Annotated in this window: 77 protein-coding genes, 1 tRNA gene and 3 pseudogenes; 41 read left to right on the top strand and 40 right to left on the bottom strand. The window is 42.1% G+C overall.

Features of this window, described 5'->3' with window-relative positions; translation table 11 throughout:
- Positions 1–417: 417 nt before the first annotated feature.
- Together V7L05_RS23965 and V7L05_RS23960 are read left to right on the top strand one after the other, a co-directional pair.
- Positions 418–1215, top strand: coding sequence for an SDR family NAD(P)-dependent oxidoreductase (locus tag V7L05_RS23965; protein WP_335167740.1), 798 nt, complete (start codon positions 418–420; stop codon positions 1213–1215).
- A 12-nt stretch (positions 1216–1227) separates the two neighbouring features.
- Entirely contained in the window at positions 1228–1941 is a 714-nt protein-coding gene (locus V7L05_RS23960; protein WP_335167737.1) for an NADPH-dependent FMN reductase, read from the top strand.
- Between the two features lie 435 nt (positions 1942–2376).
- Here the strand turns inward: V7L05_RS23960 and dnaB are convergent, their stop codons facing one another.
- Both dnaB and rplI read right to left on the bottom strand, forming a co-directional pair.
- The gene (dnaB, locus tag V7L05_RS23955; RefSeq protein WP_335167735.1) at positions 2377–4344 is read right to left on the bottom strand and encodes a replicative DNA helicase; all 1968 of its coding nucleotides are present in this window, start codon (positions 4342–4344) and stop codon (positions 2377–2379) included.
- A 185-nt stretch (positions 4345–4529) separates the two neighbouring features.
- Complete coding sequence (rplI, locus tag V7L05_RS23950) at positions 4530–4988, bottom strand: 50S ribosomal protein L9 (RefSeq protein WP_292771432.1); 459 nt, start codon at positions 4986–4988, stop codon at positions 4530–4532.
- A 179-nt stretch (positions 4989–5167) separates the two neighbouring features.
- Between rplI and V7L05_RS23945 the strand changes: the two genes are divergently transcribed.
- A complete protein-coding gene (locus tag V7L05_RS23945) occupies positions 5168–5332 on the top strand; it encodes a histidine kinase (RefSeq protein WP_335167733.1) in 165 nt (54 codons plus the stop codon).
- Here V7L05_RS23945 and gloB read toward each other — a convergent pair.
- Positions 5271–6044 carry a hydroxyacylglutathione hydrolase gene (gene gloB / locus V7L05_RS23940; protein ID WP_335167748.1) on the bottom strand — a complete coding sequence of 258 codons (774 nt, stop codon included), beginning with the start codon at positions 6042–6044 and terminating at the stop codon, positions 5271–5273. The genes V7L05_RS23945 and gloB overlap by 62 nt on opposite strands.
- 374 nt (positions 6045–6418) lie before the next feature.
- Here gloB and V7L05_RS23935 point away from each other — a divergent pair, with 374 nt between their 5' ends.
- The 9 genes from V7L05_RS23935 (at position 6419) to V7L05_RS23895 (ending at position 17459) form a co-directional block, all read left to right on the top strand.
- Positions 6419–7426: a hypothetical protein gene (locus V7L05_RS23935; protein ID WP_335167732.1), complete on the top strand. Its 1008-nt coding sequence runs from the start codon at positions 6419–6421 to the stop codon at positions 7424–7426.
- A gap of 75 nt (positions 7427–7501) precedes the next feature.
- Positions 7502–8545 (top strand): glycosyltransferase family 2 protein, encoded by a 1044-nt coding sequence (locus V7L05_RS23930; protein ID WP_335167730.1) that lies wholly within the window; start codon positions 7502–7504, stop codon positions 8543–8545.
- A gap of 12 nt (positions 8546–8557) precedes the next feature.
- Complete coding sequence (locus V7L05_RS23925) at positions 8558–9715, top strand: glycosyltransferase family 4 protein (protein ID WP_335167728.1); 1158 nt, start codon at positions 8558–8560, stop codon at positions 9713–9715.
- Positions 9716–10011: 296 nt separating this feature from the next.
- Positions 10012–12252: an ATP-binding cassette domain-containing protein gene (locus tag V7L05_RS23920; RefSeq protein WP_335167726.1), complete on the top strand. Its 2241-nt coding sequence runs from the start codon at positions 10012–10014 to the stop codon at positions 12250–12252.
- 65 nt (positions 12253–12317) lie between these two features.
- Positions 12318–13532 (top strand): glycosyltransferase family 4 protein, encoded by a 1215-nt coding sequence (locus V7L05_RS23915; protein ID WP_335167724.1) that lies wholly within the window; start codon positions 12318–12320, stop codon positions 13530–13532.
- Positions 13533–13576: 44 nt separating this feature from the next.
- Positions 13577–14536, top strand: coding sequence for a glycosyltransferase family 10 domain-containing protein (locus V7L05_RS23910; protein ID WP_335167723.1), 960 nt, complete (start codon positions 13577–13579; stop codon positions 14534–14536).
- A gap of 3 nt (positions 14537–14539) precedes the next feature.
- Positions 14540–15520, top strand: coding sequence for an Npun_R2821/Npun_R2822 family protein (locus V7L05_RS23905; protein WP_335167721.1), 981 nt, complete (start codon positions 14540–14542; stop codon positions 15518–15520).
- Positions 15521–15523: 3 nt separating this feature from the next.
- A complete protein-coding gene (locus tag V7L05_RS23900; RefSeq protein WP_335167719.1) occupies positions 15524–16414 on the top strand; it encodes an Npun_R2821/Npun_R2822 family protein in 891 nt (296 codons plus the stop codon).
- A 16-nt stretch (positions 16415–16430) separates the two neighbouring features.
- Entirely contained in the window at positions 16431–17459 is a 1029-nt protein-coding gene (locus tag V7L05_RS23895) for an Npun_R2821/Npun_R2822 family protein (RefSeq protein ID WP_335167717.1), read from the top strand.
- 86 nt (positions 17460–17545) lie between these two features.
- Here the strand turns inward: V7L05_RS23895 and V7L05_RS23890 are convergent, their stop codons facing one another.
- The 5 genes from V7L05_RS23890 to V7L05_RS23875 all read right to left on the bottom strand — a co-directional run bounded on the left by V7L05_RS23890 (position 17546) and on the right by V7L05_RS23875 (position 23426).
- On the bottom strand, positions 17546–17920 hold the full coding sequence (locus V7L05_RS23890; protein WP_335167716.1) for a hypothetical protein: 375 nt from the start codon (positions 17918–17920) through the stop codon (positions 17546–17548).
- A gap of 71 nt (positions 17921–17991) precedes the next feature.
- Complete coding sequence (locus tag V7L05_RS23885; protein WP_335167715.1) at positions 17992–19674, bottom strand: ABC1 kinase family protein; 1683 nt, start codon at positions 19672–19674, stop codon at positions 17992–17994.
- 383 nt (positions 19675–20057) lie between these two features.
- Entirely contained in the window at positions 20058–20471 is a 414-nt protein-coding gene (locus tag V7L05_RS34835; protein WP_442937023.1) for a GNAT family N-acetyltransferase, read from the bottom strand.
- 14 nt (positions 20472–20485) lie between these two features.
- On the bottom strand, positions 20486–20725 hold the full coding sequence (locus tag V7L05_RS23880) for a hypothetical protein (protein ID WP_335167713.1): 240 nt from the start codon (positions 20723–20725) through the stop codon (positions 20486–20488).
- A gap of 43 nt (positions 20726–20768) precedes the next feature.
- A complete protein-coding gene (locus V7L05_RS23875) occupies positions 20769–23426 on the bottom strand; it encodes a M1 family metallopeptidase (protein WP_335167711.1) in 2658 nt (885 codons plus the stop codon).
- 547 nt (positions 23427–23973) lie between these two features.
- Here V7L05_RS23875 and V7L05_RS23870 point away from each other — a divergent pair.
- From V7L05_RS23870 to V7L05_RS23855, 4 genes are all read left to right on the top strand, one after another.
- The gene (locus V7L05_RS23870; protein ID WP_335167709.1) at positions 23974–25662 is read left to right on the top strand and encodes a DUF3352 domain-containing protein; all 1689 of its coding nucleotides are present in this window, start codon (positions 23974–23976) and stop codon (positions 25660–25662) included.
- Between the two features lie 257 nt (positions 25663–25919).
- On the top strand, positions 25920–26840 hold the full coding sequence (locus tag V7L05_RS23865; protein ID WP_335167707.1) for a class I SAM-dependent methyltransferase: 921 nt from the start codon (positions 25920–25922) through the stop codon (positions 26838–26840).
- Positions 26833–27801, top strand: coding sequence for a PrsW family intramembrane metalloprotease (locus V7L05_RS23860; protein ID WP_335167705.1), 969 nt, complete (start codon positions 26833–26835; stop codon positions 27799–27801). The genes V7L05_RS23865 and V7L05_RS23860 overlap by 8 nt, the downstream gene beginning before the upstream one ends.
- A 32-nt stretch (positions 27802–27833) precedes the next feature.
- The gene (locus V7L05_RS23855; RefSeq protein ID WP_335167703.1) at positions 27834–28415 is read left to right on the top strand and encodes a Uma2 family endonuclease; all 582 of its coding nucleotides are present in this window, start codon (positions 27834–27836) and stop codon (positions 28413–28415) included.
- A gap of 69 nt (positions 28416–28484) precedes the next feature.
- Here V7L05_RS23855 and V7L05_RS23850 read toward each other — a convergent pair whose 3' ends face one another.
- Entirely contained in the window at positions 28485–29357 is an 873-nt protein-coding gene (locus V7L05_RS23850) for a 6-carboxytetrahydropterin synthase (protein ID WP_335167701.1), read from the bottom strand.
- A gap of 397 nt (positions 29358–29754) precedes the next feature.
- Here V7L05_RS23850 and V7L05_RS23845 point away from each other — a divergent pair.
- Positions 29755–30783: pseudogene (locus tag V7L05_RS23845) on the top strand (GTPase family protein); the annotation flags it as partial.
- Between the two features lies 1 nt (position 30784).
- Here the strand turns inward: V7L05_RS23845 and V7L05_RS23840 are convergent.
- The 6 genes from V7L05_RS23840 to psbD form a co-directional block, all read right to left on the bottom strand.
- Positions 30785–31486 (bottom strand): J domain-containing protein, encoded by a 702-nt coding sequence (locus V7L05_RS23840; protein WP_335167699.1) that lies wholly within the window; start codon positions 31484–31486, stop codon positions 30785–30787.
- A 15-nt stretch (positions 31487–31501) separates the two neighbouring features.
- Entirely contained in the window at positions 31502–32464 is a 963-nt protein-coding gene (gene cysK / locus V7L05_RS23835; RefSeq protein ID WP_335167697.1) for a cysteine synthase A, read from the bottom strand.
- A gap of 84 nt (positions 32465–32548) precedes the next feature.
- Positions 32549–32986 carry an RrF2 family transcriptional regulator gene (locus V7L05_RS23830; protein WP_335167695.1) on the bottom strand — a complete coding sequence of 146 codons (438 nt, stop codon included), beginning with the start codon at positions 32984–32986 and terminating at the stop codon, positions 32549–32551.
- 403 nt (positions 32987–33389) lie between these two features.
- Positions 33390–35117 carry an iron uptake porin gene (locus V7L05_RS23825; protein ID WP_335167693.1) on the bottom strand — a complete coding sequence of 576 codons (1728 nt, stop codon included), beginning with the start codon at positions 35115–35117 and terminating at the stop codon, positions 33390–33392.
- A gap of 500 nt (positions 35118–35617) precedes the next feature.
- Positions 35618–35902: a 4a-hydroxytetrahydrobiopterin dehydratase gene (locus V7L05_RS23820; RefSeq protein WP_335167690.1), complete on the bottom strand. Its 285-nt coding sequence runs from the start codon at positions 35900–35902 to the stop codon at positions 35618–35620.
- Positions 35903–36678: 776 nt separating this feature from the next.
- On the bottom strand, positions 36679–37734 hold the full coding sequence (psbD, locus tag V7L05_RS23815) for a photosystem II D2 protein (photosystem q(a) protein) (RefSeq protein ID WP_335167688.1): 1056 nt from the start codon (positions 37732–37734) through the stop codon (positions 36679–36681).
- 335 nt (positions 37735–38069) lie between these two features.
- Between psbD and V7L05_RS23810 the strand changes: the two genes are divergently transcribed.
- From V7L05_RS23810 to V7L05_RS23790, 5 genes and pseudogenes are all read left to right on the top strand, one after another.
- Positions 38070–38342 (top strand): hypothetical protein, encoded by a 273-nt coding sequence (locus V7L05_RS23810; protein ID WP_012410874.1) that lies wholly within the window; start codon positions 38070–38072, stop codon positions 38340–38342.
- A 13-nt stretch (positions 38343–38355) separates the two neighbouring features.
- Complete coding sequence (locus tag V7L05_RS23805) at positions 38356–39033, top strand: ABC transporter ATP-binding protein (protein ID WP_334949734.1); 678 nt, start codon at positions 38356–38358, stop codon at positions 39031–39033.
- Between the two features lie 359 nt (positions 39034–39392).
- Positions 39393–39944, top strand: coding sequence for an NYN domain-containing protein (locus V7L05_RS23800; RefSeq protein WP_334949733.1), 552 nt, complete (start codon positions 39393–39395; stop codon positions 39942–39944).
- Positions 39945–40086: 142 nt separating this feature from the next.
- Positions 40087–40158, top strand: a tRNA-Asn gene (locus V7L05_RS23795).
- A gap of 67 nt (positions 40159–40225) precedes the next feature.
- Positions 40226–40771 (top strand): annotated as a pseudogene (locus V7L05_RS23790) (aminotransferase class V-fold PLP-dependent enzyme); the annotation flags it as partial.
- Positions 40772–40929: 158 nt separating this feature from the next.
- Here V7L05_RS23790 and V7L05_RS23785 read toward each other — a convergent pair.
- The 3 genes from V7L05_RS23785 to V7L05_RS23775 all read right to left on the bottom strand — a co-directional run bounded on the left by V7L05_RS23785 (position 40930) and on the right by V7L05_RS23775 (position 42389).
- Positions 40930–41067, bottom strand: coding sequence for a hypothetical protein (locus V7L05_RS23785; RefSeq protein ID WP_335167686.1), 138 nt, complete (start codon positions 41065–41067; stop codon positions 40930–40932).
- A 63-nt stretch (positions 41068–41130) separates the two neighbouring features.
- Entirely contained in the window at positions 41131–41970 is an 840-nt protein-coding gene (locus V7L05_RS23780; protein ID WP_335167746.1) for a M56 family metallopeptidase, read from the bottom strand.
- On the bottom strand, positions 41970–42389 hold the full coding sequence (locus V7L05_RS23775) for a BlaI/MecI/CopY family transcriptional regulator (protein ID WP_292770778.1): 420 nt from the start codon (positions 42387–42389) through the stop codon (positions 41970–41972). The genes V7L05_RS23780 and V7L05_RS23775 overlap by 1 nt, the downstream gene beginning before the upstream one ends.
- 1065 nt (positions 42390–43454) lie before the next feature.
- Between V7L05_RS23775 and V7L05_RS23770 the strand changes: the two genes are divergently transcribed.
- Positions 43455–44195: a 2-phosphosulfolactate phosphatase family protein gene (locus V7L05_RS23770; RefSeq protein ID WP_335167684.1), complete on the top strand. Its 741-nt coding sequence runs from the start codon at positions 43455–43457 to the stop codon at positions 44193–44195.
- Positions 44196–44295: 100 nt separating this feature from the next.
- On the opposite strand, the gene rfbD is transcribed toward V7L05_RS23770, so the two are convergent.
- From rfbD to V7L05_RS23730, 8 genes are all read right to left on the bottom strand, one after another.
- Entirely contained in the window at positions 44296–45186 is an 891-nt protein-coding gene (rfbD, locus tag V7L05_RS23765; protein ID WP_335167682.1) for a dTDP-4-dehydrorhamnose reductase, read from the bottom strand.
- 38 nt (positions 45187–45224) lie between these two features.
- Positions 45225–45770: a dTDP-4-dehydrorhamnose 3,5-epimerase gene (gene rfbC / locus V7L05_RS23760; RefSeq protein ID WP_335167680.1), complete on the bottom strand. Its 546-nt coding sequence runs from the start codon at positions 45768–45770 to the stop codon at positions 45225–45227.
- 118 nt (positions 45771–45888) lie between these two features.
- Positions 45889–46965 carry a glucose-1-phosphate thymidylyltransferase gene (locus V7L05_RS23755; RefSeq protein ID WP_335167678.1) on the bottom strand — a complete coding sequence of 359 codons (1077 nt, stop codon included), beginning with the start codon at positions 46963–46965 and terminating at the stop codon, positions 45889–45891.
- 98 nt (positions 46966–47063) lie between these two features.
- Positions 47064–48137 carry a glycosyltransferase family 4 protein gene (locus tag V7L05_RS23750; RefSeq protein ID WP_335167675.1) on the bottom strand — a complete coding sequence of 358 codons (1074 nt, stop codon included), beginning with the start codon at positions 48135–48137 and terminating at the stop codon, positions 47064–47066.
- A gap of 339 nt (positions 48138–48476) precedes the next feature.
- Positions 48477–49322, bottom strand: a complete 846-nt coding sequence (locus tag V7L05_RS23745; RefSeq protein ID WP_335167744.1) for an ABC transporter permease — start codon at positions 49320–49322, stop codon at positions 48477–48479.
- Between the two features lie 237 nt (positions 49323–49559).
- The gene (locus V7L05_RS23740) at positions 49560–50276 is read right to left on the bottom strand and encodes a Uma2 family endonuclease (RefSeq protein ID WP_335167673.1); all 717 of its coding nucleotides are present in this window, start codon (positions 50274–50276) and stop codon (positions 49560–49562) included.
- A gap of 9 nt (positions 50277–50285) precedes the next feature.
- Positions 50286–51044 carry a Uma2 family endonuclease gene (locus tag V7L05_RS23735; RefSeq protein ID WP_335167671.1) on the bottom strand — a complete coding sequence of 253 codons (759 nt, stop codon included), beginning with the start codon at positions 51042–51044 and terminating at the stop codon, positions 50286–50288.
- 6 nt (positions 51045–51050) lie between these two features.
- Positions 51051–51287, bottom strand: a complete 237-nt coding sequence (locus V7L05_RS23730) for a hypothetical protein (RefSeq protein ID WP_335167669.1) — start codon at positions 51285–51287, stop codon at positions 51051–51053.
- Positions 51288–51457: 170 nt separating this feature from the next.
- On the opposite strand from V7L05_RS23730, the gene petP reads away from it, so the two are divergent.
- The 4 genes from petP (at position 51458) to V7L05_RS23710 (ending at position 54462) form a co-directional block, all read left to right on the top strand.
- The gene (gene petP / locus V7L05_RS23725; RefSeq protein ID WP_335167667.1) at positions 51458–51646 is read left to right on the top strand and encodes a cytochrome b6f subunit PetP; all 189 of its coding nucleotides are present in this window, start codon (positions 51458–51460) and stop codon (positions 51644–51646) included.
- A gap of 121 nt (positions 51647–51767) precedes the next feature.
- A complete protein-coding gene (locus V7L05_RS23720) occupies positions 51768–52868 on the top strand; it encodes a Get3/ArsA fold putative tail anchor-mediating ATPase NosAFP (protein WP_335167666.1) in 1101 nt (366 codons plus the stop codon).
- A 183-nt stretch (positions 52869–53051) separates the two neighbouring features.
- Complete coding sequence (gene chlG, locus V7L05_RS23715) at positions 53052–54098, top strand: chlorophyll synthase ChlG (protein ID WP_335167665.1); 1047 nt, start codon at positions 53052–53054, stop codon at positions 54096–54098.
- Positions 54099–54174: 76 nt separating this feature from the next.
- Positions 54175–54462 (top strand): hypothetical protein, encoded by a 288-nt coding sequence (locus tag V7L05_RS23710; RefSeq protein WP_335167663.1) that lies wholly within the window; start codon positions 54175–54177, stop codon positions 54460–54462.
- A gap of 493 nt (positions 54463–54955) precedes the next feature.
- Here the strand turns inward: V7L05_RS23710 and V7L05_RS23705 are convergent, their stop codons facing one another.
- Positions 54956–55879, bottom strand: a complete 924-nt coding sequence (locus V7L05_RS23705; protein WP_335167661.1) for a nucleoside hydrolase — start codon at positions 55877–55879, stop codon at positions 54956–54958.
- Between the two features lie 15 nt (positions 55880–55894).
- Between V7L05_RS23705 and V7L05_RS23700 the strand changes: the two genes are divergently transcribed.
- Entirely contained in the window at positions 55895–56326 is a 432-nt protein-coding gene (locus tag V7L05_RS23700; RefSeq protein ID WP_335167659.1) for a nucleoside deaminase, read from the top strand.
- Positions 56327–56451: 125 nt separating this feature from the next.
- Here V7L05_RS23700 and V7L05_RS23695 read toward each other — a convergent pair whose 3' ends face one another.
- Positions 56452–57573, bottom strand: coding sequence for a metallophosphoesterase family protein (locus V7L05_RS23695; RefSeq protein ID WP_335167657.1), 1122 nt, complete (start codon positions 57571–57573; stop codon positions 56452–56454).
- Between the two features lie 365 nt (positions 57574–57938).
- Between V7L05_RS23695 and V7L05_RS23690 the strand changes: the two genes are divergently transcribed.
- The 3 genes from V7L05_RS23690 (at position 57939) to V7L05_RS23680 (ending at position 60340) form a co-directional block, all read left to right on the top strand.
- A complete protein-coding gene (locus V7L05_RS23690; protein ID WP_335167654.1) occupies positions 57939–58676 on the top strand; it encodes a Crp/Fnr family transcriptional regulator in 738 nt (245 codons plus the stop codon).
- Positions 58677–58829: 153 nt separating this feature from the next.
- On the top strand, positions 58830–59279 hold the full coding sequence (locus V7L05_RS23685; RefSeq protein ID WP_335167651.1) for a response regulator: 450 nt from the start codon (positions 58830–58832) through the stop codon (positions 59277–59279).
- A 407-nt stretch (positions 59280–59686) separates the two neighbouring features.
- Positions 59687–60340 carry a peptidoglycan-binding domain-containing protein gene (locus V7L05_RS23680; protein WP_335167649.1) on the top strand — a complete coding sequence of 218 codons (654 nt, stop codon included), beginning with the start codon at positions 59687–59689 and terminating at the stop codon, positions 60338–60340.
- 390 nt (positions 60341–60730) lie between these two features.
- On the opposite strand, the gene wecB is transcribed toward V7L05_RS23680, so the two are convergent.
- Positions 60731–61861 (bottom strand): non-hydrolyzing UDP-N-acetylglucosamine 2-epimerase, encoded by a 1131-nt coding sequence (wecB, locus tag V7L05_RS23675; RefSeq protein ID WP_335167647.1) that lies wholly within the window; start codon positions 61859–61861, stop codon positions 60731–60733.
- A 328-nt stretch (positions 61862–62189) separates the two neighbouring features.
- Positions 62190–62561 (bottom strand): hypothetical protein, encoded by a 372-nt coding sequence (locus V7L05_RS23670; protein ID WP_334949702.1) that lies wholly within the window; start codon positions 62559–62561, stop codon positions 62190–62192.
- Positions 62562–63294: 733 nt separating this feature from the next.
- Here V7L05_RS23670 and V7L05_RS23665 point away from each other — a divergent pair.
- From V7L05_RS23665 to V7L05_RS23650, 4 genes are all read left to right on the top strand, one after another.
- Positions 63295–64581 carry a type IV pilus twitching motility protein PilT gene (locus V7L05_RS23665; protein ID WP_335167645.1) on the top strand — a complete coding sequence of 429 codons (1287 nt, stop codon included), beginning with the start codon at positions 63295–63297 and terminating at the stop codon, positions 64579–64581.
- A gap of 440 nt (positions 64582–65021) precedes the next feature.
- Positions 65022–67730: an MGH1-like glycoside hydrolase domain-containing protein gene (locus tag V7L05_RS23660; RefSeq protein ID WP_335167643.1), complete on the top strand. Its 2709-nt coding sequence runs from the start codon at positions 65022–65024 to the stop codon at positions 67728–67730.
- A 546-nt stretch (positions 67731–68276) separates the two neighbouring features.
- Positions 68277–69710 carry a sensor histidine kinase gene (locus V7L05_RS23655; protein ID WP_335167641.1) on the top strand — a complete coding sequence of 478 codons (1434 nt, stop codon included), beginning with the start codon at positions 68277–68279 and terminating at the stop codon, positions 69708–69710.
- 25 nt (positions 69711–69735) lie between these two features.
- Entirely contained in the window at positions 69736–70410 is a 675-nt protein-coding gene (locus V7L05_RS23650) for a response regulator transcription factor (protein WP_335167639.1), read from the top strand.
- Positions 70411–70607: 197 nt separating this feature from the next.
- Here the strand turns inward: V7L05_RS23650 and V7L05_RS23645 are convergent, their stop codons facing one another.
- The 5 genes from V7L05_RS23645 to V7L05_RS23625 form a co-directional block, all read right to left on the bottom strand.
- Positions 70608–71600: a phosphonate dehydrogenase gene (locus V7L05_RS23645; RefSeq protein WP_335167637.1), complete on the bottom strand. Its 993-nt coding sequence runs from the start codon at positions 71598–71600 to the stop codon at positions 70608–70610.
- A 417-nt stretch (positions 71601–72017) separates the two neighbouring features.
- On the bottom strand, positions 72018–72830 hold the full coding sequence (gene phnE / locus V7L05_RS23640; RefSeq protein ID WP_335167635.1) for a phosphonate ABC transporter, permease protein PhnE: 813 nt from the start codon (positions 72828–72830) through the stop codon (positions 72018–72020).
- 223 nt (positions 72831–73053) lie between these two features.
- Positions 73054–73989: a phosphate/phosphite/phosphonate ABC transporter substrate-binding protein gene (phnD, locus tag V7L05_RS23635; RefSeq protein WP_335167633.1), complete on the bottom strand. Its 936-nt coding sequence runs from the start codon at positions 73987–73989 to the stop codon at positions 73054–73056.
- 42 nt (positions 73990–74031) lie between these two features.
- The gene (phnC, locus tag V7L05_RS23630) at positions 74032–74805 is read right to left on the bottom strand and encodes a phosphonate ABC transporter ATP-binding protein (RefSeq protein WP_335167632.1); all 774 of its coding nucleotides are present in this window, start codon (positions 74803–74805) and stop codon (positions 74032–74034) included.
- A gap of 65 nt (positions 74806–74870) precedes the next feature.
- Positions 74871–75518 (bottom strand): class I SAM-dependent methyltransferase, encoded by a 648-nt coding sequence (locus tag V7L05_RS23625; protein ID WP_335167742.1) that lies wholly within the window; start codon positions 75516–75518, stop codon positions 74871–74873.
- Between the two features lie 653 nt (positions 75519–76171).
- On the opposite strand from V7L05_RS23625, the gene V7L05_RS23620 reads away from it, so the two are divergent.
- Genes V7L05_RS23620 through V7L05_RS23610 form a run of 3 tightly spaced genes read left to right on the top strand, consistent with a single transcriptional unit; the run spans position 76172 to position 81319 of the window.
- Positions 76172–77140 (top strand): phosphate/phosphite/phosphonate ABC transporter substrate-binding protein, encoded by a 969-nt coding sequence (locus tag V7L05_RS23620; RefSeq protein WP_335167630.1) that lies wholly within the window; start codon positions 76172–76174, stop codon positions 77138–77140.
- A 13-nt stretch (positions 77141–77153) separates the two neighbouring features.
- Positions 77154–79883, top strand: a complete 2730-nt coding sequence (locus V7L05_RS23615) for a response regulator (protein ID WP_335167628.1) — start codon at positions 77154–77156, stop codon at positions 79881–79883.
- Positions 79880–81319, top strand: coding sequence for a hybrid sensor histidine kinase/response regulator (locus V7L05_RS23610; protein WP_335167626.1), 1440 nt, complete (start codon positions 79880–79882; stop codon positions 81317–81319). Before V7L05_RS23615 ends, V7L05_RS23610 begins: the two co-directional genes overlap by 4 nt.
- A gap of 360 nt (positions 81320–81679) precedes the next feature.
- Here the strand turns inward: V7L05_RS23610 and V7L05_RS23605 are convergent, their stop codons facing one another.
- The 3 genes from V7L05_RS23605 to V7L05_RS23595 all read right to left on the bottom strand — a co-directional run bounded on the left by V7L05_RS23605 (position 81680) and on the right by V7L05_RS23595 (position 84912).
- Positions 81680–82000 carry an RNA recognition motif domain-containing protein gene (locus tag V7L05_RS23605; protein WP_334949698.1) on the bottom strand — a complete coding sequence of 107 codons (321 nt, stop codon included), beginning with the start codon at positions 81998–82000 and terminating at the stop codon, positions 81680–81682.
- A 432-nt stretch (positions 82001–82432) separates the two neighbouring features.
- On the bottom strand, positions 82433–82978 hold the full coding sequence (locus V7L05_RS23600; RefSeq protein ID WP_335167624.1) for a hypothetical protein: 546 nt from the start codon (positions 82976–82978) through the stop codon (positions 82433–82435).
- Positions 82979–83082: 104 nt separating this feature from the next.
- Complete coding sequence (locus V7L05_RS23595; RefSeq protein WP_335167622.1) at positions 83083–84912, bottom strand: hypothetical protein; 1830 nt, start codon at positions 84910–84912, stop codon at positions 83083–83085.
- A gap of 649 nt (positions 84913–85561) precedes the next feature.
- On the opposite strand from V7L05_RS23595, the gene V7L05_RS23590 reads away from it, so the two are divergent.
- Together V7L05_RS23590 and V7L05_RS23585 are read left to right on the top strand one after the other, a co-directional pair.
- Positions 85562–86788: a succinate--CoA ligase subunit beta gene (locus V7L05_RS23590; protein WP_335167620.1), complete on the top strand. Its 1227-nt coding sequence runs from the start codon at positions 85562–85564 to the stop codon at positions 86786–86788.
- 37 nt (positions 86789–86825) lie between these two features.
- Entirely contained in the window at positions 86826–87710 is an 885-nt protein-coding gene (locus V7L05_RS23585) for a succinate--CoA ligase subunit alpha (RefSeq protein WP_335167618.1), read from the top strand.
- Positions 87711–87869: 159 nt separating this feature from the next.
- On the opposite strand, the gene V7L05_RS23580 is transcribed toward V7L05_RS23585, so the two are convergent.
- Complete coding sequence (locus V7L05_RS23580; protein WP_335167616.1) at positions 87870–89243, bottom strand: DUF2252 domain-containing protein; 1374 nt, start codon at positions 89241–89243, stop codon at positions 87870–87872.
- A gap of 184 nt (positions 89244–89427) precedes the next feature.
- Between V7L05_RS23580 and V7L05_RS23575 the strand changes: the two genes are divergently transcribed.
- Entirely contained in the window at positions 89428–90108 is a 681-nt protein-coding gene (locus V7L05_RS23575; protein WP_335167615.1) for a RibD family protein, read from the top strand.
- Positions 90109–90403: 295 nt separating this feature from the next.
- Here the strand turns inward: V7L05_RS23575 and V7L05_RS23570 are convergent.
- Positions 90404–90497: pseudogene (locus tag V7L05_RS23570) on the bottom strand (photosystem II protein D1); the annotation flags it as partial.

Genomic DNA, 90497 nt, shown 5'->3' with positions numbered 1-90497 from the left:
CTAATTCGAGCAAGAGCCGATGACAGAAATTCTCTCTTTGTAATACTCTTGTACTATTAGATTACGATCGCGCTGTGCCAGTTGCGTAAGTCCTACTTATATATCCATAATTCTTAGATTAATTATTTCAGCAACAATCAGTTTAACGTGAGTTCGACAAATCTTGTTTGACCTCTCCCCCAGCCCCTCTCCGAAGCGGAGAGGGGAGTAAAAAGCTTAATTTTTCGTTGCTCCTCCCTTTCCGTTTCGGAGAGGGAGGCTGGGAAGGAGAGGTTCATCGAACTCACGTCAGTTTAAAGTTCCAGCTAAGAGTTCTGTCGCTATCTGGTATCGCAAGTTTAATGCTACTTTTGGCGCTGCTAACTTGAGCAGTTAAAATTAATCAGAAACTAACTACAATTCACAAGGAGAAAATTTATGAAATTAGATGGTAAAGTTGCTCTAGTGACTGGGAGTAGTCAAGGAATTGGACAGGCAATTGTTTTGCGTCTAGCTCAAGCAGGGGCAAATGTTGTGATTAACTATCGCTCTCACCCTGAAGGAGCAGAGGATACTTTAGCAAAGGTGGAAGCAATTGGTGGTAATTGTCACATGGCTCAGTGTCCAAAATCACATGGTTACACACTTAAAGCAGATTTAGGCAGTGTTGATGAGGTGCGCCAACTGATTGCAGAAAGTATTAACCATTTTGGCAAGCTAGATATTTTGGTAAATAATGCTGGCATTGAAAAACACGCACCATTTTGGGATGTTACAGAAGCAGATTATGACGCTGTGATGAATGTCAATTTAAAAGGCGTTTTCTTTGCGACTCAAGCCTTTGTACAACACCTGATTGAAACTAAACGAACTGGAAAAATTATCAACATTAGTTCGGTGCATGAAGAACTACCATTTCCCAATTTCACATCTTACTGTGCTAGCAAAGGCGGGATAAAAATGCTCACCCGTAACTTAGCTGTTGAGTTGGGTGCTTTGGGGATCACGATTAATAATGTTGCGCCCGGAGCCATAGAAACTCCGATTAATACTAAGCTGTTAAATGACCCAGAAAAGTTGGGTGCGTTATTAAAAAATATTCCTCTCGGTCGCTTGGGTCAACCACACGATGTTGCTTCTTTAGTGGCGTTTCTAAGTTCTGATGATGCTGACTACATTACAGGTAGCACTTTCTTTGTGGATGGTGGACTGCTTTGGAATTATCAAGAACAGTAGGGAGAAAAAACGATGCCAAATTCATCTCTATTTATTCCAGTTATCCTTGGCACTCCCCGTCAAGGTCGCCAAAGTGAATATGTTGCTAAATTTATTGTTGAGCAGGTTGCAGCACGCGATCGCCTAGAAACCAAACTCATTGATATTAGAGATATGGCGATCGCTACAAATGATGCCGGAGAATCCCTGAAAGACCCTCAGTTTTCTGCAACGATTGAACGAGCAGATGGCTTAATTATTGTTACACCAGAGTATAACCACGGTTATCCGGGTTTGCTCAAGCACGTACTTGACACCTGCCTTAAAGAATACATTCATAAAGCCGTTGGTCTGTGTGGCGTTTCGGCGGGGCCTTTTGGTGGTACAAGGGTAATCCAAAACCTTTTACCTGTAATGCGGGAATTGGGGCTAGTGACTATTTTCTATGACCTCAACTTTAGCAATGTTCAGAAACTATTTGATGAGTCAGGCAATTTGATTGACAAACCAACCTACATTCGCCGCATGGAAAGGTTTATGGACGAGTTAGTTTGGATGTCAACTGTCCTGAAATATGGGCGCCAAGAAGTCAGCTTGGAGAAAAAAGATAGTATCCAAGTTAACACCCATGCCAGCAAGCCCTGCCCAGAAATAGCTGCGCGAATGGGTGCAGATGTAATGGATACCGTCCTGGAAGTAAGTTATAATGCCCAGACTGGTGAAGTGGAAGCCACCCCAGTTACTTAAGTCCCAGTTTTGCTTTCCTCTAGCCATTCATGGGACAAAGATTTTGAAGGACAATGATCTTATGATTGCTATTCAGTCCTGTCCAGAACTCAAAGCTTTTGTAAATCAGATCGTCTCTCTTTGTAATGAAAATCAAGTAATCCCTTAATTCTCAAGATGTGGAGCTAAAGAAATCCTTATCTAAATCTAACTGCTCACTGCATCGAAAAAATGGATGAAACCGTCGTGTATGGCGATCGCACTTTTCCTCTCAATACAAAAGGATTGCGATCGCGTAGAGTTTCAGGCTTTTCTTAATTATCCTTTGATCGTAAATAGACCATGCTGTAGGGGTTTAGCAATGCTAAACCCTTACGAAAGATGTGGTTTTTCACCTTCTACATATTTGGTGTTTATTGTCAATATGTAAGTAAGTCCAATAATTATTTGATCTGGCTAAATTTTTAAATTTTGAAACTTTGTAAATTGTGGATTGAACAACAGTTTCGCAGTACCTGTAGGCCCGTTGCGGTGTTTAGCTATGATCACTTCTGCAATCCCGCGATCGGGTGTATCGGGAGAATAGTATTCATCACGGTATAACATTATTACTAAATCCGCGTCTTGTTCAATGGAATTGTGAACAATAATATTATTCGCAACAAAATTATGCAAACTAGGAACCGTAAGATCAAAGACTTCTTCCTCGCCACTATATTCAATTGAAAGTATCTCGTCCCAATAAACATCACTTTTGGCAAGAGTAACCAGTTTAGATGATTGAACAAAGTTGCCGACTTTTAGAGCTTCTTCTCGACTTAAATTTACCTTGTAAAGAGTAGAGCCACAATACGAAACTCCAATAGAGGAATGTAAATGTCCTAATAATGCAACCTCAGCATAAGTCATAGTTTGTTTACCAGGGTTGGGGAGATGTCTTGGTAAACATAGATGTTGTTTAGGAGTTAATTCATCAAGTCTTTTCCAGCCATTAATTGTTAAAAACTTGTGATTACCTGTGGCACGGATTTTTCGACCCAATCGAGTTGTTAAAGTAAACAGAGGCTTCGTACCTGTGGAAAAAGCATTGCTAACAATTGCCTTTTCTAGCTGCATTGTAGCTTCGTTCAACGCCCAAACTGCAAAACCAGATTTACCTACTAATTCCCTAATTGGTACTTGCAGTCCGCTATCTGGTAATGTCACCAAACTATCGCCTGCTAAACAACCCGACTCTCTCAAATCTGACAACATCGGACGCTTGTTAGTGCGTGCTTCCACCCCTCGACTCAACTGAGATAAAGCAATAATTGGTACAGATAATTCACGCGCTAAACCTTTGAGTTGACGTGTAATTTTTGATAATTCTTGAACTCGATTATCGCCTGCTCCTTCCATCAATTGCAAGTAATCTATTACAATCAAACCAAGTATTCCTTGTTCTGCTTGCAGTCTTCTTGCCTGACTACGCATTTGTGTAACTGTAATATTCGGCGTGTCGTCAATATAAATCGGCATCTCGGAAAGGATACCAATAGCACGGCTTAAAGGTTCCCACTGTGTTTGGCTCAGGCGTCCAGTCCGCAGATAACTACTTTCAATATGCGCTTCGCTAGCTAATAGACGTTGCGTCAGTTGCTCTTTGGACATTTCCAAACTGAAAATAGCAACTGGTAATTTCTTCCGCTCGTCAATGTGATCACGCTTGATAATAATTTCGTAATTGGCAATATATTGTGCAATATTCATCGAAAAGCTTGTCTTTCCCATTGCAGGTCTAGCAGCGACAATAATCAAATCAGAACGCTGAAAGCCGCCGGTCATGGCATCTAAATCGTAAAATCCGCAGGGAATCCCAGGTAAGGCGATGCCTTGGTTTCGATCTTCAATATCCTGGAAATTATTAATTAGAGTATCAGAAATATGAACTAAACCCGATTGGGGACGCTCTTGAGTAACTGAGAATACTTTCTGTTCTGCCTGATCTAAAACAATTGGTAATTCGGTTTCTGTCTCGTAACCAAGATGTACAATTTCATTACCAGCTTTTATTAAGCGCCGCCGCAGGTATTTGTCCATGACTAACCCTGCTAAGGCGTCGATGTTCACGGCTGACACTGTGCGGTCTACCAGAGTTGCTAACTTATTTCTGCCACCAATGCGGGCAAGGATATCATGGTCAGTCAGCCAACTTGTGACTGAGAGCAAGTCTGTGGCTTTACCTTGAGCATGGAGCCTCACAGCTGCTTGATAAATATCTTTGTGAGCGCTAATGTAAAAAGCTTCGGGAAGGAGGCGATCGCTAACTCGACTAATCGCTTCTGGATCTAGTAGAATACCCCCCAAAATCGCTTCTTCCGCCTCAATATTTTGTGGTGGGAGGCGATCGCTACCATCGCCTTGAAAACTCAATTCTTCAGCCATAAACGATTTTAGTTTGAGATTAAAGCTAGTCGGGAGTTAGGAGTTAAGAGTTAGGGGTTAAGAGTTAGGAGTTAGGCTTAAGAGTTAGGAGTTAGGAGTTAAGAGTTATTTTCACCTTTACTTCCCTTGCTCCCTCATCTCCCTCATCTCCCTCATCCCCCTCATCCCCCTCATCCCCTCCTGAGTTAGCTAGCGACTACTTGAATATCCACTTGCGCCGCTACTTCCGAATGCAGCTTAATTTCGGCTTGATAAGTACCAAGGTGGTTAATATCGGGGATGGTAATGCCACGCCGATCAATTTCTTGACCCGTAGCTGCCTTAATTGCATCTGCAACATCTTGGGTGGTGATAGTACCGAAAATTGCTTCGTTTTCACCAACTGGCTTGGCAATTGTCAAGCTGCCAACTTTTTCTAAAGATTCTTTTTGCTCAAGAGCTTGTTGTCTGAGTTCTAATTGCCGTTGACGCTCTTGCTCACGACGGCGTTCTACTTGCTTGAGAATACCAGGAGTGGCATTGGTTGCCAATTTCTGGGGAATCAGATAATTACGAGCGTAGCCAGGAGCTACTTCCACTAAGTCGCCAGATTTTCCCAGCTTGCTGATATCCTGATTTAAAACTAACTGCACACGTTTCGCCATCGTTTTTCGTTTTTCCTGTAAAATCTAATTAATTTGGGCTTGGGTAAGATAGCTCACAATGTCACTGCTGTATTCCAAGCTTCTTTGCCTATACCCTAAAGCTTACAGATCGTAGCGAAAGGAAGGGTGCGATCGCAACTATTAGCGCTAGAAAGTTGGAGGAATGGGGGAATGAGGGAGTGGGGAGTGGGGAGATGAGGGAGATGAGGGAGATGAGGGAGATGGACTTTTCTCCAATGCCCTATGCCCCATGCCCTATGCCCAATGCCCCATGCCCTATGCCTAAAAGTTATTTCTCATTTCCCGTATCCGCGCAAAGGTTTGCACTCCATCTCTACTCTTAACAGTTAATTGTAATGATGGCTGATCCCAACGTAAAAAGGGATTGGTGCGCTTCTCCACTCCCAGCAGTGAGGGTATGGTAGCTTCTCCTCGACTACGGTAAGCCTTCACTTCATTGAAGCGCCTTTGTAAGTCGGCGTTGTCCCCATCCACAGTTAGGGCAAATTGGAGATTTTTCAAGGTGTATTCGTGGGCGCACCAGACGCGTGTATCATCGGGTAGCGATCGCAGTTTACTTAAAGAATCCACCATTTGGGTCGGCGTTCCTTCAAACAAGCGACCGCAACCGCCAGAAAATAAGGTATCGCCGCAAAATAAATCGCCTGTCTCACCAACTTTTTCGGAGGGGAAGTAGTAAACGATGTGAGCGCGGGTATGTCCGGGAACGAAGATAACTTCAGCTATGCGGTCTGCAAACTGGACGCGATCGCCTTCTTGCAAAAACAGTTGCTGTCCCGGAATTCTACCACGATCCTCGGTTCCCCCGTAAACTATCACTTGGGGGAATTCTCCTATTAACTGCTTATTGCCACCCACATGATCGTTATGGTGGTGCGTGTTAAAAATTGCTACCAACTCAGCTTTTAATTCTGCCAGTTTCTCTAATACTGGTTGAGCCTCAGCTGGATCGACAACAGCCGCAATACGTTGTTGTGCATCGTACAGCAAAAATATATAGTTGTCTGAGAGTGCCTCAAGACGGATTACCTGCATTACCTTTGCCTCTGTTATGAGTAGATATTCAGTATCAAAAAATATCATTTATATGTGAAATTTCGGTAGACGAACTAGCCAATATGACGTTAGCTTTATTTAGGCTTTTATTCAAACTTGATATCTAGGGTTAACTAAAAATATACCCTTTACCATAATTGATGACAAATTAAAGGCTGATTCCTCGTTATCTGAAAAACTTCAAAAGTAAGAGATAGCCTATATTAAAACCATTTTCTAGTCTATAAAATCTTATTTATCGAATAATAACACTGAGAAAGTTTTGTCAATAAATCAACTAAGATTTTTAGCGCCAAATATCCCAGATCTGATCAAAATTTCATCCAGGACTATATTAACGTCACAAACCCTCTATGTACAAAGAATTTCGGCAACAGATAATTTCAGCAATTCGGGACGCCGTGAACAACGTCCGATATCCTCAGCGCATCCTTGTTGTGCGACAGGCAGATCACCAGTCTACATACAATGACTACTTTCTTTATTGGGTTAGTCAAAATGTACCTGAGGCAGCACATCTATTTGAACTTCATTATCTCCCTTGTGAGATAAATGACTGGGATCGCTATGCACTATTTATACCTTGGCTACAAGATCCCCTCAAAGAAAGATTTCCGCATATTTATCAATATGCCCAGCCAATAGAAGCAGAATGCAAAAAACGCAACATTCCCATTGTTAATTCCATTGATAACCTCTCAAATTCAATTAAATCACTGGCAGCACAGAAGATTGGTAGCGTAGAGGGCATTCGCACCGCTAAAACAGTGCCGATTACTGATGTAGAAACTTTCAAAAAGACACAAGGAGGATTATCAACTCCCTTCTTTATTCGTGAAGACTGGGTGCATGGCTGCCAAATCTTTTTCGTCCAAAATCTCGATGACTTGGAAAACATCCCTTTTGAAAAGATGCTTGCCCCGATTGCAGTAGAATTTCTGGATGTTAAGGGAGAAGATGGTCTGTATCGTAAGTATCGCTACTTCGCTATGGGAGATGAAGGTATCCCTGGCCCTTTAATGGTTTCCAAATCTTGGGAAGTACGCGACAACGATAATCGCGTAATTAATGAATCAATAATAGCAGAGGAAATTGCTTATTTCAGTGGAGAAGACCCCAATCATCATCTTTTGCAGCAGGCACGCAAAGCATTAGGTTTTGATTTTATGGCTTTTGATTACAGCTATGACGAACAGAGAAACCTCCTTGTCTGGGAACCAAATCCTTTCCCAGTAATCTGGGGTTCACATGACGGTGAACCTGAGAAAAAGTATGCATTGCCATCAATGGATCGCATCTATACAGCACTCCTCAAATATTACTTGCAGCGTGCCAATATCTTAATCAAAATACCAACTTAGTTTATTTCCCAATACTTAATTTTCTCCGGCGTGAATTTTGAACTATACCTTTTCAACAAGAAGAGTGTTTAATCAATGACTCCACTTGTTTCAATCGTTGTTACCTGTTTTAATCAAGCCAGCTACCTAGAACGCTCAGTTAAAAGCGTACTATCACAAACATTTACTGACCTTGAATGTATTATGGTAGATGATGGCTCTACTGATAATACACAAGAAGTTGCTGAACAATTGATCAGTCTAGATTCAAGAGTCAGCTACTTCTATAAAGAAAATGGCGGAGTATCTTCAAGTCGGAATTTTGGCTTTAAACAGGCACAAGGTAAGTGGATTCAGTTTCTAGATGGAGATGATTGGATTCACGAAGATAAAATTAAGTTTCAATTAGATCATTTAAGTGCCTTGGATGTTCAAAAAAATACTGTTTTTTATACAGATTATGAACGGGTATTTATAGACAGAGAACAGCAAATTATCAACAGACAGGAAAATATAGTTGGTTCTTTATCAAGAGAGCAATTGATTGAGCGATTACTCATCCCTGATTTTCTAGCTGATTCTCCATTTCCCTTACTTCAGCAATGTCTATTGATGAGTAGAGATGTGCAGGACAAAAAAATATTTGATGAGCGCCTAAAAGCTCTGCAAGATAGAGATTTTACCATAGACCTTTTAATTGCCAATGTTAATTTTGTCTACACACCGATGATGGGAGCATATTATACAAAACATCAATCTAATAGAACTAATAACTGGTCTTATATGAAAGCTTATTATATTTTGTTATACGAGACAGTGTGTAGTAAGCATCATGACTTAATCCCTTTATGCCAAGTAGGTATAGATTTTTTGCTTAAAGAAGCAATTAGAGAAAAAGAGCAAGATAATTTTGCTCGGCTAATTAAAATGTTTTCCCCTCCTTTCTACTTATTAAACAGAAAAATCAAAGTTAATCATAGCTATTTACTCAAGCTAATTTATCAAATTCGGCTAATTATTCCTAGTTTTGTATTATATGAAAAATATAGAGGCCCGCGATCGCAAAAAATCATCTCGCTTTTTTCCCAGTTCATCAACTTGTTTAAAAAGCCAAAAAGTAGTTATATCAGTAGTGAATAAAGCAACTAATATATGAAAGGGAAAGTTTCGTTAGTTGTGAGTGACTTGTCTGGAGGAGGCTCAGTTCGAGCGTTTTTACTAGCTCAAGTTCTAAAAAAAATCGATTATGAAGTTGAGATTATCGGATTTTTATTTGGTCAGGAATTATATGCGATTCCTCCAGTAGGGATACCAGTAGTTGCTATTGATGGTACAAACTATCCTGAGTTTTTTACTTCAGCTAAAAAACTTTGGCAAAAACTAGATGGGGACATTATTTATGCAGTCAAACCTAAACCGACAAGTTTTGGTGTGTCGCTACTGCATAAATTAGCTAGTCGTCGTCCTTTGCTTTTAGATATGGATGACTGGGAACTTAGCTGGCATGGAGGTTTTGAATGGAAGTATCGCGCCAGTCTTAAGCAATTTGGCAGGGACATTTTAAAAAAAAATGGTGCATTGAGATTTCCCGATCATCCACTTTATCTCCAGTGGATGGAAAGTTTAGTATCTCGTGCCAATGGGATTACGATAGATACTCAGTTTCTTCAAAACCGCTTTGGAGGTGTTTATTTACCTAATGGCAAAGATACCGCCATGTTTGACCCTGAGAAATATAACCCAGAGGTCAGCAGAGAGCGTTATGGTTTGACAAAGTATCGAGTTCTCATGTTTCCTGGTGCGCCAAGACCTCACAAGGGAGTTGAAGATGTCTTAATAGCGTTAGATCAGTTGAATCAGCAAGATTTAAAATTGGTAATTGTGGGAGGCAGTCCTTATGATGATTATGATGAGCAGCTGATTCACAAATGGGGACGCTGGATTATCAAGTTGCCAAAATGTCCTGTAGAGGTTATGCCTGAGGTTGTAGCAGCTGCTCACGTTGTAGTTGTTCCCCAGCGAGATAGCGTAATTGCTCGTGCCCAATTTCCTCTAAAGTTAACAGATGGGATGGCAATGGCTAAACCTGTGTTATCCACACGAGTGGGAGACATTCCCGAAATTTTAGCAGAAACTGGTTATTTAGTTGATCCTAGTTGTCCCCAACAAATTGCTACACAAATTCAACTGATATTTGCCGATGTAGAACAAGCAAAAGAGCGAGGTAGAAAGGCTAGAGAAAGATGTTTAGAAAAGTACAGCTTAGAAGCTATGGCATTTACCTTATCTGAGTTAATTTCTCGTTTGTGAAGATAGTGCATGATTATAAACCTATGATTAAGGGACTTCCAAATAAAAAAATATCCCAAAACTGAAGCAAAAATCCTCTCTATTTCTCCTCTCTCTGTGTTCTCTGCGTCTGGAATGGTTCGTTTATTTGGATAATTTATTTCTTGGAAATCCCTAATCTAGATTTAACTCAATTGAAAATCTCGTCACAGGCGTAGTATATCAATATGTAAGAATAGCTCTGGATTGATAGAAGTTGTATGTATAACATTTTTTCTTGCCGCTATCAAATTATAAATTTCTAATCTAAATTCCCAATGTCTAACAACAAACTACTAGTAAAATTTGCTAAACCTTATCCAGCTAGAATATTTTTTACAATCTTGTTCGGGTTTTCTAGCGCTTTATTTAACGGTGTGGGTACGACACTGATTGTCCCAGTAATTCTTCAAATAGTGGGTCAACCTGTGAATTTAACAGGTGCTCCACCAATTATTAAAGCTATTATCTCTCCCTTTGATCATGTTCCAGAAAATTACCGCCTAGCGGTGATGGCTGGCTCAATTATATTTACAATTGTTTTAAAAAATTTAACTAGCTATATCGGTAGTTTGGTGTCGAGTTCTTTAACGCGGACGTTGACATCGGATATGCGAGAAGCCGGGTTGAAGTTATTACTAGATATTGACATAGATTATTACAGCAAAATGAAGGTTGGTGATCTAATCAACAGCCTTGGGGGAGAAGTTAGTCGTGCTGCTAGTGCTATAGGGGGTGTGATCAGGTTAATCATACTGGCAATTACGATTTTAGTTTTTGTGGCTTTGTTGCTGTCAATTTCCTGGCAGTTGACCATTGCCACTACACTGTTACTAACTTTGGTGACGTTAGTAAATCAGTATGCAATTTACCGCTCAAGAGATTTTGGTGCCCAGTTTTCGGAGATGTCTAAAGCTTATTCCATTTCTGTGTTAGAAACGCTAAATGGAATTCGCCTAGTAAAGGCAACTGGAAATGAAGACAGAGAATATAAACGGATTCAAAAGCTAATTCGTGACCGAGAAAAAGCAGATTTTCAGTCCCAGGTGAATTCTGAGGCGATTACACCAGTTAGCGAGGTGACGGGGATTATAGCCTTAATAGTGATTGTCTTTTTGGGTCGCACCTTATTTGCCAACGAGATTACTTCAGTCTCAGCCGTTTTGATTACATATTTATTGTTGCTATTGCGACTACTACCGTTTATTTCTCAGTTAAATACTCTTCGGAGTAGCTTTGCTAATACTGCTTCCAGCGTGGATATTGTTGCTGATTTTTTACGACAAGATAATAAGCCGTTCATGAGTAGCGGGATGATTCCTTATGAGAAATTAAAAGAGGGAGTACATTTTAAGAATCTCTGTTTTTCCTACCCTAATCATAAAAATATAGTACTTCAAGATGTAGATTTATATTTACCACGCGGTACTACTCTAGCTTTGGTGGGTAGTTCTGGTGCTGGTAAATCAACAATGGCAGACCTATTACCGAGATTTTATGACCCCACATCTGGCTGTATTACTCTAGACGGAATAGATTTGCGAGATTTCAATTTGAAATCAGTGCGGAAGGCGATGGGAATTGTCAGTCAAGATACGTTTCTCTTTAATGATTCGGTGCGGAACAATATCGCTTATGGACGACCAGAGGCTAGTGATGATCAAATTCTCACAGCCGCAAAGCAAGCAAATGCCTATGAGTTTATTAGCAAATTACCTCAGGGATTTGATACGCAGATTGGCGATCGCGGCGTGATGCTATCTGGTGGACAAAGACAAAGATTAGCGATCGCCCGCGCCCTACTCCAAAATCCCGAAATTCTGATTTTAGATGAAGCCACCAGCGCTTTAGATACAGTTTCCGAACGTTTAGTACAATCTGCACTCGATAACCTAAGCCGCGATCGCACCACCCTAGTAATCGCTCACCGCCTTTCCACAGTCCAAAAAGCCGATCAAATCGCCGTCTTAGACCAAGGAAGTGTAGTAGAAATCGGCACCCATGAACAACTTTTACAAAAAGGTAGTTACTACTCACGCCTCTACTCAATGCAATTTACTAATCAGCCGGAAATTTCCACCAGAACTAATCCCAGCTTTAACCAAATTTCTCACGAACTGCGGACAAGGCTTAACTCAATGATTGGTTTCCTCGGACTATTAGTTGATGATCTGGTAGACAATTCCGAAGAGCGGCAGGAATTAATTGAGGAATCATACAATTCAGCCTTAAGAATTCTCAACGCTATTGATGTCTTCGGCGATGTGGTTAATCTGAAAATTAACCAGCAGTTTTCGTCAGATATAAACCAAAATCAAAATGAAAATAACCAGTATCAAAACTTTAGTTATATCTCGAATGAGTTTCACACACGTCTCTATCCCCTCCTGATCTCTCTGCACTTGCTAGTCGATAAATTAGAATCTGAACCCCAAAAACAAAATCGATTAATTGCAGAATCTTATCACTCTGCTATTTACCTACTAGATACATTAAAGCTTTTTGAGGATAGAGTTTAATTTTAGTTAATGCAATTAACAAAAGTATTTTTACCATAATCTGGAAAAACCTATCATCCAAAACAATGATAAATTATTTAAAAAAAAATCAATATATTTTTTACACTGGAGAGCCATCACTACAACCAGACACAGCACACGAAATTCATGATGTTCTTTGTGCCAATGCAGCAGCTAACTTAGGCTATTCTTCAGTTTTAATCTATCCAGATAAAAAACATTCTGTTAATCTACTATCGTTAATTTATCCTTATCAACCCAAAAGACCCGGCAGAGAATTTATAGAATTTTACGATGTTCAAGAAAAGCTCAAAATTGCTCCATTGCCAATGCCTTGGCCTATTGATAAAATAGGTGGTAAATTTACTAACTCCAGTACAGTAGTAACCAAATATTATTTACCGATTCATATCCGCCCTAATACTAAAGTTGTTCACACGCGAGATTGGAACTTTGTCAAAGCCGCAGTCAAAAATAAGATTCCTACTATCTATGAACGTCACTACTTTCAAGACCAAAAATTTGAGTCAGAAATCGTTTACAGTCCCTACTTTAAAATAGCCATAACTCAGTCGGAACCCATCCGGCAAAGCTTAATAGAATATGGAATGCCACCGGAAAAAGTCGTTTGGCTACATAACGGATTCAATCAATCATTTTCAGTCAGGCAGCCCCAAGAAGCCGAAACATGGCGTCAAGAATTGCTCATAAATGGACGTAAGCATTTAGTTGTCTATTCCGGCGCTTTGTATCCTTTCAAAGGTGTTGATCTCTTAATTGATTCTGCTAAAGAATTGCCAGAAATTCAGTTTGTCATTACAGGAGGTACAGAAGCACAAGTACAAGCATATCAACAAATAGCCAGAGATAAAAATGTAGAAAACGTTAAATTCTTAGGCTGGATACTTCCACGGGAACGATTAGTTAGCTTGTTTCAAGCAGCTGATATTTTGGTTCATCCTCACTGCGCTGGGAAATCAGCAGATTTCACAAATCCAGTTAAGTTTTTTCAGTATATGGCTGCTGGCACTCCTATAGTTGCAACTGAGATTCCACCTTTAATGGAATTCAAGACATCTCCTTTAATTGCCAGTTGGTGTACACCAGATAACCCGGATAAACTTGCCCAATCTATTCAACATACTTTAGAAGTCTATCCCCGAAAAATAGAGGGTTATGCAGCTAGTATAGATTTTGCCCAGCAATTTTCTTGGGAGAATAGAATTACCAAAATATTAAGCTACCTAGAAGAAGATCAGCGTCCACCAATTCTGGGGTAACGGTACAAAATTAACTGAAAACTAACTACAAATAAATAGGATTTATGACTATCAAAACTGTTGGGATGATTAGCAGCTATTCAGGTCTTGCTAAAACCAGAGATTGGTTATGGCAACAAACCCCACACTCTTTTGGGGTTTGGGACAACATCCAAATGTTGAAAATAGCCCAAAAGCCAGACTTTTTGTTGCTATATCAGTTTGATTTTCCCCAACCATCACCACAACCATCTTGGTTAGATATTGTTCGTAAACGACAACAGAAACCAGAAATAAATATAGAATCTCTATTATGTGGTGTGCCGAAAGAGCGGATTATTTATTTTCTCCGCGAACCGCCCTTAGATGAGATTGTAGAAATAAGTAAGCGGAATTATCAGGAAGCTCAAAAGTATTGTGGTCATGTTTCCGGCCCCGATGACTTTGCGCCCAATCCCGATTATATGCCTGCTATTTGGTATCATGCCAAATCATTTGAGGATTTAAATGAAATGCCAACGCCGGAAAAAATTGCTCCATGCAGTTGGATTACTTCGGGAATTAACCGGACAGCTAACCATCGCCAGCGCTTAGACTTTTTGAAATTATTGCAAGCTAGCGGCACTAAGTTCGATTTGTATGGGCGGGACTTACCTGCATGGTCGCCAACAAAAGGTGAACTTGGTCACAAATGGCATGGAATGGCACCATACCACTACAATCTGGCAATTGAAAACTATGCAGAAAATAGTTGGTATGTGAGTGAGAAACTTTGGGATAGTTTGCTGGCTTGGTGTCTACCAATTTATTATGGTGGGCCGGCTGCTGATAAATTATTGCCACCCGGTAGTTTTTTGCGGTTGCCCAGTTTAGATGAAAAAGGCATTGCCTACATCCAAGAAGTGACAGCTACACCTGATGCTTGGTATGCTGCTAAAGATGCGATCGCAGAAGCACGTCAAATCATTTTACGTAAATTAAACCTGCTTAACTGGTTGTCAAACTTTGTTGCTCAACACTCATAAATTATGAATGGTATTTGTACCCTTGGCAATGATTATGTTTTCGATCAACTGGTGGCTTTGCTCAACAGTATTGATGTTAACTTGGGTTCAGAAACTCCTGTTTGTATCTATCCTTTCGATGATCAGACACAGCGAATTGCTGATGAAATAGCTAAACGCCCTAATGTATTTCTTTACGATAATCAAGAATCAATCGATCGCTGGGATCAATTTATGCTCACAGCAGCACCAGAACGATTGAATCGCAGTAAATCCCGTTTGTATGGCGCTCACCGTCGTTTTTGCGCTTTTGATGGACCATTCGATAAGTTTATCTATTTAGATGCAGACACTTTGGTGATGAACTCACTGGAAGCGGTGTTTCAAAAGCTAGATAGTTATGATTTTGTTGTCTATGATTTTCAATTTAAAGACGTTAGTAAAATATATAATGTTAATTCTCCAAAATTACTAGAAATTTTCGAGCAAAAACGCATTGATTCCGAAATATTTTGCTCAGGCTTCTATGGCGCAAAACGGGGAATATTCAACTCAGAACGAAGAGATTGGCTGATATCCCATTTACAAAATGGTGAGGCGGAAATTTTGTATGCTGGTGCTGGCGAACAGCCACTGATTAACTATATGGTAATGAGGTCTAATATTTCTATTTATAACTTTGCTCGCCAACTGCCAGATAATAAAACAACAGGATGTTCTGCCACATCTAGGCATTTCGAGGAACGAGAACATCTTCTTTATGACAAAGGTAATCGACTAACTTACCTTCATTACATTGGGATTCCTCCTAATATCAATCAAGCAGTCTGTGCAGGAGAAAATCTTGAGTTTCCCTATCGAGATTTATTTCTCTATTATCGTTATTTACACGAGCCAGAGAAGCATCCAGTCTTTAAAAATCCTCCTAAGGATTATAATGACGTTCCAACACCAAATTTATTTACAAGAGCTTTGCGAAAACTTAAGTTAATTAACCAAGGATAATTTATGAGTCGAGGCATTTATATAGTTGCCAATGACCGCGTTATTGATAATGCGATCGCTTTACTCAATAGCATTCGTTACTATGACCCAGAAGTGACTGTTTATCTCATACCTTTTAATGAAAATTATCACAAGGTAGCAGAACAGCTTGCTACGTTACACAACGTCCAAATCTTCCCAGATTTAGAACTTATTGATACATTTACCAAACGCATCGGAGAAATTTTTGATCGAGATTTCCTCGCCTTACCCAACAAAATGCGTAAACTGGTGGCGTGGTTTGGCCCTTTAGATGAGTTTATTTATATTGATACGGATATTGTCGTTTTTGAAAAAATCGCCGACAATTTAGACAAACTTTCAGAAGTCGATTTTTTCTGTTGTGATTACCACCATGCTAATGACAAGCTGCGAAATATCTTTTCCTCATTTGTGAAAGAGCAGCAAATTTTTTCTGATGCCCAACTTCAAGACGTTTTCAATAGCGGCTTTTGGGCTTCGAGAAAAGGAATTATTACCAAACAACAGATGGATGAAGCTTTGCACGAGTGTGCAGTGCATCGAGAATATTTTGATTTTTCTGAAGGAGTTACAGACCAACCAATTTTAAATTATCTTGTTCTCAAACTAATTTCTAAACGTGGAAATCTCGTCAAAATTCCTGGGGGAGGGCCTGGTAGTTGGGCGGGTTCGCAAAATTTCCAACAGCAAGACTACGCCCTCTATGACCGAGGACAACGACTAAAATATCTCCACTGGGCTGGTACGCGGATGAAAAGTGGTAGTCCCTATTGGCAATTGTGGGAACACTATCGCTATCTTCATGAGGGTAAATTCGCTTTCATTTCCAAACTAACTCGCCGTTTATTTCCCTTTGTTGCTGCCCGTACTTAATATTAGGAGTATCCAAATGAGCGATGGCATTTACGTCTTAGCGAATGATGTTGTGTATGACCAATTAGTGGCGTTACTCAATAGTATAGAAGCTAATGCTGATAGAGAAATTCCTGTTTGTGTAATTCCATATAATAATCAGTTAGACAAAGTAAAGGCAGAGATTGCATCTAGAGATAATGTCACTTTATTTGAAAATTCTGATTCCATAGCCTACTGGGAGAACTTTGGCTCTCGTATCTGGAAAGCTCACCCAAGAGCGTTAAAATTGTGGCAAGAATATGGGTTGCCAGATAATTATCGCATAGAAAGGCATCGAAAACTTTGCTGTCTAGATGGCCCATTTGACAAGTTTATCTTCTTTGACGGAGATACGCTGTTGATGAAATCACTCGATGATGTTTATCAAAAGTTGGATGAATATGATTGGATTACGAATGACTTTCAATATAAATCCGATTTGAATTATATTTTCAACTGGCCAGAAAATAAGCTAAAAGAGATTTTTCATATAGAAAATATCAGCACTAACGTTTTTTGTTCTGGTTGGTTTGCTTCTAAAAAGGGGGTTTTTGACGATGCTAATTTAGCCAATCTATTAGAAAACTTAGAAGCAGGTGAAGCTGATGCGCTGGCATGGGCAGATTCCGATCAAACAGTTCTCAACTATTTAGTTTTACGTAGTGGAATTTCTTACTACAATTATGCTCATCACGGTACAGCGACTGGTTGCCATTGGGCTTCTCAATTTGATGTGGTAGATAATATTTTATACGACCAAGGGCGGAGGTTGACATACTTACACTATATGAGTATATCTTCTTCAGCTTTTACGAGGCTTTGTGGGGGTGAAGATGTTGATATTCCTTACCGCGATGTTTTCTTATATTATCGCTATTTAAAATCGCCTGAAAAACGTCCTCAAAGCTTTACCCGCCCAAGCCAGCTGATGCTGATGCAAAAGTCTACTATCAGTTTTCTTCAGCAAAGAGTCAATAATATTAAGCTAAAGTACCGCAATTTCAAGCATAGAATTGCTAAATAGATATTAGAGAAGAGTCTGAAACTCTCTTCTCTAGAGACGCTACGCGAACAATTTTGAATTTTGAATTGTTAATTCTCTACTCCATTCTAAGAAAAAGAATCTAAATCTAAAGATTGCATACCTTCGCGTTCTATAAAGGTCATCATACTTCCCAGCTGCAACCACACTAACAAACAAGTCAGCAGACTAATTGGTAGACCGACTCCTAAAGCTAGAGAGGAGGGAAAGCCAAATATCTCTAAGCCTGAAGACAGAAATAGAGAAGTACCGCCAGTTATGCCAATAAATGGCACAAGTAATTGTTTCAGTGAGGAACGCGGTTTAGTATTTTCTGTGCGTTCGCTTGGCCATTTCTGCATAATTACTTTCAAAGTACCAGATAATGCCAAACCAGAAGTTAATGCTGCCAGAAAGCCGACAAGTAACAGAAAATAAGGCGGTTGCACAGGAAAATAGTACATCAAAACTCCTGATTTATATTAAAGATTTTGTACTTTTTATTTATTGAGTGGTTCCCAGCAAAAGACCCAAGTCATGTAGCCTTTGGGAGGATAGCAGCTGCGCCTTCTCTGGATAAATCTGTTAAAATGCCGATCGCTACATTTAGTAAACGATCCAATTTTAAGTCATCTTTAACCAGGTTCCACAAGCGTTGGACATCTTCGGTGTGCAGGCGGTCATCTTCGGTGAGAGCAAGCACCATCTGTCGCCGCAGAAACTTGCCTTCTTCCGACATTAAATATTGGAACCCCATCTGCGCTGTGGGCAATACATCAAAGTTGCTATCAGTACGAGCGATCGCAATCAAATTCTCTAACCGTTGCCACTGAAATTTACCATCTTTGAACAACACATTCAATAATCGCCGCCGTAATTCCGGCGATTCCCCGGTCAGCAACCGCCGTGCTATATAGGGATAACCCACTTCAACAATTTTGAAATTCGGGTTGAGGCTAAGGGCAATACCTTCCTGAGTCACCAGGGAACGAATAATCAAAGCAAACTTCGCCGGAACTCGGAAAGGATATTCATACATCAGTTCCGAGAACTCATCGGTAATAGTTTTGAAGTTAAAATCCTTGACATTTTTGCCAATAGCATTTCCCAGCACCGCTTCTAATGCTGGCACTATCGGGCAAATATTCGTGTCTGGAGTCAGAAATCCCAGTTTGACAAAATCTTCGGCTAAGTCGGTATAGTCTTTATTCACCAAATGCACTAGCGCATCGACCAGCGTTTCTTTGGTGGTTTCCTCTAACTGATCCATCATGCCGAAGTCAATGTAAGCCATACGTCCATCGGGTATGGCAAACAAATTGCCGGGATGGGGGTCAGCATGGAAGAAGCCATGTTCTAAAAGCTGTTGCAATCCTGAAGTAACACCAATTTGGATGATTACTTCTGGGTCTAAACCTGCTTCGCGGATGCGTTTAGTATCTGTCAGCTTGAAGCCGTTAATCCATTCCAGGGTTAAAACGTGGGTATTGGTATAACGCCAGTAAATGCCTGGAACTTTTACTTGCGGGTCGTTGCGGAAGTTGCTAGCAAATTTTTCGGCGTTGCGGCCTTCATTAATATAGTCAATTTCCTCAAATAACTTCGTGCCAAACTCGTCTACAATTAAAGTTAGGTTGTGACCGAGATTTAAAGGCAACCAAGGAGTTAACCAACCTGCTGCCCAACGCATCAGATATAGGTCGCGTGTGATTACCGGGTGTAAGTTGGGGCGTTGCACTTTCACTGCGACTTCTTCGCCACTGATCAAACGACCCCGGTACACTTGACCCAAGCTAGCAGCAGCTACTGGGCTAGGTGAAAGTTCGCTAAAACTTTCATGAATTGGGCGGTGTAATTCAGTTTCGATAATTTGATAAGCGATCGCATTATCGAAAGGTGGTAACTGGTCTTGTAACTTGATCAGTTCTTCTAAAAAATCTTTGCGTATCAGGTCAGGTCTGGTGGAGAGGGCTTGACCAACTTTAATAAAAGTCGGGCCCAGTCCGGTGAGCAGTTCTCGCAACTGGATAGCTCGTTTACCCTTATTTTGCTCAACTTGATCTTGCCATTCATCCCACTTGAGACTGAATATAAATCCTGCAAAAGAGGAGATAATTCTCAGTAGTCGCCCCCAGGCTAGCCAAGGACGGTAACTATAGTAGCGAGCGATCGCATCTGGATTATAGAGTTGTAGCTGAGTAGGTTGATACTGACCCACGCCTTTATTTGCCTCTTCAACTAAAAAATTTACAATGATTCTTTGTCTCCTGACCCACAAGTTAGTTGCAAGTTCAGAATAGCGGTAGTCTTTTATCTAAAACAACTAGAACTTTACCCTTTGGGGATATTGTTCGAGGCGATTTTAGCCTATGTTACTGCCTAGATATATTTATCTTTATTCTTAATTATACTTTATAAAACTACAACTACTTATCCAAGTTTCAGATGATTTTATCTTTTCTTAACTTTTATGTAAATAAATTAAATAAATATAAATATTTATCTATGTCTGATGTATACAAATTTGAATAAAATGCGATAGTTAAGTAACTTTATTTACTAACATTTACATATATCAGTAGTACTATTACTGTCTTGAATTTAATCATTATTAAAGTCCAATGCACGTATAACCATGTTATATCCTCTCTGTATATTAGTTTCAACGAAGCCAAAACGGGCATAGAACGAGCGTAAGTCAGGTGGTGCATTAACATATATTGGAAGTGTATTTCTCTGCAAAATATACTGGACTAGATGATTACCCACTCCTCTACGACGATGGCTAGGTGCAACGTACAATCCCAGCAAAACTGAATAATTTCCTCGAAAAGCTATCAGTGCAGAACCAATTATTTTTTCTCGATATAATGCGATAACAAGTCGTCTTTCGTTTTTTATAAACAGATTATATAGAAAACCAAGCTGAAAGAAACCAAAATATCCAAAAACAATTAGTACCGAATTGATAAGTATGTAGAACCAATCGTGTAATGGGAATACAAAGCCTATCAATGAAAGAATAAGAACTAGTAAAGCAAGCAGGTAAGGGTATAGGGATTCAAGGGATTCAGTACTACTGTCACTAATTTAGAGCGGGAAGGTTCCTCCTCACGCTCCAAAATCAGCAATCTATAAACTGCCCATTTATCTGTTCGGTTTATTGCAGGGCGAATTGTATAGTTAGGTGGAAAAATCAACCCGCGACTCATAACAGAATTATTATTTATGACTGCTATAAATTTGGTAATTGGTAGTGGTTTTGCCACAATTACCAATTACCAATTAACTATTTTTCATGATCATGTAATGTTATTTAGATTTAGCCTCCAAGTTTTCTAAACGGCTTCTCAATTCCTGGTTTTGTTGTTTGAGTTGGTCGAAATCTTCACGCAATTGACGCAGGGTTTTTTCGGAACCAATATTCTTTTGCACCTTGGAAATTTCTTCTTCGGCATAGCGACGTACACGCCCATCGGCTGTTTGTTCAGCTAGCGATCGCAAAACCCCCACTGCTTTAGGTATTTCCATTTGTCCTAATGCTGCTGCTACCGCCACTTGCGTTAAAAAGAAGGTTTCTTTGGCTAGTTCTGTTAATTTTTCTAAAATCCGTTCCAAATTAACCGGAGTTTGACCTACAGAAATCTTTCCTAAAGCGCGAATTGTGGCTAAACGTAGAGGTTGTGGTACACCAAGTTTGGTGTATTCGATTAGCAGATTTAAAGCTGCTTCCGAGGTTTTGAATTCAGCTAAACCAGCAACTGCACCACTCCGCACAACTTCATTCCAACCCGCTTTTTTTTCTAAAACGGATTTCAGCAGCTTTAATACCTTATCTTCCTTGGGTTTTTCTTCCAAGTTTGCAGATGCGTAGGCGAACCCCGTCGCAGACATCGCCCCGATCGCCCGAGAGGCTGTTGCTTCCACATAGTAGCTGGGATCGCCCTTTTGCAACAGCCCTTTGACAACTTTATAGCTTTCAGCAGTTTTGATTTGACCAAGTGCTTCAACTACAGATCGTCGCACGTAAGCATCTTTATCTTTTAACCCAACAACTAAGCCATCAAAGGTTTGGTCTAAATTAATTTGGGCTAGTTGTTTCACCACTTCCACACGCACACCCCAGAAGGGGTCATTTTTGAGCGCCGCAGATAGGGCGTTAGTTGCTTCTAACCCGCCTTTTTTCGCCAAGGCTGCTGCTGCATAGATGCGCGAAATCGGGTCGGTATCAAATTCTAACTGTGCTTTTAACTCCGGTATTGGATACTCTAAAGTTACTGTTTTCAGGTAATTATTCCCCACATCAAAACTGATAAATTGGGGCTTATTTTCTAGGGGAAAGTAGAAGCTTTGTTCACGTTCATTCACCCGCACGGTGAAAGTTTTAAGTTGTGAGTTATTTTTAACTCCTAACTCCTGTACAGACGCGATTAATCGCGTCTCTACTGACTGTTGCGTATAGCCAAAACCAATAGGTATTTTTAGATTAAACAAATCCTTACTGCCATTTTTATCTTCAGCAGCTTGGGTTTGAGTTACCGTAATTTTTGCCAAATTAGCATCCCCATCCCAAGAGTAAGCCACTTTAAAATCGGGATGACCACCACGATAAACGTATTGGTCAAAGAGGAATAAAAGATTACGTCCGGTAGCCTTTTCAATTGCCCTGAGTAAGTCTACTGTTTCTACGGTTTTGTGGGCATTATCTTGGATAAATGTTTGAATTGCTTGCCAAAATAATTCATCTCCCAATTGACCCCGAATCATGTGATAAACACAAGACCCTTTTTCGTAGATGTGGCGATCGTAAAGTTCAATAGCTTCCCGGTAAACATGTGTTACCATTGGGCGGCGGTAGCGGCTGCTATCTTCACTGAAGTAACGACCAGCTTGCAATAAACGATAGTAAGCTGCTTCTTCTAGACTATATTCTTGTTCTGTCCACATCACCTCAGAATAGGAAGCCATCCCTTCCTTAATCCAAGCATGTGACCAATGCTTAATCACCACCAAATCACCAAACCACTGGTGCGCGAGTTCGTGGACGACTAAACTTTCAGTGTTGCGGTTATCTAAGGCGGCGCGTTCATCCAGCAAACACCTATCTGTTAACAGGGTTGTGGAGGTGTTTTCCATGCCGCCGAAGATGAAGTCATCGACGCAAACCTGAGCGTATTTCGGGAAAGGGTATGGATAGCCATACTTTTGGCTCAAAAATTCGACCATCCGGGGAGTTTTGCCCATGCTGCGTTTAGCATCTTCCTCGCGTCCCTTTTCTACGTAATAGGTAACAGGTTTCCCCTGCCACTCGTCCCGAATTTCAGCAAAATCACCTACTGCTAAAGTCATCAAGTAGGTAGGATGAACTTGTCGCTGTAACCAATGGTAGATTTTGTAATCACCATCTTCTGTGGTGTCAATCAATTCGCCGTTGGAAATCGCCACCAGAGGGTTGGGAACACGCACGCGAATTTCCGAAGTAGACAGTTGTCCTGGATAGTCAAAGCAGGGGAACCAAAAGCGAGAGTCTTCGTCTTCGCCCTGAGTCCAAACTTGGGTGGGCTTGTTTGGGTAGTGCTTGTCTGGTTGAATAAAATAAATACCGCGTTGCGGTTTTGCTACCGAGTAGGCGATCGCAATCAGCAAGTGTTTACCAATCTGAGTCGCCTCAGAAAGTTGGATAGAAAGCTGTTCCCCGTCATAGTCAAAATTTTCTGGCACCCCGTCCACTTGCACAGACTCGATATTCAGGTTGACAGCATCCAAAGTCAAACGCTCAATACCATTACGGATTGGCAAGAGACGAATGCTACAACTGCCCTGATAGCTTTGCTGGGGAATATCCAAGCTGAGATCGAGAAAAATATGCTCTACCTGTCCGGGGCGATCGGGGTTGTAGTGTGGTCTTGCCCCCGGTAACTCAAAAGGTTTGTGTCCGTTATTATCTGTATCAAAATAAGACTTCGACATTGATCCTTACTGACCTTGTAATTCTGAAAAGTCTGGCTTGGCTTGATGTAGTTAAGCAAAATAGCGGTGTCTAAATTTATTTCCCAAATCAATCAACAGGGTATTACGGAGGTGAGAACTTCCTTTTGGGATATTAATCTCACCCGAATCTCCGAAGGTCGGCTACCGAGCCTTGGACTTCTTTCCATATCCCTCCCGCATTTACTCTTCTTGATGTTCTGCACTTTTTTGTCACCGGGTCAAGAGTACTCTTACACCTCGATAGATTCTCATTAAGTACAAATACTCCTAATTATTCTTATAACTTAGGATAGCTTGCTGTTGCTGAACAGGCTATTTTCTTTGAGATGAACAGCATAACATTTGCGAATTCGCTCATCATCCCTTTGAAGTATTTTTGAGAGTAATTTTAGACCGCTAACTCATAGGACTACTAATTTTATCAGTAAATACCGATCAATGAGCGGAAATTATTAATAAATCCGAAAACTCGACAATGACACTTGGATAAATCTCGGTAACAATCTGAGGAAAAGAGGATAACAAAATGCCTGAAAGTAAATCAAAGTTTTTCATTCCTGCTGTTGGTGCTGCTGTAGTTGTAGTTGTAGCCGGAAGTATAGCGGCTTACACCTATTTTAAAAGCCCATCAGCAGGTAGTTCAGATGCTCTAGGCAGTGCTAAACTAGTACCTTCAACAGCATTGATGGCAACTTATATTACTACTGACCCGGAAGCTTGGGCAAAGTTACAGCAGTTTGGCACTCCAGAAGCACAAAAGTTAGTAGCAAAAGGTCTGGAAGATTTTAACAAGCAAATGTTCAGTGACAGTAACGTTTCTTATGAAAAAGATATAAAGCCTTGGGCTGGTGGTGTGATGATTGCTGTACTGCCACCAAATCCTGTGAAACCGGCACAGTTAAACGTGCCATCTGGGGCACCGAATGTACCAACAAATTTAGAACAGAAACCGAATATCCTAATCGTGGTGGGAATCAAGGACAAACTCAGTGCCTTGAATTTTGCTAATAAATTGAAGTCAGAAAAAGGGGTGAAATTCCAGGAATCTGACTATCAAAGTCAAAAAATTATCGAAACTACACAAAATGGCAAGCCGACATATAGCGTAGTTTTAAATAATAGTCACTTGGTATTAGCCCCCGAAAAGCAAGCTGTAGAAAAAGCAATTGACACCTTTAAGGGACAGTCTTCTTTTGCCAGTAAAGAAGGTGCCGGTAGCATTCTCAGCAAAGGAGTGGATGTCAAAAACAACCTCGCCCAAATTTATCTACCAGATTATCCAGGTACGGTACAGCAATTAGCAGCCACAAGTCCGCAGGCAAAGCAGTTACCTGCACAAACCCTGACGCAACTCAAGCAGATAAAATCTGTGGTGGCGGGTGTTGGTGTTGATGATGCGGGAGTGCGGGTAAAAGCGATCGCTAATTTAGATCCCCAACTAAGTAAATTTCAGTATCAATCAACTCCTGGGAATATAGTGGGGCAACTTCCGATTGATACCTTTGCTCTGATTAGTGGAAGTGGCATCAGCCGTGGCTGGGAAACAGTAGTAGAACAGTCCAAAGATTATCCACAAATGAAGCAAGTTCTAGAACAAGCGCGATCCCAACTGAAATTTGCCAATATAGACCTGGATAAGGATATTTTTGGCTGGATGAATGGGGAATTTGCCTTTGGTGCGATTCCATCAAATCAAGGAGTGTTAGCGAGTGTTGGTTTTGGAGGTGCTTTAGTATTTGATACTAGCGATCGCAAAACTGCCGAAGCCACCTTCACGAAATTGGATACCCTCGCCAAAACCCAAACAATCAACATCGCCAACAGAAATATTGGTGGTAAAGACGTAACTGAATGGCAAATCCCCCGACAAGGAGCTTTATTGGCGCATGGTTGGCTGGATCAAGATACTGTATTTGTAGCTCTTGGTGGCCCAATTGCAGATGCAGTTAGCGATCGTAAAAATCAATCTCTCGACAATAGCGACACCTTCAAAGCCGTTACTGGTTCTTTGCAAAAGCCCAACGGCGGTTATTTCTACCTGGATATGGACAAAACTAAAACTATGCCCTTGATTAATAGTTTGATATCGTCTAGCGCCGATACCATTACTATCCTGGGTTCAATTCGTGGTTTTGGTGTTACCGTCACTAGCCCCGATAAATCTACCAGTGAATTGGAGATGTTGTTAGCTCTCAAGCCTAATACTGCAAAATAGGGCATTGGGCATTGGGCATTGGGCATTGGTTATTAATTCTTCTCCCTCATCCCCCTCATCCCCCTCATCCCCTTATCTCTCACCCTGCGGGAAGCTAAAGCTACCTCTCCCCCAGTCTTTTCTTCAATTTTGAATTTTGAATTTTGAATTTTGAATTGATTTCTCTCCACTCTCCAGAATGTTTTCCAATTTGCATCTAGACTGGCCTCCAGCAAGTATGTCATAAGTACAAAAGGCTCTTAAATGCAAACTGATTTATGACTGCTGCTGTAAACACTAATCCTGGTTTAGCTTCCCGCTTGGTGAATGGCATATTGGCAATCAAGCCTTTAGCCAACCTAGCCAAACATCAAGCTAGACAAATGATGATTAAACGTGCCGAGAGAATTGGTGTGCCTTGGACGCAAGAAGTCGAAACACTAGAGGCGCGTAATTGGAAAGCTGATCTAGCTCAAGTAGAAAATCCCCAGCTTTCCTACCCAGAATACTACTTGCGGCCGTTCCATGCCTACGAAGGCGGAAACCTCAGCTGGAAAGCCGCTTGGGAGCTAGAAGTTGCTGCTCGTACCGTCCATGCCGGAATTTGGCAGGATGCTGGAGCCCAAGGAGATGCTAAACTGCGCCAAAGTTACCACGATATCCTCAAAGTTCAAATTCCCAATCAACCCCAAGACATCCTAGATTTGTCCTGCGGTGTGGGTTTGAGTACATTTACCATGCAAGAAATTTATCCCCATGCCAACATCACTGGCTTGGACTTATCTCCTTACTTTTTAGCCGTTGCCAATTACCGCGCCCAACAACGTCAAGCTAAAATAAACTGGCTTCATGCCCAAGCTGAATCAACTGGACTACCAGACGCCTCCTTTGATTTAGTCTCCATTTTTCTGATGTGTCACGAATTGCCCCAATCAGCAACCCGACAGATTTTAGCTGAAATGCGGCGTGTGCTGCGTCCGGGTGGCTACTTGGCAATCATGGATATGAATCCCAAATCTGAAGTTTACCAGAAAATGCCAGCTTACATTTTGACGTTGCTCAAAAGCACTGAACCGTATTTAGATGAATATTTTGCTTTGGACATTGAGCAGGCTATTGTTGAAGCGGGTTTCCAAGCTCCCACTATCACTAACAATACTCACCGTCACCGCACAATAATTGCTCAGGTGAGTGGTTGATTTTTCTCTACTATTGTGGGCAGCAATACCACCGTTGCTGCTGCTAGGCTACTACTACTATCGGGTGCTATTTGCCCCACCTCTGTTAAAGTTACTAATGTTCTTTATCGTCGGGGCAATATCTGGGATCTTAGCCCTTAGCCTCGAATGGGCTTTTGAAACTGTAGCCAACTCTTTTGTAGACTGGCAACAGATTAAGCGATCGCTTCCTGGTATAGCCTTGCGGCAGCTTATGGAAGTAGGCCCAATTGAAGAAGGCTGCAAGTTGGCAGCAGTTGTTGTCCCCACTTGCTATCTACAACGCAGGTATCGATTACTTCACTCTACCGTTTTCCTCTTTACCATAGCTGTTGCCCTTGGATTCACTGCGGAGGAGAATTGGATTTACCTTTTCCACGGTACCGCATCAATTCTTGACCGGATTATCGGCACGCCAGTCCACGCCATGTTCTCTGCACCTTGGGGATATGCTTTAGGAATATACATTTCCTCCCACACTCGGTTAAATCGAGACAGGAAGTTAATTTTTAGGGCTTGGCTAAATTCTGTAATTTGTCATGCGTTAGTTAATGTCCTATCTAGTGCTGGACGTTACTCAATACCCCTAAATTTCCTTACTTATGGTTTATTTCCGTTTCTGTTGTGGATGTTTTGGCGACTGGAACAATTACTGCGAAAAGTGCAAGGTAAATCTGTAATTACCCTGATTTCAGAACGTATACCCCAGCGCCGTTACTGGCAAAGGAGTTTAGTACTGTTTGCCCTCGTGCTGAGTGGAAACGCTATTTTTGGGCTGTTTCTCTTAGCCAGAACTCTTAGTCCTTTGAGTCCGTCGAAGCTTTTTGACAGTGATATTTTGTGGTTTATACTTACTCGGTTTTTGCTAAATCTCTTTTTTGGAGTTTTAGCCTGGGGCATTTATCGCTATTTGCGACATTCCGCCCGGCGTCGGTATTTTTAAAATATGATTTAGAAAAATGCTAGGGGGTTTCTATGCAAACGACTCCAGTGCGTTGGACGACTGCTGACTTAGAGTTCTTTGCTAGCGATTCTCGTTCCGAGACACTTCGTGAACGCAGGAATCGCTATGAGATTATCGATGGAGAACTATTTGTGACTAAAGCACCTAACTGGGATCATCAAACAAGCTGCGGCAAGATTGTTACAGTTCTTAACAATTGGTCAGATGAAACTGATTTAGGTAAAGCTGCGATCGCACCTGGAATTATTTTCTCAGATTCTGACAATGTGATCCCTGATGTGGTGTGGGCAAGTCATGAACGCTTAAAACACTTGCTAGATCAAGCTGGACACCTCACAGGCGCACCAGAGTTAGTAGTGGAGGTTTTATCTCCCGGTGAAAAAAACGAGAAACGCGACAAGGAAACAAAGTTAAAGTTGTACTCGGTGCAAGGGGTTCAGGAATATTGCATTTGTGATTCTATACACAAGAAAGTTGAAGTTTATCGTCGTGAACAGGCTGCATTAAAGTTAGCAATTACTTTATTTAGTCAAGATGAATTGACAAGTCCTTTGCTACCTGGCTTCAACTGCTTAGTTAGTAAACTTTTCTAGCTGGGCATTGGGCATTGGGCATTGGGATGATATAAATTTCCTATGTCCTATGCCTAAGTTTCCAATTACCTAAACTTGTGCCAATACTGGCTGATTCACAGCTGCACTGACTGAATCTGATTCAGACTCAGTACAGTAGATTTCGCAGGAGTTATTGGGACTTTCAATCAATTTTACTTTGTAAAGTTTAGCTCCCAATTCCTGAATAGGCGATCGCAGTAAATTACTAATGTAAAGTGCGATATTCTCAGCAGTCGGCACAACTTCGGCAAAGTAAGAAATATCTTTGTTTAAAAAGGTGTGATCGAATGGTTCGATTACATAATCTTCTACCACTTGATTCAGGGCAACTAAATCGACAATCATGCCGGTGCGTGGGTCAATTTTCCCTTTGACAGTGACTTCTAGATGGTAGTTGTGTCCGTGACCGTTGGGACGAGCGCACTTACCATAAATCTCAGTGTTTTCTTCGTTACTGAGGTTAGGATGAGCTAGCCGATGGGCCGCGCTAAAGTGAGTACTGATGGTGAGGTAGGCTTCCATTGCGTTTCCCATATAATCTGCCCAAAGTTCAGGATGTTCAAATAACTGCACACGGACTAGAGGCAAATGGGGTGCTAACCTCTGCCAGATAATCCGTGCAATATTCTCAGTGGTGGGCAGAGTTTGTTGAAATTCTGCCCACACATCGTTGAGATAAGAAAAGTCCAATTGACTGGTAATTTCCCGTTGGATTACGTGTTTGACATCAGACAAGTTCAGCACCATGCCATATTCATCCAATTCCCCGGCTAGGGAGATAAATAAGACATAATTATGTCCGTGTCCCGGAAATCTAGAGCAAGCACCAAAGTTCTCAATATTCTCGGCTTCACTCAGTTCTGGCAACCAATAGCGATGACTTGCCGAAAACTGGGCGCGGCGATTAACAATACATTGCATGAGTACACTGGGAGCAGAATTTAAAATTTCTTAATCTTTTTCTGTTTCCAGGATAAACTAATTTCTCTGTCAGTGGTTATGGGAATCAATACTTCGGACAATTTTACAACGATAACGAAAGCCTTACAGGGTATTCTTTGGCAAAAACGACGCATTTTTTAAAGATTAACTTAGAGGATGTTTTAAAAGTATTGGGCAAATAGAATAGAGCCTCCGGCACGCTGACGCGAACGCTACTACACAAAACTTAGTCCACCTCCGTGGACTAAGAAAAAATGAAGGGTTTTTAACCTGCGGAGGCAGGTTTTGTCTGTGTAGCCGCGACTTCTAGTCGCCAGGGCTAGTATAAATTAAGACTTTACAAACATCCTCTTAAACTACTAGATGCGGTAAATCATCTCTCATTAATGCCATTTGTGGTTTAAAGGTTACAGAAGTCAGTGATACAGCACCAGAAACAGGCATGGCTGAATGGAAGAAATATTATCACAATGGCAGTGATTTACTCCATATTCTAGACACAAGAGGTTTTCAGGAGTCTCAAGCACCAAGGCAATATGATTCAGCCAAAACACCTTCTGAAAGCATCATGCAAGCTGTGAAAAAAAAGTGCCCAGATGTCATTCTCTTATTGTGTAAAGCAACAGATATTCATAGTGCGAGTGACGAAGACCTCAATGCCTGTGAATTAATCGTTGGAGAAATTAAGAAACTGTATGGGCGCGATTTACCTGTGATTGGAGTTCTGACAAAGTGTGATCAATTAGCACCTCCGCAAGTTTCTTTACCAACTGACAATGAACGGAAAAATTGCAATGTTCAGGAACAAATTAGAAGTTTTTTTGCTTTCTTGAAAGCAAGACAAGGATTAAGCAAATGTGTTATAGATGTTGTTCCTACTGTTGCATATGCTGAATATGAAGATGGAAGGAACGGTTTAATTCTTACTGATGAAGACCATCGGTGGAATATTACTGAATTAGTGGAAACAATTATCAAGTATACGCCAAGCGAGATACGTGGCTCATTAGCACGAATGGCGCATATTAAAAAGTTTCAGATCCATGTTGCTATAACAACTGTTATAGCTTGTACTGCTTTGTGTAGTTTTGTTTCTATCAATCCCATTCCAGGTGCAGCAATACCAGTAGTGGCTACTATTCAGACTTTTATGGTTACATATATTGGCTGGCTAAGTGGACGGAAGTTTTCTGATCAAACTGTCAAAGACTTTTTTGTAAATGGGGGAGTAGGTCTTGGAGCAAATCTTGGCATGATCGGTATTGCTGATATTGCCTTAAAATTTATACCTGGTTTCGGTAGCTTGGTGGCAGCTGGTGCTTGTGCGATCGCTACAAAAGGTTTAGGGGATGCTGCGATCGCATATTTTCTCACCTTACCAGAGGCAAAGAATGCAGTCTCTTAAATTAATTTACAGACGCTTGCGCTTCACAGTGTAATCCCGTAGCTATGCGGAATAGTTCCTGACCTGTGTGTAAATAACGCTCATCGTAGTTCAAAGGAAAATAACCTAATTCATCAAGTCCATCTGCTACTTGATCGAGGCTGTAGTAGAGGTGAGCCGCCGTTCTTGCTAGACTAGGGGGATTTGGCAGGGAGCGAAAAGTAATTTGTGCTTGCTTGAGGTCATCTCGACAGGTTTTTAAATATTCCTGAAATTCATCTAACAACTCATCATCAAAGGGATCAGCCGCTAATTGATCCATTTGCTCTTCTAGAGAATACAAAATGTTACAAAGTAAGCGATTAACTGGTTGGTAAACTAGGCGCAGCCATTCCTCAACTTGCTCGTCAACATCCCGTCCGGTTTTTCGTCTTGTCTGGTAATGCTTTTGCGCCGATGCTGTACGCTGTTGGCGATCGCTATTTAAATTTTGAGAGTCATCTTGCAGTTGTTGGTCATAATCGCGGCGATTTTGGTTATCGCCTAAAACCTCATAAGCTGCATTGATGCGGATAATCTGCTCGTAATCGGCTGTTTGGTGATTACTGTCAGGATGAAACAACTTAACCAAGCGGCGATAAGCTTGCTTAATCTCCGCAAGGCTTGCACTTGGACTAACTTTGAGAGTTTCGTAATGGTTAGAAACGTGCTTAGAATTGACCATTAATTCAATGTATCGTTAACTGACGCTAGCGGCCAACCTTGCCTCCAGGTCTTGGAACAACGGCGTACTCAAATACCTCTCACCAAAACTGGGCTGAATCATCACAATTAAACGCCCTTTGTTTTCTTGACGTTGAGCAACGCGAACTGCTGCACATAAAGCTGCACCACTGGAAATGCCAGATAGTAGCCCTTCTTCTTTAGCTAAACGCCGACTATAAACGATCGCTTCTTCATCGGTGACGGTAATCACTTCATCAATCAATTTTATCTTTAGGACTTGGGGAATAAACCCAGCACCAATTCCCTGGATTTTGTGTGGGCCTGGTCGTCCCCCCGATAAAACTGGGCTATTGGCTGGTTCAACAGCGATCGCCTTAGAACTAGGCTTGCGTGCTTTAATAACTTCTGCTACACCAGTGATCGTACCACCTGTGCCGACCCCTGCCACAATTATATCTACTTGTCCATCGGTATCTTCCCAGATTTCAAGAGCAGTAGTTTCCCGATGCACTCTTGCATTGGCTGGATTGCGAAACTGCTGCAACATATAGGTATTTGGTGTAGTATTAACTATTTGCTGCGCCCGCCCAATTGCGCCACTCATGCCTTCCATACCTGGTGTTAGTTCCAGTTCTGCTCCATAAGCCCGCAACATTGCCCGTCGTTCCCCAATCATTGTCTCTGGCATTGTCAAAATTAATCGATAACCCTTGGCTGCTGCTGCCATTGCTAGGGCAATTCCTGTGTTTCCAGAGGTGGGTTCTACCAATACTGTCTTAAAAGGAGTAATCAGCCCTTCCTCTTCGGCGGCGTTAATCATACTCACCCCAATCCGATCTTTAACTGATGCGGATGGGTTCATACTTTCCAGTTTCACCACGATTTCCGCAACACATCCTTCTGTTTGGGGAATGCGGTTCAACTGCACTAGGGGTGTACAACCAGCCAATTCTGTAATGTTACGAGCTATTCGCATAATTTAGTCCTTAGTTATTAGTTATTAGTTATTTGTCATTTGTCATCAACAAATGACCAATGACCAATGACAAATGACTCTTGACTAAATGTAGTACATGATATCGAACTGCCGCCGGGAATCTCGTTTTTCACAAAGATCCTGGAGCGTATATTTTTGCAACACTGAATTTGCCGCGCGACTTGCTTCTTGCCAAATTTCGTCTATAACCGAACTGTCTACCGTTTTGGAATTAACGTTTTCTTCACAAGTTCGCACCTCTAACCCTTCTAAACATTCCAAAATCTCAAAAAGGATGATTTTTCGGGGTTCTCGCGTTAACAGATAGCCACCTTTTGCTCCGCGCTGACTCTTGACTATACCCCCACGCCTCAAGGTTGCTAGTAGCTGTTCCAGATAGCGATCGGGTATGTTTTGTTGTGCAGCAATTTGTCGAATTTGCAGAGGTTCGCCACTTTCGTAATGAGCGGCCATCTCTAATAAGGCCAGAATTGCGTATTCCGATTTACATGATAGTTCCACAAGCAGCAATAAGTTAGGGGTTAGGAATTAGGGGTTAGGAGTTATTCAATTTGGATTTTAGATTTCGGCGTGAGCGCTCAGTCCTTAAAAAGCGGGACGCTAGGCGTAGCAAGATCCCGAAGGGTACGACAAGGCTCAGGAACCATCGAACGCTTTTTCCTTGAATCTAAAATCCAAAATTCAAAATCTAAAATTTTTCTTAGTCCGCCTTTGCGGACTAAATTTCTGTAGCTGCGAATGACCTTCGCCAGGGCTTCAGATAAAACCCGCCATAACTCCTAACTTTTCTAGTATACTCCGGTTAACCACTGGGGTTTGTTAGTTGTTGCTATGGGCAACAAAAAGCCCCGCCTGATGGCGGGGAGCAATAGAGTTCAATAATTGTCAGTGGATAGTCAACACTCTAGAAGGTGAAAGTTGTTCTGAGCGTACCGATAATTGCATCGTCGTTATCACTGTTTTGACCAGGAGAGGTCAACCAGATTACACCAGGGGTGATTGAGATGTTATCCGAGACACGATACTTGTAGAAGCCTTCAAAGTGATAAGGTATATCATTCCCAACAAAACCTGGTCGGTTAAAGGAATAGGGTTCTGCACCAGCAAAAATACCTAAAACGTTACCCTTTTTACCAAAATCAGGTAAGGCTACCCCAATACCATAGCTCCAAGCTTCATAATTATCATTTGCACCGAAGCCATTGACATCGTGGTAAGAGACGAAGCCACTAATTGACAGCTTGTCGCTGGGTCTAAACGCAGCCTCCACACCATAGGAATTACTTGAAGACGCATTTGTGGTACTTAGAATATTGGCTTGTCCAGTACCTACTGCAACATCATTTCCAAAAGTTCCATCTGAGGTGGAACCTGAGTTGAACAACAAACCACCTGCGGCATTATATCCGTGAACGTAGGTAGCAGCTAAAGCTATGCGATCGCCAACACTAAAGTTCAACTGTCCAAGAGCTGCATAGTCGCCGTTGGTCAGACCTTGACCAATACCAGGATTATTAGCTTGCGATGCCAAGTAACCCGCAGTGATTGAACTATTTCCCAGGATGCCGCCACCTTTACCAAGGGGTAGATTGAGCGCTATACCTGCACCTCCACCAATCCGATAGATGGGACTTTCAGAAGCCAAGGTAGATAAAGCACCGTTACCGCCGTCGGTTTGGTCGAAAAAGTAAGGGTTGTTGACGGAAGCATAATGGCTGTGTCGTCCCCCACTAGCTGCGAGGTAAACATGGGCTGGGCCTATGGGAACTTCATAGGTCAAGCGGTCTATCTTGACACTGTTGTTGCCATCCCCAGCACCAACTTGAAACGTTTGTGTGCCTTCAGCAGTAGAAAGCGGATTACCAGCGTTATCAAATGTTGCAAAGGGTGTTGCATTACCTGCTGCAAGACGAGTATGTAAAACGTCTCTACCCGTGAAACTGGTTTGCAAGTCTAAACGTACCCGATCTTGGAAGACAGTATTGTTGTTGTCACCAATAGTACCGCCAAACACATCAGTAACACCAAAAACCGCTTCACCGACTAGTTTTGTAGTAGTCGAGAACTGATTAGCTTCCAATTCAGCAGTCCGCGCTTCTAAGGAATCTACACGGCCGCGTAGAGTTGCCAATTCTGCGGAAAATTCTTCTTGCAACCGTTGTAAGGTAGCTAAATCTTGTTTTGTCACCAAGTCAGCTGTTGCTGTGGCAATCAATTCGTTAACCCGATCTAAACAGGCATTCAAACCAGCCGCAAATTCATACCGAGTTAAAGCCCGATTACCGCGATAAGTGGCATTTGGATAACCTGCAATACAACCATAGCGCTCAACCAAGGACTGCAATGCTTGGAATGCCCAGTCGGTGGGTTGGACGTCGGAAAATTGAGAAACCGATGTTACTTGAGACTGAGAGTTATTTTGGTTGCCTTCGTTGCTGTAGCGGTTAACTTGATCTATCGTTGTTTGAGCCAATATTTCTGGCTGTTGGGCAACTTCCGTTACACTCGCTTGTTTGGCTGCTGATACTTCAGTGGTTGTAGTTGGAGCCGCAATTGCTGTTGTCGAAACTAACAATGTTGCTCCCAAAACTGCTGGGCTAACCACTAAGGATTTCCACAAGAGATTAGACATTTTCCTTTACTCCTCACACCTTGTTTAGATAATTGGCTTCGTTACACCTAAATCTCAAAAATGCGACATCTCATTGAAACCTGTGGATGAGGCATAGTCGTCACTACTACAATTTTAGTTTTTGCAAAGCTAATAAACGATTAACTTAGGGTTAAAAACTTATGTGATTAACTTATGCAAAAACATATCTTTATATCATAACATTATAAAACATTCGATCTAGATGGCAAGATGAGAGCGATCGCCTTAGTAACTGTCACACATACTGATCTAAATATCTAAGCAGGAGGTAGCGTTTAGGGCATTTGCTTCCTACAGAGGCTAAATTACTCAAAGCTTTAGACACTTAGCAGCCTGTCAATAAAAATCGCTTCTTGCACTTAGCCCTAGTATAAATCCCATACCAGTTAAAACACACTCGTCGGCTATATACAAACTTAGGCAAAGCCTTCTCACAGGGTAGTCCCCCTGGTGATGTCAGAAAGATCAGAAGAAATCACTTAGTTGATTTGGGAAATCACCTGCGCTACATCAAAGTCTGTCTGCGTCAACCCGCCTGCATCATGTGTTGTCAGTGTAATCTTCACTTTGTTGTAGGAAATCTCTATATCTGGATGATGTCCTGCTGACTCACCCGGCTCCACCAGCTTATTGACAAACTCAATTGCTTGGATAAAATCCTTGAATGTGCGGGTAATTTGCAACTTCTTGGAGTCTTCAACAGTCCAACCTAACAGAACCTTTGCCTGTTCTTGAATTTCCACTTCAGTTAGTAGTTGTGCCATATCAAAAAATTCCTATATTATATGTTTGATATGTTACATCTTGCATCTGACAAAGGCAAAACCCTATTTTATTTTCCACATAAAAAGTATGGGAGGACAAACTAAGGCATAATGCCTGTGTGTATATTTAAATCATACTTGGTAGATAGACCCTATTGCTCACATCTGGTCAGACTCCAAGGTTTAATGCAAAATATTTTTCTTTTTAAGAAAACTTAAATGCGTTAGCATCCCCATCTAAGTTTTTAACAGCAACCCTTGATAAAACAAAAGTCACCCACAAAAAACTATCCGCGCTGGTTTAGATCAGTTGATCTAAACCAGCGCGGTCTAGCGGGTCTTCAGGTTGCAACCAGACTGCCGGAAGGAACTTCTAGCTTTGCCTAGCTACTTGAGCTAACTTAGTCTCTCAAGATGACTAAGGCTAACTTTAAAGAACAGCCCCGGCACACAGCCGGCTAACTGCAACCTGATGACCCATGCTTTTACTACTTTCAATCATGGGCATCACCTCCTTATTGCCTAAGCGGTCTTAGTTTTAAAAGGGCAGAGTATTTACTCTGGGTTTATCACCTTCACCTAATATAACACATAAATTTAGAGATATTAACCATATATATAAAAAATCCCCCACCAAAAGGCGGGAGATCACTGGAGAATGGGGAATATTGACACTTTATAGGGTGATTACAAGGAGGTTATTTAATCTGGGTGGTGTCAATTTTCCAGAACCACAGCCTTAATTCGGGTCATGGGTCATGGTCGGATTTTAATTCTTAGAGAGCATTACCGCGAGGTAGAACTTCCTCAGGGAATACAAATTGTTCGTGGGGTTGATCTTGAGGAGCCATCCAAGCGCGGATACCCTCATTCAGCAAAATGTTTTTGGTATAGAAGGTTTCAAACTCTGGGTCTTCCGCCGCCCGCAATTCTTGGGAGACGAAATCATAAGCCCGCAGGTTGAGTGCTAAACCGACGATGCCGACGGCACTCATCCACAAGCCTGTGACTGGCACAAACAACATGAAGAAGTGCAACCAGCGCTTGTTAGAGAAAGCAATCCCGAAAATCTGTGACCAGAAACGGTTTGCCGTCACCATTGAGTAGGTTTCTTCTGACTGGGTGGGATTGAAGGCGCGGAAGGTGTTAGAAGCTTCACCATCTTCAAACAAGGTATTCTCTACCGTGGCTCCGTGAATGGCGCACAATAAAGCACCACCCAATACACCAGCAACGCCCATCATGTGGAAGGGGTTGAGTGTCCAGTTGTGGAAGCCTTGCAGGAATAGTAGGAACCGGAAAATTGCCGCGACGCCAAAGCTAGGTGCAAAGAACCAGCTAGATTGTCCCAAGGGGTACATCAAAAACACGCTGACGAATACCGCAATCGGGGCAGAGAAGGCGAGGGCGTTGTAAGGACGGATACCTACTAAACGCGCAATTTCAAATTGCCGCAACATGAAGCCAATCAAAGCGAAGGCTCCGTGTAGAGCCACGAATGGCCACAAGCCACCCAGTTGAAACCAACGGGTGAGGTCGCCTTGGGCTTCTGGTCCCCACAACAGCAATAGGGAATGTCCCATGCTGTCGGCGGGGGTGGATACTGCCACTGTGAGGAAGTTAGCACCTTCTAGGTAGGAGGAGGCTAATCCGTGGGTGTACCAAGAGGTGACGAAGGTGGTGCCGGTCAGCCAACCGCCTAGTGCTAGGAAGGCGCAGGGGAATAATAGTATCCCTGACCAACCTACGAATACGAAGCGATCGCGCTTGAGCCAGTCGTCTAGAACGTCAAACCACCCTCTACTGGGGGCGCGTCCAACTGCGATGGTCATGAGAGCAAATCTCCAAATGTTTATAAGTACAGGTTGTATCTGTATTATAGATGGCTATATAAAAGCCTTCTATAAGCAGAAAGTTAACTGGGTTGTTAACCAAGTTTACAATTTTTTACATACCTTTAATCATATTAGGTGCAAATCGCTAATTTTTCTAGGGGATTTGTTATAAAAATTAATTTTTCCTCTAGATGAGGGAGATGGGGGAGATGAGGGAGATGAGGGAGATGAGGGAGATACCAATGCCCCATGCCCAATGCCCAATGCCCATTTCCCTAGAATCACTCAGCTGACGCTAAAATGAGTCCACAGTTAAATTTGATTATTGCTAAATGTTTACCATCGATTTAAGCATCAGAAACACTGCTTTCCCGATCTCAGTACAACGTAAGTCAGCAGAGGATGCTGAGGCTGTCTATCAGCTAATTTTGGCAGCTATACGCTCTGGGAACCCTGACATTGTGGAACTCAAGTGCGAGGGCAAGACAGAGAAAAAAATTGCTGTCCGCGCTAGTGAAATTTCTGGGGTGCAGATTGTTCAGAAAGATGGTACAACCCCTGGTGGTGGCAGACCTCCTGGCTTTTTCGCTGTAGCTGCTGAGTAACCAAGGTTGACAAATGGCTCAAGTGGGCATTGAGGTCAAGGATTTAAATTTCAGCTGGCCGAATGGAGAGAAAGTCATCAAATCTTGCTCTTTAGAAGTACCCAAGGGTGAGTTTTGGATGCTCTTGGGTACAAATGGCAGTGGAAAATCAACGTTACTTAGACTGCTGGCGGGGCTATTAGCTCCTGAATCTGGCGAAATTCGGGTTTTGCACCCCGTTGGCTTTGTCTTCCAAAATCCTGATCATCAACTGGTGATGCCAACGGTTGGTGCTGATGTGGCTTTTGGATTGGTGGAAGAAAAGTTGCCGCCTGCTGCTACCAGAGCCAGGGTTGAGGAGGCGCTAGGGGCGGTGAATTTGCTTACCCTGCAACGACGCCCTATCTATGCACTCTCTGGGGGACAGAAACAGCGAGTCGCGATCGCTGGTGCGATCGCCCGTCGCTGTGAAGTCTTATTATTAGATGAACCCACTGCCTTACTAGATCCAGATAGCCAACTGGATTTAGTTGCTGGTGTCCGCCGCCTCGTCAAAAGTCGAGGTCTTACAGCCCTGTGGGTAACGCATCGATTAGACGAGTTAAATTACTGTGACGGCGCTTTCTTACTAGAAAAAGGTTCTCTTGTTGATGGGGGTGAAGCCCAGCGCCTTAAGCAACGTCTGATGGAGGTAGACAGCGAAGCCTCTTAATTAAGTGCTGAGTCACGAGTTCTGAGTAAAGTAAAAACTACTCAGGACGGACTTTTGCGCCGAGTACATGCTTCGTCCTGTGTGGGCGGTCTTTTCACTCAGCACGAGCGTGAGAACTCTGAGCGGCAGCTTACGCCGAACAGAAGTTAAGTGACTTTTAACTCAGCACTGTTAAATAAAGTAATGCCACGCGCCTTTGTTCAAAAGGCGCGTTTTAAATTAGTGCGTCTATTTTAAGGTAAGTTTTATGAGCTTATCGCATTTTTGTCTTGTGTAACATAGTGCTACACACAACGCATCAATTATTATAAAACTTATGAATGAATTTTGTAAACTCTAGAAAATTGTGATTAAAAACCATGTCCCGTTCCTTACTCCAAGCCGTTTTGTTAGTGGACGGCTACAATATAATAGGCGCTTGGCCTTGCCTTAAAAAAACGCGTGATAGTGTTGGACTAGAGGCAGCACGGGGCGAACTTGTGGAAGCGATGACTGGTTATAGTGCGTTTCAAGGTTATGCAACTCAAATAGTTTTTGATGCCCAATATCAGAATTGCTCTAGTAATAAAGAAATTATTACTGAGCTTTTATCAGTTTATTACACTGATTTTGGGCAGACAGCAGATACTTATATTGAAAAATCTTGTGCTTCTTTTCGCCAGCAAATAGCCCAATGTTTGATTTCTCGTGTGATTGTCGCTACATCAGATCGGGCACAGCAGCTGATGATACAAGGGTATGGGGCTGAATGGTTGTCAGCACAACAACTCTGTGGGGAAGTGGAAGCTACAGTCTGTCGGATGCGACAGAAGTATCATACGCGCAAACAATCTAAGAGTAGGTTTTTAGCTAATGCCATTGATGCTAAGGCGCGGCAGCGTCTGGCTGAATTACGAATGGGATTACAGTAAATATTTAGTATTTAAAAGTCTCTGCTTAAGTTTCTGAATGGATTTTGGCTGCAAAATTTCTATAATTAAGCATTTAAAAAAATATTGGCCAAAGTACTTGCCAAATCCTATTTTTAGCCCTATTATTATAAATCGTGGGTGGTCCTCAGTAGCTCAGTGGTAGAGCGATCGACTGTTAATCGATTGGTCGCTGGTTCGAATCCAGCCTGGGGAGTTTAGCAATTTTGGATTCTAGATTAGTGACAGATAATCTATGGTGACTTGACTCGTATGTTACCTTTGTGAATCATGGGTCTTTTGGTGCTTGTCCTAAACAAGTGCTGGAATTTCAACAACGTTTGCGTAGACGCAAAGCGGCTTGTCGTTAGACATCGCAGTTAGAACAGGAACCCACACGCTTTTTTGGTAGAGAGTGGCAACCCCTGCTAGACGATGCGAGAAGTAGGCTAGCGGTGTTTGTAGGTGCTGATGTCCAGGATTTAGTATTTGTCTCTAATGCGACGACTGGCGTTAATTCGGTGTTAAGGTCGCTGACGTTTTCACCAGAGGACGAAATACTTACAACCAGCCACGGCACAAATTCGCTAGGCACTGATAAAACCCGCTTTCAGTTGGAATTTGACTGGACAGGTACAGACGATCCGACAGCTTATATGTGTGTACCAGAAGCGATCGCTTTTATGGGTTCCTTGCTACCTGGTGGGTGGACAGAATTGATGCAGCAAAATCATCAGCTAGTGTTGCAGGCAAGACAGCTACTTTGTGAAGCGCTGGAAGTACAGCTGCCTTGTCCAGAGGAAATGATTGGTTCAATGGCCGTTGTGCCAAAATATCCAAGGCACAGAGGAACCTCTTCGGAACTTTTACAATCTGGAAATTAGTCATGCGCTAATTGTTGTTGCCCACCCTTACACAGATGCAACTGTTTTTACTCTTGAACTAAAAGACTTGGCTAACTGCTGGAAAAATCAGTTAGTGCCACGTCTTAAACGATTTTACGGCGACCAGATGTCACTTGCTTGTTAACTAAAGAACCAAAAAACAGCGATCGCTTACCTTCCTGCCTAGTATTTGAGGAATAGTAAGCGATCGCGTCGATATTTGCATTTTTAACATACGGCATAGTTGTCAGTACAATTATTAATTGACTGCCCCCATGATTGTATTATTTAGGCCAAATTACTTATTAAGTGTGAAATATCACAGCTACTAAAGGCAATAATGCCAAAAGAAAACTATGCCAGGACTGCAATTGAGTTTCTTGGATTGGTTCTGGTGGCGCTAATAGGGCTTCTATTCTTTGTTCTAAGCGATCTGCACCAGAGGAACCCAATGCAGCACAGCAAATTTCCGATAATACTAGGCTGGTGCTGACTACTAATAAAAGTGATTCCGCTAACACCAGAGGGTCTACTTGCAATGCTGCATAACCGTCGGCACGGAGTTCGCGCAAAGATAACAGTTCTTCCCACAAAGGCTCTGTATTCGGCAACCATGCAGTGCAGGAACGCACCCAACCCAGCCAAAAAAACCAGAATGTATCCCTATAATAGTGATGCCCTTGCTCATGGGCTAAGACGCTTTCTAAATGATCTGGTGAGAGAGTTTGCAGTAATCCCTGGCTAATCACTAATTCTGGTTGCCAAAAACCAATTTGACCCGCAAACAATGCGCCCGTTTGCAGTAACCTGGCTCGTTTATCCCCCAAATTCACCAGAGGACAGTTACGCGCAGATTCCACAGACTGCCAACCCTGGAAGGCAAGTTTAATACATAAAATGGCAAAAAATGCCAAATAAATTAATGCCACTACATAGCTGATCGAGCCTGTGTACATCCCGCCCATTTGTCCTTGGGGGCCCATAAACAGCACAGCGATCGCTGTCATGAAAATTAACAGGGGCGGGAAGAGGAATAGAAATAGCGATCGCCTCCACCGCAAACTCCAACTGCCTTGGGGTTGATTCCAAGAGGATCTTAACCACCAGGCAACTGCCAAAGCATTCAAAATCATTATTAGATGCATCATTTTTCCTCCCTGGCTTGGCGTGCAGATTGAATGCGTTTAGCGATCGCTGCGATTTGCTCACTAGCGGCTTCATCTAGGCTATCGGCAAAGGCAGCAACAACATCGGGGTTCCCCACCGCCAGAAATCGCTGTAACTGCTCGTGAGCTTTGATAACATCTGCTTGCTGCTTACTCAGCATTGGCCGCCAATAGAATGCTCGCTCTTTCTTATCGCAGGCTAGCCAACCTTTATCAGTGAGGCGTCGTAGAACGGTGGTTACAGAAGTATAAGCTAATTCCCGGTTGGGATCAGCCAGTATGCGATCGTGTACATCCTTTACTGTGGCTGAACCAAGTTCCCAGATGATATTTAAAATTTCCGCTTCCAATGGGCCTAAAGATAGTTGTTTAGGGCGGTAGTCGGGTAAAGGTGCCATAGCGATTTTGATGGGGAGTGGGGAATGGGGAGTGGGGAATAGGGAGTGGGGAGTGAGTGAATATCTGTCTCTTTGCGGTGTAACCTTGAAGCTGTAACTTTTTCCCGATTTAGAATGTCTGTTCTTATTTTAGCTAAAACAGTAGAAGCCCCACACTCCTAAAAGTGAGTGTGGGGACGCCAGACGAGAGCGACGGGAAACCCTTCTACAGCGCTGGCTCATGAATACGCGGGAGTGGAGAGAGATAGTAATTAATGTTTTTTTGTGTAGCCAGAACAATTAATTACTTTCTTCGTGCCATGACCCATATTCATTATATTTCTTAAGATAAATAAGTAGGTGGGCGTTAAAAAGCACAACTAGATTAAGAAGTGTAAATCGCTTAAAAGCCTATATTGCAAGCATTTTTGGTACTTTACATAAGTTCACGTAGTTCAGTTTAATTGTGCCTACCTACTTACCGCAATCAATCGTATTATAAATAAGTACAGACAAAGCCGAACGCGAAGAGCGTGCCGTAGGCATAAATGCTGGTCGTACACTGAACCTAGACAATCTAGAATATGGGGTTCCATTGAAGAATCAGACATTTTTGTGTCGTCTCCGTGAATGGGTAAAAATAAGAGCGGTACTAAGGTAAAACATATTTGTCTTGAAAAGTTGTTCATGGGGAAAACCCCCAAGACCACACTTTTCGCTTGGTACTTGTTCAAAGTCTGCGGAGGGGCATCTCGTGGACTCAAAACAAAGCTCAGATAATGTCGACGGGATACCGGGAGTCACCCAGATGCCTACACTGTATGCTTGCATCAATGTAGGAGTATGTCAGATTACAAGATAGTGCAGTAAGTCTGAAAGTCTAAAAGCATAAAAATGGGCTTTTTGAATTAAAACCCCGCCCCAAATGAGCGGATTTCTTCCCCACTCCCATTTATCTATTGAATGAGATACATTTTGTATTTTGATGGTAAAAAACGCTCCAGGAGCAATTGTGGTTATAGTAGTGACGCCAACTAGGTAGAATATTATTTGCGGCAGTAGTATTAAAGCAGGTGTATCCAGCGCGTGAAGCTATTCGTATATCACACTCCTGAATTGACTCCAACGGATAAAGTACCAGAATGTGCGATCGCAGTCGATGTATTGCGAGCCACTAGCACAATTGCGACAGTTTTGGCAGCTGGAGGCGAAGCTGTACAAGTATTCAGCGATTTAGATCAGTTAATTGAAGTTAGCGAAAAATGGCCTGCCCAAAAACGTCTGCGGGCTGGAGAACGCGGCGGCGCGAAAGTCGCTGGCTTTGAGTTGGGTAACTCTCCCCTCGACTGCACACCAGAATTGGTGGAGGGGCGGCGTTTGTTTATCAGTACCACAAATGGCACTCGTGCTTTACAACGGATAGAAGACTCCCCAAATGTATTAGCAGCAGCCTTGATTAACCGGGCGGCGGTGGTGCAATTTCTCCTAGAGTTGCAACCAGAGACAGTGTGGATTGTCGGTTCAGGTTGGGAAGGCAGTTTTTCTTTAGAGGATACAGTTTGTGCAGGTGCGATCGCTCATAGTCTTTTACAGCAAACCACGTTGTCAGTAGAAGAACTAGCTGGTAACGATGAAGTAATTAGTGCGATCGCTCTTTACTCTCAATGGCAAGATAACTTATTGGGATTACTTCATCAAGCTAGTCATGGTCAACGATTGTTGCGTCTTGACTGTCAAGAAGATTTAAAATATTGTTCCCAAACCGATATTTTAGATGTCTTGCCCATACAACGAGAAACGGGAGTTTTAAAAAGTCATAGGAAATAGGGAATGGGGAATGGGGAATGGCGAGATGAGGGAGATGAAGGAGATGAGGGAGATGAGGGAGATGAGGGGGATGAAGCAGAAATAATCAATGCCCTATGCCCTATGCCCTATGCCCTATTTTAAAATCTGTGAGCATTTGTCGGAGTCTTTGTCGCCAATGGGGGGGATAAGTCCCTAGTATTGCGGAAATTTTTCCACAAGCAAGGACGGAATAAGCAGGGCGACGGGCTGGTGTGGGATATTCGGCGGTTGTAATGGGGACAATACGTTCAACTTTCAAAGGAAAGCCTAGCTGTTGGGCTTCTTCAAAAATGGCAACGGCAAAGTCATACCAGCTAGCAACGCCGCTATTAGTGTAGTGATAAATGCCGCTAATTTCTAGGGTTAATTGGGGAATCATCTGGGTTATGACTGTGGCTATATCTTGCGCCCAAGTCGGGCTACCAATTTGATCGGCCACAACACGGAGTTCTTGACGTTCTGCACCTAGTCGCAGCATGGTTTTGACAAAGTTACTTTTGCCAAAGATTCCATAAACCCAAGCAGTACGGAGGATGAAGTGATGGGTGCAAGTTTCCCGAATAGCTTCTTCTCCAGCAAGTTTGGTTTTACCATAAACACTCAAGGGGTTAGTCGCATCGGTTTCCTGGTAAGAACTACACCCATTGCCATCAAAAACGTAATCGGTGGAAATATGAATTAGAAAAGCTCCTAATTTCTGGCTTTCTTGGGCAAGAATTAGGGGTGCAGTAGCATTAATAGCGGTAGCAAGTTCAGGTTCGCTTTCAGCTTTGTCTACAGCCGTGTAAGCTGCGGCGTTAATGATGATTTGCGGCTGCTTTGATCTGATAACACTGCGGAGGGTATCAGGTTGGGCAAGGTCTATTGTTGGGCGTGCTACTGAGATAATATCGCCGTAGGATGCGAGGATTTGTTGCAGTTCCTTACCCACTTGACCGTTGTTACCAATCAGCAGAATTGATTTACTCATTCTGATTAGTTCTGAAACTTACTTGAATTTGAAAGTACTTAATCAAATATTTCAGCAATTTTCAAAGGTTTACCAGCTTGGTCTTTAGCTGATAAAATAGGTGGCGCATTCAGGGGCCAATCGATCGCTAAATCTGGATCGTTCCATAGGATTGTGCGATCGCTTTGGGGCGCGTAGTAATCTGTAGTTTTGTAGAGAATTTCAGCTATTTCTGAAAGCACGAGGAAGCCGTGAGCAAAGCCTGGTGGTATCCATAGTAGGCGTTTGTTCTCAGCACTTAGTTCAGAACTCACCCACTTACCAAATGTAGGAGAGCTTTTTCTAATATCTACGGCTACGTCAAAAATAGTGCCGACAACAGCACGAATAAGTTTACCTTGGGGTTGTTGAATTTGGTAGTGCAGCCCACGCAGGACGTTTTGCTTAGAATAAGAGTGGTTATCTTGGACAAAGTTCGTAACAATACCTGTCTGTTGAGCAAATTTTTGATCGTTGTAAGCTTCAAAAAAGAAACCGCGATCGTCTGCAAATACTTGGGGTTCAAATTGTAAAACTTCGGGAATTTTGGTATGTACAATGCTCATTAATATTATTTATAGGATGTGCCGCAGTGTTCTGATTGTCAGATTAATTTCGCATTTATATTTTACAGGCACTGTACTCAACCTTTGACGATCGCTTGTCCTCTTTTTAATAAGTAAATCACGTTAGTTCAATTTGACAGTCATCGCCAATCAGAAATCGCAAGGCTTTGGGGCGACGGGGTGCAAGAGTCAATTGTGCCCTTTGCCCAATCACACTATCTATAATGCGCTGATGAATTCCGGCAATTTTAGCACTTTCTAAAATAACACTGTTTTCTAAATCGGTATCAATGAGTGTGGCATTGTTAGCAATACTACTATAAGGGCCAATAAAGCAGTTTTCTAAATGACAATTGCTACCAATGACTACTGGCCCCCGAATTGTGCAATTAATTACTTGAGATTTTGTACCGATTTGGACTCGTCCAATAATCTGACTTTGGGTATCAACTTCGCCGAGAATTGATCTTGTCAGATAGGTGTCGAGAATTAATCGGTTAGCTTCTAATAAGTCATCTTTTTTACCAGTGTCAAGCCACCAACCTTGGAGATTGTAGGCTAAAACTTGCTTTTTTTGATTAATCAGGTATTGAATAGCATCAGTGATTTCCAGTTCGCCTCTGGTGGAAGGTTGAATATTTGCGATCGCATCAAAGATGATATGAGAAAAGAAATAAACCCCTACCAATGCCAGATTTGAAGGAGGAACTTTAGGTTTTTCAATTAACTGTAATACCCGTCCTGTTGCATCTACCTCAGCTACACCAAAGGCGCTAGGGTTGGCAACCTGACGTAAGAGAATCAAAGCATCCGGCTGTTGTTGGCTAAATTGTTGCAGAAAGTAACTTAACTCACCTAGTTGAATCAGGTTATCGCCCAAGTACATGACAAAGGGAGAATCACCTAAAAAGGGACGGGCGACTTGGACTGCATGAGCAAGTCCAAGTGGCTGGTCTTGTATGATGTAGGTGATGTTCGCTCGAAAGTATTCTCCATTTCCGGTTTTCGCTTGGACTTCTGCCCCAGTTTCCGGGCTGATGATGATGCCAATATCAGTAATACCAGCAGCGACCATTTCTTCAATGCCATACCATAAAACAGGTTTATTAGCAACTGGTACGAGTTGTTTTGCTCCGCTATAGGTGAGGGGACGTAGGCGTGTACCTTTACCACCAGAGAGAATTAGTGCTTTCATCAGGATTGAGGATTAATTACAACTCATTAGTCAAGATAATCTGAAATCTTGACAAAATCCCAAATCCTTGCATCCAATTTTGGTGCTAGTTTATCTATCTATATGTAACGGGATAAAACTTCGACGGTTGCTTTTCCTGTTTTTTCCCAACTGAATTGTTGAGAGTGAGTAATACCTTGGCTAGAAAGGCGCGATCGCAACTCGAAATTAGTTGCGATCGCCTGCATTGCTTCTGTAATTTCTCCTGTATTGTAGGGATTGATCAGAATCGCCGCATCACCAGCAACTTCTGGTAGGGAGGAGAGATTGGAGGTAATGACGGGAGTACCACAAGCCATTGCTTCCAGAACAGGTAAACCAAAACCTTCCCAGAGACTGGGGAAAACTAGTGCGATCGCCTGATTGATGATTTTTGGTAATTCGCTGTAAGGAATATAGTCTAAAAACTTTACTTGATTAGTTATATCTAGTTCTGCAACTTGCACTTTTAAAGTAGGGGTGTAACGCGAATCAATTGGCCCTACTAACCATAGTTCATAGTCTTTGCAGTTAGGTAACACAGCAAAAGCACTGATGAGTCGCTGGATGTTTTTGTAAGGATCTTGGCGACCAATGTAGAGAAAGTAGTTGCTGGTGGGGAGGTTGAGAGGGTAAAAGTGAGTGCGATCGTGCGCTAAAGGAATCGGAGTAATTTTGCTGGCGGGAATTTGGTAAAAATCGGTGATGTCTTTAGCCGTAGTCTGGGAGATGCAAATAATGTGTTGTGCTTGGTTAAGAACTTGGGGAGTGTAGTAGCGGTGGTAGGGTGTGAGTGGTGAGAAGCGTTTGGCAAAGCGCAACGGTATCATGTCAAAAGATGTGACGACAAAACGACAATTGCTATAAAGGGGTGCTTCCGGTAGCGGGGAGAATAAGAGACTCGATTTGAGATTTTTATATATTTGTGGTAGTTGAAATTGTGTCCATATCAGCCGGCGAATATGACCTTTTCTGCCTTGATCAGGTGTTAAGTTTTCAGGCACTGAATAGCAAGTGTAATTGGGAATTATCCGTGAAATCAATAATGTCGGATTCAGTGACTGAAGGTAAGGAAACAAATTATTGGCGTAGGTTGTTATGCCTGTAGGTTTAGTGCTGGCAACAGACAAATTAACTATGATTTGATGCCTCAAAATGGTAGCGATCGCCTCCAATAGAGTAATACACTATAAACTTTACCAAATGCAACTTGAGGTTTGATAGCAATCAAAATGAACGCGTAACAAATAAGCTTTGTTAATCTGAGTATTTGTATAGTTGAATTTGTATATTTTTCTAAAATAAATAACTATTCGTGTATGCTTACTTACAAGGCTTTCTACAGTGGTAAGTGCCTCTAACCACCTGTAATAGCACTTTCTCTTCAAAGGGACGTTTTCGTGCTTCAATTCTTGCTGCTGCTTGCCGTTCTGATAGTGAAGCGGCTTGGAAAAGACAATTATGGCATCTACACTTCAAGATTCATGTCGTGCTTACAAGACATCTGCAAAAGCTGGACGCAGGCGACGGTAACACCACAATCCGCCACAAAAAATTACTAACGCAATTAGCGAGGAAACTCCTAACTCGCCCCAATGTTTGACTTCTCCTACTAAAATTAAATCTCTATATCCTTCAACGATCGCTGTCATCGGATTTAACCAAAATACCCATCCCCGCCATTTCTCTGGAATTGCTGAGGCTGGATAAATAATTGGTGTCAAATACATCCAAATATTTAAAATTACCCCTAAAGTCTGCGGGATATCTCGCAAAAATACCGTTAGTCCCGCCGTCAAATAACCTAACCCTGCTGTCAGCAATAACTGCGTTAGCCACAACAACGGCAACAACGCCAAGGTAGTGTGTAGAGTATGAGAACTGATCGCTACAAAAAGAATCAATGCTATTAAACCAAAAGAACTCTCAATAAACGTTGATAAAATTGGCACTAGCGGTAACAATCCCAGAGGAAACACCACTTTCTTGACTAAATTGGGTTGTCCGATTACGGAACTAGCAGCCTGACTCAAACCACCACTAAAAGCAATCCAAGGCACTAATCCCGCAAATAGCCACAAACCAAAGGTGAAGTTATTTTCTGGTAAAGTTTTCAGACTTAACTTTACCTTTAACACAACCGAAAAGACATAAGTGTAAATTAGTAATAGTGATAGCTGATTTAGCAAAGGCCACAAATTGCCTAAAACAGAACCCTTATACCGCGCCTCTAAATCCCGACGCACCAAAGTTCTCAACAAGTTAAACTTTGCCCAAAACCGTTCATTTTTCGGCAGTATGCGCCTGAGATTGCCTGCTTGACGTACAAATCCTCGCATTGTTCGTAACAATTACCGCTTCCTCGTTCACTACTTACACACCCAATTTTTCTCTATAAAGCTTTATAGCTATGAAAGTACTTTTGTCTTCCTTAAAGAATAGATTATTACCAGAAAATAGTACCTAAATTGTCTTGGTGATTATACAATGAATCGGCTATTTTCAGGTGTATTTTTATTACAAATATAACTCCTGTGGATAACGCTGCTTTCTTTGTGAAAAGGGTAAGTTTTTGCTTAACTCAAACTATCTGGATTAACTCCTTGCGATCGCAAATATTCTGCTAATTTATCAGCCCGTTGCCGTTCTTGTTCCGCCCGTTGACGTTCTTGTTCCGCCCCTTGGCGTTCTTGTTCCGCCCGTTGACGTTCTTGTTGTAATTGTTCAGCTAACTCCGTCGGTGTTAGTAATTTCTCCCCCGTATCTAGACGATAAAATCCCAATAATTCTCCCTCCACCGCCACTCTTAATCCTAGAGGTTGAGAGATCCTATCGGCAATTAACTGGTAAGTCTCACCCTCTAACCTATATCCCCTTAACTTTTCTTCAATCCATTCCCCCTTGGGGTCAAATAACCAATATTCTAAAATCCCTAATTGTTCATAGAGATTTTTGTTTTGCTCTTGGTCTTGTTTTTGAGTTCCTTGAGAAGTCATTTCAAATACCACCTGGGGAACTTGACCTTCCTCCCAAACTTTATAACTATCCCGACCTCCAGGCGGCACATCAAAAATTACCATCACATCGGGTGCAACTCTTAATTTGGGAAAACCTTGAGCATAGTAGAGAAATTGGTCTGCTAAAACTGTGGCTTGTCTACCTGCTAGGTATTGTTTAATTACTTCTAGGGTGCTGAGAATTGCGTAGAGATGTAGGTATGATTCTGCCAATGGTTCACCGTCGGAACTGGGATATTCGATGTTGGGATTGACTATTTTGATGGTTGTAGTCATGGCTACCTTTTACTCGGGTAGGTTGTTTGGATCAATTCCTTGCGATCGCAAATATTCTGCTAGTCTATCAGCCCGTTGGCGCTCTTGTTCAGCTCGTTGGCGCTCTTGTTGGGCCCGTTCCGCTAACGTTGGCACCCAACCTGCGGTATTATACCAACGTAACCATAAACCTGTTATTTGCTGATAAGTACCCTGCCATAGTCCCAATCCTAGTTCTAACTTGTCCAGCCAGAAACGGTTTTCTGTTAGGGAAATTGCCTCATAACTAGTGCCAGTGAGTCGAAAGGCGCGGAGATTATTTTCATAACGGTCATAAACAACGTAGTAGGGAACCCGCAAAATCCCTTCGTATACTTCCCACTTCGTCGGGGGTTGATTTACCTCCCTTAATCTTTGTCCCAAGTCATCTTGTTCAGTACCTGGGGAAAGTAATTCCACGATTAAAAATGGATCGACTCCCTCTTGCCAAACGACGTAACTTAAGCGGAGGTCAAGTTGTTGACCAGTATTAGGTACTCCCAAAACTAAGTACCAATCAGGACGTTTGTACCATAAGCTATGGCGGGGGTCGTAGTAAAGGTTCAAGTCACTAGCAACTAAAATTTCCTCAGATGAATAGTTGGGAGGTTGACAAGTTTCACTGAGTAAATCCGCCTGAATGCAATGAAATTCGTCTGGCAAACCTGATTCCCCGACTAATTCACTAGGTAAATCATACATCGTCGGCATGGTTTCTTGGGGCGGACGAGGTGGAATTGGTTGATACATATTCACTTATCTCAAATTATCTGGATCAACTCCCTGCAATCGCAAATATTCTGCCAATCGTTCTGCACGCTGATGTTCTTGTTCCAACTGCAATTGTGCTTCCAATGCTTGTTGCTGCGCTGCAATAGCAGCTTCCTCTGGTGTTGGAACTAAATCACCATCGGGTGTAAAGTAGCGCAATTTACCTCCTTCTACAGTTGCATCGGGCATCTGCTGTTCTAGCTCTTGCACTGTGACAAACATTGGGTATATAAGAGTTTGGTTGTTGATTTAATTTTAAGCTGTTAGGTCAGAAGTCTGGAGTTTGGAGTTATGATTCTCCCCCTCATCCCTCCTCATTTCAACTGAATTTGTGAGAGCAGAGTCACGGATTCGGCTACACTGGGACTTGGTTTATTGCATTGTAATCAGGCATGGAAATCGGACAAAAGGTTAAAGTTTTTCGTTTGCGCGATCGCGTTTCTCCCCCAATTGTGAAAAAACTAGGACAAGTGGGTATCATCCAAGGCTACAAAGTCATTGATGGTGGGATCGGTGTAGTAGTGTTGTTTGACGACAATTCTTCCACTTGGTTTTTTGAAGATGAAATCAAAGCTGTGTAGTAGTTAAAGAACTCAGAACCGGGCTTTTCTTGGCATCTGAAGTTGAAGGCACAGGCCCAGAGTCTTTATTGAGTGCTAAGTTGGAGTTGAAAAGCTCGGCGGTGAAAATAGGAATCAACTAATGGCTCTAATATTGACATTTTTGGGCAAAGGCGGCACCGCTCGTACCAAAATTGCGATCGCCGCCGCCAAATTATTGGCAAGTCAAGGCAAGCGCGTACTTCTAGCAGGACAAGCAGAACCAACATTGGCAATTCTGCTCGGTACTTCCATTGCTGCCGATCCCCAGGAAATCGCTCCCAATTTGCAAGCAGTCCAGTTTCAAGCATCTGTACTACTAGAACGCAACTGGGATGAAGTGAAGAAACTTGAGGCACAATATCTCCGCACACCCATCTTCAAAGACGTTTTTGGTCAAGAACTGGTAGTGTTGCCGGGGATGGACACCGCCCTGGCATTGAATGCTATCCGCGAATATGATGCCAGTGGCAAATATGATGCGATCGTCTACGATGGCACAGGTGACTCTTTAACGTTGCGAATGTTGGGTTTGCCAGAATCTCTCAGTTGGTATGTCCGGCGATTTCGGCAATTGTTTGTCAACTCCGACTTGGGGAAGACGATTACTGAATCGCCCTTGATTCAACCACTGATTAGCAGTTTTTTCAATGTCAACTGGACAGCAGATAACTTTGCAGGACCCACGAACCAAGTCAATAATTTCTTAGAGAAGGGGAGAGATGCTCTTGCTGACCCCAAGCGTCTCGCTGCTTTCTTAGTGACCACAGGAGATCCCATTGAGGTAGCAAATGCCCGTTATTTGTGGGGTAGCGCTCAACAAATCGGTTTAACTGTCGGTGGTGTTCTGCTTGTGTCTACTGAGGTGAATGTCAACCTGCCAGAGGAATTTATACCCTTACCTGTGAGCGTCGTTCCCGACTCGCCAACAGGTGACTGGCAACCACTGATAGATGCCCTACCCAATTTTGAAGTACAAGCATTACAGGCTCCCAAACCAATTGAAATAGACATCCACAATCGTCAAGTACGCTTATTCTTGCCAGGATTTGACAAAAAGCAGGTCAAGCTTACCCAATATGGGCCAGAAGTCACCGTAGAAGCAGGAGATCAGCGACGCAATATTCCCTTGCCCCCGGCTTTAAGTGGCAGACCCGTTGCTGGAGCAAAGTTTCAGAATAATTATTTGATAATTTCGTTTTAAGTTATGGGAATGGGGAATAAGGCATGGGGCATGGGGCGTGGGAGATGATGGGGATGAGGGAGATGAGGGAGATGAGGGAGTGAGGGAGAAAAATTAATAACCAATACCCAATGCCCAATGCCCAATGCCCAATGCCCAATGCCCCATTCCCAATGCCCAATGCCCTATTAATCAGTAAAAATTATGTCAGAATCAACTCCCATTACCCCAGATCCCAACCCATCTGAGGCGCTAGACTCAGTGGTAAATAATCCCAACGAGCAAGCAATCGCATCAGCCGATCGCAGTGCGAAAACTAGGCAACTTTTGGGGATGAAAGGTGCAGCACCTGGGGAAACTTCAATTTGGAAAATTCGTTTGCAGCTAATGAAGCCGATTACCTGGATTCCCCTAATTTGGGGCGTAGTCTGTGGTGCGGCTTCTTCTGGTAACTATACTTGGACTCTGGAAAATGTGTTGAAGGTAGCAGCCTGTATGTTATTGGCTGGGCCATTAATGACAGGTTACACCCAAATCCTCAATGATTACTACGATCGCGAAATCGATGCGATCAATGAACCCTATCGCCCCATCCCCTCTGGGGCAATTCCCCTACCCCAGGTAATTATTCAGATTTGGGTATTACTGATTGCTGGGATTAGTTTAGCATTTGTGCTAGATGTGTGGTCGGGTCATGAATTCCCGACAATTACAGCGATCGCAATCATCGGTTCTTTCATCGCCTACATTTATTCTGCACCTCCCCTGAAACTCAAGCAAAACGGCTGGTTAGGTAGCTACGCCTTGGGTGCAAGCTATATCACCCTACCTTGGTCTACAGGACACGCTTTGTTTGGCGAACTGAATTCCACAATTGTGATTTTGACAATGTTCTACAGCTTGGCTGGATTGGGTATTGCCATTGTCAATGATTTTAAGAGTGTAGAAGGCGATCGGCAGCTAGGATTAAATTCACTACCCGTAATGTTTGGCATCACCACTGCGGCTTGGATTTGTGTAGTGACGATTGATGTCTTTCAAGGATTGATCGCAGCTTATCTCGTCAGTATCCATGAGAATTTGTACGCAGCAATACTAGTATTGTTAATCATCCCGCAAATCACCTTGCAGGATATGTATTTCCTGCGCGACCCCGTGAAGAATGATGTTAAGTACCAAGCCAGCGCCCAACCGTTCCTGGTTCTGGGAATGCTGGTAACAGGTTTAGCGCTGGGTCATGCTGGCGTTTAACTTATACTTTTATAGTGAGAAATTAGGAGTTAGGAGTTAATATACTGCTAACTCCTAATTTGTATCACAACATACCGTGTTTAAACTGATATCTTTCCTCATTCATGGGATTCAACCTTTGTTAGTCCCGATTTGCTTTGTCGTTGCTTGGACTGTAATTATTCTCGTTGTTTTGAGTCTTTGGGCGGCGGCGCGAGATAGTGTGACTACAGCCAAGCAAATGCATCAAATTCCCTGTACTGGTTGCCAATTTTTTACCGATAATTACCGTCTTAAATGTACAGTACACCCATCTATTGCCAACACAGAAGAAGCGATCAATTGTTCTGACTATCAACCGAAGACGAATCCTTATCTATATTAGGGAGTGCGACAATAAAAGAGATGAGGAAAGGGTGAATTATAAGAATGCAGGTTCAAAACCCCGAGGTTCAATCTTCAAAACCCAAAAAGTTTTGAAGTAGAAGTTATGGCCTCTTCATCCGATCCAAACCAGTCAATAGAAAGAGTAATTATTTCTCAATTGAAACCCGATACCTACCCTAAAGGTTTTGATGCTGAAATGGCTCGAAAGCTGGCAGAGTTAACTCAGTAATGTCAGCTTGAGGCTTAAATGCAACTCAGAGAAGCCCTCGCAAGTCCCATAACCCTGATTCTCTGGTTCAACTTCTCGATAGCTAGAGTAGTCAAACATCCTCTTAGAGTGAGTGAGCAACACCTCACAATATGAAGTTAATTTTCAAGAGGCTACAGTTATGACTTTAGATATAATGAATAAGCTGCTATCATTCGCACGGAGTGAGGACTTATGATCGCAGACACCTGGATTACCTTTTACGATGTGAATTTTTAGTTTTTTATCTTGCCCATTGCTGCAAGATATAAGCATAAAAAGCCTCTTTGTCTACCTGATCCATTGCATAAATTTTCCGACCACCAGAGACTACTTTAGTACGTCCCTGACCGACACCAGTGGTGATAATTTCTGTTTCCCATTCGCGCAACTGATAAAATTCCGGGTGTCCCAGATAAGCTGTTGCCAGCACATCCCAAAAATAATAATCCTGGGGGATAACTAGTGCATAACATTGTCCGGCTAAATCAGAGATGGGATGGTGGCGTTGTCGCCCCATTTTTTGCACTAATTCTGATGTGACTGGGACATTGTTAGTTAAATCCAAAGGACACATAATAATTTCAATTTGGGTTTGCCATACCCGCGCTGCTGAAATTGCGTCCCAATAAACATTCCATTCGGCGGAACCATCTTGTCCTGCTTCTAAACTTTTTTCCACATTACCACCAACATTCAACGCACCCCCCATCCACACAATTTTGTGAATCTTCGCTTCAATTTCTGGTGCTTTGTCCAAAGCTACTGCTACCGTCGTCAACGGCCCCGTTACCATCAACGTTACCGGGCTTGATGCGTCACGTAACACCTGTATCATGAAATCTTGACCTGTTTCAGCAACCAGAGGCGTAGTGATGGTTTCGCTTTGATTGAGAATGGGGAGATGGTCAACGATAAACGAATCACGGCGATAGAGAGTAGGAAATGGATTGATACCGCGCACAGTACTTTCTGCAACCGAGATATGAGAAAATCCCATCAAATCGATAATTTTACGTGTGGCGCTAACAGCCGGTTGGACATAACAATCGGCTGGAGTGACGACAACACCAAGGAGTTCAATATGATCCATTGTCAACAGCAGCATAGTTGCTAGATAATCATCTACACCGCCATCGTGATCCATTAATACTAGTTGTTTTGTCATAAAAGGAGAATTAATATGGATGAGTTTATAAAAGCTGCAATTCAAGAAGCAAAACAAGGCAGACAAGAAGGTGGAATTCCCATTGGTTCGGTTCTTGTCAAGGATGGTAAAATTCTCGGCAGAGGACACAATAAACGTGTGCAAGATGCCGATCCTGTGACTCACGCCGAAATCGATTGTCTCCGCAATGCTGGGAGAGTTGGCAGCTACAGAGGTACAACACTCTATTCAACCTTAATGCCGTGTTATCTGTGCGCTGGGGCAGTGGTGCAATTTGGCATTAAAAAAGTTATCGCTGGAGAATCCAGAACTTTTCCTGGTGCTAAAGAATTTATGGTATCTCACGGTGTGGAAGTAATTGATCTTAATCTTGACGAATGCGAACAAATGATGAGTGAGTTTATTGAAACTAACCCGGAACTTTGGAATGAAGATATCGGTAATTAGTTAGGAGTAGCGCTGTTAAGGTGACTTTTGATCGCAGAATTATGGCAAGTGCGATCGCTATCTAAAAAGGAACACAGGATAACATGATAGTACGGGGGCTGATGGAAAGAGGCTACTCATTACTCCTAATTCAGCAAGAGTGTGCTGTTATTATCAATCAGGGTAAGAGCTTCACTACTAGCCATGCCTGGCTTAGGCTGTGATGCACCATAAGTCTGAATGTAGCGCCGCACTTCTAGCGGAAAGTTGGGGTAATCTAATACTGCATCCCCATCGGCAATAGTTGCCCAGAAGTCGCGCAAACTAGGAGCTAATTCTTTTGCCTGTGATAATGGTAAGTATAATGGAGAGTCAGTTAGTAACTTGACTAGGAAGGGGAAAGAGCGATCGCCCATCCACTGCCGCGATGACTGTTGCAAGTCGGGGAACTCAGGCACTGACTCTACGCGATGGGATGAAATTTGCAAACATTCTTTACCTTGGTTATCCCGATGAAACTCTAGCACCCGATAAGGGTGAGGATAACTAACTAAAGAACCAGTGGTAATATCATATACTCCTTGGGAGTAAGCAACATCCTGAATGTGCAAATGCCCGGTAAAGACTAGCTTGACTCCGTAGCGCCTCAGCAACTGCAAAAGTTCTGCTGAATTGGACAACATATAGCGATATGCCAGTGGATGGTTCGATTGATTGGGCAAATGCTCCACCACATTATGATGCACCATCACTAGAACTAATTCATCACCAGACGCCGCCAGCACCTCTTCTAACCACCGTAGCTGTTTGGTATCCAAACACCCCACTTGCTCACCCTGGTCATTAAAGAAGTTAGAATTCAGTCCAATCAGCTTAACTCCAGGCAATAACTGACGAATGTAGTAAATCTGCTGTGGATCGTCATAGCCAAACTTCGTGTAATAGTAGGGAAAATCCGCAAAACCAATTGATTGCTGCGAAGCCAACAGCACAGGAACGTCATGATTACCAGGAACAACATACACAGGAAAAGGTAGCTGGGCTAAACATTGTTGCAACCAGGCGTGGTTCTCTGGTTCGCCGTGCTGGGTTAAATCTCCTGGCAACAACAAGAAATCTAAATCGAGTTGTGTTAAATGTTCTAATACACTTTTAAATGCTGAGATACTGACTTCCACTAGATGAAATCGGCTGGGATGATCCCAGATTGTATGGGGAAGTGCCAGGTGTAAGTCGCTGACTACCGCAAAGCGAAAATTGAGAGCCATTGATTTATGAAAATGTTAAAATAAGCCTTTTCCCAAAAGTATAACCCTTACTCTCTCTCCCTGCTTAGGAGTGCGTTTACTTAACACTTATATACATTACAGTAATTTTCATGTATTTAGACCACGACTGAGACGACTGGGCATTGTATCTATAAGAGGCGTAGCGGTTACTCTCCGAGAACGCTAAAGGCGAATCCGCAGAGTACGAAATATGTTAATATATTTTATTGATCGCGCGTAAAACCCCAACCCAAGAGTGGGTGGGGCAGTTGACTACAACTTTTGACATTAGGATTGGATTTTTAATTTTTCTCCTTATGCCGCAGTTGCTTTTTCTAGAGACGGCTACATTTAGGAGAATCCTAATGTCATTAGACAAAAATGCTGTTGAGCAACCAGCAAATAAGTTGTTAGCGGCTCTGCCGGTTAGTGATTATGAGCGTCTTGTTCCCCACCTGAAGTTGGTTTCGCTTGCCACTCACCAAGTCATTTACGAAGCAGGAGAACCCATCATACACGTCTATTTTCTCCAAGACGCAGTGGTTTCTGTAGTCGCTAGTATGGAAGATGGCTCGATGGTGGAAGTTGGGATAGTGAGCAAGGAAGGCATGGTGGGTATCCCAGTGATTTTAGGAGGCAACACAACAATCACAAAAGCGTTTGTGCAAGTTTCGGGGGCTGGAATGCAGATAGATGCAAATGTACTTAGAACCGAGTTTAATCGCGGCGGAGCTATTCAAAACCTGCTGCTGCGCTATGTACAAGCTGTATACTCTGAACTGGGGCAAGCAGCTGCCTGCAATCGTCTGCATATACTGGAGGAACGGCTGGCTCGTTGGCTTCTGACAGTCTCTGACCGTCTGGAATCAGAGGATTTTCCACTTACGCAAGAATTTATCTCCCAGATGCTGGGTGTACGCCGCTCCGGTGTGACAGTAGCGGCTAGCACCCTGAGCCGAGCCGGAATAATTCGCTACCAGCGTGGTCATATTAGAATCCTGAACCGAGAGGATTTGGAAGCAACTTCCTGCGAGTGTTATCGGGTCATACAAGGCGAATTTGCTCGGTTGCTGGAGAATCAGCCAAGGCGCGATCGCAGATGAATTATTTTAATATTTTATGTCCGAAACCGGACAGACGCTTGCTAGCTAGTTCCTTTAAGATTTGGTAAAGTACGCAGCAAATGGCATTTACAAATACGTGCCTTTTGATCTAATTGCTACTCCAAGTGTTTGAGTTACAAGGCAGCGAGAACAATGTCAAATCAATCGATATCTTTTAAAGGTCTGCGATTGCTCGTTGTGGATGACGACCCTGATACGAGAACATTACTTACCTTCCTGTTTGAATTAGACGGAGCAGAGATAGTCACAGCCGCTTCAGCAGGTGAGGCTCTAGAAATAATGTCATTTTTTAAACCAGATGTCCTAATTAGTGACATTTATTTACCAGATGAAGACGGCTACTCACTGCTATTGAAGGCCAGAAGTCTGGAAGCAAAGCGAGGGAGAATGATTCCAGCTATTGCTCTAACGGCATCTGCTTGCGACGAAGACCGTAATCTTGCATCACAAGCAGGTTATGATATATACCAATGTAAGCCGATGGACTTAGAGGAGTTAGTTTCTGTGGTTGCTACTTTAGCTGGACTCGAATATACGTTTGATATATTTGGATGCAACAAAGCAGAAGCCAGTAAGCTTTAACTAAATTTTATTTATTTTTTCAGAAATCTTTTGACTATAGGACTTACGCATTGACAGACATAACCAAATGTGGATTACCTCTCATTACAAGGCTCTGCCTTGTAATGCTCTTGTGGGAGGGCTGCTGCCTCCTGTCAAACTGGGAGGCAGCAGCCCTCCGAGTGATCACATTCCCAGGCTCTACCTGGGAACGAGGCAGGGCAAGACTTTTATCTTAATAAGCTTGATATGCACATGATACTCAATTTGTAAAGTGCGTAAGTCCTAGACTAATTTTATTTTTTCTTAATTTCGCTACCAGTAAAACCTGTTGAAAGGTAGAGATATAAAATATACTAAGAATAAATACAGAGAATAACCAAGTAATTCTCTGGAAGTACTCATTTTTGTATCTAAGGGAGCGGATCATGGAATATCTTGCTTATTCTCATATGTTTATTGCTCAAGAAGAGGCATCTGGAAACACCAAATCTCAATGGAATTGGAAAAAACTTTTTAAATCTTCCGACATAGTTATTGCTCAAGAAAAGGCATCTGGAATCACCAAATCTCAATGGAATTGGAAAAAACTACTTAAATCTTCGGCTTGGTTAGCTTTAGCTGGCGTTGGTGTATTACTTGTTGCTGTTACCCAAATTGAAATGAGTTCGGCTGCATATGTCAAGACTAACGGCAGTTGTTTACGTATCCGTACAGGCCCAAGCAGCAACTACTCATATGTGGACTGTGTACCAAATGGCGCAACACTTCCAGCGATTGAAAGGTATGAAAACGGTTTTGCTAGGCTTTCTACGGGTAGATACGTTTTTGCCCGATGGATTGGCGATAAACCTAACAATCTTCCTGTGACTAGACCTGGTGGTGTTGGCGGTTCGGTAATTCTTACCCCTGGTTCTAAAGGTCTGCTTGTGAGAGACGTTCAAACAGCTTTAGGTAATCTCAGAGTTGACGGAATTTACGGTCAAGAAACTGTTAGCCGAGTCCGCAGCTTTCAGGCAAGTAAAGGTCTACTTGTAGATGGTGTTGTAGGTCCCGAAACTCGATCAGCTCTGGGTATTTAGCCAGAAGCCACTCTTTGAAAATCTCCTTTCCAAGTTCTACCTGTTTTCTTGTGAGATGGAGAGATACATAGGTAGGGACGTACATCTGTACATTGGTGTCAACTTAAGGTTAAAAGGGCGGTTAGAAACCGCGCCTACACAAGGCAAAACCTACCTCCGTGGGTTAAGAATCCTTGATTTTGTATTAGTCCACGAGGTGGACGAGAGTTTGTGTAGCCGCGTACTCCTACGGAGAAGCAAGCTACGCGTCAGCGTGCCGGAGGCTGTATGACCTTCGCCAAGGCTTAAGTTGACACGTATGACATCTGTAAGCCCCTACAGCCGATTCATGTGTTGCAAAGATGTTTTGTCAACTGTACTTCCGACTTCCGACTTCCGACATCTTTAAGTTCAAGTTGATGTTTCTGATGAAAAACCCAAGTAATTTTGCACAATCTGTAAAATGCGCTCTGCTGCATGACCATCGCCAAAGGGATTGATTGCATTTGCCATTGCTTCATAAGCATCTGGATCACTGAGTAACTCCGCAGCAGCTGCAAAAATGTTCTCACTCGTAGTACCTACAAGTTTAGCTGTACCAGCTGCAACAGCCTCTGGTCTTTCGGTGGTGTCTCTCAAAACCAGTACTGGTTTTCCCAAACTGGGGGCTTCTTCCTGCAACCCACCAGAGTCAGTGAGCAAAAGATGCGATCGCCCAATTGCTCCCACCAATTCGCCATAATCTAGAGGTTCTGTCAAGAAAATTCGGGGATGATTCCCTAAAAGTTCCTGCAATGGGACTCGCACTGTCGGATTGCGGTGTAATGGTAAAAGCAAAGCTGTATCAGGAAACTTGTCTAAAATTTGTAAAAAACCCTGAGCGATCGCTAGCAGAGGTTCTCCCCAATTCTCCCGGCGATGAACTGTTGCCAACAAAACGCGATATGATTCCCAGTCTAACCCTGGCACATTGCAGACTGCTTGGGTTGCAGCTACATTCAACAGCGCATCAATTACCGTATTACCCGTCATGTGAATTTCACCCAAAACACCCGAACGGTGCAAGTTCTCCACAGCCCAAGGAGTCGGTGCAAAGTGCAACTGAGTAATTTGAGAAATCAACCGCCGATTAGCTTCTTCTGGATAAGGATTGAATATATCATCAGTTCTTAACCCTGCTTCTACATGACCGACAGGGATTTTTTGATAAAAAGCTGCCAAAGTTGCGGCAAAAGCCGTGGTAGTGTCTCCCTGTACCAGCACTAAATCAGGCTTTTTATCCTGGAATAACGCTTCTAACCCTTGTAAACTGCGGCAGGTAATATCATTTAGAGATTGCCGAGCCTGCATAATTTCCAAGTTATAATCTGCCTTGATGTTGAATAGTTGCATAACTTGCTCAACCATCTCCCGATGCTGTCCAGTTAGAATTACTTGCAACTCAAAACCTGAAGACTTCTGGAAAACCTGAATTACTGGAGCTAGTTTAATCGCTTCTGGACGAGTACCCAAGATAATGCAAACGCATTTTTGATTAGTCATTTGTCATCTGTCATTTGCCAATTGTCTATAGTCAATGGTTTATGGTTAATAGTCAATAGTTGGCGGTCAATCATCACACAAATCATAAATTTAAGTTTACTGGCATTGCCAAGCAGTAGCTAAAACCCTTAATTTTGTATCGGACTGTAGTCAATAACGACTGTCACTGAAATAATTTCTGTCTGCTGCGATCGCCAGTCTTTCACAGTAGTATGAGGACGCTGAATATCACTAACTGCCATGCCCTTTCCCCCTTCCCCTTTAAAGAGCATGAAAAAACCCGGCTTAACCGGGCAGACGCACTGTTTGTCCTATTTACCTGTAATAACTACTTGATCTCACAAGTTAAAGGGCAAGCAGCGTAAACAGTAGTCTGCATTTGGTCTGCCTCTCCATGCAGCCAGCTTAACCATTTGATTTGATTAGGATGAACTCCTTTAACAGTTAGCACACCCGCAGCCAATACAACGGCGATGACATTAAACATGATTAAAGCGCCTGCTACAAGCAAAACTGCACTAACAGGCATCACAGATTGCAAGACAATTGATAACAGACATCCGACCGTTGCCATTAAGACAACTAGTGGAAAACCGACAACCAACAAGCATACTGCCAATGTAAAAGTCCATATTAAAAAGCTTTTAATCATCAACAAGGAGTAGGTCTTTCCTAGATTAGAGCTTTGAGCAGAAACCATGACTTTTCCTCCTAAAAATACACAACAAATTTTAATTTTCAGTCAGTTTTCGCTTTTGGCGAGTCTAACTAATTCGTTTCTCAGTGAAATTCAGTATATAAAAACTAATTGGGAAAATGAGCATTTATTTACTAAAGTTTACAGTTAATTTTTTGTAATTATGAATTTGAAGTCAAATTTATATCTATTAGAAAAACTTGTTTTCTGCATCCGTCTTCAGATATATAACGTAAAAGGTATGAGCTTTTAACCTTGATCCCCAGGATATTGCTCCGATTCAACTTAACATTTCTTATAAAAATTAGTAGTGGCTCTCATAATTGATAAATGCGCTGAATAAATGATCTGCTAGTGTTTGTGCTGTTAATTGCTGGCAATTCGTGTCCATACCTGAGATAAATTTCTCATCTAAGTCTTGAGAATATTCATGTTTAAAAAACAGCATTATAAATTACTGAAAATCTATGTATATTTACTGCTGCATCTTGAGTCCCTGTGTGTGTTAAACCAAGTTAGAGAGGTTATTTAACCTATCTCAATCTTATGAGTAGTAAAAAATTAGGCAAAAAAAGATACAAATCGAGGTGGATAAAATGAATTGACCGTGGTTTTAGAGTTTCAATCGCCTCCCATCACTGCCGGGGCTTGCACGCAAGCATCCTCCAAAAGTCATCGAAGCAAGTGACTTGACTTCTCGCTAATTCAACTTTTTAACTGCCAAATTTTAAGATATATGACAGAATCACAATCTTCATTAAATTCTAATCCTGCTGCCGGACGTAACCTGCCACCAATGCCGCCACCAATGCCGCCACCACCGCCAACCTCTAGTACGCAGCGGCAGATGACACAAACATTGGATATGTCTATGGATAGGAGCGCCAACGCACCTGTTGCCGGTCATCGTCCGGTTGGTCCACCGCCAATACCTAGTTCAGTTCGCCCTCAAAACAGCATTCCACAACTGACTTTAGCGCAGTTAATCAGGGTAGCTTACGATCAGGGATATTCTGACTTGCACTTGGGTGTAGGTGAAGTACCCCGCTTCCGCAGCCGAGGAGAAATTCAATCAATGGATTATCCAGAAACAGATAAAGAAGTTTTTATGAAGTGGTTGCGGGAGGTGATGAGTGAGGGAGAAATTCAGCGCTTTGAAGAGAGCTTAGAATTTGACGGAGCAACTCAGTATGACTTTGCTCGCGTGCGGATTAATGTTTTTGGCTCCCTCAAAGGGCCTGCAATGGTGTTGCGGTTGATTCCACTGAAAATCTTAACTATGGAACAGTTGAATTTACCCCCAATTTTCCGGGATATTTGTCATTACCACAAAGGTTTAATTTTGGTGACTGGGCCTACTGGTTCTGGTAAGTCCACCACAATGGCAGCGATGGTTGACTACATCAATAAAGAGATGGCCAAGCATATCATCACCATTGAAGACCCAATAGAATTTGTCCATCAAAGCCGCAAGTCTTTAGTTAAACAGCGCGAAGTCGGAATGCACACCCGGAAATTTGACAACGCTTTGAAAGCAGCTTTGCGGGAAGACCCAGATTTGATTCTGGTGGGGGAAATGCGGGATAAGGAAACGGTTAACACCGCCCTAAAAGCCGCTCAGACTGGTCACTTAGTTATGGGAACTCTGCACACCAATAGCGCTGTTAAAACCATTGAGCGGATTCTCAATCTCTTCTCTGGTGAGGAACAGGATGCAATGCGGGTGGCAATTTCTGAGTCTTTAGTGTCAGTAATTGCTCAAGGTTTGTGTCGCACAACTGACGGCAAGCGGGCTGCTTTCCACGATGTGCTGATCAATACTGAGGCTATTAAAGAATGGATTAAAGACGGTAAGTATGATGAAATTGGCGAGTTGATGAAACAAGCTGGGTTTGACGGGATGATTACGATGAATCAGTCGTTGCTCAATCTCTATCAAGAGGGTCGCATCACTGAAGAAACTGCTTTGGAAATGTCACCAACTCCTAACGAAATGGCGCAGTTTCTCCGAGGTCGAGTTTAAGTCTGGCTATCTGCTGTACAGTGAGTTTTTATTTGATGCTGTGCCAAATTAGTGTCATTGAGGGTGTGAAGTCTAGAATCAGCACAGGGAACTTAGAGGCTGCATCAACACAAATTGTTGCAAGCCTAAAGTTTGTAAGACTTAGCTTGATCGCACGAATTTGTCGCGGTGTCATTTAATTTATTAGTATAGAAATGTTGAATCTTTCGTTAAGCGATCGCAACCCTAATTGAAAAATCGGAACCATATTCAATGCAATAAATATAGATTAGCTTGATTTAGTAACTAAACTTAATCTGATTTGTTCCTGAGTGTATCTTACATTTTATTTACCAATTGTCCTATAAATTTTTAATCAAAACTTCAGCACGATCTCAGTTAAAAAAGGGATACTCAAGATGGCAAATTAATTAAAGTGCAGATATGTAGGGGATGATATTATGACAAATCTAACCCAAGAAGAAATCAGATTAGCAGAAGCCTTGAGTCACAAAGCTCATTGGCGTAGATGGGGGCCATATTTGAGCGATCGCCAATGGGGAACCGTGCGCGAAGACTACAGCGCAAACGGTACAGCCTGGGACTATTTCACCCATGATCAGGCTCGTTCTCGCGCCTACCGTTGGGGTGAAGATGGTATTGCTGGTATTTCTGATAACCATCAACGGCTTTGTTTTGCGATCGCACTTTGGAATGGTGAAGATTCCATTCTCAAAGAAAGATTTTTTGGTCTAAATGGTAGTGAAGGGAATCATGGAGAAGATGTTAAGGAATATTACTTTTATCTAGATAATACCCCTACCCATTCTTACATGAAAGCGCTTTACAAATATCCCCATAAAGCCTTTCCGTACTCCCAATTAGTCGCAGAAAATCAACGCAGAAATCGTCACGAGCCAGAATTTGAATTACTAGATACAGGGATATTTGATGAAAATCGTTACTTTGATATATTCGTTGAATATGCTAAGGATTCTGCTGAAGATATTCTCATCCAAATTAAAGTAGTCAACCGTGGGTTAGAAGCAAAGACACTACACCTGTTACCTACTCTCTGGTTTCGTAATACTTGGTCTTGGAATGGGGATACAAATAAACCTACTTTAAAAGAGGTCGAATCGGGTAATAGCTTTCATGTGGTTGAGGTGTTTCACTCAACTTTAGGTAAAAGGTGGCTGTATTGTCAGGAAGCAAACGAAATTCTCTTTACAGAAAACGAAACAAATTATCAGCGAATATTTGGCTCTCCTAATTCATCTGCCTATGTCAAAGATGGGATTAATGACTACATCGTTCATGGTAAAAAAGAGGCGGTAAATCCAAATAAAGTTGGTACTAAAGCATCTGCTGATTATTTGTTAACACTAGGTGCAGGTGAAACTAAAATTGTTAAATTGCGATTGAGTGATGTACCCAATTTAGTTGAGCCATTTGGCCAAGGATTCGATACAATCTTTTGGGAACGACAACAGGAAGCAGATAAATTTTATCAGCGCGTCACGCCATTTCCACTCAGTGAAGATATGCGAAATGTGCAACGACAAGCATTTGCGGGAATGCTGTGGAGCAAGCAATATTATCACTATGTTTTAGAGGATTGGCTGAAGGGCGATCGCAATACACCACCGCCACCTCCAGAACGTCAACACGGCAGAAATTGGGAATGGTTCCATCTCTACAATAAAGATATCCTTTCTATGCCTGATAAATGGGAATATCCTTGGTTTGCAGCTTGGGATTTGGCATTTCATACTATTCCTTTGGCAATGATTGACCCCGATTTTGCTAAATATCAGTTGGATGTTTTAACACGGGAATGGTATATGCATCCTAATGGGCAAATTCCTGCCTATGAATGGGCATTTGGTGATGTTAATCCACCTGTTCATGCTTGGGCAACTTGGCGGATTTACAAGATTGAACAGAAGATATATGGACGAGCAGACAGACAGTTTTTAGAACGAGTGTTTCAAAAGCTAATGCTCAATTTCACTTGGTGGGTGAATCGCAAAGATGCTGAGGGTAACAACGTCTTTCAAGGGGGATTTCTCGGTTTAGATAATATTGGTGTATTTGACCGCAGCGCGGCTTTACCTACAGGCGGACACATCGACCAATCTGATGGTACTAGTTGGATGGGAATGTATTGTTTAAATATGTTAGCGATCGCTCTAGAATTGGCAAAGACTAATCCTGTTTACGAAGACATTGCTAGCAAGTTCTTTGAGCATTTCCTTTACATTGCTGATGCCATGAATAAAATTGGCGAAATGGAAGCCAGTTTATGGAATGAATCAGATGGATTTTACTACGATGTGCTGCATTTATCTGAACGGCAGATTACCTTAAAAGTCAGGTCAATAGTAGGATTAATTCCTCTGTTTGCCATTGAAAGTATTGAATCAGATACTTTAAAAATGCTTCCCGGTTTTAAAAAGCGATTGGAATGGTTCATCCAAAACCGTCCTGACTTGCGGCAAAATGTGGCTTGTATGGAAACAAAAGGAGTAGGTGCGCGGAGGTTATTGGCGATCGTTTCCAGAGATAAGCTCAGAAGTATTCTGCAAAAAATGCTGGATGAAAGTGAGTTTTTTGGTCATTATGGCATTCGGGCACTTTCTAGATTTCATGCTGAACATCCTTACACTTTTGATGTCAATGGTTCGCAATTTCGGGTGGATTATGAACCGGCTGAATCTACCAGTGGTTTATTTGGTGGTAATTCTAACTGGCGCGGCCCCGTCTGGTTTCCAGTGAATTTTATCCTAATTGAATCTCTACAAAAGTTTCATTATTATCTAGGAGACGATTTCAAAGTGGAATGTCCTACAGGTTCTGGTCAAATGATGACACTTTGGCAAGTTGCATCTGAATTATCTCAAAGGTTAACCAGAATTTTCTTGCAAAATGCCTCTGGTGAACGTCCTGTTTATGGTGGAATCCAAAAGTTTCAAAATGATCCACACTGGCGAGATTTGATTTTATTTCATGAGTATTTTCATGGTGATAACGGAAGCGGAATTGGAGCTAGTCATCAAACTGGCTGGACAGGTTTAGTTGCGAAATTAATTCAGCAATTTGGTGAATATGAAGCACAGCATCAAGAAGCAGAAATAGAGAAGGATAAAGAAGCGATCGCTCTAATATAAGGACATCTAAATCTGCTCCTCCCTAGCCCTCCTTAAAAACCAAATTATTTGTAAGGTTAAAAACTACATCTTTCGTAGGGGTTTAGCAATGCTAAACCCCTAAAATATGGTCTATTTACGATCAAAGGATAATTAAGAAAAGCCTGAAACAACCTATTTTCGTTAATCTACATCACGATGAATTTGTACAGTGCGTAAGTCCTATAAAGAGCAAGGTTTACTTTCAGTGCTTGCGTTCATATAAGAGTACAAAGATAAAGTAGACAGGAGTATAAATTTTAAGGAAATTCTCAGCGTAAACTAATTTAATTATTAGTAAATCAATTTATATTATTCTTAGAGAAAGATTTGCGGAGTTGAGAATGCAATGAAATAAAAATATTTAGCAATCTTTTTGGAATTGCTGCCCTTTTCACTGTAGGGATACAATAGAGGTAAGTTCAAATCAGCTAGAACTAAAGATGTAGCAGTTGATAAGAACTTTACATTTAGCAGTCTGATTTTATTGATAAAGCCTTTTTCAACACCTCAAACGCAACCAGAACAGTGAAGCAAATCAGAAAAGTTTGGATAAATATAGACCCATTTTCTTTACAGTCACGCCTCACGGTTGGGATTGCAGCATTTTCAGCTTTGGTATTAGGTAGCCTCGCTACATGGACTAGTTGGAAAATGCAGCAAATTTTAGTTGATAGTCATAAGAATAACATCGAAGAAATTGCTAAGCGCTTGCCGCGAGATGTGCAACTTTATAGTGAAATGATGCAACCTGAAACTGGGTTGCAAAAGGCTATTAATAACCTGGCAAATACCAACACATTATTATGGTTAAAAAGTCCTGATAATAAGATTTTGGTAAAATCTGCCACTTTAGATTTATTATCTGATACTACGGTAGCTGAGTTAATGTCCCTGACTAAGATGCAGATTAAACCACAAGTTTACAAAGTGAATCAAAGCTACTTTGTTTTATGCGGTAGTTCTGTGCAAGTGCAGGGGAAGTTAGTGGGTGAGTTATTTGTAGTAAAGGATATTACCCGCGAACAGAGAATGTTTGTGGTAATGGTGCAAAGTTTAGCTATTACTAGTGTTTTTGCAATTATTATCCTAACTGCTGCGATCGCACTTTATATTAGGCGTTCTCTGCAACCTCTGCGCCAGCTAAATCAAATGGCTTCTATGATTTCTGCTGAAGATTTAGGACAAGCACAGCTATATCTTGATAATGCACCCAGCGAAGTCAAAGAATTAGCTCAAACCTTAACTATGCTGTTATCGCGTCTCTCCCAATCTTGGGAGCAAGAGCGAGAATTTGTGAGTAATGTTTCTCACGAGTTACGTACACCCTTAACAATTGTACATGGTTATTTACAAAGTGTCTTGCGAAGACAGAATAACTTAACCCAAACTCAACAAGAAGCTTTAGAAACTGCTGCATCGGAAGCTGAACGCACTATCCGCCTGCTACAAGATTTACTTGATTTAGCACGAGCAGATAGCGGTTACTTATACTTTCAAATAAAATCTTATGTGCTGAATGACTTGGTTGAAGAAGTTGTAGTGATGGCAGAAAAATATAGCGATCGCGTCATTACAATTGAGTCAAAAGTTTATCCAATTGAGGTAAAAGCAGACTACAGTCGTCTGAAACAAGTATTATTGAATTTAATTGATAATGCTGTTAATTATTCTGAAGCTAATACACCCGTAATTTTTAAGTTAAATCAGCTTCAAGACAAGGCAATTATTCAACTTTGTGATAGAGGTTATGGCATTCCTTTACAACAGCAAGCACGGATTTTTGAGAGATTTTACCGCGTAGATGAATCCCGCTCTCATGCTACTGGGGGTTGTGGTTTGGGTTTATCGATTGTCAAGACACTTGTAGAAGGTATGGGGGGTAGTGTAAGTGTGCAATCAAAGTTAGGGGAAGGCAGTACGTTTACAATCAGTTTACCTACATATAGCAGTTTAATCTGACATTACCTGCTTTAGGAGCAAAAATATGACAGCACATATCCTTTTGGTGGAAGATGAAGTCAAACTGGCGCGATTTGTCGAATTAGAACTTAGTAGCGAAGGATACCAAGTAAGTGTTGCCCATGATGGCATCGCAGGTCTAACCCTGGCGCGAGACTCATCGCCAGATTTAGCGATTTTGGATTGGATGCTACCAGGACTGACAGGCTTAGAAATTTGTCGCCGTTTGCGAGCAACAGGCAGTACAGTACCAGTAATTTTGTTGACAGCAAAAGATGAAGTGAGCGATCGCGTGGCAGGATTAGATTCAGGAGCCGATGATTATGTGGTTAAGCCCTTCAGCATTGAGGAACTACTAGCTAGAATTCGCGCCCATCTCCGCCGCACGCAAGAAACAGATGAGGATTTGTTGCAATTTCAAGATTTAAGCTTAAATCACCGCACCCGTGAAGTATTTCGGGAGAAACGAAGCATTGAGTTAACAGCAAAAGAGTTTGACTTATTAGAATATCTCCTTTCACATCCCCGTCAGGTATTTACTAGAGATCAAATTCTAGAGAAAGTTTGGGGTTATGACTTCATGGGTGATTCTAATATTATTGAGGTTTATATTCGTTATCTGCGACTCAAGTTAGAAGAAAATCATGAAAAGCGTTTGATTCATACAGTTCGTGGTGTAGGTTATGCACTGCGCGAGTAATCATCAGAAGGAGTCAGAAGACAGAATTCAGGAGTCAGGAGTCGGAATTCAGAATTCTGTTTTGATAAAGCTGTATAAATTGCTTGAACAAGCGATGCAGAAAGGTTTGAAATGGTGACAAACAATCTGCTGTTTTGGTCAAATAATTCGTTGCTCTATATATAGAAAAACTCTAAATTCAATCAGACTCTACTATTTCAACTTGGACAATTGATTGCTCCTTGAGGAGAATTACCTTGTAAGACTTGTAAAATATTTTGAGATGCCTCTAGAGCAATGTCACGTCGTAAATCATCTACCGCAGATCCTAAATGAGGAGTAAAAAAGGTTTGGTTTTGTTTCTCTAACAGAGATGGAGGAATTTCCGACGGGCGATCGCCACGCGCCCAATCTTCTAGTTCAAAGACATCGGCTGCATAACCTGCTAAATGTCCAGAGGCTAAAGCCTGACTGACCGCTTGTTCATCAACTACTGAGCCGCGACAGGGATTGATTAAGAAACTCCCTGGTTTCATATCTGCTAAAGATGTCTCATTGATCAGATGAAACGTTTCCGGTTGCAGAGGAACCATTAGCACGACAAAATCACTGGTTGCCAATAGCGTATCTAGGGAAACCTGTGACAAGCCCCAAGCTGCTGCTTTTTCCTTGGGTAAGGGCATCGCATCGCTGTAAATCAGGTTCATTTCAAAACTGGAAAGCCGTTGAGCGAGGGCTTGCCCTAGACTGCCCATACCAACAATTCCCAGTGTCCGGTTTGCTAATCCCATACCATATAGATGCGGTCGCCAACCTGCAAAGGTGCCTTGACGAATCAAGCGATCGCCTGGTAACATCTGACGGGCTAACCCGATGATCAGTCCAATTGTCAACTCAGCTGTTGGCACAGCTAATAAGCTAGGGACGATTGTGAACCAAATACCTTGACGGGTGCAGGCTTCAACATCAAAATTATCGTAACCCTTTAATGCTCCGGCGATAATCTTCAATTTTGGACAAGCTTTCAGAAACGCCTCATCGATTTTATCTGGCATAAAAACCATCAAAGCTTCAGCGTTCTGCGCCAACTTGAGAATTTCTTCACGCGGTAAAGTCTCTCTGGTTGGATTTGCAACTACTTCAGAATGCTCACTTAAGTTTGTAATAATTTCCGGGTGAACCCAGTGCGTAATTACAACTTTGGGTTTCATCAGCAACCTCCTAGTACCGCAAGGCGGAATTCAAAATTCAAACAGGTATACAGCGTAAGCATTTCATGGTAACAGAGCTTGCCGTTGGCGCAGCCTCTCCAAGAGTTGTATTGATTTAGAATGGGTGGTTTATTTACGCCGTGTTGTACTAGTGGTCTATCGTATTAAATTTGAGGAATAAGAGAACGAACCGCGTTCGCGTAGCGTCTCGCAGAGAAGGACGCAAAGAGCGCGAAGAAAGAAAGAAATTGAAGAATTTATTTACTCGTCAAAGTTTCCTTGATAGACCACTAGACTACTTCTCGGTGCGAAACTAAATTTCCAAAAAATAAGGATACGGATTTAAGATGTTTCCAGGAACTAAAACCTTCGTTTTTAGGCTTTATAGAATGAGCCTTCTGAGTTTCGCACCGGGAACTAGACTAAACGTTTCCTGAGATAACTACTAAAACCATCAACGAGAATTACCATCAGCAAAATTACTAGCAGCACTGCTGAAACTTCCCGGTAATTAATCAGCCGAAGTGCGCCAATTAGCTCAAACCCGATGCCACCAGCCCCTACCGCTCCCATAACCGTGGAGGCACGAAAATTATATTCCCATCGATAAAGGGTCAGATCCATCATTTGCGGTAACACCTGCGGCAAAATCCCGTGGTAAATCACTTGTACCTTATTGGCTCCCGCAGCTCGTGCTGCTTCTAGCGGTGCTTCGTTGACCAGTTCGATGTATTCTGCAAAGAATTTGCCGACCATGCCGATAGAGTGAAATCCTACCGCCAATGTTCCTGGGAGTGCGCCAAAGCCAACGGCTGCCACAAAGATAATGCCCATAATTAGCTCTGGGACGGAACGCAAGCCGTTGAGAACCAACCGTGAAACTTGAAATAACAACGGATGGGGAGTTGTATTGCGAGCCGCTAATAAAGATAGAGGCATCGAGAAGACAATGGCGATCGCGGTGCCTGCAATACTCATAGCCAGTGTATCAAACAAAGGTTTAACCCAGTTTCCGGCATCACTGAAATCTGGAGGCATCATTTGATGCAGCAAGTTTAAGATACTGGGAACCCCATCCCAAAGACGTTTCTCGTCCCAAAGTCCAACCAGGAAGCAACACACACTGATCACCAAAAATGCGATCGCCCAGGTTACGATCGTTCGATACCATTGCCGCCGTTGTTGCTTCAATAGCTGCTCGAAGGCTGGTTTAGGATTAGGAAATGTCACACAATTTTGGATTTTAGATTTTGCGGAAAGTTGCGTGGGTGGCTCTGCCGACTTGAGCAAACTTTCCAAGACGGATTTTAGATTGACCCTAGCGATCAAGTCAATTCAGTAATACAGCAGATTTAAAGAAAAGTGAAGTACACAACGATTCGTCTCAAAGCTAAGTATAAAGTCTGTTTTACTTCTGAATTCTGACTCCTGAGTTCTGAATTCTTCTTCTAAATTACTTTTGCAACTTGGCGATATCAATATTAAGAATTTTTGCTAAATCTCTGATAGTATCATAATCTTTATCTTTCGCTGCTCCAAAACCATCAGCTTTGAAGGGTTTAAGAATCTCTTTGTCCTTCAATTCCAAAAAGGCTGCACGAATTTTTTCTTTTAATGTCGGTGCTAAATCAGAACGCATTGTCCACGGATATTCAGGATACTCTTTGGATTCTGCAATCACCTTAACCTTACTAGAATCAATTACTTTGCGTTCAATTAAGGATTCAAAGATGGGTTTACTCAAGCCACCAACTTGAGCATTACCATTTTGAACTGCCAATGCTACAGCATCATGTGAACCTGTGAACGCCTCTTTGTAATCTTTTCCGCCGGGTTGCAATCCGCTATTTGCCAGCATTGATTTCGGAATCAAATGACTAGACGTGGACGCTTGATCTCCAAAAGCTACCGTTTTACCCTTGACTTCTGCCAGTGACTTGATACCGCTAGCTGTGTTAGCGATGATCACAGATTGATAAGTAGTTTTGCCGTTTTTCTTCAAAGCTGCAAATGGCTCAATATCACTCTTTGTTTTCGCCAAAACGTAAGATAGTGGCCCAAAATAGGCTAAATCAACCCGCTTGTTGCTTGCGGCTTCAATCATCGAGGAGTAGTCAGTTGTAACGACGAGTTCAATATTTTTTTGTAGCTTTGTCTCAAGATACTTTTTAAATGCGTCATTTTTTTTAATTACAGTCGAAGGGGATTCATCAGGCAATAAAGCTACTTTCAGAGTTTGAGGGTCAGCCGACTCTGACGCAACTACTGGACTATTCCCAGAAGTTGGTTGCTTATTTGCAGATTGGTTGTTGGGAGTTTGACAACCGATTAAGGTAGCCATAATTAGCGTCATTGAGACAAGCGATCGCTTGTTTAGTAAAATAGTCATTGAGGTTCTCCTAAATTAATCTAAAAACAGTAAAGTTAGCCGTTAGAAATTAATGGTTTCCCGAAAGCTTTCATAGTGAGGACTATCTTCGTCACTATAAAGTTGGTTCAATTCGTAGGCACTGATATCTGCTGGCTTGCCATCTAAAATAACCGTTCCCTGAGATAGCCCAATAATTCGATCAGCGTAAATTCTGGCGAGATCAATCTGGTGCAGACTGAGGATTGCAGAAAGTCCATCTTCTTGACAAATCTGACGCAGAAATGAGAGGACTTTGTGAGCGCTAGTGGGGTCAAGACTAGCAACAGGCTCATCTGCCAAAATCAATTGTGGCTTTTGTGCTAAGGCGCGTGCAATACCAACCCGTTGCTGTTGACCTCCGCTAAGGGCATCCACTCGTGTTAGAGCTTTGTGTAAAAGCCCAACCCGATCTAAACATTCTAAGGCAATATACTGATCTGCTTTGGGTAAAGGAAAGAAACTTCGGAGTGTTGAATGGTAGGCTAAACGACCTACCAATACATTCTCAAGAGCCGTTTGCCGACTAATAAGTTGATGCTGCTGAAAAATCATCCCTGTGCGCTTGCGATGTTCATATAATACATTACGGTTATGTAAATTTCCCAATCCTTCAACTACGACAGTGCCAGTTGTGGGGCGATTAAGATAGTTAAGACAGCGCAGTAAGGTTGATTTACCAGAACCCGATGCCCCCAAAATAACGGTGAATTGCCCTTTGATAAAGCTAAGAGAAATAGGTTTAAGCCCTACTACTCCGCCTTTGTAAGTCATACTTAAGTGGTCAAGTTGAATCATATTTCTTAGCTATTCTAGGGACAAAACCCAAACTTCATGGTCAACTATTGTTATAGAAAATTGGTTTAACTTTTAAGTTTGGCTGTAGCTACCATCAATCCCCACACAACACCAAAGCGAATTTTGGTCGCACGACAAACCGCAAAATTTTCTTCCTGAAGTAAGCGGTGAAACTCATTTTGGGTGTAACACTGCTTATAAGCCGGATCAAAAACCTTAAGTACTAAGTCACAGATTTTACAAACTAAATAATCTTTACACCAATCTAGAATAATGACTTTACCATCAGGCTTCAAGACACGTCTCATCTCTTTTAATGCAGCAAGTGGCTGATCAAAATAATGAAAGGAATTAGCAGACACAATTACATCAAAACTATTACTGTCAAATGGCAACCTTGATGCACTTACTGTCTGAAATGATACTTGAGGATAAGCACTACATTTAAGTTTAGCGTAGGCGTAGCCCGTCGTAGACATCGCCAGCATTTTCTCTGAAATATCTATACCGACAATTTGTTGTCCTGAATATTCAGTTAGTAGTAAACGTTCAAACTCACCAGTACCACAGGCAATATCAAGTACAGTATCTGTTGGTGATATCTCTACCCAGGTTTTAAGGAAAGATAGTGTGTTAACTATATAATCTCTCCAGCGTAGGTCGTAAACGGCAGCTAATTGGTCATACTGTTTGCGAACTGTGGTTTCAGTCATGCTGGTTTCTGTAATCAGGTTATATTTTTCAGGTATTTCAGGTATTATACTATACATTATATTTGGTTAAAACAAGTAATTCCTACAAGGTGATATGAATTTCATTGAAGAAGAATTCAGAAGTCAGAATTGCTGCAATCTTGACTGTACGTTTGCTTATTTTGAGATGAATTTTCACGGTATCTGCAAAACCTCTCTTTAAATCTCTCTCCTAAAAGGAGAGAGACTTTGAGCGTTGGTGTCAACTTCAGGTGAAAGTTAGTCTAGAAGTAGCATTTAGAGATTGTCTCGTTGTCTCGTTCCCAGTCGGAGACTGGGAATGCATTCCGAGAGGCTCCGCCTCAAGACTTGCGGCAGAGCCGCAATGATCTGCATTTCCAGGCAGATGCTGGAAACGAGGTTGTAAAAGGGTTTTAGCTTAATTTGACACCAATGGACTTTGAGTTTCCCCCTTACCGTGTCGGGGGTTTTCTGTGGGCTTTTCCACATGACCTGAATTGTCAGGTGTCTAATCCCCAATCCCTCTTTGATCTGTTCTGGTGTATGCAGTTGATCGCGGCTATTTATTTTCAAGTTGGGAGAACATACACCATTTTGGGATTAATAAATGTGAAACCCCTGTGAAGACAACAGGTGACAAAAGGATAAAAACCATGCACCAGCAACTTTTTTGTCAAGTTGTAAACAATATATTTGGTAAAAAGACTACTTTTTTTACCTCAGTATTAGCGATCGCCATATTTGCCACAGCCTGTACTCCAACTCGTGAAAGTTCGTCTGTAACTCAACCGAGCATTGCTCAGTCACCTGTTAGCACTAGCAGTCAAGCTGGAGAAGAACAAGCAACCATTACAATGGCGGTGATTCCCTGGCAGGTTTCATCTGAACAGGAAAAGAAACTTCAACCTTTGGCTGACTACCTGAGCAAAACACTAAAACGACCCTTTAAATTTCAAATTACTAAGGACTACGAAACAGCAATTGATTTATTGGTCAAACAAAAGGTAGACATTGCCTACCTTGCACCCACCAGCTACATCGAAGCTCATCGCCGCGATCCCAAGGTTGAGCCATTGGTTGCCCAGATTAATAAAGAAACAAAGCGACCTTGGTACACAGCTGTGATTATTGCCAATAAAGAAAGTGGTATCAAAACCGTCAAGGATTTGAAGGGTAAGCGATTTGCTTTTGTCACCAAGTTATCGACATCTGGATATGTTGTACCGACAGTTCATTTTCAGGAAATAGGTATTAATCCTGAACGAGACTTTAAATCGGTAATCTTCGCTGGTAGCCATGATAAAGCAAAACAAGCTTTAGTGAATGGGGAAGTAGATGCGATCGCAGACGATCGGCGGTCTTATACCGATCAAGTTAATGAAAAGAAGATTGACCCCAAAAAATACACAATTATCTGGGAATCTATCCCGCTTCCTAGCGTGCCCCTTGTTGCGTCTAGTAAAGTCTCCGTCAAGTTGAAAGATGACTTGAAAAAGGCATTGATTGACGCACCAGCAGGTCTTGTAGACCCCACAGGCGGTATTGGAGTTGGCTATACTTTGGTGCAAGATGGAGATTACGACATCGTTAGAGAGTTGCAAAAGCGAATTTCCAGCAAATAAGGCTAACCAAGATATGCGGATAACGACCAAATGTATTGGGTCATCTGCGATCGTTCTGGCACTGGTTGCCTCTACCCAAATTGGAGGCGACCTCTTTATCAGGCAAGCAGAACAAAAAGCAGAGGATACCCAGGCAAAAAATGCTCAAGCTTTGACGACTATCTTGCAAATAAACCTCTTCTTGAATAACCAAGTAGCAGCGCTTAAGGACATGATCTTGCTCAGGCGTGATGCTTCTAATCTGGTGAAATATCAGGAAGCTTTATCTGCGTTTACTAAAAATTTGGCTGAGTTAAAAAATTTAAAGCCAGAGATAAATTCCGAGTTAGTCAAGATTCGCGATCGCCATAGCCTGCTGACGAATCTAGTCATCGAATTAACTAATCAATCTAACACAGATAAACCCTTAGAATTAGTTGAATCCCAACAGGATTTTCGAGTAATCAACGCTTTTTCTCGTGATATTGAACTCTACTTAAAGTTATTAACCAAGAAGCTTCAGAAACAGGATAGCTTGGCGAAGCAAGAATTTAATAACTTTAAACAGACTACTCAACTTGCTAGACAAATTCTGCTTTTGTCTATCCTCCTGGTTTTTGTCGGTCAGTTATTGCTGATCCTCTTACCAGTAATTCGCTCGATTCAAAAGCTACAACAAGGAGTGGCAAAAATTGGGGATGGAAATTTAGAATACCGCTTGAATATTCAAACCAAAGATGAAATTGAACAACTGGCAGAAGCTTTTAACCGAATGGCAGCAACCCTAGCTGAGTCTTATCGTTCCCTAGAGTTGAAAAAAGAACTTGCCGATACAGCAAATCGTGCCAAAAGTGAGTTCTTAGCTAACATGAGCCACGAGTTACGAACTCCCCTCAACGGTATCCTGGGTTATGCTCAAATTCTCCAACGAGATAAAAGTTTAACTGATAAACAGCAGAATGGCATAAGAATTATTCACCAGTGCGGTTCACACCTGTTAACACTAATTAACGACATTCTGGACTTATCCAAAATTGAAGCTCAGAAAATGGAACTCTACAAGAATGACTTTCATTTTCCAGCGTTTCTCCAGAGTGTGGTGGAAATTTGTCGGATTCGCGCTGAACAAAAAAGCATTTCATTCATTTACCAACCAACTTCAGAACTACCTATTGGGATTTCGGCAGATGAAAAACGATTACGACAAGTCTTAATTAACCTACTAGGTAATGCGATTAAATTCACCGAGAAAGGAGGGGTGAGATTTACTGTTAGCTTTGCAGACAAAGTTTCAGTCAATGAAAGTAACCAAAAACCGATTCATAGAATTCGATTTCAAATCATCGATACGGGAATTGGCATGAGCCAAGAACAGGTAGCGAAAATATTTTTACCCTTTGAGCAAGTCGGAGATATTAAAAAGCAATCAGAAGGTACTGGATTAGGTTTAGCCATTAGTCAGAAAATTGTACAATTAATGGACAGTACAATCCAAGTAAAAAGTGAGAGAGGTCAGGGCAGCACTTTTTGGATTGACTTGGATTTGTCAGAATCAGTCGATTGGATGCAATCAGCTAGAATTATGGCTGCTGGCAAAATTGTCGGAATCGCCACTGGTAAGCGGAGAATCCTAATTGTGGATGATAAGTGGGAAAACCGTTCTGTTGTCGTCAATCTGCTAGAGGAAATTGGATTTGAAATAGCGGAGGCAACTGACGGTCAGGAAGGCTTGGAAAAAGCTATGCAATTTCTGCCTAACTTAATCATTACAGATTTGACAATGCCGGTAATGGATGGTTTTGAATTAACACGTCGCCTCCGTCAGCAAGCAGAGTTTCAGGAGTTAACTATCATAGTTTCATCTGCCAGTGTGTTTGAATCTGACCAACACAAAAGTCTCGGAATTGGTGCAGACGATTTTCTACCAAAACCTGTACACGCTGATGATTTACTCCAGAAGTTACAAAAATATTTACAAATTGAATGGGTTTATGAAAGTGTTCCAGAAAAATCTGTAAATGAAACACTGAATACTACCCATAAGCAAAAGAGTTCTGTCGCAACTGCTAAAAGAGCAATTATCGGGATTACTGGCAATAAGCGGAAAATTTTGATTGTAGATGACAACTGGGAAAACCGTTCTGTTGTTGTGAATTTATTAGGTGATATCGGCTTTGAAATAGTGGAGGCAAGTAATGGTCAAGAGGGGTTAGATAAAGCAGTCGAGTTGAAACCTGATTTGATTATCACTGACTTGTCTATGCCAGTCATGAATGGCTTAGAAATGATTCGTCGCTTGCGAGTGTTGCCATTTCCGAATTTACCAATAATTGTTTCATCTGCCAGTGTATTTAAATCTGACCAGCATGAGAGTTTAGAGGTAGGTGGCAACGATTTTCTCTCTAAACCAGTGCAAGCAGATGAATTGTTCCAGAAGTTACAGAAACACTTGCAATTTGAGTGGATTTATGATGTACCACAGAGTCAAGAAGGAGTCAAGGAAACCCAAACTCTAAAAGTTACTTCTATTGATTCCCCACTAACAGACACTTGCTTAATTGCTCCACCGCCTGAAGACATTGAGCGACTATTTGAGTTGGCGATGAGAGGTAACATTAAAGGCATTCGAGAGCAAGCCCAAAAGCTGAAACTGTTGAATGAAAAGTTTATCCCATTTGCCGAACAATTACAGCAACTTGCTAAAAGCTTCCAAATCGAAAAAATTAGGGAATTTATTCAGCCATATCGAGGAGAAAAACCATGAATATACCTGTTCTGGAGAAAGGGGTAATTTTGATTGTGGATGATAACCCCCATAATTTGGAAGTACTATCTGAAGCATTAATTGATACAGGTTGGGAGATATTGATTGCTGTGAATGGCGAGGGTGCGATCGCTCAAGCTGAATACGCCTGTCCTGATATCATACTTTTAGATGTAATGATGCCTGGGATTGACGGATTTACAGCTTGCCAGCGTTTAAAGTTAAATCCTCTAACCTGTGATATCCCGATAATTTTTATGACAGCTCTCTCTGAAACTGTCGATAAAGTAAAGGGTTTGAGTTTAGGCGCAGTAGATTACATTACGAAACCATTTGAGTACGAAGAAGTGTTGGCTCGTATCAAGACACATCTACAAATCCGTAATCTCACTAAGGAACTCAAAACTCATAATCAGCAACTTAAACAAGAAATAGCCGACCGTCTTGCAGTCGAAACCAAGTTAGAAAAGCTGACTCAGGAGTTAGAGCAAAGGGTAGAAGAACGTACTTCTCAACTATCTCAAGCACTTGATAATTTGCAGCAAGCTCAGGTTAGTTTGATACAACAAGAAAAGATGTCTACTCTTGGTGAGTTGATTGCCGGAATTGCCCATGAAATTAACAACCCAGTCAACTTCATTTTAGGCAATCTTAGTCACGCTTCTGAATATACCCAAAATCTTATTGATTTATTTCAACTCTATCAGCAATATTATCCCAATCCAGAAGTAGAAATTGAACAAAAAATAGATGAAATCGATATTGATTTCTTAATACAAGATTTTCCCAAAATCATCTCATCTATGTACAAAGGAACAAAGCGTCTGGCACAGATGATTTATTCACTTAGACATTTTTCCCGTCGAGATGATTCGGTAGTAGAACCTATAGATATTCATGAAGGTATTGATTGCACACTATTGATTTTGCAATACCGCTTGAAAGCGAACTCCGAACGTACTGAAATTCAAATTATTAAAGATTATGGAACTGTGCCACTTGTAGAATGTTTTCCAGGCCCACTGAATCAAGTTTTCATGAATCTCCTCGCTAATGCAATTGATGCTATAGAGGAGTCATTTGTCACTAGGAGAAACTCTGCTGCGAACTTTCCCAAAATTGCAGCAAGTGGCGTTCATTTGTCATCATTACAAAACAACGGACAAATCACGATTCGCACTGGTGTAGATGAACAACGCTCAGTCGTAGTAATTCAAATTGCCGATAATGGCATTGGCATGACAGAAGAAGTCAAACAGAGGTTATCTGAACCTATGTTTACTACTAAACCTGTAGGAAAAGGAACAGGGTTAGGTTTATCTATTAGTCGGCAAATTATTGAGGAAAAACATGGTGGAACCCTCTGGCTTGTATCTGAGCCGGGGCAAGGCACAGAATTTTGTATTGAAATTCCTTTACTAAGTCAAAAGGCTTAACAATTCAAAATTGTTCGCGCAGCCTCTTCGAGTCCACGAGGTCTTGATTCTGACTTCTGATACCAATTCTGTATGAAGATGCGCTAAACCATATTTAAGTACAAGAAAGAAAAACGAACCGCGTTCGCGTAGCGTCTCCAAGAGTTGGACGCGAAGAAAGAAAGAAAGAAGTTAAAAGGGTTTGGCGCAGCCTTACAAAGAAATGGTATGACTTCTGAATTCTTCTTCAAGATATTATCTTACAATTGCCAAAGCGTCCCAACCGAAATTATTTAGAGTCAAAGTTTTGCATAGAAAAGGCTCAAGCATTTCTACCTAAGCCTTTCCTAAATTCAATTAAGTTACTTTCGTCTATTTAGCTTAGTAGCGGTTACGGTTGTAGCCGCCGCCACCGCCGCCGCGATTACCACCACCGAAGGAAGAAGAACCACCTCTGTCTTCTCTGGGCTTGGCTTTATTTACTTTCAAATCACGGCCAAGCCATTCAGCACCATCAAGGGCTTCAATGGCTTTTGTTTCTTCATCTTCTGAACTCATTTCCACGAAAGCAAAGCCGCGTAAACGACCTGTTTCACGGTCAGTAGGTAGCTGAACACGTTTTACAGCACCATATTCTGCAAAAACAGCACTCAGCGCATCTTGTGTAACTTCATAGGAGAGGTTACCTACGTAAATTGACATTAAATGTCTCCAAAATCATAAGTTTGTAGAGATTTAGATTTCGGAGAGAAGTCTGTAATACCAAAAGGGAAAAGCCTGTCAATACTAAAAACAAACACTGTCGCCGAATTAATTCTCATTTCACTTCCCATGATGTCATAGCAACTAACTTTCTGGGGAAAAGTTTGAAAAACTGTTATAAAAAGTTATGTTACCAGTTGATAGCTAAGTGCTGGCTAGTCTCAAAACGGGTGAGGCTATAGGCAACCGCACCCACGAGATTAACGAAAATCGGCTATCCTTCCCATCCCTTCAAGGGGTGGGAAGGATAGCCGCCCGCCTCCAAAGTCATTAGAGACGCGATTGATTAATCGCGTCTCTAATGACTTTGATCATTGGTGCTAATGACCAGCCCTCTAAGTATTGACAAATAACATATTTTATGGTGTTACTTCACGGGATGGCGTCAAGAGTTGCTTTATATTGCTTGAGCTTTCGAGCAGTGGAACAATGGCGATAGTTTTTCCGGGTAATGGTTTGGCTGCATGAGGGCGCAGCGCTGATAGTCGGCGCTCGGTACCCGCCAAACAACTGCCATCTATAATCCGCAGCCGATATTCTTTGTCCTTTAGGACTGGGAGGTTCCACATTCAAACTTTCAAGCAACTGCTGGAGATCAGATGCCGTCTCATGTACCAATGCCCGACTTACTGGCAGTTCAATCCGTTGCAGTTTGTTGTATAGTGCTGTGGCGCTGACACTTATCTCCACCGCCTTCTTCTGAGCGGCTGCATGAACCGATGGATACATCCCACACACTACAAGACTCATCAAATCCACAATTGTCGAAAACAGTAACTCTTGTTCGTATTGGCGAACGCTTTCAGTCTTGAACAGCTGATTCATCCGTGAGGAGTTAAAAATATTTTCCATTAGGACTCGCATCATTACGCTGATGGGGCTGGCTTCTAAAAATGCATCAAATATGGGAGATAGCATAAGCGCTTAAGTACATTTTCAGTCTTACCTCCTTAGAAAGATCACATAGTGTACTATTTGTCAATATTGAGAGGGCTGCTCCTAACTCCTAACTCCTAACTTTTCTACCCGCCTAAAGTTCGCGTATAAATTACCTGACCTTGGGAATCATAGAGGAAAAGGGACAGATTAGCATTGTCACTAATTACAGCTAAAGCTTCGCGTAAGATTTGCAAGTGATTAGTAAAATCAACAGCAGTATCCGAGTTCTTAGAATAAGGATTAGCCAAGTTATTTTGCCTTAGTTGGTCATACTCAGGGGTTAGCCGGACAATAATTCTTGTGTTGTCTATGCTAAATGTGCAAATCTGAATTCCATTAATACAGGTTTTATCTAAGTCGGTGCGGGTTTGTTGCAAACTACTAACAACTTGGAGTTTTTCTTGTGCTTGTTTGAGGGCTGCTGAATAGGGTTCAATGAGAGACTGAGCCTGAGTGTAGTACAAGCTATCTTGGGAAACCTTTTTAACAGTTTGCAAAGCCTGATCCCAGTATGTCGCTGCTGCTTGCCATTGCTTTTGTTGCTCATAAACTTTGGCTTGCTTGGCAGTGCTAACGGCTTGTTGGTAGGTTTTAACAGCAAATCCTTCTTTTGTAGCGCGATCGCGTGCTGCAACTAGTTTAGGTTTATAATCTATCAACAGCTTTTGGGCTTCTTGGTATCCAGCGCTAGTTTGGGGAATGGTATTCAAGGCATTAACTACCACCAGCCAAGTAGACTGCACCTTTTGCCATTCATTCAAAGATTTAGCAGTAGTTTCCCGGTTCTCGGCGGCGTTGGCTACAGCTTTTGCTGCCGTTAGTTTTTTCAGCCATTTTTCCTCAGTAAATACCTGTTGATTTACAGCGTGTAAACGGACACGATAATTAAGTAATTTGCCTTGCACCAGTCCATAGAGTTCATTATTGGAACTTATAGTTTCTAGTGGCGCTATAGCCTGTCGCCATAAATGTTGCCTAGCTTGTAATTCCTCTAGGCTATATCCAACTTTTTCTGCTGCCAAGGATGCCGTCTGCAAAGCCTTGACCACCTGGTTGATTTTTTCTGATCGTCCAGACAAACTTGCTTTTAGTTCTTCTGACACCTGGTAACGGGGCGACCAACTAGGAATTACATTCAGGGCTGCACTGGCTGCTGCAAGTTGCTGTTGTACAGCTACTAATTCTTTTTCAGAGTTGGCGCGGCGCATCAGTTGCGGAGATTTTGTTTTTAATTGCTCGGCATTTTGTATTTCTTTACATTCAGACATCACACAAGGGCGAGTCAATAAGTAAGCACCACCGCCTAAGACTACAATTCCCATCAATGCTGCACCCAGTAGGATAGGTTTGACTTGGAATGCTGGCTTTGAAGCCGACAAATTCGGCGCATCTGCAAACGGGTCAAAGGGTTCGTCCTCTTTAGTCTCATCGATTAATGGAAAATATGTCAGAGATGATGAGGAGAATGAGGAGGATGAGGGGGATGAGGAGGATGAGGGAGATGAGGGGGATGAGTAGGATATTGCTTCCTCATCTTCCCCTGCCCTCTTATCTCCCCCTGCTCCCCCATCTCCCCCTACTCCCTCATCTCCCCCTACTCCCCATCCCTCCTTCTGCTTCAACGCTAAGAAACATTTGGCATAAGGGAGTTGTTCGCCAAAAACTCTGAGGAAACATTGCACCCTCTGCTCTTTGTGGGGTGCTAAAGACTGAAGTACTTCCTCAATTACTGCAAAAATTAGTTGAGCGTCAACTATTACATCTGATGTGTGTTGCGTTAAAATCATTAACTCATCTTTCTTGACGGCACACTTAACCTCGAAGACTTCAGGCGTTGAGACTTCTACAAGTAATTGTTCCTGCAAAGTTTTGGCTAAAAGTTGTAAATCTTCCTGCTGGACTGCTACTCTCATAGAGCTTTCCCGCTAAATTTCTATATTATTTTGATTATCTTTAAGGAGATAAAATGAACTTTTTAGGTTTGTTGAATGCAAATGCACGGTTTTACCAACCACAGTCTGAAAATATGAACGACCAACTTTCTAACACAAATTCTGACTTTTCACCAAAAATTAAAAAAGCAGTTATTGTTCGCGTCGCTACATTTTTACAGTGCTAAATACAAAAATAAATAATCTATCTTCAGATATAAATTACAAATAAAAAATGGGAATAAGAGAGTTTTTGAGTATTTTCACTGCATTATTTTGCGACAATTAAATTCACTGGAGCTACTGGTGTGCAAAATTATTGTTGCAGAGCAGTTGTGACAAAATTATCCAAGGGTTAAGGAAAGGATGTTGTGTCAGAGGGTTTTGACAGAAATGCTAGTTATCTTCTATGCTGGGAAACTTACTAAGGAGATTAATTACGTGTTGTGGCTCTGGCACAAACAGATTGACTATCAAAATTAATGTGCCTTATTTGCTGAATTCGATAAAATTGATCCGTGAAAAATCAATTTTTATAGCTGCCAAAAGCTTAATTCTGCAATAAAGGTGCTGCAAAATATTAAAACAGCACTAAGCAAAGGCTTAGAAAGTGTCAATACAAGGTGTATCAATGGATTTATTAGAGTACCAAGTTAAAGAATGGTTTGGGAAGATAGGCATTCCTGTATTGCCCTCGCAACGAATTGACCATCCTACAGATTTGAAACGTTTAAAAATTCGCTTTCCAATTGTACTGAAATCTCAAGTACATGGAGCGGAACGCGCCAAAGCTGGTGGAGTCAGGTTTGCAGAGACGACAATCGATGCGATCGCAGCTGCTCAAAATATCTTTAGTTTACCAATATGGGGCGAATTGCCGGAAGTTGTGCTGGCAGAATCCCAATACGATGCTAGCCAGGAATTTTATCTAGCGGTAGTTTTAGACACTGCTGTTTGCCGACCAGTACTTTTAGGTTGCAAAGAAGCAGACATCGATTGGGAATCGGCTGGCGAAAGAATGCACTATGTCGTTGTAGATCAGGAATTCTCGCCATTTTATGCCCGACGACTGGCTTTGAAAATGGGTTTGCAAGGGACACTGATGCAGTCGGTAAGCAGCGTTGTCCAGAAGATGTATCAGTTATTTGTGCAAAAAGACCTGGATTTAGTCGAAATAAATCCTTTGGCAGTCAGTGCGACTAGTCAAGTTATGGCTCTTAATGGTAAAGTCAGAGTCAACGAACGGGCGATCAAGCGTCATCCCGATCTTGCCCAGATGGCGGCAAAAATTATCAGCCGTCATACCAGTACTGAAATCAACGGTATTTTGGGCGACTGGGATGGTGTGCAAATGCATGGGAAAATCGGTATTTTAGGTAATGGTACTGGTTCAGTGATGGCAACTTTGGATTTAGTCGCTAACGCTGGTGGCAAACCAGGTGTTTGTTTGAATCTACGTCATGCTTTCCTCACAGATACTACACCAACTACCTTCCGCGATCGCCTAGAGACAGGTCTGAAAATCCTGGAGGCTGACAAAAGCATTCAAGTAATATTAATTAACTTTATGGGTACGATTCCTCAAACTGAGGAAGTCACCGAAGTTATAGCGAGAGTTGTGCAGCAAGATAACAGCGAACTTCAATCACAGGTTGCACATTCTAATGGTAGTAAAAGTCGGCGAGAGCGGAATTTTACACCCTTAGTTGTCCGCCTTGCTGGTTCTGAATTTAATGCTGCTAGAAAATATTTAGCAACATTAAAAACCCACAGCGACGCGCTTCTGGTGGTAGAAGATTTAGATGAGGCAGTGGCGGCAGCAGTTCGTCTTGCTAAACCAACTGCTAATAAGAAGTAGTCAAGGCACTGGGTTGCCAAACTTACGGTAATTTTTTATGAACCTAACGCCAGACAGCAAAGTATTAATTCAAGGCTTTTGTGAATTTATATCAGGCATTCATGTTGCTCAAATGAAAGCTTATGGCACCAATTTGGTAGCTGGTGTCAATCCTGGATGCGGCGGACAGGAACTGCATGGACTGCCAGTATTTGACTTAGTAGAGGAAGTAATAGAACAATTTGGGACAATTGACACGACAATTATTTGTGTAGATCCTTACGACGTTTTGGATGCGGCATTAGAAGCGATCGCATCTCATATTCGCCAGATTATTATTATCACTGCTGGCGTCCCACCTTTGGATATGGTGCAATTACTCCGCAAAGCCGAAGCCTGTGAAACTTTGGTAGTCGGGCCAAATAGTCCGGGGATCATTGTGCCAGGAAAAATTCTCTTAGGTACTCAACCTAGCGAGTTTTATACCCCTGGTTCAGTGGGGATCGTGAGTCGCAGCAGTACTCTCACTTACGAAATTGCCTACGAATTAACAAAAGCAGGTTTGGGGCAGTCGATTAGTGTCAGTATTGGTAGTGATGCGATCGTCGGTTCCTCCTTTCTCCAATGGCTGCAAATTCTTGATGAGGATGAAACTACACAGGCGATCGTTTTAGTCGGTCAACCTGGTGGTGGTAGTGAAGAAGCAGCAGCCCGGTACATTGCTGAGGCAATCGATAAACCAGTAATTGCCTACATTGCAGGCAAACACGCACCACCAGGAAAAAGTTGGCGTGAAACTGGGACTTTAGCAACGGTTATCGGACGCGATCCTAACTTTGGCACAGCCCAAAGTAAATTAGCTGCTTTCAAAGAAGCGCAAGTTTCAGTAGCTGAAAGTCCTTCTCAGATTCCAGAATTATTGAGAAAGGAGATTAACTTATAGACATAGGCGTGAAAAAGAATATAGAGACCTAGCAGTTGCTCCGTCTCTAGTGATTAGTTAATGAATATATGTCAAAAAAGCTTCTGAATGAGCAATGCTGTGCCCCTACGAGAAATCTATTTGTATCAGGGTTTGTGTGAAATGGTATAAATCGGTGTTCTAGTAGAGTGTCACCTCTTGGTTATAAGCATCTACAAAACTCGTGTGGTCATACTCGACTTGAGTTGCATAGTCCACCGCAAAATTAACGATCTCATCTTTGAATGCAGCCTGATTACCGCTAACAATGTCAGTCACTTCTTTGTCAACGCTTACGGGAATAATCGCAGCATCATAGTCTTTATCAGAGATTGCATGGTTCTTGGCAACGATTTTTCCTGCATATCCCATTGCATCCATGAATTTTGACTTAGTGGTTAGCAAGGTATAGTCAAAGTCCACTTGGTAGGGTGATTTTTCATGCAGCATAAAGGGGATGCTATTGACCGTAGTGTAGCCAACCAAGGGATCAGTATTGGAGAGCATCGCTTTCATGGCGATTGTCACCCTCGCCCCTTCTTGGTTTCCGTAAACTGAAGTTGGCAGCAGACCTGGAACTGCGATCGCCACGGCGCTACTGCCTTCCTGCTTCATCTCCAAAATGCGATCGTCGTCGGCTGCTAAACTTGGGCCCTCAATCAGCAAGTAATATCGGTACTTACCAAGACTACCAATGCCTGAACCTAATTTGAGCCGAATGTCCTTGAGGGTGTAGTAACTATTGTTGTAGCGCTTACTGTTAGGAATTGAGGTGATGTAGTTGCTGATCGCCCCAGCAATATCGGAATAGGTGCTGTTTGATACAGGTTGGAGTTCCGAGGTTGTCTGGAAGACTCGATTGTTACTCTTATTTAACTGCGTGTAATTACTCAGCAAGCTAGAACGGCTCTTGTCTGATGCCTTTTGAATCAAATCTTTGACCACACCGTTCGTATTGCTGGATTCCAAACGGTATGACAGTTCATCATTGCTTCCCTTAAAGTCACTCATCTTGTTCAGATAAGCATCCAAGAAATTTCGGACAATATCTTGAGCATCACTTGAGCTAAGACCGTTCTCTTTAGCTGCCAACAGAATGGAGACTGCCATACGTCGCAAGTCCCAAACGTAGGGGCCAAGATAGCTTTCATCGAAGTCAGTGGTGTCAAAAACGTTGTTGTCGTTGCTATCTCTGATCCCCCCAAGATTTTGCAGATGCATATCTCCCACTAACCAGATGGCTGAGGTTGAAGAATTTACAAATCCTGAATTTGGCAAGGTCTGCATATCACGATAAAAAATGTGAGCCGTCCCTCGATAAAAGGTGAAGGGGCTAACTGTCATCTTTTGCATTTTCATTACCAATTCTTGAGGCAATTGAGAAGCAAAGGGATGATTATGTTGGTAAATTTCATTCTCCACCCAAGTTGAACGAGGAGTTGCAGCTTGAACTGGAGATGCAAACCCCAAAATTAAAATTAAGATAAATGCGATCGCAGATATGTATTTGAGCATAATAGTATCTTAGGCGTAAAAAAGTTGACTCTTGTTAGACTCATGTGTAAAGGCAATCATCCAACAACAATTCTTTTACCACCTTGAACCATAACTTAGAAAGTAATTTAAAGCACAATGCAGCAACTATTCATACTAAAGAATTCAAAAAGGTAAAATTATAAAGAACCATCAGAACGTAATCATGTCAGCTATTCAAACAACTCTGGTTCTTGCCATGACGGCTGATGGAAAGATTAGCGCCGTAGATCCGAAAGCACCTCGTGATTCGGATGTAGCTGATCAAGCACACTTGGAGTATCAAGTCTCCCTTGCTGATTTAGTCTTGGTAGGAGCAGGGACGATTCGGGCTGAGGGGTCAACCTATACAATTCGGAATCCCGAACTGTTGGCAGCACGTAAGGTTCGGGGTCAGCCTCCCCAGCCCATTACCTGCGTTGTCTCAGGTTCCCTTGACCTATCCCTGGACTTGCCTTTTTTGAGCCAGGACATTGAGCGATGGATATTTACGACACGGAGTGGTTTGGAGCGCAATTCTGATGCAATAACCTTGCAAAAACTGGCTGAATTAATTGATTTGGGAGATACAAACCTGGACTGGGATCGAGCCTACGCCTTGATGGCAGAGCGGGGTATTCACAAGGTCGTTGCTTTGGGAGGTGGCTCTTTAACAGCTTCTCTAGTGCAAGCAAAGCGAATTGACGATTGGTGGTTGACTATTTGGCCTGTCATTTATGGAGGAAAGCACGCCCCTAGCCCAGTGGAGGGAGAGGGTTTTGTTCCCAATGCTGCTCCTCATCTCCAACTCGTCGAAACTCGTCAGGTTGGAAGTGAGTTGTTTTTACACTACCGTACACTCAACTGAGAATGCGCTGCTAGAATTAAGCGCGTTGATAGTGACCATTGGTGTCAACTTTAAGCCCAAACTCATTTAAAATCTCGTTTCCAGCTTATTGCTGGAAATGCAGATCCTGGTTGCTCTGCCGCCAGTAAGGGAGGCGGAGCCTCAATGAGGAGCATTCCCAGTCTCCGACTGGGAACGAGACAATCTGCTAAAAGCTGGTTCTAGGCTAGTTTTCACCTTAAGTTGACACGCATGGATACTAAAAAGCGCCCTCCCAATCTGGGAGAGCGCTTTTTGATTTAGCTAAACTTCAGAATTAACCGTTGATAGCAGGAGCGGTTAGAGCTACAGGAGCAAAATCACCAGCAGCCAAATCTAGGGGGAAGTTGTGAGCGTTGCGCTCGTGCATT

The sequence above is a fragment of the Nostoc sp. genome (genome assembly GCF_036917755.1).
Taxonomy (GTDB): Bacteria; Cyanobacteriota; Cyanobacteriia; order Cyanobacteriales; family Nostocaceae; genus Nostoc.
This window is presented reverse-complemented; position numbering and strand designations above follow the sequence as displayed.

Bases quoted from the DNA above. Each gene is read 5' to 3' on its own strand.
- V7L05_RS23840 (WP_335167699.1), bottom strand. From the start codon at position 31,486: ATGGTCAATTCTAAGCACGTTTCTAACCATTACGAAACTCTCAAAGTT.
- V7L05_RS23605 (WP_334949698.1), bottom strand. From the start codon at position 82,000: ATGTCAATTTACGTAGGTAACCTCTCCTATGAAGTTACACAAGATGCG.
- V7L05_RS23585 (WP_335167618.1), top strand. From the start codon at position 86,826: ATGAACCTAACGCCAGACAGCAAAGTATTAATTCAAGGCTTTTGTGAA.
- V7L05_RS23625 (WP_335167742.1), bottom strand. From the start codon at position 75,518: ATGACTGAAACCACAGTTCGCAAACAGTATGACCAATTAGCTGCCGTT.
- V7L05_RS23775 (WP_292770778.1), bottom strand. From the start codon at position 42,389: ATGGCACCTTTACCCGACTACCGCCCTAAACAACTATCTTTAGGCCCA.
- V7L05_RS23850 (WP_335167701.1), bottom strand. From the start codon at position 29,357: ATGCAATGTATTGTTAATCGCCGCGCCCAGTTTTCGGCAAGTCATCGC.
- V7L05_RS23890 (WP_335167716.1), bottom strand. From the start codon at position 17,920: ATGTACTATTTTCCTGTGCAACCGCCTTATTTTCTGTTACTTGTCGGC.
- V7L05_RS23650 (WP_335167639.1), top strand. From the start codon at position 69,736: ATGACAGCACATATCCTTTTGGTGGAAGATGAAGTCAAACTGGCGCGA.
- V7L05_RS23865 (WP_335167707.1), top strand. From the start codon at position 25,920: ATGACTGCTGCTGTAAACACTAATCCTGGTTTAGCTTCCCGCTTGGTG.
- V7L05_RS23800 (WP_334949733.1), top strand. From the start codon at position 39,393: ATGTCCCGTTCCTTACTCCAAGCCGTTTTGTTAGTGGACGGCTACAAT.
- V7L05_RS23925 (WP_335167728.1), top strand. From the start codon at position 8,558: ATGAAAGGGAAAGTTTCGTTAGTTGTGAGTGACTTGTCTGGAGGAGGC.
- gloB (WP_335167748.1), bottom strand. From the start codon at position 6,044: ATGCAGGTAATCCGTCTTGAGGCACTCTCAGACAACTATATATTTTTG.
- rfbD (WP_335167682.1), bottom strand. From the start codon at position 45,186: ATGAGTAAATCAATTCTGCTGATTGGTAACAACGGTCAAGTGGGTAAG.
- V7L05_RS23615 (WP_335167628.1), top strand. From the start codon at position 77,154: ATGCGGATAACGACCAAATGTATTGGGTCATCTGCGATCGTTCTGGCA.
- V7L05_RS23820 (WP_335167690.1), bottom strand. From the start codon at position 35,902: ATGGCACAACTACTAACTGAAGTGGAAATTCAAGAACAGGCAAAGGTT.
- V7L05_RS23825 (WP_335167693.1), bottom strand. From the start codon at position 35,117: ATGTCTAATCTCTTGTGGAAATCCTTAGTGGTTAGCCCAGCAGTTTTG.
- psbD (WP_335167688.1), bottom strand. From the start codon at position 37,734: ATGACCATCGCAGTTGGACGCGCCCCCAGTAGAGGGTGGTTTGACGTT.
- V7L05_RS23680 (WP_335167649.1), top strand. From the start codon at position 59,687: ATGGAATATCTTGCTTATTCTCATATGTTTATTGCTCAAGAAGAGGCA.
- chlG (WP_335167665.1), top strand. From the start codon at position 53,052: ATGTCAGAATCAACTCCCATTACCCCAGATCCCAACCCATCTGAGGCG.
- V7L05_RS23965 (WP_335167740.1), top strand. From the start codon at position 418: ATGAAATTAGATGGTAAAGTTGCTCTAGTGACTGGGAGTAGTCAAGGA.
- V7L05_RS23905 (WP_335167721.1), top strand. From the start codon at position 14,540: ATGAATGGTATTTGTACCCTTGGCAATGATTATGTTTTCGATCAACTG.
- V7L05_RS23915 (WP_335167724.1), top strand. From the start codon at position 12,318: ATGATAAATTATTTAAAAAAAAATCAATATATTTTTTACACTGGAGAG.
- petP (WP_335167667.1), top strand. From the start codon at position 51,458: ATGGAAATCGGACAAAAGGTTAAAGTTTTTCGTTTGCGCGATCGCGTT.
- V7L05_RS23690 (WP_335167654.1), top strand. From the start codon at position 57,939: ATGTCATTAGACAAAAATGCTGTTGAGCAACCAGCAAATAAGTTGTTA.
- V7L05_RS23670 (WP_334949702.1), bottom strand. From the start codon at position 62,561: ATGGTTTCTGCTCAAAGCTCTAATCTAGGAAAGACCTACTCCTTGTTG.
- V7L05_RS23740 (WP_335167673.1), bottom strand. From the start codon at position 50,276: ATGACTACAACCATCAAAATAGTCAATCCCAACATCGAATATCCCAGT.
- rplI (WP_292771432.1), bottom strand. From the start codon at position 4,988: ATGGCGAAACGTGTGCAGTTAGTTTTAAATCAGGATATCAGCAAGCTG.
- V7L05_RS23900 (WP_335167719.1), top strand. From the start codon at position 15,524: ATGAGTCGAGGCATTTATATAGTTGCCAATGACCGCGTTATTGATAAT.
- V7L05_RS23620 (WP_335167630.1), top strand. From the start codon at position 76,172: ATGCACCAGCAACTTTTTTGTCAAGTTGTAAACAATATATTTGGTAAA.
- V7L05_RS23595 (WP_335167622.1), bottom strand. From the start codon at position 84,912: ATGAGAGTAGCAGTCCAGCAGGAAGATTTACAACTTTTAGCCAAAACT.
- V7L05_RS23785 (WP_335167686.1), bottom strand. From the start codon at position 41,067: ATGCCGTATGTTAAAAATGCAAATATCGACGCGATCGCTTACTATTCC.
- V7L05_RS23705 (WP_335167661.1), bottom strand. From the start codon at position 55,879: ATGACAAAACAACTAGTATTAATGGATCACGATGGCGGTGTAGATGAT.
- V7L05_RS23895 (WP_335167717.1), top strand. From the start codon at position 16,431: ATGAGCGATGGCATTTACGTCTTAGCGAATGATGTTGTGTATGACCAA.
- V7L05_RS23875 (WP_335167711.1), bottom strand. From the start codon at position 23,426: ATGTCGAAGTCTTATTTTGATACAGATAATAACGGACACAAACCTTTT.
- V7L05_RS23855 (WP_335167703.1), top strand. From the start codon at position 27,834: ATGCAAACGACTCCAGTGCGTTGGACGACTGCTGACTTAGAGTTCTTT.
- V7L05_RS23960 (WP_335167737.1), top strand. From the start codon at position 1,228: ATGCCAAATTCATCTCTATTTATTCCAGTTATCCTTGGCACTCCCCGT.
- V7L05_RS23920 (WP_335167726.1), top strand. From the start codon at position 10,012: ATGTCTAACAACAAACTACTAGTAAAATTTGCTAAACCTTATCCAGCT.
- V7L05_RS23665 (WP_335167645.1), top strand. From the start codon at position 63,295: ATGACAGAATCACAATCTTCATTAAATTCTAATCCTGCTGCCGGACGT.
- V7L05_RS23930 (WP_335167730.1), top strand. From the start codon at position 7,502: ATGACTCCACTTGTTTCAATCGTTGTTACCTGTTTTAATCAAGCCAGC.
- V7L05_RS23600 (WP_335167624.1), bottom strand. From the start codon at position 82,978: ATGCTATCTCCCATATTTGATGCATTTTTAGAAGCCAGCCCCATCAGC.
- dnaB (WP_335167735.1), bottom strand. From the start codon at position 4,344: ATGGCTGAAGAATTGAGTTTTCAAGGCGATGGTAGCGATCGCCTCCCA.
- V7L05_RS23870 (WP_335167709.1), top strand. From the start codon at position 23,974: ATGCCTGAAAGTAAATCAAAGTTTTTCATTCCTGCTGTTGGTGCTGCT.
- V7L05_RS23590 (WP_335167620.1), top strand. From the start codon at position 85,562: ATGGATTTATTAGAGTACCAAGTTAAAGAATGGTTTGGGAAGATAGGC.
- V7L05_RS23645 (WP_335167637.1), bottom strand. From the start codon at position 71,600: ATGAAACCCAAAGTTGTAATTACGCACTGGGTTCACCCGGAAATTATT.
- V7L05_RS23660 (WP_335167643.1), top strand. From the start codon at position 65,022: ATGACAAATCTAACCCAAGAAGAAATCAGATTAGCAGAAGCCTTGAGT.
- V7L05_RS23745 (WP_335167744.1), bottom strand. From the start codon at position 49,322: ATGCGAGGATTTGTACGTCAAGCAGGCAATCTCAGGCGCATACTGCCG.
- V7L05_RS23780 (WP_335167746.1), bottom strand. From the start codon at position 41,970: ATGCATCTAATAATGATTTTGAATGCTTTGGCAGTTGCCTGGTGGTTA.
- phnC (WP_335167632.1), bottom strand. From the start codon at position 74,805: ATGATTCAACTTGACCACTTAAGTATGACTTACAAAGGCGGAGTAGTA.
- V7L05_RS23805 (WP_334949734.1), top strand. From the start codon at position 38,356: ATGGCTCAAGTGGGCATTGAGGTCAAGGATTTAAATTTCAGCTGGCCG.
- V7L05_RS23755 (WP_335167678.1), bottom strand. From the start codon at position 46,965: ATGAAAGCACTAATTCTCTCTGGTGGTAAAGGTACACGCCTACGTCCC.
- V7L05_RS23735 (WP_335167671.1), bottom strand. From the start codon at position 51,044: ATGTATCAACCAATTCCACCTCGTCCGCCCCAAGAAACCATGCCGACG.
- V7L05_RS23810 (WP_012410874.1), top strand. From the start codon at position 38,070: ATGTTTACCATCGATTTAAGCATCAGAAACACTGCTTTCCCGATCTCA.
- V7L05_RS23610 (WP_335167626.1), top strand. From the start codon at position 79,880: ATGAATATACCTGTTCTGGAGAAAGGGGTAATTTTGATTGTGGATGAT.
- cysK (WP_335167697.1), bottom strand. From the start codon at position 32,464: ATGCGAATAGCTCGTAACATTACAGAATTGGCTGGTTGTACACCCCTA.
- phnD (WP_335167633.1), bottom strand. From the start codon at position 73,989: ATGACTATTTTACTAAACAAGCGATCGCTTGTCTCAATGACGCTAATT.
- V7L05_RS23935 (WP_335167732.1), top strand. From the start codon at position 6,419: ATGTACAAAGAATTTCGGCAACAGATAATTTCAGCAATTCGGGACGCC.
- V7L05_RS23700 (WP_335167659.1), top strand. From the start codon at position 55,895: ATGGATGAGTTTATAAAAGCTGCAATTCAAGAAGCAAAACAAGGCAGA.
- V7L05_RS23685 (WP_335167651.1), top strand. From the start codon at position 58,830: ATGTCAAATCAATCGATATCTTTTAAAGGTCTGCGATTGCTCGTTGTG.
- V7L05_RS23720 (WP_335167666.1), top strand. From the start codon at position 51,768: ATGGCTCTAATATTGACATTTTTGGGCAAAGGCGGCACCGCTCGTACC.
- V7L05_RS23695 (WP_335167657.1), bottom strand. From the start codon at position 57,573: ATGGCTCTCAATTTTCGCTTTGCGGTAGTCAGCGACTTACACCTGGCA.
- V7L05_RS23730 (WP_335167669.1), bottom strand. From the start codon at position 51,287: ATGTTTGTCACAGTGCAAGAGCTAGAACAGCAGATGCCCGATGCAACT.
- wecB (WP_335167647.1), bottom strand. From the start codon at position 61,861: ATGACTAATCAAAAATGCGTTTGCATTATCTTGGGTACTCGTCCAGAA.
- V7L05_RS23910 (WP_335167723.1), top strand. From the start codon at position 13,577: ATGACTATCAAAACTGTTGGGATGATTAGCAGCTATTCAGGTCTTGCT.
- V7L05_RS23575 (WP_335167615.1), top strand. From the start codon at position 89,428: ATGTCAGCTATTCAAACAACTCTGGTTCTTGCCATGACGGCTGATGGA.
- V7L05_RS23580 (WP_335167616.1), bottom strand. From the start codon at position 89,243: ATGCTCAAATACATATCTGCGATCGCATTTATCTTAATTTTAATTTTG.
- rfbC (WP_335167680.1), bottom strand. From the start codon at position 45,770: ATGAGCATTGTACATACCAAAATTCCCGAAGTTTTACAATTTGAACCC.